Annotated in this window: 112 protein-coding genes, 1 tRNA gene, 2 pseudogenes and 1 riboswitch (1 of these 116 running past the window's edge); of the genes and pseudogenes, 45 read left to right on the top strand and 70 right to left on the bottom strand. The window is 33.2% G+C overall.

The window, feature by feature from the left end:
* The 6 genes from AC5ZCW_RS11415 to AC5ZCW_RS11390 form a co-directional block, all read right to left on the bottom strand.
* Positions 1–398 carry the 5' end (the start) of a multicopper oxidase family protein gene (locus AC5ZCW_RS11415; protein ID WP_496119877.1) on the bottom strand. It extends 1,846 nt beyond the left edge of the window, so 398 of the gene's 2,244 nt are visible here — the first part of the coding sequence; the start codon lies at positions 396–398; its stop codon lies beyond the left edge, outside the window.
* Positions 399–599: 201 nt separating this feature from the next.
* Positions 600–3,134 (bottom strand): heavy metal translocating P-type ATPase, encoded by a 2,535-nt coding sequence (locus AC5ZCW_RS11410; protein WP_496119875.1) that lies wholly within the window; start codon positions 3,132–3,134, stop codon positions 600–602.
* Between the two features lie 326 nt (positions 3,135–3,460).
* The gene (locus AC5ZCW_RS11405; protein WP_496119874.1) at positions 3,461–4,021 is read right to left on the bottom strand and encodes a helix-turn-helix domain-containing protein; all 561 of its coding nucleotides are present in this window, start codon (positions 4,019–4,021) and stop codon (positions 3,461–3,463) included.
* Between the two features lie 2 nt (positions 4,022–4,023).
* Positions 4,024–4,554, bottom strand: coding sequence for a DUF3347 domain-containing protein (locus AC5ZCW_RS11400; protein ID WP_496119872.1), 531 nt, complete (start codon positions 4,552–4,554; stop codon positions 4,024–4,026).
* 98 nt (positions 4,555–4,652) lie between these two features.
* Complete coding sequence (locus AC5ZCW_RS11395) at positions 4,653–4,928, bottom strand: hypothetical protein (protein WP_496119870.1); 276 nt, start codon at positions 4,926–4,928, stop codon at positions 4,653–4,655.
* Positions 4,929–5,078: 150 nt separating this feature from the next.
* Positions 5,079–5,912, bottom strand: coding sequence for an AraC family transcriptional regulator (locus AC5ZCW_RS11390; protein ID WP_177212555.1), 834 nt, complete (start codon positions 5,910–5,912; stop codon positions 5,079–5,081).
* A gap of 103 nt (positions 5,913–6,015) precedes the next feature.
* Between AC5ZCW_RS11390 and AC5ZCW_RS11385 the strand changes: the two genes are divergently transcribed.
* The 4 genes from AC5ZCW_RS11385 (at position 6,016) to AC5ZCW_RS11370 (ending at position 14,487) form a co-directional block, all read left to right on the top strand.
* A complete protein-coding gene (locus tag AC5ZCW_RS11385) occupies positions 6,016–7,182 on the top strand; it encodes an MFS transporter (protein WP_496119868.1) in 1,167 nt (388 codons plus the stop codon).
* Between the two features lie 629 nt (positions 7,183–7,811).
* A complete protein-coding gene (locus AC5ZCW_RS11380; RefSeq protein WP_496119866.1) occupies positions 7,812–11,057 on the top strand; it encodes a SusC/RagA family TonB-linked outer membrane protein in 3,246 nt (1,081 codons plus the stop codon).
* 18 nt (positions 11,058–11,075) lie between these two features.
* The gene (locus tag AC5ZCW_RS11375; protein WP_343544958.1) at positions 11,076–12,878 is read left to right on the top strand and encodes a RagB/SusD family nutrient uptake outer membrane protein; all 1,803 of its coding nucleotides are present in this window, start codon (positions 11,076–11,078) and stop codon (positions 12,876–12,878) included.
* Between the two features lie 37 nt (positions 12,879–12,915).
* Positions 12,916–14,487 (top strand): DUF5123 domain-containing protein, encoded by a 1,572-nt coding sequence (locus AC5ZCW_RS11370; RefSeq protein ID WP_496119863.1) that lies wholly within the window; start codon positions 12,916–12,918, stop codon positions 14,485–14,487.
* A gap of 128 nt (positions 14,488–14,615) precedes the next feature.
* On the opposite strand, the gene AC5ZCW_RS11365 is transcribed toward AC5ZCW_RS11370, so the two are convergent.
* From AC5ZCW_RS11365 to AC5ZCW_RS11350, 4 genes are all read right to left on the bottom strand, one after another.
* A complete protein-coding gene (locus tag AC5ZCW_RS11365; protein ID WP_496119861.1) occupies positions 14,616–15,188 on the bottom strand; it encodes a pentapeptide repeat-containing protein in 573 nt (190 codons plus the stop codon).
* A gap of 25 nt (positions 15,189–15,213) precedes the next feature.
* Complete coding sequence (locus AC5ZCW_RS11360; protein ID WP_496119860.1) at positions 15,214–15,414, bottom strand: hypothetical protein; 201 nt, start codon at positions 15,412–15,414, stop codon at positions 15,214–15,216.
* A gap of 70 nt (positions 15,415–15,484) precedes the next feature.
* Positions 15,485–16,402 (bottom strand): helix-turn-helix domain-containing protein, encoded by a 918-nt coding sequence (locus AC5ZCW_RS11355; protein ID WP_343544961.1) that lies wholly within the window; start codon positions 16,400–16,402, stop codon positions 15,485–15,487.
* A gap of 1 nt (position 16,403) precedes the next feature.
* Entirely contained in the window at positions 16,404–16,967 is a 564-nt protein-coding gene (locus tag AC5ZCW_RS11350) for a DUF6642 family protein (RefSeq protein WP_281633777.1), read from the bottom strand.
* A gap of 170 nt (positions 16,968–17,137) precedes the next feature.
* Here AC5ZCW_RS11350 and AC5ZCW_RS11345 point away from each other — a divergent pair, with 170 nt between their 5' ends.
* From AC5ZCW_RS11345 to AC5ZCW_RS11325, 5 genes and pseudogenes are all read left to right on the top strand, one after another.
* Positions 17,138–17,743: a 5'-methylthioadenosine/S-adenosylhomocysteine nucleosidase family protein gene (locus tag AC5ZCW_RS11345; protein ID WP_496119857.1), complete on the top strand. Its 606-nt coding sequence runs from the start codon at positions 17,138–17,140 to the stop codon at positions 17,741–17,743.
* Positions 17,744–18,006: 263 nt separating this feature from the next.
* On the top strand, positions 18,007–19,809 hold the full coding sequence (locus tag AC5ZCW_RS11340) for a glycoside hydrolase family 2 protein (protein WP_496119855.1): 1,803 nt from the start codon (positions 18,007–18,009) through the stop codon (positions 19,807–19,809).
* A gap of 207 nt (positions 19,810–20,016) precedes the next feature.
* Positions 20,017–20,440: pseudogene (locus AC5ZCW_RS11335) on the top strand (helix-turn-helix domain-containing protein).
* Between the two features lie 106 nt (positions 20,441–20,546).
* Positions 20,547–21,176 carry an MgtC/SapB family protein gene (locus AC5ZCW_RS11330; RefSeq protein WP_496119853.1) on the top strand — a complete coding sequence of 210 codons (630 nt, stop codon included), beginning with the start codon at positions 20,547–20,549 and terminating at the stop codon, positions 21,174–21,176.
* 11 nt (positions 21,177–21,187) lie between these two features.
* Positions 21,188–21,736, top strand: a complete 549-nt coding sequence (locus AC5ZCW_RS11325) for a GNAT family N-acetyltransferase (RefSeq protein WP_496119851.1) — start codon at positions 21,188–21,190, stop codon at positions 21,734–21,736.
* A gap of 101 nt (positions 21,737–21,837) precedes the next feature.
* Here AC5ZCW_RS11325 and AC5ZCW_RS11320 read toward each other — a convergent pair whose 3' ends face one another.
* From AC5ZCW_RS11320 to AC5ZCW_RS11265, 12 genes are all read right to left on the bottom strand, one after another.
* Positions 21,838–22,653 (bottom strand): DUF4249 domain-containing protein, encoded by an 816-nt coding sequence (locus tag AC5ZCW_RS11320; RefSeq protein ID WP_496119849.1) that lies wholly within the window; start codon positions 22,651–22,653, stop codon positions 21,838–21,840.
* A gap of 31 nt (positions 22,654–22,684) precedes the next feature.
* Positions 22,685–25,303 carry a TonB-dependent receptor gene (locus AC5ZCW_RS11315; protein WP_496119847.1) on the bottom strand — a complete coding sequence of 873 codons (2,619 nt, stop codon included), beginning with the start codon at positions 25,301–25,303 and terminating at the stop codon, positions 22,685–22,687.
* A gap of 99 nt (positions 25,304–25,402) precedes the next feature.
* Positions 25,403–26,245 (bottom strand): FecR family protein, encoded by an 843-nt coding sequence (locus AC5ZCW_RS11310; protein ID WP_496119845.1) that lies wholly within the window; start codon positions 26,243–26,245, stop codon positions 25,403–25,405.
* 12 nt (positions 26,246–26,257) lie between these two features.
* Complete coding sequence (locus AC5ZCW_RS11305) at positions 26,258–26,467, bottom strand: hypothetical protein (protein ID WP_496119843.1); 210 nt, start codon at positions 26,465–26,467, stop codon at positions 26,258–26,260.
* A 46-nt stretch (positions 26,468–26,513) separates the two neighbouring features.
* A complete protein-coding gene (locus AC5ZCW_RS11300) occupies positions 26,514–27,035 on the bottom strand; it encodes an RNA polymerase sigma factor (protein ID WP_496119841.1) in 522 nt (173 codons plus the stop codon).
* Positions 27,036–27,256: 221 nt separating this feature from the next.
* Entirely contained in the window at positions 27,257–27,973 is a 717-nt protein-coding gene (locus tag AC5ZCW_RS11295) for a type 1 glutamine amidotransferase (protein ID WP_496119839.1), read from the bottom strand.
* A gap of 69 nt (positions 27,974–28,042) precedes the next feature.
* Positions 28,043–28,537 carry a GNAT family N-acetyltransferase gene (locus tag AC5ZCW_RS11290; protein ID WP_496119837.1) on the bottom strand — a complete coding sequence of 165 codons (495 nt, stop codon included), beginning with the start codon at positions 28,535–28,537 and terminating at the stop codon, positions 28,043–28,045.
* Between the two features lie 7 nt (positions 28,538–28,544).
* Positions 28,545–29,963, bottom strand: coding sequence for an aminotransferase-like domain-containing protein (locus AC5ZCW_RS11285; RefSeq protein WP_496119835.1), 1,419 nt, complete (start codon positions 29,961–29,963; stop codon positions 28,545–28,547).
* A 19-nt stretch (positions 29,964–29,982) separates the two neighbouring features.
* Positions 29,983–30,351, bottom strand: coding sequence for a hypothetical protein (locus tag AC5ZCW_RS11280; RefSeq protein ID WP_496119833.1), 369 nt, complete (start codon positions 30,349–30,351; stop codon positions 29,983–29,985).
* A gap of 195 nt (positions 30,352–30,546) precedes the next feature.
* The gene (locus tag AC5ZCW_RS11275) at positions 30,547–30,804 is read right to left on the bottom strand and encodes a hypothetical protein (RefSeq protein ID WP_281633763.1); all 258 of its coding nucleotides are present in this window, start codon (positions 30,802–30,804) and stop codon (positions 30,547–30,549) included.
* A 71-nt stretch (positions 30,805–30,875) separates the two neighbouring features.
* Complete coding sequence (locus tag AC5ZCW_RS11270; protein WP_343544975.1) at positions 30,876–31,286, bottom strand: ACT domain-containing protein; 411 nt, start codon at positions 31,284–31,286, stop codon at positions 30,876–30,878.
* A 75-nt stretch (positions 31,287–31,361) separates the two neighbouring features.
* A tRNA-Met gene (locus AC5ZCW_RS11265) sits at positions 31,362–31,435 on the bottom strand.
* A gap of 150 nt (positions 31,436–31,585) precedes the next feature.
* Between AC5ZCW_RS11265 and AC5ZCW_RS11260 the strand changes: the two genes are divergently transcribed.
* The gene (locus AC5ZCW_RS11260) at positions 31,586–31,978 is read left to right on the top strand and encodes an START-like domain-containing protein (RefSeq protein WP_095929482.1); all 393 of its coding nucleotides are present in this window, start codon (positions 31,586–31,588) and stop codon (positions 31,976–31,978) included.
* Positions 31,979–32,032: 54 nt separating this feature from the next.
* Positions 32,033–32,869 carry an aminotransferase class IV gene (locus tag AC5ZCW_RS11255; RefSeq protein ID WP_343544976.1) on the top strand — a complete coding sequence of 279 codons (837 nt, stop codon included), beginning with the start codon at positions 32,033–32,035 and terminating at the stop codon, positions 32,867–32,869.
* Here AC5ZCW_RS11255 and AC5ZCW_RS11250 read toward each other — a convergent pair.
* From AC5ZCW_RS11250 to AC5ZCW_RS11220, 7 genes are all read right to left on the bottom strand, one after another.
* A complete protein-coding gene (locus AC5ZCW_RS11250) occupies positions 32,866–33,426 on the bottom strand; it encodes a YqgE/AlgH family protein (protein ID WP_008464759.1) in 561 nt (186 codons plus the stop codon). The two genes, AC5ZCW_RS11255 and AC5ZCW_RS11250, sit on opposite strands and share 4 nt — an antisense overlap.
* 128 nt (positions 33,427–33,554) lie before the next feature.
* The gene (locus tag AC5ZCW_RS11245; protein WP_008464760.1) at positions 33,555–33,827 is read right to left on the bottom strand and encodes an HU family DNA-binding protein; all 273 of its coding nucleotides are present in this window, start codon (positions 33,825–33,827) and stop codon (positions 33,555–33,557) included.
* A 180-nt stretch (positions 33,828–34,007) separates the two neighbouring features.
* Complete coding sequence (gene fmt, locus AC5ZCW_RS11240; RefSeq protein WP_343544977.1) at positions 34,008–34,955, bottom strand: methionyl-tRNA formyltransferase; 948 nt, start codon at positions 34,953–34,955, stop codon at positions 34,008–34,010.
* Entirely contained in the window at positions 34,955–36,850 is a 1,896-nt protein-coding gene (locus AC5ZCW_RS11235) for a RecQ family ATP-dependent DNA helicase (protein WP_343544978.1), read from the bottom strand. Before AC5ZCW_RS11235 ends, fmt begins: the two co-directional genes overlap by 1 nt.
* Positions 36,851–36,915: 65 nt before the next feature.
* Positions 36,916–37,449 carry an AAA family ATPase gene (locus AC5ZCW_RS11230; protein ID WP_177212237.1) on the bottom strand — a complete coding sequence of 178 codons (534 nt, stop codon included), beginning with the start codon at positions 37,447–37,449 and terminating at the stop codon, positions 36,916–36,918.
* A gap of 447 nt (positions 37,450–37,896) precedes the next feature.
* Entirely contained in the window at positions 37,897–38,508 is a 612-nt protein-coding gene (locus AC5ZCW_RS11225) for a hypothetical protein (RefSeq protein WP_496119827.1), read from the bottom strand.
* Between the two features lie 16 nt (positions 38,509–38,524).
* Positions 38,525–39,436 (bottom strand): alpha/beta hydrolase family protein, encoded by a 912-nt coding sequence (locus AC5ZCW_RS11220; protein ID WP_496119825.1) that lies wholly within the window; start codon positions 39,434–39,436, stop codon positions 38,525–38,527.
* Between the two features lie 322 nt (positions 39,437–39,758).
* Here AC5ZCW_RS11220 and AC5ZCW_RS11215 point away from each other — a divergent pair, with 322 nt between their 5' ends.
* The 4 genes from AC5ZCW_RS11215 to AC5ZCW_RS11200 all read left to right on the top strand — a co-directional run bounded on the left by AC5ZCW_RS11215 (position 39,759) and on the right by AC5ZCW_RS11200 (position 43,212).
* Complete coding sequence (locus AC5ZCW_RS11215; protein ID WP_066033683.1) at positions 39,759–40,055, top strand: DUF493 family protein; 297 nt, start codon at positions 39,759–39,761, stop codon at positions 40,053–40,055.
* Between the two features lie 4 nt (positions 40,056–40,059).
* Entirely contained in the window at positions 40,060–40,785 is a 726-nt protein-coding gene (locus tag AC5ZCW_RS11210; RefSeq protein WP_177212240.1) for a DUF4290 domain-containing protein, read from the top strand.
* Positions 40,786–40,874: 89 nt separating this feature from the next.
* On the top strand, positions 40,875–42,188 hold the full coding sequence (murA, locus tag AC5ZCW_RS11205) for a UDP-N-acetylglucosamine 1-carboxyvinyltransferase (protein WP_496119822.1): 1,314 nt from the start codon (positions 40,875–40,877) through the stop codon (positions 42,186–42,188).
* Between the two features lie 148 nt (positions 42,189–42,336).
* Positions 42,337–43,212, top strand: a complete 876-nt coding sequence (locus tag AC5ZCW_RS11200) for a cation diffusion facilitator family transporter (protein WP_281633757.1) — start codon at positions 42,337–42,339, stop codon at positions 43,210–43,212.
* A gap of 179 nt (positions 43,213–43,391) precedes the next feature.
* Here AC5ZCW_RS11200 and AC5ZCW_RS11195 read toward each other — a convergent pair whose 3' ends face one another.
* The 3 genes from AC5ZCW_RS11195 to AC5ZCW_RS11185 all read right to left on the bottom strand — a co-directional run bounded on the left by AC5ZCW_RS11195 (position 43,392) and on the right by AC5ZCW_RS11185 (position 47,142).
* A complete protein-coding gene (locus tag AC5ZCW_RS11195; protein WP_496119820.1) occupies positions 43,392–45,881 on the bottom strand; it encodes a DUF5686 and carboxypeptidase regulatory-like domain-containing protein in 2,490 nt (829 codons plus the stop codon).
* Positions 45,882–46,028: 147 nt separating this feature from the next.
* A complete protein-coding gene (aroQ, locus tag AC5ZCW_RS11190) occupies positions 46,029–46,442 on the bottom strand; it encodes a type II 3-dehydroquinate dehydratase (protein ID WP_111285810.1) in 414 nt (137 codons plus the stop codon).
* Positions 46,443–46,575: 133 nt separating this feature from the next.
* Positions 46,576–47,142, bottom strand: a complete 567-nt coding sequence (locus AC5ZCW_RS11185; protein WP_281633755.1) for a porin family protein — start codon at positions 47,140–47,142, stop codon at positions 46,576–46,578.
* A 291-nt stretch (positions 47,143–47,433) separates the two neighbouring features.
* Here AC5ZCW_RS11185 and AC5ZCW_RS11180 point away from each other — a divergent pair, with 291 nt between their 5' ends.
* The 4 genes from AC5ZCW_RS11180 to AC5ZCW_RS11165 all read left to right on the top strand — a co-directional run bounded on the left by AC5ZCW_RS11180 (position 47,434) and on the right by AC5ZCW_RS11165 (position 51,375).
* Positions 47,434–47,949: a hypothetical protein gene (locus AC5ZCW_RS11180; RefSeq protein ID WP_343544984.1), complete on the top strand. Its 516-nt coding sequence runs from the start codon at positions 47,434–47,436 to the stop codon at positions 47,947–47,949.
* 193 nt (positions 47,950–48,142) lie between these two features.
* The gene (locus AC5ZCW_RS11175; protein ID WP_281633753.1) at positions 48,143–48,724 is read left to right on the top strand and encodes a porin family protein; all 582 of its coding nucleotides are present in this window, start codon (positions 48,143–48,145) and stop codon (positions 48,722–48,724) included.
* Between the two features lie 79 nt (positions 48,725–48,803).
* Positions 48,804–49,700, top strand: coding sequence for a site-specific tyrosine recombinase XerD (gene xerD, locus AC5ZCW_RS11170; protein WP_343544985.1), 897 nt, complete (start codon positions 48,804–48,806; stop codon positions 49,698–49,700).
* A 154-nt stretch (positions 49,701–49,854) separates the two neighbouring features.
* On the top strand, positions 49,855–51,375 hold the full coding sequence (locus AC5ZCW_RS11165; RefSeq protein ID WP_496119816.1) for a sensor histidine kinase: 1,521 nt from the start codon (positions 49,855–49,857) through the stop codon (positions 51,373–51,375).
* A 70-nt stretch (positions 51,376–51,445) separates the two neighbouring features.
* Here the strand turns inward: AC5ZCW_RS11165 and rny are convergent, their stop codons facing one another.
* From rny to AC5ZCW_RS11150, 3 genes are all read right to left on the bottom strand, one after another.
* On the bottom strand, positions 51,446–53,005 hold the full coding sequence (rny, locus tag AC5ZCW_RS11160) for a ribonuclease Y (protein WP_177212248.1): 1,560 nt from the start codon (positions 53,003–53,005) through the stop codon (positions 51,446–51,448).
* Between the two features lie 209 nt (positions 53,006–53,214).
* On the bottom strand, positions 53,215–53,508 hold the full coding sequence (locus AC5ZCW_RS11155) for a cell division protein ZapA (protein WP_008464801.1): 294 nt from the start codon (positions 53,506–53,508) through the stop codon (positions 53,215–53,217).
* A 4-nt stretch (positions 53,509–53,512) separates the two neighbouring features.
* On the bottom strand, positions 53,513–53,803 hold the full coding sequence (locus AC5ZCW_RS11150; protein ID WP_008464802.1) for a hypothetical protein: 291 nt from the start codon (positions 53,801–53,803) through the stop codon (positions 53,513–53,515).
* A gap of 180 nt (positions 53,804–53,983) precedes the next feature.
* Between AC5ZCW_RS11150 and AC5ZCW_RS11145 the strand changes: the two genes are divergently transcribed.
* The 4 genes from AC5ZCW_RS11145 (at position 53,984) to AC5ZCW_RS11130 (ending at position 59,386) form a co-directional block, all read left to right on the top strand.
* Positions 53,984–55,666, top strand: a complete 1,683-nt coding sequence (locus AC5ZCW_RS11145) for a M23 family metallopeptidase (protein ID WP_496119813.1) — start codon at positions 53,984–53,986, stop codon at positions 55,664–55,666.
* Between the two features lie 12 nt (positions 55,667–55,678).
* On the top strand, positions 55,679–58,144 hold the full coding sequence (locus AC5ZCW_RS11140) for a TonB-dependent receptor (RefSeq protein ID WP_496119811.1): 2,466 nt from the start codon (positions 55,679–55,681) through the stop codon (positions 58,142–58,144).
* A gap of 89 nt (positions 58,145–58,233) precedes the next feature.
* Complete coding sequence (locus AC5ZCW_RS11135) at positions 58,234–58,953, top strand: hypothetical protein (RefSeq protein WP_496119810.1); 720 nt, start codon at positions 58,234–58,236, stop codon at positions 58,951–58,953.
* A gap of 19 nt (positions 58,954–58,972) precedes the next feature.
* A complete protein-coding gene (locus tag AC5ZCW_RS11130; protein WP_496119808.1) occupies positions 58,973–59,386 on the top strand; it encodes a hypothetical protein in 414 nt (137 codons plus the stop codon).
* 95 nt (positions 59,387–59,481) lie between these two features.
* Here AC5ZCW_RS11130 and AC5ZCW_RS11125 read toward each other — a convergent pair whose 3' ends face one another.
* From AC5ZCW_RS11125 to AC5ZCW_RS11105, 5 genes are all read right to left on the bottom strand, one after another.
* The gene (locus tag AC5ZCW_RS11125; RefSeq protein ID WP_496119807.1) at positions 59,482–60,183 is read right to left on the bottom strand and encodes a hypothetical protein; all 702 of its coding nucleotides are present in this window, start codon (positions 60,181–60,183) and stop codon (positions 59,482–59,484) included.
* Positions 60,184–60,313: 130 nt separating this feature from the next.
* Positions 60,314–62,143 (bottom strand): ABC transporter ATP-binding protein, encoded by a 1,830-nt coding sequence (locus tag AC5ZCW_RS11120; protein WP_496119805.1) that lies wholly within the window; start codon positions 62,141–62,143, stop codon positions 60,314–60,316.
* Between the two features lie 235 nt (positions 62,144–62,378).
* The gene (locus tag AC5ZCW_RS11115) at positions 62,379–64,106 is read right to left on the bottom strand and encodes a phospho-sugar mutase (RefSeq protein WP_496119803.1); all 1,728 of its coding nucleotides are present in this window, start codon (positions 64,104–64,106) and stop codon (positions 62,379–62,381) included.
* A 120-nt stretch (positions 64,107–64,226) separates the two neighbouring features.
* Positions 64,227–65,183 (bottom strand): glycosyltransferase family 2 protein, encoded by a 957-nt coding sequence (locus tag AC5ZCW_RS11110; protein WP_111424571.1) that lies wholly within the window; start codon positions 65,181–65,183, stop codon positions 64,227–64,229.
* Between the two features lie 8 nt (positions 65,184–65,191).
* On the bottom strand, positions 65,192–65,722 hold the full coding sequence (locus AC5ZCW_RS11105) for a DUF4199 domain-containing protein (protein WP_343544992.1): 531 nt from the start codon (positions 65,720–65,722) through the stop codon (positions 65,192–65,194).
* A 248-nt stretch (positions 65,723–65,970) separates the two neighbouring features.
* Here AC5ZCW_RS11105 and AC5ZCW_RS11100 point away from each other — a divergent pair, with 248 nt between their 5' ends.
* Positions 65,971–66,225, top strand: coding sequence for a type B 50S ribosomal protein L31 (locus AC5ZCW_RS11100; RefSeq protein ID WP_008464817.1), 255 nt, complete (start codon positions 65,971–65,973; stop codon positions 66,223–66,225).
* A gap of 160 nt (positions 66,226–66,385) precedes the next feature.
* Positions 66,386–67,561 carry a GlmU family protein gene (locus AC5ZCW_RS11095; protein ID WP_177212256.1) on the top strand — a complete coding sequence of 392 codons (1,176 nt, stop codon included), beginning with the start codon at positions 66,386–66,388 and terminating at the stop codon, positions 67,559–67,561.
* Between the two features lie 131 nt (positions 67,562–67,692).
* Here the strand turns inward: AC5ZCW_RS11095 and AC5ZCW_RS11090 are convergent, their stop codons facing one another.
* The gene (locus AC5ZCW_RS11090; RefSeq protein ID WP_496119799.1) at positions 67,693–68,136 is read right to left on the bottom strand and encodes a PepSY-like domain-containing protein; all 444 of its coding nucleotides are present in this window, start codon (positions 68,134–68,136) and stop codon (positions 67,693–67,695) included.
* A 245-nt stretch (positions 68,137–68,381) separates the two neighbouring features.
* On the opposite strand from AC5ZCW_RS11090, the gene AC5ZCW_RS11085 reads away from it, so the two are divergent.
* From AC5ZCW_RS11085 to AC5ZCW_RS11075, 3 genes are all read left to right on the top strand, one after another.
* Positions 68,382–70,016, top strand: a complete 1,635-nt coding sequence (locus AC5ZCW_RS11085; RefSeq protein ID WP_177212258.1) for an ABC-F family ATP-binding cassette domain-containing protein — start codon at positions 68,382–68,384, stop codon at positions 70,014–70,016.
* Between the two features lie 238 nt (positions 70,017–70,254).
* The gene (locus tag AC5ZCW_RS11080; RefSeq protein ID WP_496119796.1) at positions 70,255–71,403 is read left to right on the top strand and encodes a porin; all 1,149 of its coding nucleotides are present in this window, start codon (positions 70,255–70,257) and stop codon (positions 71,401–71,403) included.
* A 21-nt stretch (positions 71,404–71,424) separates the two neighbouring features.
* Positions 71,425–72,855, top strand: coding sequence for an anion permease (locus AC5ZCW_RS11075; RefSeq protein WP_496119794.1), 1,431 nt, complete (start codon positions 71,425–71,427; stop codon positions 72,853–72,855).
* On the opposite strand, the gene AC5ZCW_RS11070 is transcribed toward AC5ZCW_RS11075, so the two are convergent.
* A complete protein-coding gene (locus AC5ZCW_RS11070; RefSeq protein ID WP_255462957.1) occupies positions 72,852–73,154 on the bottom strand; it encodes a GNAT family N-acetyltransferase in 303 nt (100 codons plus the stop codon). The genes AC5ZCW_RS11075 and AC5ZCW_RS11070 overlap by 4 nt on opposite strands.
* 291 nt (positions 73,155–73,445) lie before the next feature.
* Between AC5ZCW_RS11070 and AC5ZCW_RS11065 the strand changes: the two genes are divergently transcribed.
* On the top strand, positions 73,446–74,102 hold the full coding sequence (locus AC5ZCW_RS11065) for an alpha/beta hydrolase family protein (RefSeq protein WP_343544996.1): 657 nt from the start codon (positions 73,446–73,448) through the stop codon (positions 74,100–74,102).
* 217 nt (positions 74,103–74,319) lie between these two features.
* Here the strand turns inward: AC5ZCW_RS11065 and AC5ZCW_RS11060 are convergent, their stop codons facing one another.
* Positions 74,320–74,835: a DUF2892 domain-containing protein gene (locus tag AC5ZCW_RS11060; protein WP_248728046.1), complete on the bottom strand. Its 516-nt coding sequence runs from the start codon at positions 74,833–74,835 to the stop codon at positions 74,320–74,322.
* A 168-nt stretch (positions 74,836–75,003) separates the two neighbouring features.
* Here AC5ZCW_RS11060 and rpmH point away from each other — a divergent pair, with 168 nt between their 5' ends.
* Together rpmH and carB are read left to right on the top strand one after the other, a co-directional pair.
* Positions 75,004–75,165, top strand: a complete 162-nt coding sequence (gene rpmH, locus AC5ZCW_RS11055; RefSeq protein WP_008464848.1) for a 50S ribosomal protein L34 — start codon at positions 75,004–75,006, stop codon at positions 75,163–75,165.
* A gap of 144 nt (positions 75,166–75,309) precedes the next feature.
* Positions 75,310–78,165, top strand: coding sequence for a carbamoyl-phosphate synthase large subunit (carB, locus tag AC5ZCW_RS11050; protein WP_343544997.1), 2,856 nt, complete (start codon positions 75,310–75,312; stop codon positions 78,163–78,165).
* 71 nt (positions 78,166–78,236) lie between these two features.
* Here carB and yiaA read toward each other — a convergent pair whose 3' ends face one another.
* The 5 genes from yiaA to AC5ZCW_RS11025 all read right to left on the bottom strand — a co-directional run bounded on the left by yiaA (position 78,237) and on the right by AC5ZCW_RS11025 (position 80,828).
* Positions 78,237–78,635, bottom strand: a complete 399-nt coding sequence (gene yiaA / locus AC5ZCW_RS11045; protein ID WP_281633738.1) for an inner membrane protein YiaA — start codon at positions 78,633–78,635, stop codon at positions 78,237–78,239.
* A gap of 149 nt (positions 78,636–78,784) precedes the next feature.
* Positions 78,785–79,324 carry a GFO_1091 family lipoprotein gene (locus AC5ZCW_RS11040; RefSeq protein ID WP_343544998.1) on the bottom strand — a complete coding sequence of 180 codons (540 nt, stop codon included), beginning with the start codon at positions 79,322–79,324 and terminating at the stop codon, positions 78,785–78,787.
* A gap of 1 nt (position 79,325) precedes the next feature.
* Positions 79,326–79,853, bottom strand: coding sequence for a GFO_1090 family protein (locus tag AC5ZCW_RS11035; protein WP_281633735.1), 528 nt, complete (start codon positions 79,851–79,853; stop codon positions 79,326–79,328).
* Between the two features lie 17 nt (positions 79,854–79,870).
* Positions 79,871–80,332 carry a PG0215 family putative anti-sigma factor gene (locus AC5ZCW_RS11030; RefSeq protein WP_496119787.1) on the bottom strand — a complete coding sequence of 154 codons (462 nt, stop codon included), beginning with the start codon at positions 80,330–80,332 and terminating at the stop codon, positions 79,871–79,873.
* A complete protein-coding gene (locus AC5ZCW_RS11025) occupies positions 80,319–80,828 on the bottom strand; it encodes a GFO_1088 family ECF-type sigma factor (protein WP_496119785.1) in 510 nt (169 codons plus the stop codon). The genes AC5ZCW_RS11030 and AC5ZCW_RS11025 overlap by 14 nt, the downstream gene beginning before the upstream one ends.
* Positions 80,829–80,999: 171 nt before the next feature.
* Here AC5ZCW_RS11025 and AC5ZCW_RS11020 point away from each other — a divergent pair, with 171 nt between their 5' ends.
* Complete coding sequence (locus tag AC5ZCW_RS11020; protein ID WP_496119783.1) at positions 81,000–82,460, top strand: GFO_1087 family putative carboxy terminal peptidase; 1,461 nt, start codon at positions 81,000–81,002, stop codon at positions 82,458–82,460.
* Positions 82,461–82,539: 79 nt separating this feature from the next.
* Here the strand turns inward: AC5ZCW_RS11020 and AC5ZCW_RS11015 are convergent, their stop codons facing one another.
* The 9 genes and pseudogenes from AC5ZCW_RS11015 to AC5ZCW_RS10975 form a co-directional block, all read right to left on the bottom strand.
* A complete protein-coding gene (locus AC5ZCW_RS11015; protein WP_177212270.1) occupies positions 82,540–83,568 on the bottom strand; it encodes a YncE family protein in 1,029 nt (342 codons plus the stop codon).
* A gap of 3 nt (positions 83,569–83,571) precedes the next feature.
* Complete coding sequence (locus AC5ZCW_RS11010; RefSeq protein ID WP_343545001.1) at positions 83,572–85,425, bottom strand: TonB-dependent receptor plug domain-containing protein; 1,854 nt, start codon at positions 85,423–85,425, stop codon at positions 83,572–83,574.
* A 28-nt stretch (positions 85,426–85,453) separates the two neighbouring features.
* A riboswitch (cobalamin riboswitch) is annotated at positions 85,454–85,658 on the bottom strand.
* A 65-nt stretch (positions 85,659–85,723) separates the two neighbouring features.
* Positions 85,724–86,257, bottom strand: a complete 534-nt coding sequence (gene cobC / locus AC5ZCW_RS11005; RefSeq protein WP_343545002.1) for an alpha-ribazole phosphatase — start codon at positions 86,255–86,257, stop codon at positions 85,724–85,726.
* A complete protein-coding gene (locus AC5ZCW_RS11000; protein WP_343545003.1) occupies positions 86,242–87,027 on the bottom strand; it encodes an adenosylcobinamide-GDP ribazoletransferase in 786 nt (261 codons plus the stop codon). The genes cobC and AC5ZCW_RS11000 overlap by 16 nt, the downstream gene beginning before the upstream one ends.
* 393 nt (positions 87,028–87,420) lie before the next feature.
* Positions 87,421–87,851, bottom strand: a pseudogene (gene tnpA, locus AC5ZCW_RS10995) (IS200/IS605 family transposase).
* 58 nt (positions 87,852–87,909) lie between these two features.
* Positions 87,910–89,589 carry a nicotinate-nucleotide--dimethylbenzimidazole phosphoribosyltransferase gene (gene cobT, locus AC5ZCW_RS10990; protein ID WP_496119780.1) on the bottom strand — a complete coding sequence of 560 codons (1,680 nt, stop codon included), beginning with the start codon at positions 89,587–89,589 and terminating at the stop codon, positions 87,910–87,912.
* Positions 89,590–89,731: 142 nt separating this feature from the next.
* Complete coding sequence (gene cobU / locus AC5ZCW_RS10985) at positions 89,732–90,241, bottom strand: bifunctional adenosylcobinamide kinase/adenosylcobinamide-phosphate guanylyltransferase (RefSeq protein WP_343545300.1); 510 nt, start codon at positions 90,239–90,241, stop codon at positions 89,732–89,734.
* A 19-nt stretch (positions 90,242–90,260) separates the two neighbouring features.
* Positions 90,261–90,641 carry a four helix bundle protein gene (locus AC5ZCW_RS10980; RefSeq protein ID WP_177212276.1) on the bottom strand — a complete coding sequence of 127 codons (381 nt, stop codon included), beginning with the start codon at positions 90,639–90,641 and terminating at the stop codon, positions 90,261–90,263.
* Between the two features lie 16 nt (positions 90,642–90,657).
* Positions 90,658–91,020, bottom strand: coding sequence for a C1orf53 family protein (locus AC5ZCW_RS10975; RefSeq protein WP_343545301.1), 363 nt, complete (start codon positions 91,018–91,020; stop codon positions 90,658–90,660).
* 94 nt (positions 91,021–91,114) lie between these two features.
* Here AC5ZCW_RS10975 and AC5ZCW_RS10970 point away from each other — a divergent pair, with 94 nt between their 5' ends.
* The 3 genes from AC5ZCW_RS10970 (at position 91,115) to AC5ZCW_RS10960 (ending at position 94,187) form a co-directional block, all read left to right on the top strand.
* Positions 91,115–92,257, top strand: coding sequence for an ABC transporter substrate-binding protein (locus tag AC5ZCW_RS10970; protein WP_496119776.1), 1,143 nt, complete (start codon positions 91,115–91,117; stop codon positions 92,255–92,257).
* Between the two features lies 1 nt (position 92,258).
* Positions 92,259–93,287, top strand: coding sequence for an iron chelate uptake ABC transporter family permease subunit (locus AC5ZCW_RS10965; RefSeq protein WP_496119774.1), 1,029 nt, complete (start codon positions 92,259–92,261; stop codon positions 93,285–93,287).
* A 123-nt stretch (positions 93,288–93,410) separates the two neighbouring features.
* Positions 93,411–94,187, top strand: coding sequence for an ABC transporter ATP-binding protein (locus AC5ZCW_RS10960; RefSeq protein WP_496119772.1), 777 nt, complete (start codon positions 93,411–93,413; stop codon positions 94,185–94,187).
* On the opposite strand, the gene AC5ZCW_RS10955 is transcribed toward AC5ZCW_RS10960, so the two are convergent.
* Genes AC5ZCW_RS10955 through AC5ZCW_RS10940 form a run of 4 tightly spaced genes read right to left on the bottom strand, consistent with a single transcriptional unit; the run spans position 94,174 to position 96,140 of the window.
* Positions 94,174–94,761, bottom strand: a complete 588-nt coding sequence (locus AC5ZCW_RS10955; protein ID WP_496119770.1) for a hypothetical protein — start codon at positions 94,759–94,761, stop codon at positions 94,174–94,176. The two genes, AC5ZCW_RS10960 and AC5ZCW_RS10955, sit on opposite strands and share 14 nt — an antisense overlap.
* Positions 94,762–94,795: 34 nt before the next feature.
* Positions 94,796–95,254, bottom strand: a complete 459-nt coding sequence (locus AC5ZCW_RS10950) for a tRNA (cytidine(34)-2'-O)-methyltransferase (protein ID WP_496119768.1) — start codon at positions 95,252–95,254, stop codon at positions 94,796–94,798.
* Positions 95,255–95,314: 60 nt separating this feature from the next.
* On the bottom strand, positions 95,315–95,887 hold the full coding sequence (locus AC5ZCW_RS10945) for a pseudouridine synthase (protein ID WP_496119766.1): 573 nt from the start codon (positions 95,885–95,887) through the stop codon (positions 95,315–95,317).
* A 43-nt stretch (positions 95,888–95,930) separates the two neighbouring features.
* Entirely contained in the window at positions 95,931–96,140 is a 210-nt protein-coding gene (locus tag AC5ZCW_RS10940) for a hypothetical protein (RefSeq protein WP_343545306.1), read from the bottom strand.
* Positions 96,141–96,286: 146 nt separating this feature from the next.
* On the opposite strand from AC5ZCW_RS10940, the gene AC5ZCW_RS10935 reads away from it, so the two are divergent.
* The 3 genes from AC5ZCW_RS10935 to AC5ZCW_RS10925 all read left to right on the top strand — a co-directional run bounded on the left by AC5ZCW_RS10935 (position 96,287) and on the right by AC5ZCW_RS10925 (position 101,325).
* On the top strand, positions 96,287–96,661 hold the full coding sequence (locus AC5ZCW_RS10935; RefSeq protein ID WP_496119764.1) for a hypothetical protein: 375 nt from the start codon (positions 96,287–96,289) through the stop codon (positions 96,659–96,661).
* A gap of 154 nt (positions 96,662–96,815) precedes the next feature.
* Positions 96,816–97,568: an SDR family NAD(P)-dependent oxidoreductase gene (locus AC5ZCW_RS10930; protein WP_496119762.1), complete on the top strand. Its 753-nt coding sequence runs from the start codon at positions 96,816–96,818 to the stop codon at positions 97,566–97,568.
* Positions 97,569–97,878: 310 nt separating this feature from the next.
* Positions 97,879–101,325, top strand: coding sequence for a choice-of-anchor J domain-containing protein (locus tag AC5ZCW_RS10925; protein WP_496119760.1), 3,447 nt, complete (start codon positions 97,879–97,881; stop codon positions 101,323–101,325).
* A gap of 46 nt (positions 101,326–101,371) precedes the next feature.
* On the opposite strand, the gene AC5ZCW_RS10920 is transcribed toward AC5ZCW_RS10925, so the two are convergent.
* The 5 genes from AC5ZCW_RS10920 to AC5ZCW_RS10900 form a co-directional block, all read right to left on the bottom strand.
* The gene (locus tag AC5ZCW_RS10920) at positions 101,372–101,881 is read right to left on the bottom strand and encodes a MepB family protein (protein ID WP_343545310.1); all 510 of its coding nucleotides are present in this window, start codon (positions 101,879–101,881) and stop codon (positions 101,372–101,374) included.
* 45 nt (positions 101,882–101,926) lie between these two features.
* Complete coding sequence (locus AC5ZCW_RS10915) at positions 101,927–103,594, bottom strand: hypothetical protein (RefSeq protein WP_496119758.1); 1,668 nt, start codon at positions 103,592–103,594, stop codon at positions 101,927–101,929.
* Positions 103,591–104,106 carry an RNA polymerase sigma factor gene (locus AC5ZCW_RS10910; RefSeq protein ID WP_343545327.1) on the bottom strand — a complete coding sequence of 172 codons (516 nt, stop codon included), beginning with the start codon at positions 104,104–104,106 and terminating at the stop codon, positions 103,591–103,593. The genes AC5ZCW_RS10915 and AC5ZCW_RS10910 overlap by 4 nt, the downstream gene beginning before the upstream one ends.
* Before the next feature lie 87 nt (positions 104,107–104,193).
* Positions 104,194–104,592 carry a hypothetical protein gene (locus tag AC5ZCW_RS10905; protein ID WP_496119757.1) on the bottom strand — a complete coding sequence of 133 codons (399 nt, stop codon included), beginning with the start codon at positions 104,590–104,592 and terminating at the stop codon, positions 104,194–104,196.
* 7 nt (positions 104,593–104,599) lie between these two features.
* Positions 104,600–105,475, bottom strand: a complete 876-nt coding sequence (locus AC5ZCW_RS10900) for a protease complex subunit PrcB family protein (protein WP_343545313.1) — start codon at positions 105,473–105,475, stop codon at positions 104,600–104,602.
* A gap of 187 nt (positions 105,476–105,662) precedes the next feature.
* Here AC5ZCW_RS10900 and AC5ZCW_RS10895 point away from each other — a divergent pair, with 187 nt between their 5' ends.
* The 5 genes from AC5ZCW_RS10895 (at position 105,663) to AC5ZCW_RS10875 (ending at position 109,366) form a co-directional block, all read left to right on the top strand.
* The gene (locus AC5ZCW_RS10895) at positions 105,663–107,036 is read left to right on the top strand and encodes a DNA recombination protein RmuC (protein ID WP_496119755.1); all 1,374 of its coding nucleotides are present in this window, start codon (positions 105,663–105,665) and stop codon (positions 107,034–107,036) included.
* Positions 107,037–107,108: 72 nt separating this feature from the next.
* Positions 107,109–107,657 (top strand): acyl-CoA thioesterase, encoded by a 549-nt coding sequence (locus tag AC5ZCW_RS10890; protein WP_177212290.1) that lies wholly within the window; start codon positions 107,109–107,111, stop codon positions 107,655–107,657.
* 42 nt (positions 107,658–107,699) lie between these two features.
* On the top strand, positions 107,700–108,095 hold the full coding sequence (locus AC5ZCW_RS10885; protein ID WP_496119752.1) for a VOC family protein: 396 nt from the start codon (positions 107,700–107,702) through the stop codon (positions 108,093–108,095).
* A gap of 16 nt (positions 108,096–108,111) precedes the next feature.
* Positions 108,112–108,564 carry a hypothetical protein gene (locus AC5ZCW_RS10880; RefSeq protein WP_343545315.1) on the top strand — a complete coding sequence of 151 codons (453 nt, stop codon included), beginning with the start codon at positions 108,112–108,114 and terminating at the stop codon, positions 108,562–108,564.
* Positions 108,565–108,799: 235 nt separating this feature from the next.
* A complete protein-coding gene (locus AC5ZCW_RS10875; protein WP_177212293.1) occupies positions 108,800–109,366 on the top strand; it encodes a YceI family protein in 567 nt (188 codons plus the stop codon).
* A 2-nt stretch (positions 109,367–109,368) separates the two neighbouring features.
* Here the strand turns inward: AC5ZCW_RS10875 and AC5ZCW_RS10870 are convergent, their stop codons facing one another.
* The gene (locus AC5ZCW_RS10870) at positions 109,369–110,280 is read right to left on the bottom strand and encodes a TIGR01777 family oxidoreductase (RefSeq protein ID WP_496119749.1); all 912 of its coding nucleotides are present in this window, start codon (positions 110,278–110,280) and stop codon (positions 109,369–109,371) included.
* A gap of 98 nt (positions 110,281–110,378) precedes the next feature.
* On the opposite strand from AC5ZCW_RS10870, the gene AC5ZCW_RS10865 reads away from it, so the two are divergent.
* Positions 110,379–111,038 carry a TetR family transcriptional regulator C-terminal domain-containing protein gene (locus tag AC5ZCW_RS10865; protein ID WP_496119747.1) on the top strand — a complete coding sequence of 220 codons (660 nt, stop codon included), beginning with the start codon at positions 110,379–110,381 and terminating at the stop codon, positions 111,036–111,038.
* A complete protein-coding gene (locus tag AC5ZCW_RS10860; protein WP_343545318.1) occupies positions 111,038–112,342 on the top strand; it encodes an ABC1 kinase family protein in 1,305 nt (434 codons plus the stop codon). Before AC5ZCW_RS10865 ends, AC5ZCW_RS10860 begins: the two co-directional genes overlap by 1 nt.
* A gap of 284 nt (positions 112,343–112,626) precedes the next feature.
* Here AC5ZCW_RS10860 and AC5ZCW_RS10855 read toward each other — a convergent pair whose 3' ends face one another.
* The 3 genes from AC5ZCW_RS10855 to AC5ZCW_RS10845 form a co-directional block, all read right to left on the bottom strand.
* Entirely contained in the window at positions 112,627–113,922 is a 1,296-nt protein-coding gene (locus AC5ZCW_RS10855) for a cryptochrome/photolyase family protein (protein WP_496119744.1), read from the bottom strand.
* A 237-nt stretch (positions 113,923–114,159) separates the two neighbouring features.
* On the bottom strand, positions 114,160–114,627 hold the full coding sequence (locus tag AC5ZCW_RS10850) for an SRPBCC family protein (RefSeq protein ID WP_496119742.1): 468 nt from the start codon (positions 114,625–114,627) through the stop codon (positions 114,160–114,162).
* Between the two features lie 34 nt (positions 114,628–114,661).
* Positions 114,662–115,102 (bottom strand): sterol desaturase family protein, encoded by a 441-nt coding sequence (locus AC5ZCW_RS10845; protein ID WP_343545321.1) that lies wholly within the window; start codon positions 115,100–115,102, stop codon positions 114,662–114,664.
* Positions 115,103–115,343 lie beyond the last annotated feature (241 nt).

Below are 115,343 nucleotides of genomic sequence, written 5' to 3'. Positions count from 1 at the left end.
TATAAACCAATTTGTTCTTGCAAACCAGAATGGCTATGATACCAATACGTTCCATTTTGAATAATCGGGAACGTATATTTATGAGTTGTTCCAGGCTCAATTGGCATTTGAGTCAAGTACGGAACACCATCTTCTTTATTTGGTAGAAATAATCCGTGCCAGTGCATCGAAGTCGTTTCTTTTTTGAGTTCGTTATGCACATAAATTTCGGCAATATCGCCTTCAGTAAAAGTTAGAGTCGGCATCGGAATTTGTCCGTTTACCGCAATCGCACGTTTTTCTTTACCCGAAAAATTCACAATCGTATCGCGAACATGCAAATCGTAACGCACCACTTTTTGCGCCTTTAACTGAATAGCGATTAAAAAAAGCACAAGTATATATTTTATTTTTTTCATCGATTATAATTTTAAAGCGTTGGATTAAATTGAACACAGTTTAATTTTAACACATAGAAACATAGATTTTTGTATCTAAAAAAGAGCATAAAAGAAACAAGTTTCCACAGATAGCTAAACTATGTGCATTGAAGCAAGTGAAACGCCTTTAACCGCAAAGCAGAATTACGATTCTATGTGTTAAAATAATTTCGCTCCAACTTACAATTTTAGATTTCGCAATCGCAAAGCATTTACGATTACGGATACAGAACTTAAACTCATAGCAACCGCAGCCAACATTGGAGAAAGCAAGATTCCTAAAAACGGATATAAAATTCCTGCTGCAATTGGTACTCCCAAAGTGTTATAAACGAAGGCAAAGAATAAATTCTGTTTAATATTTGACATTACACCATGGCTGAGGTTTTTAGCTTTTACTATTCCGTTTAAATCGCCTTTAACTAAAGTAATTTTAGCGCTTTCGATTGCAACATCTGTTCCTGTTCCCATTGCAATTCCGATGTTAGATTGCGCTAAAGCCGGAGCATCGTTGATTCCGTCTCCAGCCATGGCAACAATTTTTCCTTGAGCTTGAAGACGTTCAATTTCTTTTAATTTATCGTGTGGAAGACAATCTGCTTTAAACGAACTCAAATGCAAATGTTCGGCAACTGCTTTTGCGGTGTTATGATTATCTCCAGTCATCATGATAACCTCAACACCTTGATCGATTAATTCTTTGATCGCTTTTGCACTGTTTTCTTTAATGGCATCAGTAATGGCAACATAACCTAAAACAACATTTTCAATTGCGATGTATGAAATGGTTTTTCCTAAATTTTGTTCGGCAGTTACTTTTTGTTCTAAATCAGAAGAAACAGAAGCACCGATTTCGGCCATTAATTTTTTATTTCCTAAAGCTATTTTCTTGTTTTCAATTGTTCCTAAAACTCCTTTTCCAGCAATAGTTTCAAAACCTTGAACTTCTTTTAAGGCACTATTTTTTGCTTTCGCGAAATTAACTACAGCCTGTGCCAATGGATGCTCGCTGTGCTGATTTAAAGAAGCAATATTTTGAAGCAGAAAATCTTCCTCATTCGTAACCGAATAGACTTTTTCTACAGACGGTTTTCCTTCTGTAATGGTTCCTGTTTTATCTGTTATCAAAACATCAATTTTATTCATGTTTTCCAAAGCTTCGGCATTTTTAATCAATATTCCGTTTTGAGCTCCTTTTCCAACCCCAACCATAACCGACATTGGAGTTGCTAACCCAAGTGCACAAGGACAGGCAATAATTAAAACAGCAATAGCATTAATTAATCCGTAAACATAAGCAGGTTCAGGACCGAATTTCGCCCAAGCAAAAAAGGTTAAAACCGAAATAATAACAACAGTTGGAACAAAATATTTAGAAACGCGATCGGCTAATTTCTGAATTGGAGCGCGAGATCTGCTAGCGTCATTTACCATTTGAATAATCTGCGAAAGCATGGTTTCTGATCCGACTTTTTCGGCAATCATAACAAATGATTTTGTTCCGTTTATTGTTCCAGAAATTACAGCATCGCCTGTTTTTTTATCAACAGGAATTGGTTCTCCAGTTATCATCGATTCGTCGATACTGCTTTCGCCAGTAGTTATTTTTCCGTCAACCGGAATTTTTTCTCCTGGTTTTACACGAAGTAAATCGCCCTTTTTAATGTTATGAATAGAAATTACTTTGTCAATTCCGTTTTCAACCAAAGTAGCCTCAGTTGGCGCTAATTTTAATAGTTCTTTTATGGCTCCATTAGTTTGTCCGTGGGCTTTGGCTTCCAATAATTGTCCTAATAAAACTAAGGTGATAATTACCGTTGCAGCTTCAAAATACAAATGAATCGTTCCGTGATGCGATTTGAATTCAGATGGAAAAATGCCAGGAAAAAACATTCCGACAATACTGAAAAGGAAAGCGACACTAGTTCCTATTCCTATTAAGGTAAACATATTTAAGTTCCAAGTCACAATAGATTTGTAGGCACGAACAAAAAACATCCATCCTGCATAAAATAAAACGGGAATTGAAAATAAAAGTTGAACCCAATTCCATTTTTCGATAGACATTATATTGTAAAGCGGATTATTTGGAATCATTTCTGACATGGAAATAATGAAAATAGGAAGCGTAAACAAAATCGCAATTTTCATTTTCTTCAATAAATCAGTATAAGTTTTGTTTTCCTCACTTTCAGAAGCTTGCATTGGTACCAGATCCATTCCGCAAATCGGGCAATCACCAGGTTCGTTTGAAACGATTTCTGGATGCATCGGACACGTAAATTGTGTTGCCGTTATGGCAACCTGAGGCACTAAATCCATTCCACACACTGGACAATCTCCAGGTTTGTTGTATGTTTTGTCACCTTCGCAATGCATTGGACAGTAATAAACGCCGTTTGCACTATGCTGATGCACTTTTTTAGTTTCTGTTTTATGATGATTGTGGTTATGATTCTCTTTTTTATGGCCAGAGCAGCAAGATTTAGCTTCGCCGTGATTTTTAGGAGAATCCATTTCAATAGTATAATTTCCTGCGGCAGACAAAACCTCTTGAAATTTTTCTGTTGGTACATGTTTGTCCATTGTTATTGTAGCAGTCGGAGGATTTAGAGTTACTTCTGCCTGAACACCTTCAACTTCATTTAAAGTTTTTTCTACTTTAGTTCGGCATCCGTTGCAAGACATTCCTGAGATTATATATTGATGAGTCATTGTATTGGTTTTTAAGTATTACAATGCAAATTTCCGAAGTAAGTCTGAGTTCGGTTTGTAGAATTTTGGGAATGATTTGTAAGATTTACTAAGTGCTATTTTTTTTAACGCAAAGGACACAAAGAATTTACGCAAAGAGCACTAAGTTTTGTTTGTTTAAAGATTAGAGAGTTCTCAAGCTTTGCGCATAAAAAGTTAGCCACAGATTAAAAAGATTAACACAGATTTTTGAAATCCTTTTAATCCTTTAATCTGTGGCTAAAAATCTTTGCTCCCAATAGCTATCGAGATTGCGTAAACCTTAACATCTTTGCGGTTTAAAAAAACTACAAATTCTCGATCTGAATACGCTTATTATCTTTCAATTGTTTAAATGAAGTAGGAGTGTAGCCCGTAATTTTTTTGAACTGATTACTCAAATGTGCTACGTTGCTGTAATTTAGAATATCGGCAATTTCGCTTAACGAAAGCTCGTTGTAAATCAGTAATTCTTTTACTTTTTCGATTTTTTGGCTAATGAAATACTTTTCGATCGTGGTGTTTTCAATTTCCGAAAATAAATTGCTTAACGAATTATAATCTTGATTGAGGTTTTCTGCGAGATATTCTGATAGGTTGATTTTTAAATCATTGTTTTTATGATGAACCAAATCTACAATCAGGTTTTTTATTCTTTCTACTGTTTTTGTTTTTTTATCATCGAGTAGATCAAAACCCAAAGATTGCAGGTTTTCTAATAAAATTTCTTTTTGCAAATCGTTGATTTCTTCCTGTAGTTCAACTTCTCCTAATTCTACAGAAATAGGTTGAAGTCCGAGTTTTTCGAACTCAGACTTCACTACCATTTTGCATCGGCTGCACACCATATTTTTGATGTAAAGCTTCATATTTATTTGATCGTTTCTACCACATTTCCGCAAGTCAGCATCGAAGAACCGTAATATGGATTCTTAACCGCTTTTTCTTTGCTTAACCAATCTGCGTCTGCCATTGGGCAATATTGTTTGTAGATTGGCTCTTCTGGACTAGAAACTTTTATAAGATCGTAAGTGCTTTTAGATAATGATTTAAAAGTCTCACGCTGTTTTTTAAGATCTGTTGTAGTTGAAATACTTTTGGCATCTGCAGTTAATTTCTTTACCACTTTCATCCAAACGGTATGTTCGTTGCTTTTTAATTTGTCCATTTTTACGGCAGTAATAGCAGTCAATAAAGTTGCAGCTTTTGCCGAAGTTAATTTGCTATCACTTTTAATAAGTGCATCTTTTACCGAAAAATAGGCATCGTAAACAGATTGCAACTGACTTGCATCTGCAATTTCTATTGCTCCTGATTCAGCTCTTAATGTATTTGCCTGAATATTATTTGCACTAAAAAATACTGTTAGTACAGTTGCTAAAGCTATAATTGATTTTTTCATTGTATGTATTATTTGATTAAAGGATTTTAAATTTCCTTTAAAGTTAATTAAAAATTCGTTTCAATAAGACCCAATATGGGCTGTCAACAATTCAATAATTATATTTTAGGCTTAAGCCAGATAGAAGTGAATCCTGAAGAAATATCGGATTTGTTATAAGAGGAAATGGTGTTTTTTAAAGAAAAATTGAATACATCGTTTTGTAGATCAAAATTATTTGAATCTAAAATAACAAATTGTAGCACAGAGGTGTTACAGCTAGAATGACGGCATTTACCATCGCAATCTTGTTTTTCTTTTTTAGAAGTCTTCTTTTCACAGCACTTTTTAGAGCAACTGTCAGTTTCTTTCGAAATTTCTTTATGATGTCCCATATTACATGCGTAATTAACGCTAGGATTCAGAAAGAAACTCAGCGTTAGGAAAAGCATTATTATGTGGACTTTTTTGGTCAAAGAAATTATTTTAGGAATACAAATTTAGTTAAAAATATTCGCAGAAATTATTTTTTAAGATTTCGATAACTAGAGTTTTTTGAAATCGGTTGGTTTCATGTTTCTGCGTTTTTTGAAATAATTGGTCAAATGACTTTCATCTGTAAAACCAAACTCGTAGGCAATTTGCTTAATGGGCAATTGATTATTGTGAAATCTCTTTTCGATTAAAGTCATTCTTAAATTATGAATGTATTCGCGATAACTAATGCTGAAAGTTCTTTTAAAATAAGCACTAAAATAGGTTTGAGCAATATTAAAATGTTCTGCAATTACTTTTATCTGAACCAGTTTTGGCTGATAAATATTCTGATGTATGTAATTTGCAATTTGTTCATTATCCAAATGTTTCGATGTCATCTGCAAATTCATGCATCGTATAGTTTCTTTGATAAGTCCAAAAATGGAAAGAATCTGATAGAATACAATTGGAGAATTAGTAACATCAATATACTCTCCGTATTTTGTAATGTTCTCGACAGTATTTTTTAGGATAGTTTTACAAGGCTCATCAAATTTTAAAACTGTTTCTTTTAAAATTTTATCGCGCATAAAACTTTCAGGTGTATGAATCAAGAATTCGTCACAGGTTAAGTTTTGTTTCGAGTTAAAATAATTATCGGTGAATTTTATAAAAATAAAACGAGTACTTTTTTTAATGTCGAAATAATGTTCGTCATCAGGAGAGATTACAAATAGATCGCCTGCTTTATAATGAAGAAGATTGTTATTTATGTGATGAATTCCACTTCCTTTTTTGATATAGATGATTTCGTAATAGGTATGGGTATGTGGCGGAAGATGGAATTTTTCTTCCTCAAACTCATCCAGAACAAGCGTTTTAAACTGATTTAATTTAGGCATAACTTAATTATACAATTTTATGTCGCAAATATACAATTTCTAATTCGCTTAATGGTCTTAATTTTGCCCCGTAGAAATCTATTCCTTTCTACATTAAATCAAAATGAAAAAAAGTCTTATTGCACTCTCTTTAGGAGGGTTAACTATTGGAATTACAGAATTTGTAATGATGGGATTACTCCCAGATATTGCTTCAGATATGAAAGTTTCAATTCCTGTTGCTGGATATTTAATTTCATCTTATGCACTTGGAGTTGTTATTGGAGCACCTTTATTAGTAATCGCAGGAAGAAATTATGCGCCAAAAAAAATGCTTTTGATTTTAGCTTTAATGTTGGCCGTTTTTAATGCATTATCAATTATCGCACCTAGTTATAATATTTTATTTGCTTCCCGATTTCTTTCTGGTTTACCGCATGGGGCATTCTTTGGAGTGGGAGCGGTAGTCGCAAGTCGTTTGGCAGACAAAGGGAAAGAAGCGCAGGCAATTTCTATAATGTTTGCTGGTTTGACTATTGCTAATTTAATTGGTGTGCCAATTGGGACTTATATCGGGCACCACTTTATTTGGCGTTATACTTTTGTATTAATTGCTATTGTAGGTCTGTTGACATTTTTAGCTATTTATTTATGGATGCCAAATCTAGAGAAAGGAGAAAGCGTGAATATCAAAACGCAACTTCAGTTTTTTAAGAAAACAGAAGCCTGGTTAATCATCGGAATTACAGCAATTGGTTTCGGAGGTTTATTTGCATGGATTAGTTATATCGCACCTCTTTTGATTAATGTTTCTAAATTTTCGCCAGAAGACGTTTCTTCTATCTTGATTCTGGCTGGGTTAGGAATGGTTGTTGGTAATTTCGTGGGAGGTAAATTGGCAGATCGTTTTTCGCCAGCACCAACAACTTTGGCTTTATTGCTTGTTATGTCTACAGATTTGATTTTGGTTTATTTCTTCTCATTCAATCAATATGTTTCTTTATTTCTAACTTTCTTAACTGGTGCCATTTCGTTCTCGGTTATTGCGCCAATTCAAATGTTGATGATTAGAACTGCAAAAGGAGCGGAGATGATCGCTTCGGCATCTCTTCAAGGAAGTTTTAACATTGGTAATGCCTTAGGTGCTTTTCTAGGCGGATTACCTTTAGCAGCGGGATTCAGCTATTCTTCTCCTAATCTTATCGGAGTTGTAATGTCGGTTATCGGAATGATCATTACATTTATATTGATGAGGTTACATCAAAAGCAAGTTCAGGTACAGCCTATATAATTCTAAAAATATTCAATTTTCTAAGCCCTTAACTTTTGTTTAAGGGCTTTTTTTTGTACTTGTAAAGACGTAAACTTATAGTCAAAATTACTTTTTCCCTCATTTTGTCGACTTTATTTATAGGTAAAATCATTGTAAATTTTAAAATATAAATGAAATCAAGATAAATTTTTTAGCATGATTTTAACTTTTTAAGTGTAAAAATAACACCTAATAATTTCGTAATAGTTATTGATGTAATCGATTGTTTTTTTTATAAAAATCGAATCAAATGCACGAATAATAAAAATATATTTAATATTTTATCTTGAGATAAATTAGATATGTCATAGAAAAAGTCGCTATATTTTTTAATATGTAATTTTTTTTATGAAATTTTTATGAAATTTTATTTTTCGTTTTAAAAAAATATCTATGTTTGTGTAATCGATTACAACTTTGTTTTTAATCTTCGAAATCGATTAAGTTATATGATGGAAAACAGAGCAAAAATAAAGCTTTGGGGGAGAAGTAAATAAATTACTGTTAAATAAAAACCACAAATATTAACTATAAAATGAATTGAAAGTAACCACAAAAAACCACTTAATCCAAAAAGAAAAAACTTTTAATAACTTAAACAATCAACCATGAACTTTAAAGAACTATTAAACAAAGGAGCAAATTTTTGCTTTAAACTTGTTTTCTTACTGTGCTTATTGATCGGTAGTCAAGTACACGCTCAGGGCACAACGATAGAGGGAACCGTGAAGGATGCCGCGGGACTTTCTCTTCCTGGGGTAAACGTCTTAGAAAAAGGAACTAAGAACGGAACTTCTACTGATTTTGACGGGCATTACAAAATAAAACTGACTAATCCGAAAGCCGTATTAAGTTTTTCATTTATAGGTTTTCAGAGCATTAATGTTCCAACAGAAGGAAAGACAAAAGTAAATGCAACAATGATTGAAGATTCTAATAACTTGAATGAAGTTGTTGTAATCGGATATGGGACCGCTAAGAAATCTGATTTAACAGGTGCTGTGTCAACTATTTCAGGTGCTGATTTAAAAAAGGTGCCGGTAGCAAATGTTGCTGAAGCTTTAACAGGTCGTATAGCGGGTGTGCAGGTGACTACTGCAGAAGGTTCTCCAGATGCAGATATTAAAATTAGAGTTCGTGGAGGTGGTTCACTTACTCAGGATGCTTCGCCTTTAATTATTGTGGATGGATTTCCAATCAATAATATGAATGACATTTCTTCATCTGATATTGAGACAATGACTGTTTTAAAAGATGCCGCTTCAACTGCAATCTACGGATCACGTGGTGCAAATGGGGTAATTCTTATTACAACAAAAAGCGGAAAAGATGGGAAAATGGCAGTAAACTTCAACATGTTTTACGGTATGAAAACCATGGCGAAGAAAATTGATGTTTTATCACCAGAGGATTATACTAAATGGCAATATGAATATGCCTTATTATCTCAAGGGACTCCAAAAGTAGCTTCTGATCCAGATTCATATACTAAGTATTTTGGAAATTGGCAAGATCATGATATGTACAAAGGTGTGAAAGGGGATGATTGGCAAGAGCAGATTTTTGGACGTACAGGTGAGGTTCAAAGCCGTGATTTAGGAATTAGAGGAGGAACGGATAAGCTTAATTATAATTTTAATTATGCTCATTTTGATGAAAAAGCGATTATGGTAGGTTCAAACTATAAAAGAAACAACTTAGCATTGGCTTTAAAAAGTAAATTAAATGACAAGATTGACGTTGGTTTTACTATACGTTATTCAGATACAGAGATTGATGGTGGAGGTGTAAACGAACAAAATGAGAAATCTTCATCAGATTCACGTATGCGTACTATTGTGGGTTATGCTCCAATTCCAGTTGCAGGTTTAACTACTGAAGATGTTAATGGAGATGGAACAGATATGTTAATTAATCCTTTTACATCTATTTCGGATAACGATCGTCAGCAGTTTCGTAAAAACTTTAATATGTTGGGAAGTTTTGGATGGGAAATTGTTGATAATTTAAAATTGAAAGTAGATTTAGGTCTGGACAATTTCAACAATCAAGACTATCGTTTTTACGGACTAACTACTTATTATGTGGCAAACTCACCACTGGCTACATTACAGAATATGCCAGCAATGATTATGTCAGATGCAAAGGAGAAACGTTTTAGAAATGCTAATACGCTTACTTACGATTTTAAAAAATGGATGGGTGATGATCATCATTTGAATGCTCTTGTTGGGGAAGAAAACATTACATATAGTTCAAATACTGTAACAAGCACTATTCATGGCTATCCAACGTTTTTTAATTTTGATCAAGCCAAAAAATTAACTACGCAAGGAACTCCTCAATCTGTTGATAATTATTACAGCCCAGATGATAAATTATTATCATTTTTTGGACGTGCAAACTATGACTACAAAAATCGTTACTTACTTTCAGCGACATTTCGTGCCGACGGATCTAGTAAATTTTTAGCAGAGAATCGTTGGGGCTATTTCCCAGCTTTTGCAGCAGGATGGAAAATGTCAGAAGAAAATTGGCTAAAAAATAAATCTTGGTTAAGCCTTTTAAAGTTAAGAGCAAGTTATGGTGAAGCGGGAAATAATAATATACCTGTTGGTCAGCAAATTCAAATTTTTCAATCTACAGCAACATCATGGATCAATGGCGTTACTAGTGTTTGGGCACCTTCTAAAACAATGCCTAATCCTGATTTGAAATGGGAAACAACTGTAACTCAGAATTTTGGTTTAGATTTCGCATTTTTCAAAAATCGTCTAAGTGGTAATTTTGATATCTATAAAAATATTACTAGCGACTTATTAATTAATTTCCCAGTTGCAGGATCTGGATATGATTTCCAATATCGTAACATGGGAGAAACTCAAAATAAAGGTTTCGAAGCTACGATAAATGTTGTTGCAATTGAAAAAGCTAAATACGGATTGAATTTTTCATTCAATATGGCAGTAAACAAAAACCGTATCAATTCATTAGGTATGATGAGCGACTTTGGACAAGGTACAGGATGGGCTTCTTCACAAATTGGAGATGATTATCTTATAGCAGTTGGCGGTTCATTAGGTAGTATGTATGGTTATAAAAATGATGGAAGATATGAAGTTTCTGACTTTGATTATGTTGGAGGGAAATATGTTTTAAAAAGCGGAGTAATTAATACTTCAACTTCTTTAGTTGGTGATGGAAATAGTCTTAGACCTGGAGATATGAAATTAAAAGATATCAACGGAGATGGTAAAGTAGATATTAACGATAAGACAGTTATTGGTAATGTTAATCCTAAAAGTTCTGGAGGTTTCGTTATCAACGGTAATGCTTATGGATTTGATTTAATGGCCGCTTTCAATTGGAGTATTGGTAATGATGTTTATAATGCAGATAAAATTGAGTTTTCGACAGCTACTGCATCAGGAGAATATAAAAACTTAAATTCTACAATGGCTGATGGAAAAAGATGGACAAACTTGGATCCTACTACGGGCCAATTAGTAACAGATAATCCGCAAGCTTTAGCAGCACTTAATGCTAATACAACAATGTGGTCTCCATATATGAGATCTGCCATCTTTACTGATTGGGCAGTTGAAGATGCATCCTTCTTAAGATTGAATACCCTAACATTAGGATATACAATGCCTGAGATGTTTACTTCTAAACTTGCAATTTCTAAATTGAGATTTTATTTGACAGCAAGTAATGTTTTTGTTTGGACTAACTATTCTGGTTCTGATCCAGAGGTTTCAACAAAAAGAAAAACTCCACTTACTCCTGGAGTTGATTCGAGTCCATATCCAAGAAGCAGACAAATGATTTTTGGAATGAATCTTAATTTCTAATTTAAAAGACAACACAAAATGAAACATAAAATAATAATAGCGGGATTGATTATTTCGGGTCTATTTAGTTCTTGCCAGCAATTTGAAGATGACTATTTAGAAGCGCCTGCACAATCAACATTAGATGCTTCTATAATTTTCTCTACTGCGGGACTTGCAAAAGGAGCTATTGACGGAATAAAAGTGCCATTTGCTGAAACGAACTCTTATCGAGGAAGATTTTTACCTTATTACGGATTAAATACAGATGTAGAATGGTATAATACTTCGCAAACAGCGGGAGATAAATCAGATTTGTGCGTGTATGATGCGAAGCCAAGTAATACAGAAATGAATACTACCAATAATGCTTATGCTATGATGTATTCAGGAATTGAGCGTGCAAATGTTTGTATTCAGGGATTACGTCAATATGGGAATCCTATGCCAGGAACAGAATTAGGGCAGTTATTAGGAGAAGCTTTAACACTAAGAGCCATTTATTATGCTGATTTGCTTAAGTCTTGGGGTGATGTTCCTGCTCGTTTTGAACCTATTAGTAGTGCTACTTTATATTTGCCTAAATCAAACAGAGATATTATCTACAAACAATTAATTGCAGATTTAGGAGAAGCTTCAACATTAGTTGCTTGGCCTAACGAAACTTCTTACACAAGTACAGTAGAACACGTAAATAAAGCTTTTGTAAAAGCATTTAGAGCACGTTTGGCTTTGGCAGCAAGTGGTTACCAGCAATATCCTGACGGCGTGAGAAGAAGTAATGATCCAGAACTTTCGGTAGCTTCTATGTATGCTTTGGCATTGAGAGAATCTCGTGAAGTAATTCAAAGCGGTTCTGCTCGCTTGGAATCTACTTTTGAGGGATTATGGAGAAAATACAATGAAGAAAATACTGCTGCAGGAGGAGAATCTCTTTGGGAACTTCCTTTTTCTGATGGACGTGGTAGAATGTTATTCACTTTTGCTGTAAAACACACAGCTGCTGCTGATCAATTTCAGGCTAATGGAGCTAACCGTGGAGGTGTAGCAGGACCATTACCATTTGTTTTCTATGACTATGATCAATCTGATGCTCGTAGAAATGTTACTTGTGTGCCTTACAAATATGGTGCAGCAGTTAATGGTATTGCAAAACAAGAGTTAGGTTCTTTAGATACATGGTATTTTGGTAAATACCGTTACGAATGGATGAAACGTTATGTAACTTCTACAAATGATGATGGAGTTAATAAAATGTATATGCGTTATGCCGAGGTGCTTTTAATTGCTGCTGAAACAGCAAACGAATTGGAAGGCCCAAGTGCAGCTATGCCTTATTTGAAAGAAGTTCGAAGAAGATCATTTTCTTCAGCAGATCAAGCGGCTAAAGTTGAAACTTATGTTAATGCTTTAACTAGTAAAGAAGCAATGTTTAATGCTCTTGTTGATGAGAATAAATATGAGTTTACAGGAGAGATGGAACGTAAGCAAGCGCTTATCCGTTGGAATTTGCTAAAAGCAAACTTAGATAAAGCAAAACAAAAAATGGCAGAATTATCTACTCGTACAGGACAATATGCAGATGTGCCAGCTACTTTGTATTATAAATATCAATCGGATAATGTAAGTTTAGATGTATATGGACTTAATCGTGGAGAAACTACAAATCCAGGAATATTGTATTCTTCTACTCCTTGGACATGGACAGGTACAGCTGCTGACACTAAAATAGCCTCTTTGTATAAAGTAGGGGTTAATCCTGATAATAGACAATTCTGGCCAATATGGCAAGTGTTTCTTGATGCAAGTAATGGTCAGTTAAAAAATGATTATGGTTATTAACATTTTTCAAAAAACTAATAATAAATTATAAGTTATTATGATGAAAACAATAAATATATTTAAAGGATTAATAACCGTATTACTTCTTTCAGTGACAGTTTCTAGCTGCGAAAGTTATAATGAAGCGTTATTAGACGATATAGGAAATACAAGAGAATTTTCTCCAATTGGACTTAAAGCTACAATTAGAAATAAAACTGTAGTTGAATTAGATTGGACGGTTAAATCAAATGAAAACACAGATCATTATGTTGTAGAAATTAGTGCCGATGACCCTAGCTTCAGTACAATATATAAAACTATTAATGTAGCACCGGCAGAACTTCCTATACAAGTAGCTCTAGAAGGAGAGACAGTTTATTCTATTAGAGTAAAAGCAGTCACTTCGGGACTAGAAGATTCAAAATGGTCAGTTATAACTGCCACGACATTATCAGAACAAATAATGTTTCCTGTTCAAGATGCAGATATTGAAGCAACTCAAGTTACATTAAGATGGGTTCCAAATAGCGCTGTGACACAAATTACCGCTATGCCTGGAAATATCATGCATACTATTACAGCTGCTGAAAAAACAGCTGGAGTAGCTATTTTAACAGGCTTAACACCTGAAACTGCTTATACAGCAATTTTATACAACGGTACGAAGAAAAGAGGTGATGCAACATTTACGACAGGAATAGATATTGGAACTGGAATATTAGTTAAATTAGGAGATGATGTGCTTCAAAAAATTACTAACGCACCTTCTGGATCTGTTTTAGTTTTCATGCCAGGTGATTATACAGCTCAAACAGGGACAATAGCAGTAAATAAAACATTGACATTAAGAGGTTTGAGACCAGGTGATAAACCAAAACTTAAGTTCAATTTCACTCTAGCTAACAACCCTAATAATGCAAGCGAAGTAGTTAATTTCTCTTTAGTTGATATCGATTTAAGTGGAGCAGGAACGACTGGTGGCGCGATTGCAATTAGTTCGCCAGCTACAACACAATTAGGTGATGTATTAATAAGTGGCAGTTATGTTCATGATTTCCCATCTCAATTAATGTATGGAAATGCATCTGCAAAACTAAAATCGTTCACCGTAGATAATAGTATTATTAAAAATGTAAATACTGCTTCTGGTGCTGATTTTATCGATTTCAGAACTGCTTATGTAGCAAATGTATCTTTAACAAAAAGTACATTTGACAATTGTTCATCTCGTGATTTCATACGTTTAGACGCAGCAGCAGGGCTAACAGGAACAGGATTAACAAGTAATGTGTTAATTGATGGATGTACAATTTATGCTCCGACACTTCCAGCTGCTAGTAGAATCTTGTATGTACGCTTTGTTACAAATGCTTTAATAGTGCGTAATACGATATTAAATGTTGGATCAGCAGTTTATACAAATACTACTGCAACAGCCGTTCCGACGTTCTCAAATAATAATAATTTCAATTCGCCTAATTTACAGTCTACAGCAAGTAACAATAGACCAGATGCTTCTGCAACTGTATTAGATCCTCAATTTACAAGTGCGTCAACGGGTGATTTTACTATTAAGAATCAAACATTAATTGATAGAAAAGTAGGAGATCCACGTTGGATAAAATAAAAAATCGTGGTTGATTAAATAGAGAAAAGCGGGATACAATTTACTTTGTAATCCCGCTTTTTTAGTTTTCAGTCTCAGTCTCACTTTTCAGAAACTGAAAACTTTGACTAAGGTTGAAAACTAAAAAATCATTCAATAGATAAATCAAATTTTTCTAATAAACCTGCAAGCGCTGTGTGCGAAACCTTTGTTCCTTTAATCTTATTTTCTGACGGATCAAAAGCATAGTTTCTAGAACTTCTAAAATCTGTTTTTTCTAAAATGCTTTCCACGAAAGTGGCGCCAGAAAGATCACAGTTTTTAAAAATGGCAAGCGATAAATCAGTATTAGAAAAGTCAGTTTCTTTTAGAGAACAATCGGTAAAGTTGGTTTTCTTTAGCTTCTTGTAAATAAAAGTAGAATAGTCTAGAACGCAATCTTCAAAATTCATTGAAAACAAAAAACTATTGCAGGCACTAAAGTCAAGTCCCATTAATTTACAGCCAATAAATTTGATGTTTTTCAATCCCGTATTTCGCAAAGTTGTCAACGAGAGATTGCAGTTTTTAAATGTGCAATCTAGAAAATCGTTATGGCTCAAATCACTTTTAGAAAAGTTACAGTTATTGAATTCGCAGTTTACAAATTCGGTATTGGCTAAACTTTGATCCGAATAATCAATAGTTTCAAAAGTTCGGTTTTGGTATAATTTTGATTCCATATAAATTTAAAAAGGCATGTAAGGTTTATTCTAATTCGAAACAATCGAATACAGGATTATTTTCAAGTAAGGCTGCAACATTCAATTCGCTGTCAACTCTCAGAATGTTGTCGCAATCTTCTAGATCAAAATTCCACAAAGAATCGGGTAATAATTCATTTAGAAGCGCAGAAGCCGATTCAAATTTGGCCTCGCTATCAACGGAAGTTTTAAAAACATAAATCATAATTTGCATTTTTGAGGTAGCAAATTTCTGAAAAACGTCTACATATTTGTTAGGATTCTCTAATCAATAATTAGGACTTATCAATCATTTTTCGATAACGAATAGGAGAAATTCCTTCTGTTTTTTTAAAGAAACGACTAAAGTAAGATTGATCTTCAAAGCCTACTTGCGTTGCGATTTCACCTACAGAAAGTGTGGTTTGAAACAATAAATATTTAGCTTCAAGCAATATGTTTTCGTCAATCCATTTAACAGCAGATTTTCCTGTTATGGTCTTAACACATTTATTCAGATGGTTTGGAGTAACATTTAGTAGAGATGAATAATAATTAACCTGATGCTGTGTTTTTATATGATCATGAATCAGTTCTTTGAATTTTGCTGTAATAGCTTCCGCAGCCGAAATATTTTTCACAGTTTTTACAGCATTTTTATTCATCTCATAAAACAAAGTAATGAGATAGGATTGTACAATATTCAAATCTGCAATTGTGGTTTCTGAATATTCCTTTTTCAATCGTTCCAGAATATTGGTTATGGCGCCAACATCTTCAGTTGCTAGTTTTATTTTTGGATCTCCTGAAATTTTTAAAAAATCAAAATCGTTAAGAAGTTCGCGACTTCCATATTTCCGAATCAAAATATCAGGATGAAATTGGCAGATAAATCCTTTATGAATATTGTTAACATTATCAAGCGAAAAAATCTGACCAGCCGGAACCATAATAATTTCGTTATCAGTCGTGACATATTCTTGATAGCCCAATTTCATTACATGCTGACCAGAAGAAATAAAAATCAAAGTGTGGCAAGAATGTTTAGAAGGCGGGACAGGATGCTGCATCTGCATCATTTCTTCGATTTCGAGACAGAAAAAATGATCCGAATTCGATTTGAAAAGTAAGTGAATAGGATTGTCTTCTCCCAGAAACTTTTCTCGAAATCCTTTTGGATTATAGGTTTTTATTTTCTCTGCCTGCTTTTTCATTTTAATAATATAATCTAAAATCAAGCAGTTTGCATAGATTGTAATGTTTGGCATAAAGATCTTCAACGACTTCAATTAAATTGTCGTTTTCCTGATACAAACTAAAAAAAGCTTTGTCGATGGTACTGCAACTCGCAATTTTATTATACGTAGAACCATATCCAGAAATAGCTCTTGCTCCAGTAATATCTAAGAAATATTGTGCTTCTTCTTCGTTTAAATCTAAAACTTTCAGATTGGCAAAATGAATGATTTTGCCTTTCATTTTACCTTCAAACAATTCGGCAATTTCTTCGATGCTGTAGTAATAATCGTGAAGACAGATGTTGTTTTCCTGACCTGGCATTGCCAAATAAATAATCTCATAATCTTTGAAATTATGATCTTCGTAAAGTAAAATATTCAAACTCTCTTCTAAACCTTCGATCGTGTCGCAGGTTTTATGGATGCTTGAAATGCCTTGGTCAATAGCCAGCTCTTCCAGACATTTTACCACATTGGTCGGGGTATGATCGTCTATATCTTTAACGCCTTCAAGGCAGAAAATAAATTTTTCATTATCCATGCAGCTATTCTTTCTGGTTTTAAACTTTTTTACTGGTTTTAGCAAATGTATTTTTTAAATCATAAAATCCAATAGAGAAAACAGACTTTAACGTCTTTTTTTGATTTTAAGTTTAGGTTACAGCAACGTAAATTTTTAACGTATTTTTGTAAACCGAAAATAAATTACACATGATACAAATTAACCAAACGGCATCATTTGCTGTTGAAGATATATTATTCTGCTTTGCGCTTGAGTCTGAAGCTGCAGAAGTTTTTAGAGGTCAAAATGTCTTATTTACAGGAATAGGAAAAGTAAATGCTGCTTACGAATTGACAAAAGCGATTCAAAAGAAAAAGCCGTCCGTAATTATTAATTTGGGTTCGGCAGGAAGTAGCTGTTTTCAAAAAGGAGATGTCATCTGCTGTACCAAATTTGTGCAAAGAGATATGGACGTTCGCGGTTTGGGATTTTCTTTATACGAAACGCCGCTTTCTGGTTTGGCGCCACTTTTAGAATATGGTTTATTAATGGACAATCTTCAAGAAGGAATCTGCGGAACTGGAGATAATTTCGAAATGGGACATTGCTCAGATGCATACAATGTTGTTGATATGGAAGCTTACGCTCTAGCGATGATTGCCATGAAGGAAAATATTCCTTTCTTAAGCTTAAAATATATTTCTGACGGAGCCGATGATAATGCCGCCGAAGACTGGACGGTTCAAGTTCATAAAGCCGCAATTGCTTATGGTAAAATTTTAGGTTTGATAAAAGAATCAGAAGCCATTTCTTAATTGCAGTGGCTTTTGTCTTTTTAGGAAGTTGCTCCAGCGGAGCGACACATTAATTTTTATTGAGACATATAGTTTTTATGAAAATACAACCCACAAATAGCAACAATACTCATTCTAACCTAAAACTGATAAGTATTTCATGGGTTATTTTGGTTAATCAAAGGACAGTAGTTTAACTCTGCATTAGAGAAACTTTTTAACTTTATGGTTTTCATTTTTTGATGAAAAACGAATTAACTATTGAAACCAAAATGATTTTTATTATGAAGAAAATTACAATGCTCTGTTGTGCTTTTTTGCTGATGGGAAAAGCTGTGGCGCAGGAAATCCCGTTAGTGTCTAATATTTCAGCTCGAAACAATATTACTTTAAACGGAAAATGGAGATATATTGTAGATCCTCTCGAAAACGGATATTTTAATTACCGTTTAGAGCCTTTTAAGGACAACGGATTTTTCGAAAACAAAAAATGGAACACCACAGAACTTAGCGAATATAATTTTGCAACCTCAGCAGTAATGGATATTCCGTCTGATTGGAATTCGAAAGATGAAAGATTATTTTTTTACGAAGGAACGGTTTGGTTTCAGAAAGATTTTAATTATAAGAAAGATGCAAAATCGAAAGGAATTCTTCATTTCGGGGCAGTCAATTATGATGCGAAAGTTTACGTGAACGGAAAATTGGCAGGAACGCACATTGGCGGTTACACGCCTTTCAATTTTGATGTAACCAATTTATTAGTTGACGGAAATAATTTTGTAGTAGTAAAAGTGGATAACAAACGTCATAAAGACAACGTTCCAACGGTAAACATGGATTGGTGGAATTACGGAGGAATCACAAGGGATGTAACCTTGGCTCAAGTTCCAAATACGTATATTGAGGATTATCTGATTCAATTGGATAAAAAAGAAAAAGGAAAAATTTCGGGCTGGGTAAAACTAAACAGCGAATCGGCAAATCAAACAGTTTCAGTTTCCATTCCGGAATTGAAAATTAAAAAAAGCGTTACGACTGATGCTAAGGGAATTGCCTCTTTTGAGGTCAAAGCCAATCCTGTTTTATGGACACCTGAAAAACCAAAATTGTACGATGTTGCCATTTCTAAAGCAGATGAAAATATCAATGATAAAATTGGTTTTAGAACCGTCGAAACCAAAGGCAAGGAAATTCTCTTAAACGGAAAAAAAGTTTTTTTGAGAGGAATCAGCATTCATGAAGAAGCGCCTTTTAGATCTGGAAGAGCTTGGTCTGAAGAAGATGCAATTACATTACTGACTTGGGCAAAAGAATTGGGCTGTAATTATGTTCGATTGGCGCATTATCCGCACAACGAAAATATGGTTAAAGAAGCCGAAAAAATGGGATTAATGATTTGGTCTGAAGTTCCAGTTTATTGGACCATTTCGTGGACAAATCCAGATACGTATGCCAATGCCGAACATCAGTTGCACGATATGATTTATAGAGATAAAAACCGTTGCGGAATCGTAATTTGGTCTATAGCAAACGAAACTCCTCATGGCGTTGACAGAGATATTTTCTTAAGCAAATTGGCAAAATACGCACGTACACAAGATAATTCTCGTTTGATTAGTATGGCGATGGAAGTTACCTCGAGTTCCAATAATATCAATACGCTTCATGATAATATGAATGAATATGTAGATATCGTAAGTTTCAATCAATACTTAGGTTGGTACAGAGGAACCAACGAATCTTGTAAAGATATGCAATGGGTAATTCCGTACAACAAACCCGTTATTATAAGTGAGTTTGGTGGCGAAGCGTTGCAAGGTTTACATGGCGACAAAAAAGAACGTTGGAACGAAGAATATCAGGAAGAATTGTACATTCAAAATACGCAAATGTTCAATCGTATAGAAGGTTTGGCTGGAGTTTCGCCTTGGATTCTCGTTGACTTTAGATCACCAAGAAGACAGCTGGCAGATATTCAAGACTTCTTTAATCGTAAAGGGTTAATCTCGAACAACGGAATTAAAAAGAAAGCTTTTTATGTAATGAAAGATTGGTACAAGCAGAAAGAAGAAGAATATAAGTAAGTTAGATAAAGTGAAAAAGCCTTCGAAGTCATTTTTGATTTTGGAAGTTTTTAAATTACTTTTTTGTCTGAAAAATTGTATTTTTGATGCGATGAAAAAATAAGATATCTAAGTGGTCTGTAAAAGATTGTTTGGTATGAAACAAGACAAATTATGTAGTTTACATATTTCGTATTTATTTTAAGTCGTAATTATTATCTTTGAATTATGAGCACATTAACCAAACCAAATCACATCGGGAGAAAAATTAGCCGCATTCGTGAGCTAAAAGACATGAAACAAGAAGCATTGGCAATTGCTTTGGGAATAAGCCAGCAAGCAGTTTCAAATATCGAAAATAGTGAAACTGTTGATGAACAAAAATTAATCGAAATTGCAAAAGCTTTAGATGTAAGTGTTGAAGCTATTAAGAATTTTTCTGAGGAAGGAGTAATTAATTATTTTAATACTTTCAAAGAAAATGATTTTCCATAGTCAGGGAACTAATTTTGGAAGTAATAATGTATGTACATTTAATCCATTAGATAAATTAATAGAATCTGTTGAAGAAAATAAAAAGCTTTACGAACGTCTTCTGCAAGCTGAAAAAGATAAAATCGAATATTTAGAAAAACTATTGAAAGGAAAATAGTTTTTATATAAAAACTTAAATAGAGAGAACCTTTAAAGTCATTTTGATTTTGAAGGTTTTTTTTGTGTTTTTTATGTAATTTTATTTGAAAAAATAGAAGACTTTAATGGAACTAGAAATTATCATAAGATTGCTTTTAGCAGCATTTTGGGGAGCATTAATTGGTGCTGAAAGAGAATACAGAGGAAAAGCCGCTGGGCTTCGCACCACAATAATGATTTCTGTTGGAGCTTGTTTCTTTACCTTAATGTCCCAATGGATCGGAGGAGCGGGAAATCCTGACCGTATAGCTTCTAATATTGTTACAGGTTTAGGTTTTCTTTGTGCAGGAGTAATCTTTAGATCAGACAATCATGTTTCGGGCATTACAACGGCAGCAACAATATGGTCAGTTGCGGCGGTTAGTATGGGAGTAGGAGCTGGTTATTACTTTGCTTCGGCTTGTGCGGCACTTATGATTCTTATAATTCTAACGATGCTAACTGTTCTTCAGGATAAAATTGACTTAATTAACGAACATAAAACGCTTCGAATAACCTTTAAGCGCTCAGATGCGGGTCATGCGAGATGTAAAGAGCTTTTTTCGACTTACGGCATAAAAGCTAAACTGTTGGTACAGCATCGTACTGTAGATCATATTATTTTAGAATGGCAGATACATGGTTCTAAACATGCTATAGAATCTTTGTATGGTTCGCTTTTGCAAGACCCAGTTTTTGAAGAATTAGTTTTATAAAAATAAGAATAATGAATTTTAATTTACAACCCGTATTAGAAAATGATCTTTGCATTCTATCTCCTTTAGAAGAAAAAGATTTTGATGTATTATATAAAGCAGCTTCCGATCCTAAAATTTGGGAACAGCATCCAAACAAAGACCGTTGGAAAAAAGAAGTCTTTGAAAACTTTTTTGAAGGAGCCATTAAAAGTAAAGGCGCTTTTAAAATTATAAATAAAGAAAACGGAGAAGTTATAGGAAGTACACGTTTTTACGATTTTAATCAAGAAGACGATAGTATTTTTATTGGCTATACTTTTTATACTGTTTCCTGTTGGGGAAAAGGTGTGAATCAAAGTGTGAAAAAGACCATGCTGGATTATCTTTTTCAATATGTGTCAAAAGTGAAATTTCATATTGGTTCAGAAAATATTCGATCGCAAATTGCAATCTCAAGAGTAGGAGCCAAAAAAGTTGCGGAAGAAGAAGTCGCTTATTTTGGCGAAAAACCAAAATTGAATTTTGTGTATCAAATAGATAAAGAAGACTGGAAAAACAAAAGGGCCGACTTAAAATAGTCGGCCCTTTTGTTTTGTTAAACTGCTCTAGCGGAGCAAAATATTTATAGCAAATTCAGATGCAAGTATCAAAAAGCTCCAGAGGAGCGACATATAAAAAATTATTTCACCAAATAATCAACCTGATCAGCTTCGCAAAGTCTAAAATAGCCAAAGGCGAAATTATTAGCATCAGAAGTATTTACAATATTTCCTCTAATGTTTCCTGGAGGTACAGAAAAAGGATTTGAATTTGAAGCTTCTAAAATTAATTTCCAGTAATTAAAGAAGTTTTTAGAAACGCCTCTGTGTGTAATTTTTACTGTATTTCCAGATTTCATTTTGTCTTCTTTAGAGTATCTCGTGCTAATTTCGTTTCCGTTATAAAACTCATCATTTGTAATTTCATATTCTGGGTAAATCAAGAATGAGCTTTGATAATCTGTTACGTAAAAATTGGTTTGATCTGCTGGGTCGTTGTAATAAAAGGTCAGTTCGATTACATCTTTTCCGCCAAAATCGGGAACAATATTTTGTTCGATTTTAGTGATTGGAGTTGTCGAAGTTAACTTTTCTGTTGCAGTAAAACTTTGTCCTTCAGCAGTAATAAATAATTTGTAATCCATATCAATTACAGGAACAAAATTAGTGCATTTGTAAACTCCCGCTTCGGTTTCGTTAAAGGTAAAAACATCTCCGTTACTGTTTTCTACTCGTACTTGCGCGCCAGAAACTTTTGGCGTAGAATTGTTGTAATAAGGAGCCGTTTTACTAATTTTTATAGTTTGTTCCTTTCCGTCGGTTCCTTTCTTCCAGATAATTTCAGCATCAATAACCAGTTTTGTTTCGCCAGTTTCCAGATCCAGATTCACCACATCTTCGCAAGAAGCAAAAGAGAAAACAAAAAGAAGACTTATTAATGCCAGTGCTCTATTCATTATCGTATATTTTTTCAATTTATTCATAGCATTAAAATTTAAAATTATAAGAAACTCCAGGTACAATTCCGAAAATCGAAAGTCTTCTAGTTTCATTTGCTCCCGTATCTTCATTGGTTGTAAAACTCATAGAAGCAGCATTTTTTCTGTTGTAAATATTGTAAAGGCTAAATACCCAATAGCTTTGCCATCCTTTCTTTTTGTCTGGTTTCGGAGTATAAGTTGCCGCAACATCTAGGTGATGGAAAAGCGGTAATCTGTTTTCATTTCTCAAAGAATAATTTGGAACGTGAATACCTCCCATTTCGTAATATCCATTGGCATACGTTACAGGCTGGCCTGATTGTAAAGTGAAATTTCCATTAAAAGACCATTTCGGATTCAGTTCATAACTTCCTACAATACTTAAATTATGCAGTTTATCATAACCTGACAAATACCAGTCGCCATTTGCAATTCCTGGTTCTTCTGGAGTTCTTCCAGGTGTTTTTTGTTCTGCTCTAGACAAAGTATAAGAAATCCATCCTGTGAAAACGCCAGTGTTTTTTCTAAACAATAATTCCATACCATACGATCTGGCTTTTCCGTTTAGAATAACCTGCTCAATATTGTTGTTAGCCAAGACATCAGCGCCGTCAATATAATCAATACGATTTTGAACATTTTTATAAAATAATTCTGTTTCTAAAGAGTAGTCGCCGTCTCTGAAATTTCTAAAATATCCCATCGCATACTGATCCAAAAGTTGAGGTTTTGTAAAAGGTCCGCTTGGTGTCCAGATGCTCATTGGCAACGGAGACTGTGTGTTTGATAAAATATGAATGTATTGTGCCATTCGGTTGTAGCTTGCTTTAATCGAATTTTCGTCATTAAAAGCATAAGAAAGAGCAGCTCGAGGTTCAAAATTATTAAACTTACTGATGGTTTTTCCTTTTCCGTATGAGATGCTTCCGTTTGGCGTTCCCTCTTCATAGATTTTATATAACGGATTGTATACAACCGCCTGATTATTTTCGTAAGTGCTGATAGTTTCATCTCCTAAACGGTAAAACATGCTGTAACGAAGTCCGTAACGGAAGTTCAGTTTCTCTGTAATCTGATTTTCAAAATCAACAAAAGCAGAAGCTTCTAACGCATATTTTTTATCCAGTTGCATATAATTAAACTGAGAATCTGGCGAAGTCGGTTTTACAACTCCAGGATTGAAATTGTAGTACAAACCATCAATACCATAATTGATTTTAAACTTCTCAGATTGCTGGAAATTCCAATTGTATTTCAATCCGTAACTCGCAATATTGCTGTCCCATTTAAAACTTTCGATCGGAATTTCTAAATTAAATCTATAATCACTGTAGAAAGTAGATAGATTACTGTTCAAACGATCAGAAAACTTATGTTTCCAGCTTAAGATTCCCATTGTGCTTCCGTAAGTGCTTGCGAAACGGTCACTAATATCAAATATATCATTTCCGAAATACCCAGAAAAGGATAGCGTATTCTTAGCATTAAAACGATAATTTAATTTAGCATTCAAATCATAAAACATGGCAGAGTTATTATTGTCTGCTAGTTTCATAAACAAATGCGCATACGAAGCACGTCCAGAAAGAATAAACGAACCTTTTTCTTTTTCTAAAGGACCTTGAACCAATAATCGGCTAGAGATTAAACCAATTCCTCCGTTTACTTTATATTCTTCAAAATCTCCCGTTTGTTGGGTAACATCTAGAACAGAAGAAACACGTCCTCCAAACTTTGACGGAATTCCTCCTTTATATAAATCTAAACCATTAACAATATCGGCATTAAAAATAGAAAAGAAACCAAACATATGTGAGTCTGCATAAACAGGAGCGCCATCTAAAAGAATCAAATTCTGATCTGCAGCACCACCGCGGACATTAAATCCCGAAGAAGCTTCTCCAGCATTGGTAACTCCTGGTAAAGTTAAGATTGATTTTAACGGATCAGGTTCACCCATTGCAACAGGAATTTTTTTGATTTCCTGCATCGAAAGCTTATTAACACTCATTTGAGTATTTTTAATGTCAACCGCCTTATTATTCATGATAATAACTTCTCCCAATTGCTGGCTGTCAGAATCAATATTGAAATTGACTTTGGTATCATCGGAAACAGAAACACGTTTTTCTTCATTTTTAAATCCAACATAACTAACCTGAACAGTATAACTTCCGTTTGGTACATCAATGCTATATTTTCCGTCGGGATCTGTAACAACACCAGTCTCTAATTCTTTTATGTAAATGTTGGCACCAATAACAGGTTGTCTTTCATCGTCATAAACGTGACCGGTTAGCTTACTTTTTTTTTTGGCAGGTTTTTGAACTTGAGATTTCTGCTTTACAAAAATATTGCTGCCAACGATCGTAAATTGTACAGATGAAGTTTGATTTAATTCCGCAATAAGCTTGTTAACTTCGGTATTCTTAAAAGTGCTTTTTTTATTAAAATACTTTTTATTAGTATCAATCTGATCTGTAAAAGCAAATTTAAAGTCGGTTTGACTTTCAATTTGTTTGAAGAATTCTTTTAAAGTTACATTTTGATCTACAGTTACTGTGACGCTCTGAGCAGACATTCCTAAACTGAATAAAAAAAAGCACGCTGAAATTATATGCTTCATGAAATTTTGTATTTTTGAATATTATTAAACGGATTAACCTCGTGTTATCCTGAAAATTAGGAGGATGTGTAGTTTCGCGGCTTACATCCTTTCTTGTTTTTATTGAAAAGTGATCTGTTTTAAATCTTCATTTATTTCAAAGTTTAGGTTATACATTTCTGATAATAATTGTACAATTGTTTTTAAATCTTCTTTTTTATTGATTCGAATCGTGATTTTCTGATTCATATTTTCTTTAGGAAGAATCACCTTGTAACCATAGTTTTCTTCAATATAAAGGCTTACTGCAGAAAGGTTTTCGTTGTCAAAATCTACAAAGTGGCTAAATTCTGTTACTGAAGCAATTTGGTTTCCATAAGTAAATTTTTCACCTGGTTTCAAGATCCATTTTTGATCTTTGCCTTTCACATTCATTTGAACACTTCCTTCAAAAAGTTCAACAGTTACTTCTTTGTTTTCAGATTCTTTAACTGTAAATGAAGTTCCTAAAACAGTAGTTGTTGTTTCGTTGCAGAAAACTTGAAAAGGATGCTGTTTGTCTTTTTTTACCTTAAAATAAGCTTGACCTACAATTTCTATTTTTCTGTTTGAAGCGAAATTTTGCCCGAAAGAAATTTTAGATTTCGGACTTAACTCGACTTTTGAGCTATCTGGTAAAACAATAAACTTTATTGCTGAGGTAGTATTTTCAATTACGTTTTCGGCAAGAACTATGTTTTCGGCAGTAGGTTCTTGGTTAAAGTAAATTCCAGTTCCAATAAGAACAAAAAGCAAAACCGAAGCCGCCGCATAAATACGCCAAGGCTTAAATTTTCTTTTCTTCTCTGAAAATGTTTTAGCATGAAATTGTTCCCACGAAGCTTCTTTTTTATTATCTGAATGTGCTTCAGGTTTTTCATTCCATAACTTTTCAAATTCCTCATCAAATTTTTCTTGATTCATTTTTTTTAGCTATTAAATGATTTGACACTGAAATCCATGTTTATTAAAAACACGGTAAACCATTTCTTTAATGTCGCGGTTGGTTTCGATTTTCAAGATATTTTCCTGTCCTTGATGATCGAAATTTATAATACAGTCAGAAATAACAAACTGCAAAAGAGCTACAAGTAAACTTGCGTCTTTTTTTGTTCTAACATTAGTTTTATACGCTTCAATGTGCATTTTTAGTTCTTGTTTTTAAGTATAACAAACGAGAACTAAAAAGTTCCTAATGGTTTTCTATTTTTTTTCGAATAAATTTACTGGCGAGATAAATATGATTGGCAATGGTCTTCTCAGAAAGATCCGTTATTTCTGCAATCTCCTTATAGCTAAGGTTTTCCAGTTTATGTAAAGTAAATATTTTTTGCTGCTGTTCTGGAAGCTGACTAATGAAATTTTGAAGCTTTTCTTGTCTTTCTTCAAAAATTCCGAAATCTGTTTCTTCCTCAGGCACGTCAACTTGAGCAGGATTAAGCTGTATTATTTTACTTTCTCTGTTAATGTGATTAATAATGATGTTTTTGCAGATAACAAATATCTGTTTGTCGAACAGCACCTCTTCGTTAAGCAGTTCTCTTTTATTATATAATCTTATAAAAGTCTCTTGAACAAAATCTTCGGGAGTAAATACAGAAGAATTAAATCGTTTGGCAATATTTATAAGTTTATCGTAATAGTTGAAGTAGACTTCTTTGAAAGCTGCTTCATTACCTTTTTTTAAACTTAAAATAAATTTCTTATTGTCCATAACGAAAATATCGTGACTAGATTCCTAGTTCTAAACTCATTGGAGTCAATATTATTGTATTCAGAATTTGAGTAAACGCAAGTGAGAATGTAATAAGTTACAAAGAACCGTAATTTAATTTTAGATTTGACGCTTTTGTTTGATAAATGTTACAATTTAATTCAAATAAAAACCCTTAAATGTTTTCATTCAAGGGTTTGTTTTATTGTAAATAAGAAATTCTAGTTTTTATAATCTGCGATAAGTTTATCAAGAAACTGAAATAATTTTTCATTCATTTCGGTATAATCGTAGGAAAGAATTTCTTTTGGATTCTGAACAAATTGATGTTTTTTACTTTTAGCCAACAATTCAGTTTCACTTTCAATTAAAAGAGCAACTACCTCGGTTGTTAATTCCATGTGGCATTGAAATCCGTAAACAAGATTAGAATATGAAACAATTTGAATCGGACAGCCTTCGCTAAAAGCAAGGATTTCGCTTTCTTTTGTTAAGCCAGGCATATCGTTGTGCCAGTGGCCAACGTTAAGACTTTTGCCAAAATGATTTACTTTTTCGTCTTTTAATCCGTTTTCAGTTAAAGTTATTGAGAAAACGCCAATTTCTTTCTCTGGACTATGATCGAATTTTGCTCCTAAAGCTTCACCAATTAATTGGGAACCTAAACAAACGCCAACAACAGTTTTTTCTGCAGAAATACATTTTTGAATCAGAGTAATTTCGGCTTTAGCATTAAAATGCGGACATTCTTCGAGAGTTGTATTTGGGCTTTGAGGTCCGCCCATTACAATAAGCATATCGATAAATTCAACAGAATCGGGGAGTGCTTCATTTTTAAAAACTTTCGAAAAAGATATTTTATAATTTCTATTTTCTGCCCAATTCAGATAAGCTCCCGGAGCCTCATATGTTTCGTGCTGTACTATATGTATATTCATTCTTTTTGAAATTTACCGCAAATTTATTTGAGATCGAAAAAGTTTCAATAGTCCACTTTTTTTATAAAGTTATAGTCCAGTTTCGGAATTAAGTACAAGCATCATTTGAATATCTACTCTATTGTAAGCCGAAGAAAGACCTGTTATTTTTTTAAAACCTAATTTTTCATATAATTTTATAGCAGGTTTCAGTTTGGTGTTGCTTTCCAGATAGATTCTTGAAGCGCCTTTGTCTGTAGCCCATTTCATTGCCGATTCAGCCAGTAATAATCCAACGCCTTTTCCTTGCGCTTTTGGACTTACAGCCATTTTTGCCAATTCGTAATCATAGTTTTTTCCGTCACTTTTGATTAAAGCACAAACGCCTAATACTTCATCGTTTAAAACTGCAGAAAATATTTCACCACCTTTGTCTATAATATATTCTTCAGCATGATCGAGCGCTTTTACATCATTGGGTTCAACCTCAAAATAAGTTGAAATCCATTCTATATTTAAATCCTTAAAGCTTTTTAGATATTTGGGTTTGTAAGTTGTTATTTCTACTTGATCTTTATTCTTCATAATGCTATTAAATACTGTTTTTTATCATTCTGCCCAATTTTTCCAAATCAGAATCTACTCGTTCATTCCATTCTAAGACATAGGTTAATCGCATGCAGTTGTTGTATTGATTGTACTGCGAAAAAATTCTTCCTGGCGCAAAGACGATATTTTGGGCTAGGGCAGTGTTGTATAATTCTGTTGTAGAAATTCTTTCATCTAATTCTAGCCATAACATAAAGCCGCCTTTTGGTTGTGCTATTTTAGTGTTATCCGGAAAATAAGATTCTACTGCACGACTAATCTGAAGATAATTATTGTAAAGCTTATTTCTAAAAGACCTCAGATGATGATCGTAACGTCCGTGTTCTAAGAAATCTGCAATTACATCTGAATATAAAGAAGAATTGCAAACTGTTTGAACTAGCTTTTGACGTATAATTTTATCTTTAAATTTTCCGGGAGCAATCCATCCAACACGATATCCGGGAGCAAGCGTTTTAGAAACAGATCCGATCCATAAAACCAAACCAGCTTCGTCATAAAATTTGCAAGGTTTAGGGCGCTCTGAACCAAAGTAAAGATTGCCGTAAATATCGTCTTCAATTAATGGAATGTTGTACTGAGTAATTAGTCTTACCAATTCCTGTTTGTTTTCATCAGGCATTTGAAACCCCATCGGATTATTAAAATTGGTAACAAAACAACAGGCCTTTATTTCAGGCATTACTTTTTTTAAAGCGTCGAGATCTATTCCATACAAAGGATGGGTCGGAATTTCAACAGCTTTTAAACCTAATGCCTTAATGGCTTGAAGTATTCCAAAATAAGCAGGACTTTCTACAGCAACACTATCTCCTGGAGATGTCACGGCCATAAGTGCATTGTACATGGCATGCATAGCACCAGAAGTAATTACAAGATCATCTTCGGTAATTTTTCCTTCCATAACAAGTGCCCATTTTGCAATGGCACGTCGAAGTTCTTCAGATCCTTGAACGGGTTCGTAGGTTGTGCCGGCGTCACTTCTATTTCGTACAGCATTGATGATTCCTTTGTTAAGTTTTGCAATTGGAAGAAAATTTTTTCCAGGTAACCCAAGTGCAAATTGTGTCACATCGGTTTGATTGATGGTACCGAAAACTTTATCAATAAGTTCTTCGGGTGTATTTTCTGTTTCATGATTGTCTATACTTGCAACCGTTGGAAGCCCCTTTGTGCGCTGTGAACTCTTACTCACATAATATCCTGTTTTTGGACGCGACTCTATGAGCGAACGGCTTTCCAGCTCTAAATATGCCTGTTTAATGGTGTTTAAACTAACATTATACAATTTTTGTGCGCTTCGTACTGAAGGCAATTTATCGCCAAGCACCAGAGTTTCAGTGTGAATCTGGTCTTCAATGATTTTGGCAATTTTTAAATATAATGTTTCTTGATTCTTCATTGTGCTTTTTCTTAAGCGTTTAAAGGTTTAGATAATGAATAAAATGTTCGGTACTTTTTTTTAGTTGTTCCGCATTATTAAAATTGGCACTTCTTTTTTTCGTTAGAAAATTTTTGATGTAGTCATTAAATGCTGCTTTGTCTTCATTTGTCAAACTTCCGTTATCATAAATTTTAAATTCGATTTCATTATTTTCATCCAATACTAAACTGGCAAACGAATTTATTTCATTGTCTTTTTCGCAGAGAAGAAAAGGCATTCCAAAAAGCATTTTATCTTCAGCTTTTTCACGCATGTTCTGAATGAAGATGTTTTGCAAAATCTCCATATCAAATACATAAACTTCTCTAAATGTTGTTTTTTTCTGTGTTACTGCTTTAGGTTCCATATCTTTTTTTAGCAAAATTATTGCTATTAAAAACTTGGGTACAGATACAGAAAATGCTTTTTTTATGGATACAGATAAAATTACTGCTTTTTGACGAGAAGAGAAAATAGCAAAAAAAAGAAAGTCCCTGAATGTTTTATTCAAGGACTTTTGGTATTCTTTTAATAAGTATTAAGGAAAGGACAATAAAAACAATTATTGGTTTTCCTTTTCCAAATCTGCGGCAGAAATCTGGTCTAATATATTAGTCTGATTTGGCGAAATGTAATTTTTGTTTTCGCTAATTTGCTCTTTCTTAAAAAGAAGATCTAATGCGTTGTAAAGTTTTAATAAAACATCTTTATCTTCTTTGGCAATATCCAAAGCAGTATTGAAATTAAAAACATAATTGTTAGAATTACGTACTTCTACTTTGATCGTTTTAGATGTGATCTTAAATTTTACTATGTCCATATGTTATAAAATTGCATCTGCAAAATAACTATTTTAATGGGAGTTATTGCGGTTATTTTTTGATTTTTTAATTACAAAGAATTTTTACTTTCTTGTTTTAATTTCAGGAGTACTTCCATTGCTTTCACAGCATCATTCTCATCAACAAAGATATGGTCGTGTAAATATGCCGCGACAACATTGCAGCTAATATTTGCATTTCCTAATGCTTGAGAAAATGCAGCAGTTAAACCTACAGCGGCCAAAGAAGAATGAACTTCTAAAGTTATCCAAGAAGCAATATAAGAGAAAGTAAGATTTAGCTCTTCTGCAAAGCGTTTTTCTAATACTAAAGTGATTCCTTCTTTTTCTTTAAATAGAAACAAAATCTTTGAAAAAGGAATCTGATCTAGAGCATCAACTTTTGTAAAAACATATTTTCCTTCATTAAGAACAGGATTAAGATTCTTTAAAATAGTACTTAAATTAATTTCTCCTTCCATAAAATTAGGATTGTTTTTTATTTAAAAATAATAAAAAACCCTTAAACATTTCTGTCTAAGGGTTTTACCTTCTAGTAGCGAGGACGGGAGTTGAACCCGTGACCTCAGGGTTATGAATCCTGCGCTCTAACCAACTGAGCTACCTCGCCTGGACTGCTATCATGAATTCCTGATTGCGGGTGCAAAGATATAAATATTATTAAAGCATACAAGCATAAAATGAAGAAAAAAAAATATTTTTAAAAATGCATTGTTTTTGGACATATATTCTTATATTTCGAAAAAATTAAAAGTAGCACATGGATTCAAAAATACGTTACGAAATCGAGTTTCCGATCAATTCTTCGCCGCAATTATTGTATCAATATATATCAACTCCGTCAGGTTTACAAGAATGGTTTGCTGACAATGTTAATTCAAGAGGTGAGTTTTTTACCTTTATGTGGAATGATTCACAAGAAAAAGCGCGTCTGGCTTCAAAAAAATCTGGAGAAAAAGTAAAATTTAAATGGGTTGATGACAGCAGTAAGGATACTGAGTACTTTTTTGAACTTCATATTTTAGTAGATGAATTGACTAAAGATGTATCGTTAATGGTAGTTGATTTTGCCGATAAAGATGAATTGGGAGAAGCTAAACAATTGTGGGAGAATCAAATCTCAGATCTAAAACATCTTATAGGATCTGTTTAGTAAAAGTCTATTTTATACCTTATATTTGCCCTGAACAAAATTCAGGGTTTTTTTATGATTAATTTTAACGGAAATATAGCGAAGGAAGATAATATACTAACTCTAAACCGCGCTTTTTTGTATGGTGACGGAATTTTCGAAACAGTAAAAATTGTCAACGGAAAAATCTTGTTCCTTGAAGATCATTATTTTAGATTAATGGCTTCAATGCGTGTAGTTAGAATGACGATTCCTATGGATTTTACAATGGAATATTTTGAAGAGCAAATTCTTAATTTGGTTAATCAATTAAATATTGCCTCTTCAGCACGCGCAAGAATTACTGTTTTTAGAAATGATGGCGGTTTGTATCTTCCAAAAAGCAATGATATTTCATTCTTAATCAATGCCATTTCTCTTGGAAATAAAGCCTACAGTATAAATGCAAACGAATACGAAGTAGATTTGTATAAAGACTTCTATGTGACAAAACAATTATTATCATCTCTTAAAACAACAAATAAGATGATCAATATTACAGGAAGTATTTATGCGAGTGAAAATGATCTTGCGAATTGTATTTTACTGAATGATAGTAAAAATGTTGTAGAAGCACTTCAGGGGAATGTTTTTATGGTAACAGGTAACAAGCTTATTACACCTCCAGTTTCAGAAGGTGCTTTAAACGGGATTATGCGCAAGCAAATTTTAGCATTGGCTAAAAAAGTTGAAGGCATAGAAGTTGTAGAAGATATAATTTCGCCTTTTGATCTTCAAAAAGCAGACGAATTATTTCTGACTAATGTAATCACGGGAATACAGCCGATAACTAAATATCGAAAAAAGGAGTTTACAACAAATCTGGCTCATTTATTAGTGCAGCGACTAAACGAATCCATTTCTGAAAATTAATTCAGATATGGATTTTCTGGTGCATTAGACCAAATAAGATAATCACCGCCAAGCTCAATAATCTGCTCTTTCCAAAAATGGGTAGTAGATTTTCCGATAATTTTATTTTTGTAATTATTATCAGCAATAATCCAAGAGTTTCCTTGCATCTCATTCTCAAGCTGATTTTCTTCCCAGCCAGTGTAGCCTAAGAAAAAACGAATATTATTTTTACTAATAGATCCGTTGTTTATTAAGTCTTTGGTTGACTCAAAATCGCCACCCCAATAAATCCCGTTTGAAATCTCAACACTATTTGGGATCAACTCAGGAATATTGTGAATAAAATAAAGGTTGTCTTGTTCTACAGGGCCGCCGTTATATATCTTAAAGTTAGCATCAATCTCAGGAATCAAGTCATTAATGGTATATTTTAATGGCTTGTTAATTATAAAACCTATTGATCCTTCTTTGTTATGGTCTGCTAATAAAATTACCGATCTATTAAAAGATAAATCTCCAATTATTGAAGGCTCGGCAATAAGCAGGTGTCCTTTTTTTAATTTTTCTGAAATCATACGGTTACAATTTTTATTAAATTTAATCATAAAAAAATTAAAATCACAAAAAAAATCGTTAAACCGCATAAAAAAACCTTCCAGAAGGAAGGTTTTAATTATATTATAAGTTTAGAGAACTTTCTTACTTAGTTCACTGCACCTTCTAATTCAGCACCAGCTTTAAATTTTACAACGTTTTTAGCTGCGATTTTGATAGTTTTTCCTGTTTGAGGGTTTCTACCGTCTCTAGCAGCTCTTGAAGATACTGACCATGATCCGAAACCTACTAATGAAACTCTTCCACCTTTTTTCAAAGTAGTTCCTACATTACCTAAAAAAGACTCTAAAGCTAATTTCGCCGCAGCTTTTGTAATTCCTGCATCAGCAGCGATAGCATCGATTAATTCTGATTTGTTCATAATAATTAGTTATTAATTGTTGGTTAAAAAAAATTGTTAATACACAAATTTAGTAGGAAATCCGTTGCGTGCAAGTGTTTTCTTTATTTTTAGCAAAAAATGTTAATAACTTGCTTTTTTTGTTCATAAAGAGTGTTGTTTATCGATGAAAAACAGGTACAAACCCCTGTTTTACTGACCTTAATACACTTTTGCAGCATCTGAAAAACTCACTCCATTTAATAATTCTGAAGCAAGCATTCTCTTTTTTCCTGGAAATTGTAGACTTAATAACTGAATAAAGCCCTCTTTTATTGCAATCTTGATTTCTTTTTTACTGCTAATTAACTTTCCGGTCTCATAAGAATGTGATTCTGAGATTAGTTTTGCTTCGTAAATTTTTATGTTAAGTTCTTCATTTTGATCTTTTAAATAACACCAAGAAGCAGGATATGGGCTTAAGCCTCGAATCAAATTATTAATTTCTGCGCCAGATTTCGTCCAGTCAATTTTACAGTTTTCCTTGTTTAACTTATAAGCTGTTTTAATATTGTCGTTATCTTCTTGGATTGTTGTGGTTACATTTCCGCTTTCTATAACTTTTAAAGTATCAATTACAGTCGTGCTTCCTAATTCCATTAAACGATCATGCAGTTGTCCTGCCGTTTCTTCTGGTTCAATATTGATTTCAGAATTTAAAATCATAGCTCCGGTATCAATTTTATCATCAATAAAGAATGTTGTAACACCAGTTTTAGTTTCTCCATTAATAATAGCCCAGTTGATAGGAGCAGCTCCACGGTAATTTGGCAATAACGAAGCATGAAGATTAAAAGTTCCTAAACTTGGCATTTCCCAAACAACTTTTGGCAGCATTCTAAAAGCAACTACGATTTGTAGATTAGCATTTAACGCTTTTAATTCTGCTAAGAAATTTTCGTCTTTTAAATTGGTTGGTTGTAACAGAGTAAGATTGTTGGCAAGTGCATATTCTTTTACAGCCGAATATTTTATTTTTTGTCCGCGTCCCGCCGGTTTGTCTGCAGCAGTAATTACGCCAACAACGTCATAGTTATTTTTAATAATGGTATCCAAAATGCCAACGGCAAATTCTGGTGTTCCCATAAATATAATTCTCAATTTCTCCATTATGATTTTAAAGTGTATTTATTATTCGCTTGTATAATGATATGATTGTTTTCGAGCAATTCTTGAAGAACCATAATAATGTCTTTTGCGTCCATTTTGATTTGATTTTCAATTTCTCTCGAAGTCAACGAAGCTGTTTTGAGCAAAGAAAGGATTTTGTCTGCAATCGAATCAGCTTCAGTGATTTTTCCTTTTTGTGTAATGCAATAAGAACATATGCCACAATTTTCAGTTGTTTCTTCTCCAAAATAATTCAAAACCAATCTGTTTTTACAGGTTTTGTTATCCTTTATATAATGAAGAACCGACAAAAGCTGTTCTTTTTTAACCTCGTTTTGTTTTTCTAAATACTTCGAGACTCTATTTATAGTAAGATCATCCTCGCGGATTTCATTAAATAATATAGTAGCGTCGTTGTTTTTAGACTTGTATTCTATAATTTCTTTTTCTCTTAACTTTTCTAAAAGTGCTGTAACTTGTTCTTCTGAGTGATGAGATTTTTTAGCAATTAAACCAAGATTCAGATTAGATTTAACGTCATAAATTCCAGGATAAGTTCTCAAAATAGCCAGTATAATCTCTTCGTCATTCGGATTCAAACTTATGTATCGAATGACTTCTTTAGATTCTATTAAAAATTGAGCGCTAATTTTTTCTGAGAATTCTTGAGACATTGTAATAATTCCCTGCTGATTTAAAAATTGTAAAGAATTGTAGGTTTTAAGAGTAGGGAAGTCGTATTTATTGCAAAAGTGATTCAGCTTAAATGAAAAAGATTCATCTAGACCTTCGCCATATGCAATCTGAAAATAATTACAGAGTTTGATGTACATTGTTTTTAAAAACTTCTTGTCGGGAAGAATGTTTATAAACTGCTGTTCGGTCTGAATCATGTCTGAATTATTGTAAAGCAAAACCGAAAAAGCTTTTTCGCCATTTCGTCCCGCCCTGCCAGACTCCTGATAATAGTTTTCTATGTTTTCTGGAAGCTGTGTATGAATAACGGTTTTAACATTGTCTTTGTCAATTCCCATTCCAAAAGCATTTGTTGCCACAATAACTTGTGCTTGCTGTGACATCCACAACTGCATGTTTTTGTCTTTTTCTTTAGACGAAAGTCCGCCGTGATAATACGTTGATGTAAAACCTAAAGATTGCAATTGCGAAGACATATTCAAACATGCTTTGCGATTTCGTACATATATAATAGAAGGCTGCGGATTCTTTTTAAGGATCTGTTCAGTACGATATAATTTATCTTCGACTTCAAAAACCATGTAACCGATATTTTTTCGCTCAAATGACTGCTGAAAATGTTTCGGATTTTTTAATTCTAACTGCGTTCTAATATCTTCAATAACTCTCGGAGTTGCTGTAGCAGTCAGAGCTAAAAACGGAATTTTAGGGAAGAACTTTTTCAGATCCGAAATTTTAAGATATGCAGGCCTAAAATCATGACCCCATTGCGAGACACAATGCGCTTCGTCAATAGCAATTAAATTGATAGGAAGGTTTTTAATGCGCTCCAGAATCCAATCTGATTGCAAACGCTCTGGGGATAAGTAGAGAAATTTGTAGTTTCCGTACTGACAATTATCAAGAAGGTCAATCAATTCTTCGGTGTGAATTCCGCCCGTAAGAGCAATTGCTTTAATATCTCTTTTCTGCAGATTGGCAACCTGATCTTTCATTAAAGCAATCAAAGGAGAAATAACAAGACAGATTCCTTCCTGCATCATGGCCGGAACCTGAAAACAAATCGATTTTCCGCCGCCTGTCGGAAGTACCGCAAAAGTATCCTGTCCTTCAAGAACCGAATCGATAATTTCTTTTTGCAACGGTCTAAAACTGTCGTGTTTCCAGTATTTTAGAAGAATATCCTGCGCTCCGAGCATTGCGTAAGTTTTAAAGTTAAAAATTTAGAAAACAGCTTCTAGTTTTGCAACTTTAAAACCTTTTGCTAAATTTTGTCTAAGATATAAAGAATTCTGTTTTCAACCGTATCTTTTGGAACCTCAATTAGTTCGTAACCGTATTTTTTATAGGTCTCAACAAGATGTTCCTGAATTTTAACTGCCTGTTCAAAATTTTCATAACGCTCTGCGTCGCTTTGGTAAATTTCTTCCCATGGCGGCAGAATAAAAGTTTTAGAATATTTATAGTCCTCGCAAGCCTTAACGAAACTTTCCGGATATTCGTCGCCAATATAATCCATATAAGCAACAACATCTGGAATTCCTCGGTCAATAAAAACCACATTGTCAGGTTCTTCAAGAGCGTTTTTGTATTGTTCTATACGACCTTCAAGCAACATTTGGCTAAATAAAAGAGGCTGTTCTAGAAACAGCTGCTCAATGCCTTCCTGCTGTGCTTTCATGGTAACCTGTCTAGAGATTTCTGGATAGCAGCAAAAGCCACGAGCTACCAATTCGTTAATAAGTGTTGATTTTCCAGTACCAGGTCCGCCAAGCAAGACTATAATTTCTTTTTGCACTATTCTAAAAATAAAGCGCAAATTTACCTAAACTTATTTATAATTAAAAAGAATATTTACTTGAAGCGAAAGATTTGGCATTTTTTGCAGTCATGGGTTCCTGCTGTCCGCTCCAATCTTTTGCTTTTTAAAGAAAAAAGCAAAAGGATTTCCGCTTCCATCAGGGGTAAAAAGGAGAGATGGTTTTGTTTTTGGAATTATTAAAAAGATAACTTTTGAAAAGAAGAAAGTCCCAGAGGGATGACATATTTATAGAAAAATTATGCGTTATTAATATAAAGCTCCAGCGGAGCGACATATTTAGAGTGATTTATATGTCGCTCCGCTGGAGCTTTTTGATGCTGTATGATGTATTTGCTATAAATATTTTGCTCCGCTGGAGCAGTTTTTATTTAAATTGCCGTTGGTTTTAACCAACGGAATTTTTGAAGATGTAGAATTTTGGCTTTAGCCAAATATTTGCCACCATTTTCTTTTGGCTTTTGGAATAATTACTCTAGGATTATCTTCTATTACGTTTCCATCAAAATCAAGAACGTATTCATTAGATTCAAAATCAAATAATCGTATTTTATCACTTTCGATATTGAAAGGCTTTTTATTTCCAATATTTACCCAAATATCTCTTCCTCCAAAACGCCAGATAATCTCTCCATTTTTTGTTATTCTGAAAATTTCTAATTCTCCATGAATAAGGAAATCTTCTTCAAGTTTGTAAAAACAAAAGTTGGTGAATTGATCAAACTCTTTTTGCCATATAATTTCTAATGAAGGAATTTTTAAACAGTAAATTTTATTGGAAACACGAATCCATATTTTATCATTTTCAATGATGTATGAGTTTTCATATATTCCTGTTGCTCCCTCAGTTTCACAAATTATTGCATTTGAAACCTCGATTCCATGTTCTTTAATAATGATAGCGTGCTTACTACTATAGTGAAATTCACTTTCTTCATAATAAACTTTTTGATATTGACGTAAATTATTGCTTGAATTTAAAATGTAATTTTTATTGTCAATAACTTCAATTTCAAAATTTTTATAATCAACTTTCATTGTTTTGCTTTAAGAATTATTCACAAAACGAATATTTTCCAGAACTTTTCCCATTTTTAGAAGGTACAATCACATGCGATTCAAATTTTTTTCCATTCAAAACATCATTCACAAAATCGAGAATATATTGCTGTCCTTGGTGGAAAAGATAACCAGAGAATTCATGCCCGCCGCCGCAGAAAGTGATGAGTTCAATATCTTTATGCAAGTCATTCATTTGATTGTAAACTGCATAAGAGCCAAAAAGAATCAGCCAGCCCGAAGCATTTGTCGGGCAAGAACGATGTGAACCTGCGGCGTATGGAACTGTATCGTCGTTGCTTCCGTGAGCCAATAACATCGGAATTGCTTTTTCTTTCGTAATCAAGTTAATATCCTGAATCGCTCCTGAACCTCCGATGAAGCCTTTGTATTTAAAGCTTTCAGGCAGATTGCTTTTATATAAATTCATTAGTTTGTAATCCCAAAAGGAAGCGTGGAAACCAATTTCGGCACCAGCGCTAATTCCAGAAATAAAGATTTTTGAAGTGTCAAGATTATATTTATCGGCATTCTCAACCAAGAAAGCTGTCGCTTGCCACATATCGCTGACACCAATTTGGATTGCTTTTATTTTTTCGGTTAAAGTTCCTTTGCATCCAAAATCTTTTCCTTTCATATATAAACTATATGAAATACTTGCAACAGCATAACCATTTTTTGCCATGAATAAACCAAAATCTTTTTCGCTTGTACGCTCTCCGCCAGAAAATCCGCCGCCGAAAGCAAACATAATAAGCGGAATTTTCTCGCCTGCTTTTTTCTTTGGCAGATACAAATCTAAATCTAGTTTTAAAGTGTCGTTTTGGAAATAAGTCAGTGTTTTGACTTCTTGTGCTTGAACTGAATTTAAGGTAAGAGCGATAAAAAGTAAAAGGAGTTTTTTCATTATAAATGTTTTTAATCTCGCAAAGTCGCTAAGACGCAAAGTTTTTTCGCAATATTGTCATTTCTCCTCTGTCGAAATGACAAACAGTACGATACATGTTTCCTTCTGGGGAACTTTTTGAGAAATATTGCAGGTATTGTTTTTCCCAAATATAAGCGTAAAATTTACAAAGAAATAATCTTTGATTGCTTTTTTCTCTGCACCTTTGTGCCTTTGTAACTTTGTCCCTTTAAAACAAAGTTTTAAGCCCCAAAAAAATCTAAAATCTAAACTCAAAAGTCTAAAATCAAAACCGTATATTTGCGTTTATTTTTAATTACGAATGGAGAACGATAAAGAAAAAAATACCGCCGAATTTTACGAAAGATTAAAAGTAGAGTTAGATAACGCAAATACTTGGCCAGCAGAATATTTATACAAATTTATTGTGCCTTCTGTAGCAGACAATGTAGAGCGTGTCGAAAAAGCTTTTGATCGAATGGGCGCGGTAATTAAAACAACAAAATCTAAAACAGGTAAATTTACCAGTGTTTCTGTAGACGTTACGATGCACAGCTCAGACGATGTGATTAGTAAATACAAAGAAGTTTCTACAATTGAAGGTATAGTTTCATTATAAACTTATGATCGAAAAATATAAAAGAGAAGCAGCAAGCGACGTTGTGTATAATTTAGAATATAATTCTGAAAGACAACGTTTGATTATCCCAGAATATGGTCGTCATTTACAAAAACTGATTGATCAGGCAACTGCAATCGAAGATGATGAAACGCGCAATAAAGCCGCAAAATATATCATTCAGGTTATGGGAAGTCTGAATCCGCATTTGCGTGACGTACCAGATTTTCAGCATAAACTTTGGGATCAGCTTTTTATTATGTCTGATTTTAAACTGAATGTAGAATCTCCGTATCCAATTCCGTCAAGAGAAGTTTTGGAGCTAAAACCGGATGCTTTGCAGTATCCGCAGAACTTTCCAAAGTATAGATTTTATGGTAACAATATCAAGTATATGATTGATGTTGCTAATAAATGGGAAGAAGGCGAAATGAAAAATGCATTGGTAATGGTAATTGCCAATCACATGAAAAAATCTTTCTTAAGCTGGAACAAAGACACCGTAAAAGACGATGTTATTTTTGAACATTTATATGAATTATCTGGAGGTAAAATCAATTTATTGCACAGTACAGAAGAGCTTTTAAATACGACAGACTTAATGCGTACAAACAAACGTATGTCTAATAAAACAGCTTCTGGTGCTCAGCCAAAAATTCAGAACAACAAAAATAACAACAACAAAGGCGGTCAAAAAAAGACATTTCAAAAAAACAATAATCAGAAATAAAAAAGGGTCTAAGATGCTAAGTTACTAAGACGCTAAGATTTTAGCTCAGAACCTTAGAATCTCAGAACCTTAGAACCTAAACAAAATCTATGGGAATTTTTAAAATCGAAGGAGGAACTCCTTTAAAAGGAGAAATCACTCCACAAGGAGCAAAGAATGAGGCACTACAAATTTTATGTGCTGTGCTTCTAACAGGAGAGAAAGTAAAAATTAATAACATTCCTGATATTATAGACATCAATAAATTAATCACTTTGCTTGGTAATTTAGGGGTGAAAATTCAACGTAACGAGCCGGGTTCAATTACTTTTCAAGCTGATGAAGTTAATGTTGGATATTTAGAAACTGAAGCTTTCAAAAAAGAAGGTGGAGCGCTTCGCGGTTCGATTATGATTGTTGGTCCGCTTTTGGCTCGTTTTGGAAAAGGTTATATTCCAAAACCTGGAGGAGATAAAATTGGACGTCGTAGATTAGATACTCACTTTGAAGGTTTTATTAACCTTGGAGCAAAATTTAGATACAACAGAGAAGATCACTTTTATGGAGTAGAAACTCCTAAGGAAGGTCTTAAAGGAACAGATATGCTTTTGGATGAAGCGTCTGTAACTGGAACAGCAAACATTGTAATGGCTGCAGTTCTAGCAAAAGGAACAACTACAGTTTACAATGCTGCTTGCGAACCATACTTACAGCAGTTGTGTAAAATGTTGAACTCTATGGGAGCTAAAATCACAGGAGTTGGGTCTAACTTATTGACTATCGAAGGTGTTGAAAGCCTAGGAGGATGTGAGCACAGAATTCTTCCAGATATGATCGAAATTGGTTCTTGGATCGGTCTTGCGGCTATGACAAAAAGCGAAATTACAATCAAAAATGTTAGCTGGGAAAACTTAGGTTTGATTCCGAATACGTTTAGAAAACTTGGAATTACGGTTGAAAAACGTAATGATGATATTTATATTCCTGCTCACAAAGATGGGTACGAAGTAAAAACAGATATCGACGGTTCTATTTTGACAATTGCTGATGCTCCATGGCCAGGATTTACGCCTGATTTATTAAGCATCGTTTTGGTTGTAGCAACTCAAGCTAAAGGAGATGTTTTAATTCACCAAAAAATGTTCGAAAGCCGTTTATTCTTCGTGGATAAATTGATTGATATGGGAGCAAAAATCATGTTGTGTGATCCGCACAGAGCTGTGGTTATGGGACATAATTTCGAATCTCAATTGAAAGCAACAACAATGTCTTCTCCTGATATTCGTGCGGGAATCTCATTATTAATTGCTGCGCTTTCTGCAAAAGGAATAAGTACAATCCAAAATATCGAGCAAATCGATCGTGGATACGAGCGTATAGATGAGCGTTTAAGAGCAATCGGCGCAAAAATCGTGAGAGCTTAAAAAAATATTTGCCACGAATTCACGAATTAAACTAATTCAAAATTTTTAAAGTCAAATTAAACGAATTTCATTTTAAAAATTAGAGAAATAAGATAAATTCTAAATTTCGTTTAATTCGTGAATTCGTGGCTAAAAAAAATGTCTTTAAATGACAAACGAACAAAAAGCTGTAAAAGCTACTATTTTTAGTATAATAGGAAATACCTGCCTGGCCCTTATAAAAGGTCTCGCAGGTTTTTTTGGCAATTCTTATGCCTTAATTGCTGACGCAATTGAATCAACGACTGATATATTTGCGTCATTTTTGGTGCTGTTTGGAATTAAATATTCGAATAAACCAGCAGACGAAAATCATCCTTACGGTCATGGCCGTGCAGAACCTCTAATTACCTTTTTGGTTGTTGGGTTTTTAATTACTTCGGCAACAATTATTGGTTATGAAAGTATCGCCAATATTGGAACTTCACACGATTTGCCTAAATCTTGGACTTTATATGTTTTAGGTGCAATTATTATCTGGAAAGAATATTCTTTTCGCTTGGTAATGAAACGTAGCCGACAAACCAATAGTTCTTCTTTGGCAGCAGATGCATGGCACCATAGAAGCGATGCTATAACTTCTGTGGCAGCTTTTATCGGAATTTCAATTGCTTTGGTCATGGGGAAAGGCTACGAATCTGCTGATGACTGGGCAGCACTTTTTGCGGCTTTTTTCATTTTATATAACAGCTACAAAATTTTCAGACCGGCACTTGGCGAAATCATGGATGAAAACCTAAACGATGATTTAGTAGAAGAAATCCGAATCGTTGCTTTGACAGTTCCAGGGATTCTTGGAACAGAAAAATGCTATATCCGAAAAGCAGGAATGCGTTATCATGTTGATCTTCACGCTATAGTTTCGGCTAAAATTTCTGTCAAAGAAGGTCATGATTTATCTCATAAACTACAAGATAAATTGAAAGAACAAATTCCGCAATTAGGAAATGTTTTGATTCATATAGAGCCAGATGATTATCATTGAAAGAGGTTCTAAGGTTCTGAGATACTGAGGTACTAAGTTTTTTTCTTTGTCAAAGTTTTAAACTTTGACAAAGATTAATTTTAAAACATTTGCGAGGGCTTCGACTTCGCTCAGTCTGACAAAACATAGTATTCGTTGCTAAAAGAAAAACTTAGCATCTCAGAACCTTAGAACCTTTTTTAATCTAACGCATTCAAAATCTTCAATCCAAACACAACGCCGTTTTGCTGCACGCCGCCTTGGTAAGAATGCACATAATCCACTCGGAATAATTTGAATTTACCAAAACCTAAGTTGTCTAAACCGACTGTGAATTCGGAATATGGTTTTCGATCTGGAATTGCAAGGGAATGAAAGCCAATATTCATAGTTGACTTTAAAAGATTTAGTAACGGAATTTTATTCATGATAAAACCTGTGTCATTATATTCGGTATGCATTTCGAAATAACTATCGTTTGTGCTGTTTGAATAATACGGCATCATATTAAAAACATTCAAATAACGTTCACTTGTTCCAATATGAGTTTGGTTTCCGTTAAAATGCCTGTAATCTATAAAGGAAATGTTTTCGGCGTTAAAGAATTTTCCACCTCTAAAATTGGTTCCTAAAAGACCTTTGTTTCCAAGTGATAAATCATATTGGACAGAAGCTCCAATTCTTTCATACTCATACTTTTTTTCGCTCGCCGCGAATGTTTTTTCAAAAGCTAGGTAAACCGTCGGATATTTATCGTTTTTGAAATTAAATCTTCCGTCAGGTCTAGAAATGTATTTGTTGCCAAAATTGATTCTAGTTGTTATAAGAGCTTTAAATAAATGATGCTGATTAAAAGCGGGTGTTGTAAAATCCTCTGGAGCCAAAGGATTATTAGAAGAATAAACATCATCTTTTTTAAAGAAAGAATAATCAGTTGTGTTGAAAAGTGGTTTTCGTTGTTCGTAGCCAACTTTTCCCGTAAGATTCATTCCGTTTGCAATATCTTGCCCATAATTAATTTCAACATATTCTAAATTATACAACTTCATATAATTGTCTTTGAAAAATAAGGAACTTACAGAATTGATAAGTTTAGAAATAGGTTCGGCACTATTAAACTGAGCCGTTTTTGTTCCTCCCGAACCCCAAATTGTGGCATAATTTATAGTATTGAATCTATGGCTGAATTCGCCAATTACGCGAAAGCGTTCGTCTGAAAAACCATAATTAAAAGTTGTACTTATAGAAGTGTTTGTTCCTTTTTCTTCATCCCATTTTCTAAAAGAGAAACCCGAATCCAGATTAAAACCTTGTACAGTATTAAAGCTTAAAGAAGCAACATTCAATAAACCTTTATAATCAAAAGAATATTTTTCAAAAGTATTTTTATAATCGTAGCCCATTAAAATATCCCAAACCTTAAACCTATTGTTTTTGGCATCTATAGAATCGGTATATTTTTTTGATTTTCTAATGGTTTGCAAGCTGTCTTTTTTAGCATAATCATTACTTTCTTCAATTGTTAACGGAATTGGACGAATTTCATTCCAAAAAGCATCATCTTTTTTGTTGGCATTAAGCTCAAAAGCTACAAGTTCATTCCCGAAAGTTTTCTTGTCGAAAGAATCAGGAAATTCATAATTCGAATAAACATAATTGAAATTTCCAGAAAACTTTATTCCAAAAATACCGGCATTAAAAGATAGAGTCTGTGCATTTTTAGACCAGATTTTATTTTTAGTATTGTAGCTAAAACTCTGTTTTAAATTCATTACCTCTGTAAATTCATTTTTCATTCGATACCCTTTGATGTTTAGATCAACGGCATAGATAGCAAAACTGTCGTCTACAATATAAATATAGCCTTCAAAAACAGGTTCTTTATCTCGTCTCGGAATAACTTTGATTTTATTAATCTGTTGATTATTGTCATCATAAAAAGTGCTTTCCAATTTGTATTTGTAATAATTGAAAGCATTATCGGCAATAGGAGAGATGAGTTTTACATCAAAATCTAAAGTGTTGTCGTAGAAGTCATAATTAGATAAGGCAGCCGTGTTATAGCTGTAGCCTCGATTGTTGCCCGAAATTTTTGAAGCAATAATTTTTTCTTTTAGTTTGTCTGGTTTTTCAAGAGCAACTTTTGAAACCGTTTCAGACAAATATAAAATACCTGTTCCTGTAGAATCTAAATTTGCGCCCATATCATTACCAAGTTCTACTTTTTTACCGAGGATTTTTTTTGGAAGATCTTTGACTTTAAACATTCCTTTCGAATAAAAATCGGCTGTATAATGTCCAGTTTTACCTAGATTTTCTTTCTTATGCGCAATAGCACTTTTTATGATAGCGTTTGCAGGATTGTTTTTAGGATCAATGATAACTTCATTTAATGCGAAACTTTCTTCCTGAAGTTTAACATCTAAATTGACAATTTTCGTTGCTGCTAAAACGGTTATTTTTTGAGTTTTATAGCCTAAATATTGAAAAGTGATTTTGTTTCCTCCAACTTCTTTTACATTCAGCTGATATTTTCCCTGTTCGTTTGTAGTAGTTCCAGAATAAGTATTTTCTTCAAAAACGGATACAAAAGGAAGCGGATTTCCCTTGTCATCTGTTACAGTTCCTCTTATTTGAGCAAAATTGGAAAGATAAAAAAAAAGAAAGGCAAATAAAGTATAGTTTCTCATATAGGTGTGGTTATCTTACAAAAATATAATAAGTTAAATCTGAGCTTATTAATAATTTGTTAAATTGAATGAGAGAGTTTGTCTGATTGAGCAAAGTCGAAGTCAGTAGTCTTAAAGGCCTTCGGCTTTGCTCAAAATGACATTATACTATAAAAAGGATTGTATAGCCAATTCGTAACTTTTTAGACCGAAACCTAAAATAACACCTTTAGCATTTCCAGATAAATAGGATTGATGTCTAAAACTTTCGCGCGCGTAAGTATTTGAAATGTGCACTTCAATTATAGGAGTTGTAACGGCTTTCATAGCATCGCCCAAACCTATAGAAGTATGTGTATAAGCACCAGCATTCAGAATAATTCCGTCAAAAGTAAAACCGCATTCTTGAATTTTACCAATCAGTTCGCCTTCAATATTGCTTTGGTAATAAGAAAGTTCGATGTTTGGGAATTTTTGTTTCAACGTTTCAAAATAATCTTCAAAAGTCTGACTACCGTAAACTTCTGGTTCGCGTTTTCCTAAAAGATTCAAGTTCGGTCCGTTGATAATGCAGATTTTCATAAAGTAATTTCGTTTTTAATTAAGTAATGTGATGCATTTTACATTTCATAAATGACATTTGACACATAAGTGTAAAAATAAAAAAACCGCACTAATAATTAGAGCGGTTTTTATAAAAGTATGTGATATTCTTTTAGAACATGAATCCAGCTGAAAGCTGAACTACTGAGTTTCTAATGTCTGCATTTGAAGAAGCGTCTGTTAATCCTAGACTATAACGTCCTTGAACAAAAATGCTTTCTGTAATTTTTAAACCTAAACCAGCATTAAGAGCAAAATCAAATGTGTTCGCATCGTCAAATCTTACATCATTTTTTTGACTTAATAAAAATGAAGCTTGTGGACCAACCTCTAAGCTTAATGATTTAGTCATGTAAATTTTTGCCATTACAGGAATCGATAAATAAGCTAATTTATTTTCGAAATCTTTTTGAGCATCAGAAAATTTATAAGTTGCTCCTTGAGTAGAATACAAAAGCTCTGGCTGAATTGCGAATTTTTCTAATAATTTTACTTCAGCTACTACACCGGCATGAAAGCTTGTGATTCCATCTTTATCAAACGCTACACCATTTAATGTTGCATCACCAGGCTGGCTTGCAAAGTTAACTCCGGCTTTTACCCCTAATTTCAATAATTGTGCTTGTACTGCCGCCGATGTTGCAATAAACAAAACAGCTGCTAAAAGTATTTTCTTCATAAAAAGGTTTTTAAAAATTGGTATTTTAAAATGTTATTCAAAGGTCAAAACTACATATTTAGCATTTTATTGCATTATAATTTGGATTAAATAATTAATAAAATTCCCACTCAAATTGATTTTTAATCTATAAAATCCTTCTTTTTCTCATCTAAAGTTTTGATTTTGAGCAAGTCTAAGTCAGTTTTATTTTTGTCCTATTTTAATACTTTTTAGGCTTTTTGTGGAGTTTATTTTGTAGGTCTAATCTTAGTTTTGTCCAATATTTAATCAAATAATATTTTAAAAATTATGAAAAAAATTGTTTTAGCTGCTATTGCAGTATTTGGTTTTACATTTGCTAACGCACAAGAACAAACAGCAAAAGGAAAATGGTTAATTGAGGCTAATACTGCTTTTGGTGGAGCTGATGCAAATGTTGGCAATACTAGTTTTAATTTGTCATCTAGAGATGGAGAGACTGAATGGGGGTTAGGAGTTGAAGGTGGTTACTTTGTTGCCAATAATTTAGCTGTTAAGGCTGGTTTAGGTTATAATGACTTTGGTCATAGCTCAAATGCTTTTTCTTATAAAGTTGGAGCGAAATATTATTTATTAAACAAGTTTCCTTTAGAGGCTTCTTACACAGGAGCAAGTATTAAAGATGCAGATGAAAACCCTTCTTATGTAGGATTACAAGGAGGATATGCTTGGTTTGTTGGAAAAAACATATCTATTGAGCCAGGACTTCGTTACAATATTTCTATGAACGAAGATTATGGAAAAGATGTTTTCCAATTAAACATTGGTTTTGCATTACACTTCTAATATTTAGTTAATAGTGTTTTTTGAGAGCCTTTCCAGAAATGGAAAGGCTTTCTTTTATTCTGATCTTTTGATAAATTCATGATCTCTTAACAATTAGTACATTAGTTACTATTTTATTTGTTAAATTCCTAATATAGATTTATGAAGAATATTTTTATATTTGACGCATTAATTTAACCCAAAACAAATTAGAATGAAAAAAATTATTTTATCTGCCATTGCAATTATGGCTTTTGCATTCTCAAATGCTCAGGAAACAAGATTTGGAATAAAAGGAGGTCTTAATATTTCAAGTATTGTTGGTGGTGATGTGAGAGATGCTAATTCATTAGTAGGATTTCATATTGGTGGTTTAGCTGAAATCCACGTCGTAGAAAAGTTTTATATTCAACCAGAGCTTTTATTCTCTACTCAAGGAGCTAAATTTGATGGACCTTTTGGAACTAATGAAGATGTAAAATTAAACTATTTAAATGTTCCAGTTTTGGCGAAGTATTATATTGTTGACAAAAAATTTAGTGTAGAAGCGGGGCCACAACTTGGTTTTTTACTATCAGCTAAATCTGATAGTTTTGATATTAAAGACGATACAAAATCGGTGGATTTTGGATTTAATTTCGGAGCAGGTTATAGTTTTACTGATAATTTTTCAGTTGGTCTTCGTTATACTGTGGGCTTATCTCCTATTTGGGATGACAATATTGATGATTCAGAAGATTTGTATGATAGTGCGAAAAATGGTAATTTCCAGATTTCTTTGGCTTACAAATTCTAATCTGAATTTTTAAATATTTAAAGAACCTTCCCGATAACGGAAGGTTTTTTTATGCCAAAAAATCACTTACTTTGTAAATATGAATTGGAGTAGATATATAAAAGATTATCAGTCGTATTTGAGGATAGAGAGAGGTTTGTCTAAAAATACGATCGAAAATTACGGCTTTGATATTGAACGTTTATGTCTGTTCTTGGAAACCAATCAGATTGATGTTTCTCCGATAAAAATTTCCGACGAAACTTTACAGCAATTTATTTATACGGTAGCCAAAGAAGTTAATCCAAGATCGCAGGCAAGGATTATTTCTGGACTCAAAAGTTTCTTTAATTATTTGGTTTTTGAAGATTATAGAAATGATAATCCTTTAGAATTAATTGAAGCTCCAAAAACAGGTCGCAAATTACCCGATACTTTATCGCTTCCGGAAATCGATACTTTAATTGAAACAATTGATTTAAGTACTAATGAAGGAGAGCGTAACCGTGCAATGCTCGAAACGCTTTATGGTTGCGGACTTCGTGTTTCTGAACTGATCTCACTTAAAATTTCGGATCTTTACTTTGATGAAGGTTTTATTAAAATTACCGGTAAAGGAAACAAGGAAAGATTTGTTCCGATCGGACCGCTAACTCAAAAATACATTGATATTTATAGAAATGCGATTCGCTGCAACCTCAATATTAAAAAAGGAGCAGAAGATACTTTGTTTTTAAACAGAAGAGGGAGTCAATTAACACGTGCGATGGTGTTTACAATCATTAAAGATCTCGCGCAAAAAATGGGGCTTAAAAAGAGTATCAGCCCCCATACACTGCGACATTCTTTTGCAACTCATCTGCTTGAAAATGGTGCTGATTTAAGGTCAATTCAGTTGATGCTTGGGCACGAATCAATTACAACAACTGAAATTTATGTGCATCTGGATCGCAGTTTTTTGAAAGAAGTAATGTATAGTTTTCATCCAAGAAAATAATTTTTTTGCAGTATGATATGTTTTTGATTTGAAAATTTATATATTGTGTTAAAATTTTGTTTTAATTTGAATAAAAAGCACTAAAACGTTGTAGTTTGTCTTTGCTTTTTCTGAATAAGTTCTGAATATCTTATTTACATAAAAGAAGTAGTATATGGTTTTTGATTTATATGGAAATGACGATTGCTTGGAGGTAAATAATTTTTATAAAAAATTGTTGGCCGAAATGCCCGACCTGCTTTTTCAGTTTGTTATTGATGCGGATAATAATTACACATTTCCTCTTGTAAGTAAATCGGCAGATGAAATATTTGAACTTTCTGCAGCAGATTTTAATAACGATATGAAGTTTATAGTTTACGATCGAATTTTACCTCAGGATCGTGAACCTTTTTTTCAATCTTTGGTCAAAGCTAGAAAAGAAATAAAACCTTGGGAAATTGAGTTTAGAGCGACTCTTCCTAAAAAAGGAATTCGCTGGTTCAGGGTATCCTCAAAAACAGAATCTTCCACAAACGGGAGTGTGATTTTTTACGGACATGTTTCGGATATTACCGAATTGAAAGATAAGGAAGAAAAGCTTAGAATTTCTGAAGAGCGTTTTCAATTTGCTCTCGATGCCTCTACCGCTGGAATCTGGGATTGGGATATGGTCACAAATAGTGTTTTTTATTCTTCTTTGTCTCTTAAAATCTTGGAGCTGGAATCTACTGATATTTTTGACGATCCTGAGCGATGGGATAAAATTGTGCATCCAGATGATCTTCCAAAATATTATTCAGATATTCATGATCATTTTGATAATAAGATTCCGTTTTACGAAAATTATCATCGTGTAATGACTTCTAGTGGTAATTATAAATGGATTTTGGACCGTGGAAAAGTGATTAAACGCGACGAAAATGGAAAACCTCTGCGTGTAATTGGAACACATACCGATGTTTCGGCTCAGAAAGAAAAAGAACTTGAGCTTATGAAAACCATGAAGCTGTATAGTGATCAGAATAGCCGTTTGTTGAATTTCTCACATATTGTTTCGCACAATTTAAATACACAGGCAGGAAATATAAAATCGATTTTAGACCTTATTGATGCCGATGTCAGCAAGCAGACTGTGGCAGAAATGCTGGAATATTTGCGTGCCGTTTCTAACGATCTGAATGAAACCATTTCAAATCTGACTCAAATCGTTAAAACGCAGAGCAATATTAATATCGCTGTGGTTCCGTTAAAACTATGTGAGTATATCGAAAAAACTATTTCGATGATCAAAGGCTACGATAAACAGCGTAAAGTGACAATTATAAATAATGTTCCGAAGTATTTAACGATTAATTTTAATCCGGCTTATATGGAGAGCGTTTTGTTGAATTTTACCACAAATGCAATCAAATATGCGCATCCAGATCGTGATCCCGAAATTACTTTTGATTTTGCAATCGAACCAGAAGGCTTTAAGTCACTTAAGATTACAGATAATGGACTTGGAATCGATTTGAAAGTCTATGGCGATTTGTTGTTTGGTATGTATAAAACTTTTCATAAACATGAAGAAGCGCGAGGTATAGGATTGTATATTACCAGAAATCAAATTGAAGCAATGAAAGGAACTGTTGAAGTAGAAAGTGAAGTAGGAGTAGGAACAAGCTTTAAAATCATTTTTAATGATATGTAGAGCTTTAGATCGTAGATAAAAATAAAGGCTGTCAATTGACAGCCTTTATTTTTATTTATTGTTTCTTGGATTATTTAGCAATATTTACAGCTCTTGTTTCTCTAATAACTGTAACTTTTACCTGTCCAGGATAAGTCATTTCTGTTTGGATTTTTTGTGAAATCTCGAAAGATAGGTTTGCAGCATTATCATCAGAAACTTTTTCACTTTCTACAATTACACGAAGCTCTCTACCAGCTTGGATTGCGTAAGCGTTTTTAACACCGCTGAATCCGTAAGCTACATCTTCAAGATCTTTTAGACGCTGGATGTAAGAATCAAGAACCTGACGTCTTGCCCCTGGTCTTGCTCCAGAAATAGCATCACAAACCTGAATAATTGGAGATAATAAAGATTTCATTTCAATCTCGTCATGGTGCGCTCCAATAGCGTTGCATACTTCTTCTTTCTCGCCATATTTCTCAGCCCACTGCATACCTAAAAGTGCGTGTGGTAAATCACTTTCTGTATCTGGCACTTTTCCGATATCGTGTAATAAACCAGCTCTTTTTGCCAACTTCACATTAAGTCCTAATTCTGCAGCCATAATACCGCAAAGCTTAGAAACTTCTCTTGAGTGCTGTAATAAGTTTTGTCCGTAAGAAGAACGGTATTTCATTCTACCTACAACTTTAATTAATTCAGGATGTAAACCGTGAATTCCTAAGTCAATAACGGTACGTTTACCAACTTCGATAATTTCATCATCGATTTGTTTAGCCGTTTTAGCAACAACTTCTTCGATACGTGCCGGGTGAATACGTCCGTCAGTTACAAGTTTGTGTAGAGACAAACGAGCAATTTCTCTGCGAACAGGATCGAAACAAGAAAGAATAATTGCTTCTGGTGTATCGTCAACAATAATTTCAACTCCAGTTGCAGCTTCCAGCGCTCTAATATTACGTCCTTCACGTCCGATAATTCTACCTTTTACATCGTCAGATTCTATGTTGAAAACAGATACACAGTTTTCTACTGCTTCTTCTGTTCCAACTCTTTGGATAGTGTTGATGATGATTTTTTTAGCTTCTTGCTGCGCAGTAAGCTTTGCCTCTTCAATAGTCTCTTGAATATGAGACATTGCTTTTGTTTTAGCTTCAGCTTTTAAGCCTTCTACTAATTGTTCTTTTGCTTCTTCTGCAGAAAGACCAGAGATTACTTCTAATTGCTGTAATTGGCTTTTGTGAAGCTTTTCAACTTCAGCTTGTTTTTTGTCTAAAACTTCAATTTTGTTTTCGTATTCAGCTGTTCTTGCTTCAAAATCGTCGTTTACTTTTTTAGCTTTAGAAAGTTCGTTAGAAACTTGAGATTCTTTATCGCGAACACGTTTTTCTACTTCAGCCACTTTTTTGTCACGTGCTAAAATAACTTGTTCGTGTTCTGATTTTAGTTCGATAAAACGCTCTTTTGCTTGAAGAATTTTATCTTTTTTGATGTTTTCTGCTTCTAAATTAGCGTCTTTTAAAATAGAAGCTGCTTCTTTTTTAGCGTTTTTAATTAGGTTTGAAATATTACTTTTCTCGATAATTTTAGCTATTGCAAATCCTGCCGCAATACCTACAATACCAATAATGATCGTTATGATGTCCATGTTTGTTAGGGTTTATATATAAAAAAAGCCTACATTAATTGCTTGTATAAACTCGTAAAGACAAGTTTTGAGCTAACTCACTGTTCAAGTTTCCCAGCCAAAAGGAGGGCATACTATAGTAGCGACGATTTGCTCATTCTAAATTGTTAGTGTTGAGTTTACCAATTGTGAACTAATGTAGGCAGTATCTTAGTTTCTGTAAAGAACGTTTAATTTTCGAGATATTGATCTAAAAGCGTGTTTAATCTTTTAATTCTTTCGATAGTTTCCTCTCCATCGATTGCATTATCAATTTGTTTTTGTTCTACTTGCGATGCAAATTGCAATGCACACATGGCTAGAACATCTTGTTTGTCACGAACCGCGTAATTTTCTTCGAACTGCTTGATCATGGCATCAATTTTTTTAGAAGCACTTCTAAGTCCTTCTTCCTGAGCGGGTTCAACCGTAAGTGGGTAAACGCGGTCGGCAATTGATATTTTAATTCTAAGCTTTCCGTCCATATTATTAATCTGATAGTTGCGCTATACAGTAATCAATTTCGCGAATTAATGAATTTATTTTAAGCTTTGTCTCTCTCTTGTTATTGTCGCTGCCAAGCAACGAATTGGCTATCTTAAGTGTTTCATTTTGCTTCTTCAAAGCTTCCATTTCCTCAGATTGTTTCTGGATAATTTGCGCAGCTTTGGCTAGTTCTAATCGTAATACTTGATTGTTTTGCTCAAAAGCCTTTGATTTTTCAAATAGCTTTTCAACTTTATATTCAAGAGTATCAATTATTTCTGCAATTACACTCATTATACATCCTATTCATTACTTAATCATACAAAGTTAGTATTCCTTTTTATTAATGCAATTTTTTATCGATTTTTTTACATTAAAAATAGGCAAATAAATGAAATTCAAGTTATTGTGTTTTTATGGGGGTTTTGCTCGGTTTTACCCTCTTAATTTTTTATCTTAGCAAAAATGTTGTTTATGAGATTTTCTGTACTTACCCTTCTGTTTTGTAATTTTATATTTGCTCAAGCACAATATCCAAAAGACTATTTCCGACCTCCATTAGATATTCCAATGCAGCTTTCGGGCAATTTTGGAGAACTAAGGCCGAATCATTTTCATGCTGGTTTTGATTTAAAAACGAATCAAAGAGAGGGGCTAAGTGTACACGCAATAGCTGATGGATATGTTTCTAGGATTAAAATTTCTACTTTCGGGAACGGAAAATGTATTTACATAACCCATGCAAACGGTTATACATCTGTTTACGGACATTTGCAGACGCCAGTTGGACCAATTTTGGATTATGTGAAAAAAACACACTACAAGGAAAAAGCGTATGAAATAGAAATGTTTCCAAAACCAGATGAACTTCCTGTTAAAAAAGGTGATATAATTGGACTTTCTGGAAATACAGGTTCGTCAGAAGGACCGCATCTTCATTTTGAAATTCGAGATACTAAGACAGAATTTGTGATCAATCCGATTTTCTTTGGCTTTGACCAAAATTTAAAAGACACCAAAAAGCCAACTTTGTCTAGTTTGTATGTTTATCCATTAGATAATGCTACAGTAAATCAGTCAAAACAGCCTTTGCTGGTAAATATGGCGCTTCAAAAAGACGGAACTTATCTAGCTTCAAAAGTGAAAGCAAACGGAAAAATTGGTTTCGGAATTAATGCAGTAGACACAGATGATGTATCGCATAATAAAAATGGGGTTTTTAATGTGTCAACTTTTTTAAACGGAAATCAGAATTATAACTATCAATTTAATACCTATTCTTTTGATGAAATGCGTTATGTAAATGCATTGATAGATTATTCTCGTTATAAAAAATCGGGACAGCGCGTGCAGAAACTTTTTATGAAAACGCCTTTTGCATTAAGCATTATCAAAACAGATTCTCTTCGCGGTATTGTAAAAGCAGAGCCTAATTTAACTTCAAATTATAAAATAGAAGTTTCGGATTATTTTGGGAATATGAATTCGATTACGGTTCCAATTGAATATGACGCTGCGATACCTCTTGTGGAGTCAGAGTCGGTTAATGGGAAATATTTCATCAAGTATAATAGAGATGCTAATTTTGAGAAAGATAATATGTCAGTTTTCTTTCCAGCTGGAACTTTTTACGATGATTTTAATATGAATTTTGATGTGAAAAATAACAAAGTTTATATTCATGATGATACGGTTCCTGTGCATTCTAATTTTACTATTACCATAAAAGATGACACTTATCCAGAGTCTTTAAGAGATAAATTTTATATTGCTAAAGGAACAAGTTTTAATGGAACCATTAGAAAAGGTGATGTTTTTACGGCGAAAGCAAAAATATTGGGAACATACGGTTTAGTTCTTGATACGATTCCGCCAGTTGTTAAAATTGCAAAACCAATTGAAGGAAAATGGATTAGTGATCAAAAGAAAATTGATTTTACAATAAGCGATTCTCTGTCTGGAATAAAATCGTATAACGGTTATCTAAACGGAAGCTGGGTTTTGTTTGAATACGAAAATAAAGCCAGAAGAATCACTCATACTTTTGAGGATCAATATTTAGCAGAAGGTGAAAATGTATTAAAAGTTGAAGTTGTTGATAATGTAGGAAATACTACTATCTTTGAAACTCGTTTTTTTAGAAGTCAACAAAAATAAAACCCAAAATCTTTGAGTTACAATAGGTTTACATTCGCTTTTCTTTTTTTATTTTTCAGCTGTATTGCTTTGGCTCAAAATGCTCGCGTGAAAGGGCTGATTTTAGATGCAGAAAAACATCCTGTTGCAAGCGTAAATGTCTCTTCGCAGGAAACTTCTGTGCAGTCTGATGCAAATGGATTTTATGAAATTGCAATTCCATCAAACAAAAAAGTTTCTCTGATTTTTACTCACCTTTCTTTAAAAATGATGAGTTTGACTGTCAGTTTAAAAACAAATGAAGTTTTTGTTTTTAATCCGATCATGAGCAATTCTGAAGAACAAATGGGAGAAGTTTTTGTTTCTTCTGGAAATAGAAAACGAGTTCAGGGAATAACATCAATTGATACCGAAACTATAAAGAAAATTCCAGGTGCCAATGCTGGAATCGAAAATATTCTAAAAACACTTCCGGGCGTTAATTCAAATAATGAATTGAGTACACAATACATGGTGCGTGGTGGAAATTATGACGAAAACCTAGTTTATGTAAATGAGGTAGAAGTATATCGCCCGTTTTTAATTCGTTCAGGACAACAGGAAGGATTAAGTTTTACCAATACCGATTTGGTTCAAAATGTTGAATTTTCCGCTGGCGGATTTCAGGCAAAGTTCGGAGATAAATTGTCTTCGGTTTTAGATATTACCTATCGAAAGCCAACTCGGTTTGGTGCTGCCTTTGAGGCAAGTTTTTTAGGAGGAAGTGCAGCTGTTGATGTGGTTTCGAAAAATAAAAAATGGTCAGCTGTAACAGGAGTCCGCTACCGAAACAATAGTCTTTTGGTAAATAGTCAAGATACAGAAACGAACTATAAGCCAACTTTTGCAGATATTCATACCAATATAAATTATGATATTTCTGAGAAATGGCAAATGAGCTTTTTAGGAAATATTTCTCAGAATAAATATTCGTATCAACCGTTAGTCCGCCAGACAAATTTTGGAACAGCAGATCAGCCTATGGCTCTTGCTGTTTATTATGATGGGCAAGAAAAAGATCAATACGATACTTATTTTGGTGCTTTAAAAACTACTTATAAAGCATCGCCTTCACTGACTCTTAAATTGATTGGTTCTTTGTTTCATACTACAGAACAAGAGCATTTTGATATTTTGGCACAATATCGTTTAGGAAATGTAAATGCAGAAGATTCAGAAAATGCATCTGCAGTTGATTTTACGCGGGGAATTGGTTCTCAGCTGAATCATGCTCGAAATGATCTCGACGCTTTAATTGCAAATATCGAATTGAAAGGAATTAAAGATTGGAAAGAAAGCCAATTGGAATTTGGTTTAAAATATACCAGAGAATCTATTCGAGATCGAGTAGTGGAGTGGGAAGTTATTGATTCGGCAGGTTTTTCTATTAATCCGCCGTTGGTTATTCTTCCAAAAAATAATCAGCCTTATGCACCTTATACGGGACCGCTTTTGCCATATCAGAATATTCGAGCGACCAATTTTAATACCATAAATCGATTCTCGGGTTACGCGCAATGGAACAAACAATCAGAAATTGGTTCGAGTCAGATCTGGTATCATTTGGGAGCGCGTTTTCAGGGTTGGAATGTTGCAGGAGCTCTAGAAGAAGGAAAAACACAATTTGTAGTAAGTCCGCGTGCGCAATTTGCGATAAAACCAGATTGGGATAGCGATATGGTTTTTAGAATTTCGGGAGGGTTATATCATCAACCGCCATTTTATAGAGAATTGCGTGATCTGGATGGAGTTGTAAATCCAAATGTAAAAGCTCAGGAAGCAGTTCATGTGGTTTTGAGTAACGATTATAACTTTAAAATGTGGAACCGCCCTTTTAAATGGGTGACGGAACTGTATTATAAATCGCTTTCAGATGTTAACGTTTATTCAATAGATAACGTTCGAATTCGTTACGTTGCTAACAATAATGCGAAAGCCTATGCACAAGGGCTTGATTTTAGATTAAATGGCGAATTTGTGCCAGGAACAGAATCTTGGATAAGTTTTGGATATTTGAAAACGGAAGAAAATTATGAAAACAAAGGTTATATAGCCCGCCCGACAGATCAGCGTTTGAAATTTGCGATGCTGTTTCAGGATTATATGCCAAATATTCCAAGTGTGAAAGTATATTTGAATTTGGTTTATAATACCGGTTTGCCTGGCGGTGCGCCAGCATATTCAGATCCGTATTTATATCAAAACCGATTGAATGATTATAGAAGAGCTGATATTGGTTTTGCAAAAGTTTTTGTAGATGCTAGTACGCAAAATACAAAAAAAGGCTGGCTGAAAAACTTTAAAGAATTAGCTGTTGGATTGGAAATTTTCAATCTTTTCAATAATCAAAACGCTATTACGAATACTTGGGTTCGTGATGTGTATTCAAAAAATCAATATGCGATTCCAAATTATATGACTTCGAGGGTTTTTAACGTTAAGATAAATGCGAGGTTGTAATCTGCTTCGCAATTGTTCAGTAAAATTCAATAAAACTCAAAAATACAATCAAAAATAGTATATTTGATAATTGTATATAATCATTGTAGATGAAAAAGTATTTTAAATATATCGCCTTAATACTTGTCGGAACAGTAATCAGCTGTCGAGAAGAAGTTCAAAAACCAAAAGTAAGTTATGGCGTTTCAAATAAAGTAAGTGTTACAAAAGCCGATACAACTCAAATTGAAATTGCAGATCTTCCTATTCAGTTGGAAGGGACTAATTATTTAATTCATCCAGTTGGAGATTTGAGAGTTTATGAAAGAGGCTCAAAAGCTCGTTATGGTTCTTCGAGTGTTAATGATGTGAGTTTTACAATTTCTAATTTAGGCGAGTATGAAATTACAGGATATCTTCAGAATTTAAAATTTCAAAAAGTAGATTCAGATTCTATCCGACCATTATCTGATAAACCAGTTCTGATTTTAACAGCAACGTATTTAAAAACGGTTGCAGATCGAACGCATAATAATGTGATGGTTTATACACTGACAGATTCTGATACCAATAAAGATGGTAAAATAGACACTAGCGATATTAAAACTTTATATTTAAGTGACATCAGCGGAGAAAATTTCACGAAAGTTTCAGCAGATCTTCAGGAGTTGGTAGATTGGAGTTTGATCGAATCTAAAAACCGTTTGTATTTTAGAACTATTGAAGATACAAATCAAAACGGACAGTTTGATAAAAATGATGTTCTTCATTACAATTATATAGATTTAGCTTCTAAGAAATGGGAGGTTAAGTCCTATAAGCCGATATAGTTTTTAATAATTTTTTTGAATGCATTCTGAGGAAGAAGTTGAAGGCTATGAAAAAGGAATTAAAATAGTGAAACGAATTTTTATGCCTATTTTTCTCCTTACTATTATTGGGGCATATTTCGTTGGAAATTCAATAGGATATATAGAAAGGGAATATAAAGAAGCTAATGAATATAGTTTTTCTGGAGTAGTTTATGAAAAGAAAATAGAAGGAGGAGATGGATATCGTTTTCCTCATTATTTATTTTTGAATTCAGGAATTAGATGGCAAGTGAGTAGTGAACTATATCATAAAATGGAGATTGGTGATTCTGTGATGAAAAAATCTAAATCTGATTCTGTTTATTATTATAAAAAGGATGGCCAAATAATCATTGAAGATCAAAATTTGGATTTTAGAAATAGGTATTTAGAAAAACTCAAAGAGAAATAATTATCTTAAGATTTTTTTCTGCACTTTTATTGATGCTTTTTAATCAGCATAAGAAAAAAAACTTAGCATCTTAGCCTCTCAGAACCTTAGCAATTTCAAATCAATATATCACTTTCTAGATCCGATTTTTCGATTTCAAAACCAAAACCTAAACGTTCAACTAATTCAATTACCAGTTTTTTGTACCAGTTTTCAGATTTTGGGTGAATGTATATTTTTTCGATCAATTGATTGATGTCGACGTTGATTTTTAATCCGTCGTTTAATTTGATGTCGCTTTTTGAAGTGTCACTCAGAATTCTAACTTCTCTTTCGTATTGAAAACTTTTTCTTTTAAATAAAAACGGAAAGAATAAATCATCAAACGGAATATATTCTTTTTTGTAGTCAATGTAATTTACTTCGCCAATATACTGATCAAAATTGTTTTCAGGTCTCACTGCTTTCTGTAGTCTTTTAATAGTAGATTGAATAGCTAAACCTTCATTGTTTTTGGTAAAAATTTGCCACATGGCAAAGGATTCATATTCGTTAATATGCCAACTGCTAATCGCTACTTTTTCGCGATGCGTTTTGTAGTAGTTCAAAAACTCTGGATTATCTGCAGCAAGTTTTTTAATCTCTTCGTAAGTCGGTTCGCTAAAAGTGCCTTCGTATTGGTCTTCAAACTTGTCCGAACGCGACATAAAAAGTTTCTTAGAAAGCAATAAATCAAGAAATTTAGATAAGTCTAGATATTTCCAAACAATAGTATCGGGATCGTCGGGAAGTTTTATGTTGGGGTTGTTAAGATACATTTTCTTTAGATTAAATGATTTCAATCTTTAACTAATCTAAAGTTATAAAAATAAACACAGATTAAAGAAATTAAACTGAGTTTTAATATTTCCTTAATCTGTGCATTATTAATTTAGCATTAATGATTTCTTACGATTCGAAAGACTGCATTGTTACCAGTTTATTGTAAGTTCCGTTTTTAGCAATTAATTCATCGTGGGTTCCTTGCTCAACGATTTTTCCTTTCTGCATTACTACAATCATATCTGCTTTTTGAATTGTAGAAAGACGGTGCGCAATTACGATTGATGTTCTATTCTGCATCATGTTTTCTAGCGCTATCTGAACAAATTTTTCACTTTCTGTATCCAATGCCGATGTTGCTTCGTCTAGAATCATAATCGGCGGGTTTTTTAATACTGCGCGAGCGATCGATAAACGCTGTTTTTGACCTCCTGAAAGTTTGTTTCCGCTGTCTCCAATATTGGTGTAAATACCTTTTGGAAGATCTTTAACGAACTCATAGGCATTGGCGATTTTTAAAGCTTCGATAATTTCATCATCAGTAGCGTCTAATTTTCCTAAAGAAATATTGGCTTTTATGGTGTCATTAAATAAGATACTGTCTTGCGTTACCAATCCCATCAAACTTCTCAGTGAGTGAAGATTCATGTCTTTAATGTTGATTCCGTCTATAGAAATTGAACCTTCGTTTACATCATAAAAACGAGTAAGCAGGTTTGCAATTGTACTTTTCCCGCTTCCAGATTGTCCTACAAGTGCAACAGTTTGTCCTTTTTTAATTTCAAGAGAAAAATCTTTTAGTACATTTTCGTCTTCATATTTGAAATTGATATTTTGAACCGTAATATTATTATCAAACGTTGTTTTCTCGATTGCGTTCTCTTTAGAAACAATTGTGTTTTCTTGATCTAAAACTTCAAGAACACGCTCTGCGGCAGCGTTTCCTCTCTTTACTCCATATGAAGCTTTAGAAATTGCTTTTGCTGGTGTAAGAATGTTGTAAGCCAATCCCATGTAAGCAATAAATGAAGGGCCGCTTAGGGTTTTATCAATCAAAACCATTTGACCTCCATACCATAATAAAATGGCAATAACGGTAATTCCCATAAATTCACTTGCTGGCGAAGCTAAGTTCTGACGGTTTCCTATTTTATTTGATAAATTGAAAAAACGCTGAGTTGAATTTTGAAAAACGGCATTGAAATAATTTTCAGAATTATAACCTTTTACGACTTTTAATCCGCCAATAGTTTCTTCAATCGTAGATAAGAAAGTACCTTGTTCTTCTTGTGCTTTTGTAGATTGTTTTTTCAATTGTTTTCCAATTAAAGAAATAATATAGCCTGAAATCGGAATGAAAATAAAGACGAACAATGTTAGTTTAGTGCTAATAATTAACATTGTTGTAATAGTGAAAATAATCGTTAAAGGTTCTTTTACGATAAGCTCTAATATGGCCAAAAATGAGTTTTGAACCTCATTTACGTCAGCTGAAATTCTTGAGATAACATCCCCTTTTCTTTTCTCAGAATAAAATGCCAAAGGAAGTTCCAATGTTTTTTTATACATCGCATTTCGCATGTCTTTTAAAACGCCATTTCGTAAAAAAGTAATAAAAAACATTGCTAAATAATCGGCTAAGTTTTTTAGTAAGAAAATCGAAATTATGATCGTCACCATTATGGCTAAAATATAGCCAGGATCGTGATTGCCTTTTGTAGTGGTTATGTAGTAGCTTAAATAGTCTTCACCATATTGCTGCAATTTTAAAATTCCTTCATAAACCGGTTTTTCATGTCTGGCTTTTGTCTGATCAAATAAAACTTGAAGCATTGGGATTAAAGCAACAAACGAAAGTGTGCTGAAAAGTGCATACAAAATATTGAAAAAGATATTTAAGAACGCATACTTCTTATATGGGTATATAAAAGGAACTATTTTTTTGAAATTACTCATTTATTTTTGGATATTATTTTTTCTGCTTGGTTATGCTTGTTTGAGTTTTAGCTAGTGAATTTGTACTGCACAAAATTAATCCAATTGGATTGTTTTCAATTTCTTTTTGGTTTTTTTTATAAAAAAAACTCTGATTTTGCATCTTTAAGAAATGCAAATCAGAGTCTTAATTGTTTGGAACTCCTTGCTTTTTAAAGGCTATTTGTAAATGGTGATACTTTTAAAAAGAGCTTACTTAATTCAATTTCATATCTGCGATAATGTTCTGAATTTTTCCGTCTAAGAATTTTTCTGCTTCATCAAAATCTGCAACCGATTCGATTTCGGCATTTACACTGATATAGAATTTGATTTTTGGTTCAGTTCCGCTTGGTCTCGCGCAAATTTTAGAACCATCTTCTGTATAATAAATCAGCACATTCGATTTTGGAATATCCATTGTTGATTCTGAACCGTCCAATAAATTTAAAGCAATAGAAGATTGATAATCTTCAACCATAATTACACGCTGGCCATTGATTTCTTTCAAAGGATTTTCGCGTAAATCGATCATCATCTGATTGATTTCCTGTAAGCCTTCCATTCCTTTTTTAGTTAAAGAAACTAAGAATTCTTTATAGAAACCATTTTCAACATAAAGCTGTAAAAGTTCTTTGTAAACTGAGCTTCCTGCTGCTTTAGCTTGAGCTGCAACTTCGCAGATTAATAAGGTTGCCGCAACAGCATCTTTGTCTCTAACGGCGTCACCAACCATAAATCCGAAACTTTCTTCACCACCTCCGATAAATTCAAGTTCAGGAAAATCTTTAATCATTTTTGCAATCCATTTAAAGCCAGTTAATCCAACTTTACACTCTACGCCATAGCTTGTAGCCAATTCCATCATCATTGGAGTTGAAACAATTGTAGAGCCAACGAATTGTTTTCCGTTAAGTTTACCTGCTTTTTTCCATTGTTTCAATAAGAAAGAAGTCATTAAAACCATGGTTTGGTTTCCGTTTAATAAAATCATTTTGCCATCATTGTTGCGAACAGCAACTCCTAAACGATCGCAATCAGGATCTGTTCCTACTACAATGTCAGAATTTGTTTTATCTGCTAAAGCCAAAGCCATAGTTAAAGCTTCTGGTTCTTCTGGGTTTGGCGATTTTACTGTTGGGAAATCTCCGTCTGGTACAGCTTGTTCTGGAACAATATGAACATTTTTGTATCCAGCTTGCGATAAAACATCTGGAATTGATTTTATAGAAGTTCCGTGCAATGAAGTAAACACAATATGAAGATTGTCTTTGGCTTCAGCTGGAGTATTAAAACTTGCGTTTTCGATAGATGATTTTATAAATGCTTTGTCAAGTTCTGTATCAATGTATTCAATTAAACTCTCATTTGCATTGAATTTGATTTTATCATAACCTAAGCTTTCAATCACATTGACAATTTCTTTGTCTTGTGGAGGAACAATTTGTCCTCCGTCTTGCCAATAAACTTTGTATCCGTTGTATTCTGGCGGATTATGAGAAGCTGTTAAAACAATTCCGCATTGGCATTTTAAATATTTAAGTGCAAAAGATAATTCTGGTGTTGGCCTTAAGTCAGAGAATAGGTAAACCTGAATTCCGTTTGCTGAGAAAACATCGGCAACAACTTTTGCTAAAGTATTGCTGTTATGACGACAATCATAAGCAATAACCACTTTTAAAGGCTCGTTTGGGAAAACTTTATGCAGGTAATCAGATAATCCCTGAGTGTTTTTTCCAAGCGTATATTTGTTGATTCTATTGTCACCAACACCCATAACACCACGCATTCCTCCAGTTCCGAATTCTAAGTTTTTGTAAAAACTCTCTTCCAGTTCTTTTGGAGAAGTGGTCATTAATTCTTTAACTGCAGCTTGCGTTTCTTGGTCAAATGTTGGTGTTAACCATTCATTGACTGCGTTTAGTATGTTTGGTGCTATATTCATTTTGATTTCGTTTTTATTTATCTAAAAATAGATTTTTATAGAGGGTTAACGGTGCTATATACAATATTTTTGTGCCTTAATTAAAAACGGATTATAAAATCCTGCGTAAAGACAAAAAAATTAAAAATTAACCTCTCTTGCTACTTTATATCTTGCTTCATTATTTTTTGTTCTTAAAATAATTTCACCCAAGAATCCTGCTAGAAATAACTGAGTTCCAAGAACCATGGTAGTTAAAGCAATATAAAACCATGGATTATTGGTGACTAAACTGTATTTCATTCCAGTATACATATGGTATAGTTTGGAAACTCCAATATATCCGGCAGCTAAAAATCCTATAATAAACATTAAGGAGCCCATAGCGCCAAATAAGTGCATTGGTCTTTTTCCGAATCTTGATAAAAACCAGATAGTAATTAAATCTAGAAAGCCGTTTATAAAACGCTCCATTCCAAATTTAGTCTCACCATATTTTCTAGCCTGATGAATGACTACTTTTTCTCCAATTTTTCCGAATCCGGCATTTTTAGCCAAAACAGGAATGTATCGGTGCATTTCGCCAGAAACTTCAATATTTTTTACTACGACATTTTTGTAAGCTTTCAATCCGCAGTTAAAATCATTTAGCTCAACACCAGAAGTTTTTCGGGCTGCCCAGTTAAATAATTTTGAAGGAAGATTTTTAGCTACAACAGAATCATAACGTTTCTTTTTCCAACCAGAAACCAAATCATATTTCTGAGCTGTAATCATTTCGTACAATTCAGGAATTTCGTCTGGACTGTCTTGCAAGTCGGCATCCATTGTAATGATAACATCGCCTTTTGCTTTTGCAAAACCAGCATGTAAAGCTTGAGATTTTCCGAAATTTTTCATGAAACGAATTCCTTTTACATTTGGATTTTCGTTAGAGAAACCTTCAATAATCTGCCAAGAATTATCTGTACTACCATCATCTACAAAAATGATTTCATAAGAGTAATTGTTAGACTGCATCACTTTAATGATCCATGTGTAGAGTTCTTTAAGTGATTCCTCCTCGTTTAGAAGCGGTATAAGTATAGATAAATTCATTTATATTTTTATTCTTGTGTAGATTTGCTTTTAAAAAATGCTGCGAAAATTAATCCGAAAATTGCGCTTACAACCATAGCAAAAACTGATCCTTTTAATAATTCAAATGTAGAATACGGATTGCTTTCTTTCATTTTGGCAACAGCTTCATTAATAGAAGCGGCTGGTGCGCCAAATTTCTGCATCATACCAATAGTATATTTGATCATAATTTCGCTCAAAGTATCTTTTGCGCCTGGATCAATTACATTAAACAATACAATGTTAAAAGTTGTAGATATTAAAATACCAATTACTGCCGCTATAAAATAAGTAGTAAAAGCGTCTTTAAAAGGGAAAACACCGTTTAAATCTCTTTTGGTTTTAGAAAGTAAAATAATACTAATTGTAAGACTTATTACGATTCCTATTATTCCCATCCACCAAGCTGTAAATAAATTTAAATCAACAGCATAGATAGTGGCAGTAACCAAAGCCGACGCAATTCCGATCATTACACCATACGTAATACCGTTCTTTTTTATAACTTCATTAATCATATTTCGATATGTTTAAAATTAATCCACAAATATAGTAATTCCCACTATAATCGGATATAAAAAAAGCTTTTCGAAATAAACTAAAAAAAAGTAGGCTAACTGTTTGTTTATTAAAAAAGAATTGTAAATTTGCACACTCAAAAATAATTAAATTTTTAAACAAAAAAGAGTATTATTTGTTTACACCTTTTTCTAACCATGAAAAAGCTTCAAAATAAAAGTGCTCCAAACAATAAATAAAAGAAAAGATGAAAAAAGGAATTCACCCAGAAAATTACAGATTAGTTGCATTTAAAGACATGTCGAATGATGAGGTTTTTATCACTAAATCTACTGCAGATACAAAAGAAACAATTGAAGTTGACGGAGTTGAGTATCCAGTTGTAAAAATGGAGATTTCTAGAACATCTCACCCTTTTTATACTGGTAAATCTAAACTTATCGATACTGCAGGACGTATTGATAAATTCAAAACTAAATATGCTAAACACGCTAAAAAATAATAGCTGTTTTAAATTATACAAAAGCCTTCCAATTCTGGAAGGCTTTTTTTATGCGTTAAATATTACTTTTCGTTAAAGTGGTTTTTTACTAAACCGGTAAAATATTTGTAACTTTGAAGCCAGGTAACCAAATCAAATTTTAACAAACACTCAATTATTTATGAACTACATTCTTTTCGACGGCCCCGTTCGGAATGCTTTATTACCCTTTACTTTTACAAGACCAGTGGCGGATATTTTGGTTGGAATTATGACAATTCGCCAGAAATGGGAAAAATATTTAGGTTCTACAATCACTACTATAACCGAAGAATATTTGTCTGAAAAATTTCCAATGGTTGAAATGGAAGAAAACGTTATGATCAACGCAGCGTATTTACCAAATGATACTCTTGCTGAGATGGTTTCTAATTTAACTGAAAACCAAGCGATTTTTAAAGGAGAAGATGTAATAGCATTTTTTACGAACGAGAATCAGGAAGAAGTCGATTTTGATTCTTACGAAATTATTCAGTACAACGAAGATTGTATCACGATTGAGCATACATGGGATATTTTTTCTAAAAATGATGCAGCGATTCGTCAGGATTTTAAATATCTAACTGAAGATCGTACGTCGCAGCCTATTCCAAAAAGCGTAAATGTAATTTCGCCAGAAAATATTTTTATTGAAGAAGGAGCAAAACTAGAGTTTGTAACTTTAAATGCATCAACTGGTCCTATATATATAGGTAAAAATGCCGAAATTATGGAAGGAACTGTAATTCGCGGACCATTTGCTTTGTGCGAAAATGCAATGGTAAAAATGTCAGCCAAAGTATATGGAGCAACAACTGTTGGGCCTGGATCTAGAATAGGAGGCGAGGTTAAAAATTCAGTTCTTTTTGCAAATTCAAATAAAGGACATGAAGGATTCTTAGGGGATTCTGTTTTAGGTGAATGGTGTAATATTGGAGCAGATTCTAATAACTCAAACCTAAAAAACAATTACGAAGAAGTCAAATTATGGAGCTACGAAACAGAAGGTTTTGCTAAAACGGGACTTCAGTTTTGCGGTTTAATGATGGGAGATCACAGTAAATGCGGAATCAATACCATGTTTAATACGGGAACAGTGGTTGGTGTAAGCGCTAATATTTTCGGAAGCGGATTTCCTCGCAATTTTGTTCCAAGTTTTTCTTGGGGAGGCGCTGCAGGATTTACGACTTATGTAACTAAGAAAGCTTTTGAAACAGCAAGGTTAGTGATGAGCCGAAGAAATATAGAGTTCGATGCAACGGAAGCTGCAATTATGGAGCATATTTTCGAAGAAACTAAAAAATGGAGAAAAGATTAATGAGGTAATTAGTCAATTTGAAAATTAGATAATTTTTACAACCCGACAGGTTTCAAAAACCTGTCGGGTTTTGTTATTTTATGGTTTTGAGAATTTTCTAATTTCCTAATTGACACATTCTCTAATTTTACTTATTTGTCAATCTTAATAAAATCTCCTTTTAAATTGAATTTTAATTCTAAACCATTGGTTAGTTTTGTTTCGTAGCCAGAACTTCCAAGTTCGATTTTGGTTACGTCTTCTTTAGGGAAGTTTGATTTTATATAAGAAGCAATTTTTTTGGGAATAATAGATTTTGGAATTTTATCATTTTTAGCATCCACTTCTTTCCAATTTCCTTTTTTATCAAATTCAATCTCAATTTTGTTGTCATATTGTACTTTGTACTCTGTAGAAAGAATTTCTTTGTCTTCTAATATGTAACTTGGCTTTTTCGATCCGAAATGTGTTTTTAGAAAGGTTTGTGCGTTTCCTGGTAAAGCTTCCTTCTTAATTACGGTTTTTTGAGCATTTGCAGTAAGTCCAAATAGTAATCCTGCAATTAAGTAGACGGTCAGTTTTAATTTCGTTCTCATATTTTGCTGATTTTTAAATTATTATACAAGGTAAGATTAAAATTTTAAAATGTGGTAAAACCAAGTAATGTTTCGTTCATTGCGATTTAGGTGTTATTTAATTGGTATATTATCTAATTGGCACATTTTCAAAATTATCTAATTATCAAATTGGGACATTATCTAATTAAATCTATCTTTGCAGCACGAAAAAAATGGGTAGTCAGTCAAACGATTAACCGATTAAACAAAATTCACAAACACAAATGATTACAGTTAATGATATTTCGGTTCAATTTGGTGGAACTACACTTTTTAGCGATGTTTCTTTTGCTATTAATGAAAATGATAAAATTGCCCTTATGGGTAAAAATGGTGCAGGAAAATCTACACTTTTAAAGATAATTGCAGGAGCAAACAAACCTTCAACCGGAAGTATTTCTGCTCCGAAAGAAGCTGTAATCGCTTATCTGCCTCAGCATTTGCTTACCGAAGATGGTGCTACTGTTATGGAAGAAGCATCAAAAGCTTTCAGTGAGATTTTTAAAATGAAATCTGAAATCGATGAGATCAATGAGCAACTGACAGTTCGTACTGATTATGAAAGTGACGAATACATGAAATTGATCGAAAGAGTTTCTGATTTAAGCGAGAAATTTTATGCTATCGAAGAAGTGAACTACGAAGCAGAAGTTGAAAAAATATTAGTTGGTTTAGGTTTTGAAAGAGAAGATTTCGCACGTCAAACTTCAGAATTTTCAGGAGGATGGAGAATGCGTATCGAGTTGGCGAAGATTTTATTGAGAAAACCAGATTTGATATTGTTGGATGAGCCAACAAACCACATGGATATTGAAAGTATTCAATGGTTAGAAGATTTCTTATTGACTCAAGCAAAAGCAGTTGTGGTAATTTCGCACGATAGGGCGTTTGTAGATAATATTACAAATCGTACGATCGAGGTGACAATGGGAAGAATTTACGATTACAAAGCAAAATATTCTCATTACTTAGAATTAAGAAAAGATCGTAGAATTCACCAACAAAAAGCGTATGATGAACAACAGAAAATGATTGCTGAAAATCGTGCTTTTATTGAGCGTTTCAGAGGAACATTTTCTAAAACAGATGCTGTTCAGTCTCGTGTCAAAATGCTTGAGAAACTAGAAATAGTGGAGGTTGATGAAGTTGATACATCTGCATTGCGTTTAAAGTTCCCGCCAGCGGCACGTTCTGGTCAATATCCAGTTATTGTGAAAGAAATGTCTAAAGCATACGGAGATCATGTTGTTTTTAAAGATGCAAATATTGTAATCGAACGCGGTCAGAAAGTAGCTTTTGTTGGAAAGAATGGTGAAGGAAAATCAACAATGATTAAAGCCATTATGAAAGAAATTGGTGTTGATTCTGGAAGTGTTGAAATCGGACATAATGCTCAAATTGGGTATTTTGCTCAAAATCAAGCGGCACTATTAGATGAAAATGCTACCATTTTTGAAACTATTGATAGTATTGCTGTTGGAGATATCAGAACGCAGATTAAAAATATTTTAGGAGCTTTCATGTTTCAAGGAGATGATATTACTAAAAAAGTAAAAGTGCTTTCGGGAGGTGAAAAAACGCGTTTGGCAATGATTAAATTATTGTTGGAGCCAGTTAACTTGTTGATTCTGGATGAGCCTTCGAATCACTTGGATATGAAAACTAAAGATATTATTAAAGATGCTCTACGTGATTTTGACGGAACTTTAATCTTGGTTTCGCACGATCGTGATTTTTTAGACGGTTTGGCTACTAAAGTTTTTGAATTTGGAAATAAAAGAGTAAAAGAACATTTTGAAGATGTAGCTGGTTTCTTGGCTCATAAGAAAATGGATTCTATGAGAGAAATTGAAAAATAAGTATTTTAAATATAAAATTCTAAAGGGCATAAGTTTAATTCTTATGCCCTTTTTTTATTGCTGTTTATTTTGATAACAGTATTTTAATGCAATTTTATTTACATAACGAATCTTTTTTTGTTATTTTAGTATTCTCATTTCGTGTTGACTAATAAAGAGTTAATTTTTTTTTGCCTAAAGACTATAAGTCGATTTTTAAAATCGCTATAGAGATTAACATTTCATTTATTTTAAGCCTATGAATAAAAGTCTACTCCTACGAATTCTTTTTATTATAACCCCATTTTTTTTACATGCCCAAGATAATGTCAGTCAAGGAACTGATAAAAAAGAAAATGAAGAAGTAAAATATCCACAGTTTCAATTAAAAGGACTTCTCCAAGCCAGATATTTGGAAAGTTTTGGCGATAATGTAGATGTTTTAGGAAATCAGCACTCAACTGGAGATGTAACCCAAAGTTCTTTTGATATAAAAAGAATGCGTGTTGGGCTAAATACCAAATTAAGCGAAACAACAGAAATTGTAATTCTGGTCAATCTAGCAGATTTTAAATCGGATACAAAAGGCAAAGTTCTTGAGAATGCCTACGGGAAATATACTTTTAATAAATATATTGCTTTAACAGGAGGGCAATTTCGTCCTGCTTTTGGTATTGAGGAGCTTGTTCCTGTAGATATTATTAAATCTTTCGATTTTTCGAATCAGTATTATGAATTCGGAAAAAATGGATGGACAAGTTTCCAAATTGGTGCATCGGCAACAGGAGCTTTTGATATTGGAAAAATTCCTGTGAATTATGCTGTTTCAGTTTTAAACGGAAACGGAAAAAATCAGGAAATGGACAAAGACAACGGAAAACAATTTTCTTCTAGATGGGTTTTTGGTTTGTCAAAAGAACATAAAATAAATCTTGGTTTAAACGGCGGTTTCGGAAAAGTTTTTAAAGAAGATGTTTTTGCAATCGGCGCAGATATTACAAGCGATTTTAAGCTGACGGATAAATTTAGTTTTGATTTGCAGATAGAATACAAGCAGGGAACAAACCATAATTTGTACTATTCGCTTCCAGTTACTGGCAGAACAGATAATGTTGCCGATTATCAGATGAGAGGAATTTATTTTCTTCCGAATTTGAGATATGTAGTAGATTATAAAAAGCTTACAGCACTTGAATTGTCTTGTCGTTACGAAACTTTCGATCCAAGTTATAAAATCAATTCAAATGTACGCACCACTTATACGCCAATGGTTAGTTTAGAATTCGGAAAATCGTATACAGGCCGTATTGAAATGGGATTTGAAATTGATAGATTCGATAAAAGTATTCCAGATACATTAAACTATAATAATGATTTGTTTTTAATTCAGTTGCAGCTCAGAATTTAATTCACCTTAATTTTTGTTTTTATGAAAGAAGTAAAAATTCCTCAGACTTTAATTACGCTGGCAGTTTTAGTTGCCATTTGGTTTATTCCGGCTCCAGAAGGTGTTGTGATAGAGGCGTGGCATTTATTTGCCATTTTCGTAGCTACGATTTTAGGAATCATCTTAAAAGCGGCTCCAATGGGAACAATGTGTATGATTGCAATTGCTTTAACGGCAATGTCTCAGGTTTTGGCTCCTGGAGATCCTGGAAAGTCGATTACATTAGCATTAAAAGGATTTGGCGATAAAGTAATTTGGCTGATTGGAATTTCGTTTTTTATAGCAAGAGGATTTATTAAAACAGGTCTCGGGAATAGAATTGCTTTTTTATTCATAAAAATATTCGGAAAAAGTTCTTTGGGATTGGCTTATGGTTTAGGATTGGCAGATTTGGTTCTAGCACCAGCTGTTCCGAGTAATACTGCGAGAGGAGGAGGAATTGTTTATCCGATTATGAAATCAATGTCGATGAGTTTTGGTTCCATGCCAGACAAGCGGGAGACACATAGAAAATTAGGGGCTTATTTAACTTTGAATAGTTATAATATGAATTTGATTGCTTCTTCTATGTTTTTAACAGGAACAGCAAGTAATCCGATGTGTCAGAAGTTTGCGCTTAATTTAGGAATAAAAATCAGCTGGATGTCTTGGGCGGCAGCAGCGATTGTTCCGGGTTTGTGTGCTTTTATTGTAATTCCGTTTGTTCTTTATAAAATTTATCCACCAGAATTAAAAAAGACTGGAGATGCTCCGCAGATTGCAACACAGAAATTGAAAGAAATGGGAGCGATCACTAGAGACGAATGGATGATGTTGCTTACATTTTTTATTCTGCTTTTCCTTTGGATGACGGGAGATTTATTTTCTATTGATGCAACAACAACGGCTTTTATCGGATTGGTAATTTTGCTTTTAACTTCAGTTTTGACTTGGGAAGATGTTAAATCAGAAAAAGGGGCTTGGGATACAATTGTCTGGTTTTCTGTTCTAGTAATGATGGCCAGTTCGCTTAACGAATTGGGTTTTATTGCTTGGTTTAGCGACTTAGTAAAAGCTCAAATTGGCGGATTAAGCTGGCAGATGGCTTTTCCGATCATTATATTGGTATACTTTTTTAGCCATTATCTTTTTGCAAGTGCAACTGCGCACGTTGCAGCAATGTACGCAGCCTTACTTGGTGTTGGAGTTTCGCTTGGAATTCCGGGATTATTATTAGCGTTTATGCTTGGTTTTGTCGGATCTCTTTACGGAACGTTAACTCATTATGGTCACGGTCCGGCACCTGTATTTTTTGGGAGCGGTTACGTTGACCTAAAGAGCTGGTGGGTCAAAGGGCTTATAACCGGTTTGGTTATGCTTTTAATCTATATGGTAATTGGAGGATTATGGCTCCGAATTATTGGATATTTTTAGATTCTAATTCCTGGAGGAAGCAATTCTTTATATCGAGGGTTTTTTTTGAAAAATGAAACAATCTTTGGGTGGATAGGAACTACTCTATAATTTTTTTCAGAGCTTAAATCTAATATGTTTTTAAGTAGCGTATTAATTGTTTCTTCGTCTTCGTATGAATCTGGTTTGTTGATCTTGGTTAAAAAGATTTTTTTTTCTTGAAATGAATACTCAACTGCTAACATTCCTTCAGGGATGACAGTTTCAAATTGGCGTGCAAAAGTGTTGTCTTTGATTTCCATAGTTACAGAAGATTCCATAGTAATTTCTTGTTAGGTTATTGGTAAATAGTGAATTTGGGACTCGAAATTTTATTGAAAGAAAATTCTTTATAAGTTTTAAATTCAAGAAATATTTCGAATTGCAAAGGTAATCATTTGATTTTCAATATTAAATTATTTTTTACAGCTATAAACTTTAAGTTTTTGTTTTGAACATGGATTTTTTTTGAATTGCTATAAAATAGGTCTGAAATTTGATTATCATGACATTAAAAAAAGTAACTTTATTTTTTACAATAAAGGTCTTATTGGTAATTTCATTTTAATGTTATGAGTAAAATTCCCGTATATTTTATGCCAGGTCTGGCGGCAAGTTCATCTATTTTTGAAAGAATAAAATTGGATGAAGATACTTTTGAAATGCATCTTTTGGAATGGGAAATTCCAAACCAAAAAGAATCTTTGTCAGATTATGCACTTCGAATTAGTAAAAACATAAAACACGAAAATCCTGTTTTAATTGGGGTTTCTTTTGGAGGAATTCTAGTACAGGAAATTTCAAAGCATATAAAAACACGAAAAGTCATTATTATATCGAGTGTAAGAAGTAATCATGAATTCCCGAAAAGAATGAAAATAGGGAAGAAGACAAAAGCTTACAAGCTAATTCCGATGCAGTTAATTCTTAATATTGAGAAACTTGCCAAGTTCTCTTTTGGTGAAAAAGTAAATAAACGTATTAAATTGTATGAGAAATTTTTATCTGTACGTGATTTAGGATATCTACAATGGGCCGTAGAAAGTGTAATTTTATGGGATCGAGATAAAATTGATGAAAATGTCGTTCATATACACGGAGATCAAGACGAAGTTTTTCCGATTAAGTATATCGACAAATGCATTTTAGTCAAAGGAGGAACCCATATTATGATTCTCAATAAGTATAAATGGTTGAATGAGAATTTACCTTCGATAATTTTGGAATAAAATTCCAATTCTTTCTAGATTTTAGCGCAATCTTGTCATTTCGACGAAGGAGAAATCTTCACGAGTAACTCTATAATCAAAATCGACAATCTTTGTCGAGCCACTTGTGGAAATGACAAACTAAGTCTTGGTCTTGTGTTATAAAGAAAATCTACAATAAAAAAATCCCAAACTCCTTTTGGAATTTGGGATTTTAAATATTAAAAATTAAAGAAAATTAGATTTTCTTCATTTGTTCTTTCATCATAGAGATTTGCTCTTTCAGCATACCTTGTTTGTCTAATTTTTTAGCTTCGTTAAGTAAATTAGTCGCTTCCAATTTTCTTCTGCGAGACATTGCAACTCCTGCAAGGTTTAATTTAGCTACAGCTAAATCCATATCCATTGATAATCCAAGTTCGATTGCTTTTTTGAAATGTTTCTCAGCTTGGTTAATATTGGTTTGAGATAACATGATACCTTGTAAGTAATTTAAGTATCCTTGTTGTTTTCTTACTAATGCACCTTCTGGATTTTTGATATATGATAACCATTTATTAGCACCTTCAAAGTCTTGTTTTCTTAATTTAAGGAAGGCTAAAAGGATGAATTCGTTTTTAAAATAAAGAAAAATTGGAATTGCAGTCAATAAGATAAGGAATATACCATTCCCAATATTACTTTCTGTAAATTGCCAAACGCCCGCCACTACAAGAAGTCCGGCCAAAATAAGTTTAATATTCTTGTGAAACATAATTATTGTAAATTTGTGATTGCAAAGATAGTAAAAGGAATTAAAAATATTTTTATAAAAGTGCTTGCCAGAAAAAAAAGTCTTTGTATATTTGCACTCGGTTTTTGAACAACGATATCCAAAACCAAATAACGAGTTAATAGATACCATTTTTAAAGATACAAAGCAATGAGCAAAAGAACGTTTCAACCATCGAAAAGAAAAAGAAGAAATAAGCACGGATTTATGGACAGAATGGCTTCTGCGAATGGAAGAAAAGTTCTAGCGCGTAGAAGAGCAAAAGGAAGACATAAATTAACTGTTTCTAGCGAGCCTAGACACAAAAAATAATGTTTGTATAAACATACATAAGGCGATTACTTTTTTAGTATCGCCTTTTTTTATACCTTGTCGGTAATAAATTTGTAACATTCTAGTTTCTAAAGCACTGTGAATGTTTTTTGAATACAATAATAACTACACAATACATACAAAATGCCTAAAGACACATCAATAAAATCAGTTTTAATAATAGGTTCAGGACCTATTGTTATTGGTCAAGCTTGCGAATTCGATTATGCGGGATCTCAATCTGCGCGTTCGATTCGTGAAGAAGGAATTGAGGTTATCTTGATTAACTCGAATCCAGCGACGATTATGACCGACCCATCTATGGCCGATCATATTTATTTGAAACCTTTAACGACAAAATCGATTATTGAAATTCTTAAGGAACATCCGCAGATTGATGCAGTTTTACCAACAATGGGAGGACAAACTGCTTTGAACTTGTGTTTGGAAGCTGAGGAAAAAGGAATCTGGCAGGATTTCGGAGTAAAATTAATCGGTGTTGATGTAAACGCGATCAATATTACAGAAGACAGAGAGCAGTTTAAGCAGCTTTTAGAAAGAATTAATGTACCAACTGCACCTGCAAAAACAGCTACATCTTACCTTGAAGGAAAAGAAATTGCTCAGGAATTTGGTTTTCCACTTGTAATTCGTCCTTCGTTTACACTTGGAGGAACTGGAGCAGCGGTAGTTTACAAAAAAGAAGATTTTGATGAGCTTTTAACTCGCGGACTTGAAGCTTCTCCAATTCACGAAGTTTTAATTGATAAAGCTTTGATGGGATGGAAAGAATACGAATTAGAGCTTTTGAGAGATAAAAACGACAATGTCGTAATTATCTGTTCTATCGAAAATATGGACCCAATGGGAATCCATACTGGAGATTCTATCACAGTTGCGCCTGCAATGACATTGTCTGACACGACTTTCCAAAAATTACGTGACTACGCTATCTTAATGATGAGAAGTATCGGAAATTTTGCGGGAGGATGTAACGTACAATTTGCAGTTTCGCCAGACGAAAAAGAAGATATCGTAGCAATCGAGATCAATCCTCGTGTATCTCGTTCTTCTGCTTTAGCATCAAAAGCAACTGGATATCCAATTGCAAAAATTGCTTCTAAACTAGCTTTAGGATACAACTTAGATGAATTGCAAAATCAAATTACAAAATCTACTTCGGCTCTTTTCGAACCAACTTTAGATTATGTAATCGTAAAAATACCACGTTGGAACTTCGATAAATTTGAAGGTTCAGACAGAACTTTAGGTCTTCAGATGAAATCTGTAGGTGAGGTTATGGGAATCGGACGTTCTTTCCAAGAAGCACTTCACAAAGCAACTCAATCTTTAGAGATTAAGAGAAATGGTTTAGGAGCTGACGGAAAAGGATATAAAAATTACGAACAAATTATCGAAAAACTAACTTATGCAAGTTGGGATCGTGTATTCGTAATCTACGATGCAATTGCAATGGGAATTCCATTAAGCACAATTCACGAAATTACAAGAATCGACATGTGGTTCTTAAAGCAATACGAAGAGCTTTATACTTTAGAAAAAGAAATTTCAAACTACAAAGTTTCTAATCTTCCAAAAGAATTATTGCTTGAGGCAAAACAAAAAGGTTTTGCAGACAGACAAATCGCTCACATGATGAGCTGTCTGGAAAGTGAAGTGCACACTTTACGTATGAACATGAACATCAACCGTGTATTCAAATTGGTTGATACGTGTGCGGCTGAGTTTAAAGCTAAAACACCTTATTACTACTCAACTTTTGAGGCAGAAATCGAAAAAGCAAATGGAGAGCGTTATGTAGATAACGAAAGTATCCTGACAGATAAAAAGAAAGTAATCGTTCTAGGTTCTGGACCAAACAGAATTGGTCAAGGAATCGAATTTGATTATTCTTGTGTACACGGAGTTTTGGCAGCTAAAGAATGTGGTTACGAAACGATCATGATTAACTGTAATCCTGAAACGGTTTCTACAGATTTCGATACAGCTGATAAATTATACTTCGAGCCAGTTTTCTGGGAGCATATTTATGACATTATCCAGCACGAAAAACCAGAAGGTGTAATCGTACAGCTTGGAGGTCAGACAGCTCTTAAATTAGCAGATAAATTATCTAAGTACGGAGTGAAAATCATCGGAACTAGTTTTGACGCACTTGACTTAGCAGAAGACAGAGGAAGATTCTCAGATTTATTGACTGAATTAAACATTCCTTTCCCAAGATTCGGAATCGCTGAAACGGCTGATGAAGCTTCAAAGTTGGCTGATACTTTAGATTTCCCACTTTTAATTCGTCCTTCTTATGTATTAGGAGGTCAGGGAATGAAAATTGTAATCAACAAAAAAGAGCTTGAAGAGCACGTTATCGATTTGTTGAAAGCAATTCCAGGAAACAAATTATTACTAGATCACTACTTAGCTGGGGCAATCGAAGCTGAAGCTGATGCAATCTGTGATGCTGATGGAAATGTTTACATCATCGGAATTATGGAGCACATCGAGCCTTGTGGAGTTCACTCTGGAGATAGTAACGCAACATTGCCTCCTTTTAACTTAGGAGAATTTGTAATGCAGCAAATTAAAGATCATACGCATAAAATTGCAAGAGCTTTAAAAACTGTAGGTTTAATCAATATTCAGTTTGCGATTAAAGACGATACAGTTTACATCATCGAGGCAAACCCAAGAGCTTCAAGAACGGTTCCGTTTATTGCGAAAGCTTACGGAGAGCCTTATGTAAACTACGCTACAAAAGTAATGTTAGGCCATAATAAAGTAACTGACTTTGATTTCAATCCACAATTAAAAGGATACGCAATCAAACAACCAGTTTTCTCTTTCAGCAAATTCCCGAACGTAAACAAAGCGTTAGGACCAGAAATGAAATCGACAGGAGAAAGCATCTTGTTTATTGATGACTTGAAAGATGATCAATTCTACGAATTGTACTCTAGAAGAAAAATGTATTTGAGTAAATAATCTCAAATTCTAGTATAAAAAAAGCTCCAATGAAAATTGGAGCTTTTTTTATTTTAATTGGTTTTAAACTTTTATTCGCTTTGACTAAAAGTCATATTGTCTCTAGTATTTTTCTGAACTGAAATTGCACCGAACAAAGCTAATAGAAAAGCAAAAGCATAAAACCCTTTTTCGCTTGGCAGAATTGTTGCATTCCAAAGTCCAACAACTAAAAGAACGATTGAAAGTAAAGTTCCAAACCAGCAGATTCCGTAATATATATCAGTTACAGGAAGTTTTTCAAGACGGTCTCTTACACTTTTTTGCAATGAAACAACAGCAAAAAGTCCGAACATTAAAACAGTGAAATAATATCCTTTTTCGTTTAATAGCATTTCAGCTCTGGCAAGTCCAACAATAAAGCCAACTGTTCCTGCTCCAAGAGCAACCCAAGATGCCGCGATAAAGGCATTTGATGTTTTTTGTATCATAATTTATTATTTTGGTAAGAAGCAAATATAATTAAATTAGATTCAGAATAAAATAATTAGCAGTTATTTTGTTCAGTAAAATCTCTCAAATAAGTAAAAAGAAAGAGCTCCGTAGTTGGAGCTTTTCTTATTTAAAAAGTAAGAAGTTTTTATTTTTTCAGCAATTGTTCTAAAGGTTTTAACTGTTCCATGTCTATTTTAGATTTCTGTAAAACAGACATTAAAGTCATAATATTATTTGGGTTCATATCTTTGCCTAACACACGAACTACTGCAAAACCATTTTCTTTTCTGTTGGCAAAAATGACAAACTCTTTTATATCGTCATCACTTCCAACATAGCTTACAGAGGCACCGTCTTTTCCAGAACCAATCTTCATCAATTCTTGATATTTCGGATCTTTTAAAATGGCTTTTACTTTGTTTCTTTCTGTTTCAAATTCTGCTTGATTATTTTGATCCGCTTTGAAAGCTAGAATGTTCATTTTGTCAAACGAATTTAAAGCTTCACTTTGTTCTGCTGATAATTTTGTTTTATCAACATTTAGAATAGTTGGTGAAACATCTAATGAAATAAAATCTTTTTTCTCTGAATTTTCGACAAAATATTTTTGAAGTGAAGGTTCGGAATTACAGCTTCCTAAAGTTAGTAGAGCTGTAAGTGCTATGATGAAGATATTTGTTCTCATTTTATTTTTTGCCTTTTGAAGCTTTTTTTAAGTCTGTTCCTCCAGGAAGCTGCATCTTATCTGTTAATACTGAGATTTCGTTTAGATCAAAATTACCCGTTAAAGATAATAAAACAGTTTCGTCGTTTTTGGCACCATCAACATACATTAAAAGTTCTTTTATCTGTGTATCAGTAGCACCAGATTTTACCATAATTCGAACGTTTTTTCCGCTGTCATTTACTCGCATTAATTCTTCTAGACCGGCTGTTTTTACATATTTGTCGGCAGTAGCTTTCATATCGGCTTCGATTTTTGGATTTTTAGTGGTAAACACTTTTAAATAATCCAGTTTTTTAATTAAAGCAATATATTGCTGTGTCTCTTTATCAGACGGGTCAGATTTTACTTTGCTCATTAAATCGAACATTTTTTTGTTTACAATTACAGAAGTTACATCGTCCTGACCATCAAATTTGTCAAAAGCACCTTGTGCATAAAAAGTGGTAGAAACGAATGCGAAGACTAAAGTTATAATGAAATTTCTCATGATTATTTTTTGTTTAATTACTGTTTAAAGATTTTGTTTTTTGATTGTTCGTATTCTTTAATGTACTGTACACTTTCAATACCTACATTAACATTGTTTGATAATAAAGCCAAAGCCTTTTGAGTTGCTTTTAAGGCTTCTTCGGGATCATCGTAAGTTCCTAATTCTGTTTGCGAAGCTACTGCAGCAGTGTCATTTTTTTCGCTAACAAAAAAGTAGGTTCCGATGCCCAACAAAACAACAGCAGAAGCCGCAATCGATAACCACGCTACGTTGCGTTTTTTAGATTGTAGTGGAATCTCATACGTCGATTTCTGTTCTTTTGCTTGAGAGAAATAGCCAAACATAGGTTTGTACTGCTCCAAATGCTGCGCAACATTTGGCGAAGAAAAATATTCTTTTAATTGATTTTCTTCGGCAATAGAAGTTTCTCCCTGAAAGTATTTTTCTAATATATCTTCTATTTTATTTAGTTCCATAAAGGTGTGTATTTGTCATTGATTCTCTAATTTTTTTTCTCGCTCTCGAAAGTGCCACGCGTATTGCGGTTTCGTTCATATTTACGATTTTGGCTATTTCTTCAAATTCATATTGTTCAACATCCCGAAGCTGAATTAATAGCTGCATTTGTTCGGGCATCTCGTTTATAATTTTTTCAACCCATTCTAAACTATCTTGATCCTCTATTTTTTTGTCCAATTGCGGCTGCCGATCGGTAAAATTATTATGAACAATCTGCAGATTGCTAGCTCTTTTAGATTTTAACTGATCGAGACAGTAGTTTTTAGTCATAGTCATTGCCAATGCTTCAACACTATTGTAACTTTCGAGATTGTCTTTTTTGTTCCATAATTTTACCATTACTTCCTGGGTTGCATCCTCTGCTTCTTCAGTACTTGTAAGCAATCTTTTTGCCAGACGAAAAACTTTGTCTTTAAAAGGATTTATTAATTCTATAAATACAACTTGGTTCATTAATCTGATGGTTAATCGTTAGCTTATATATTCAAGACGAGGCACAATTATGTTTGTTACAGCAAAAAAAGAAAATATTTTTTTATGTAAAAAAAATACTGCTTTAACGATAAAGCTTAAACTAAAGATACTACTTTTACGTTTATTCAGAATATAGATAACCTACACGATATGAAAACAACTTTAAAGAGCATTCTTTTTCTCTTTTTATTCTCTTTTTCTTTACAGTCTTGTGAAGATCAGGATGATGTAGCTGCTCCAGCTGACCTGCAGATTAATAATTTTATATGGAGAGGATTAAATGAAGTTTACTTATGGCAACAAGATGTTCCAAATCTAGCTGATGGCCGTAATTTACAACCAGATTTTAATCAGTTTTTAAGAGGATATTCTCATCCCGAAGATTTATTTGAAGATTTATTAAACAGACCAGTTAGTAAATATCCTAACGGAGATGCTATTGATCGTTTTAGCTGGATTGTTGAAGATTATACTGTTCTAGAACAGGAATTAGGCGGTGTAACTAAAAATAATGGTGTCGATTTTAGGTTGAGTCGAGTATCTTCGACATCAAATGATGTGGTGGGGTTTGTGCGATACATTATTCCAAATTCTGATGCCGCTACTAAAGCAATTAAACGTGGAGATTTGTTTACTAGTGTAAACGGGACAAAACTTACTGTTTCTAATTATCAGCAGCTATTATTAAATCAAGATAGTTATACTTTAGGTTTGGCAGATTATAATGGAACGAGTTATGTTCTAAACGGGAAATCAGTTGCCTTAACTAAAACTGTTTTAGAAGAAAATCCTATTTTTATTAATAAAGTGATTACTTCTGGAAGCCATAAAATTGGTTATTTGATGTATAATGGTTTTTATTCAAGTTATGATGATAGATTAAATCAGGCCTTTGGAGAATTAAAATCGCAAGGAGTTACAGATTTGATTTTAGATCTTCGATATAATGGAGGAGGAGCAGTGCCTTCTGCTATAAGGCTTTCTAGTATGATCACAGGACAATTTGACACTCAGGTTTTTGCAAAAACACAATTTAATACTAAGTGGATGAAAGATATGACTGCTGAGGATTTGGAAAGTTTGAATTACAGATTTGTGAATAATATTGAAGGTAAACCATTAAACAGTTTAAATTTAACTACAGTTTATATTATTACTACAGCAAGCACAGCCTCTGCAAGTGAATTGGTTATTAACGGCTTAAAACCATATATCAATGTAGTTCAGGTTGGAGAAACTACAATAGGTAAAAACGTTGGCTCTTATACCATTTACGATTCAGAAACTTTGTTTTCTAAAAAAGGAATCAATCCAAATCATAAATATGCGATGCAGCCTCTAGTTTTTAAAATCTCAAATTCTGCAGGTTTTGGTGATTACCAGCAAGGTTTGCAACCTACTTATCCGCAGCTTGAACATGTGAGTACTTATGGTGTTTTAGGAGATACCTCTGAGCCTTTGCTTAATCTGGCTATTTCTAAAATTACAGGATCTACAGCCAAAAGAACTCTTAATGATAATTCTGAGCCGGATACTCCTTATTTGACAGATTCAAAAATCATTAACGGATTAAGACACGGAATGTACATTCAAAATCCATTAAAAAACTAAAATACAATAAATAGAAAAGGCTTTCAGAAATGAAAGCCTTTTCCATAAAAAAAACAAAAACTAATTCTAAAGGTTAAAATTAATCGTTAAAGTAGAATCCGTTTGGACCAACACCAACAGTTAATTCTTTTAATAAACTTCCGCTGAAGTTATAAATATAGGCTTTGCTGTCTGTTTTAAAATTTCCTCCATCTGAAAGGAAAACGCGGTTGCCTTTTACTGCAAATCCGTAAAGGTATCCAATATCTGAAGTAGCCGTGAAAAGTGGGCTAGCAGAAGCTGTTGTTGCAGCCGTGTTAATTGAGTATACTGAGTTTCCTACTGTATAATAAACTTGGTTGTTTTCGATGTCTAAATATCCAGCAACTCCTTGAGATTCTGGAATTTCAATTTTAGAAACTGATTTGTCAGAGATTTTAACTTTTATAATTTCGCTGCTTTGTGTAAAAGAAGGACGTAAGATAAAAAGCGTTCCATTTTCTTCCTCAATAGAATCTGAACCAGAACCAATTGTTATTGGAGCTTCTAAAGCTTTTGTGTTGATATTGTAAATTGAAAGCTTGTCACTACCGATAGGATCTGTAATGTATAATTTTCCGCTTTCTTCAACAATTCTATTTCCAGTTGTATTTAGGTTAATTTTAGATTCAACAAGATTTGTTGCTAAATTAATAATAGCAATATAATCATCTGTAACAGAATCATATGAGTTTGCATTGGTTACATAAGCTTTGCCATCTTTTACAACACCATATCTTGGATTAGCCAATCCGCTGTCAACTTTAGCGATTAGCTTAAAAGTATAACGGTTTACGATGTTTATTACGTTAGATCCGCCAGCAATTATATACGCTCTGTCTCCGCTGAAAAAGATGTTTTGAGCAAATTTTCCAAGTACATCAGATCCATTTTCTGCTTTATAAGCGTCTTTAGTAAAAATGCTGAAATCATCGCTAGAAAATGACACCGTTCCAGCATCTGTGCTGCCTTCATTTAAAATAAAAAAACCATTGTCGTAAGCACCTTTTGGACCATCGTTGTCATCGCTTGAACAAGAAGCAAATAACGAGATGCTTAACGCTATTAAAAGTAATTTACTAAACTTCATATATTAAAATTTTAAGGTTAAATACATATTGAAATTGCGACCAGGCATTGGTCTGTTTTCTAGACTTTCGTAGTCTTTATTAAAAAGATTTAAGACCTGAAAACCTACTTTGAAAGAATCTAAAAATTTAAGATCATAATCGATTCCGATATTTGAAATCGTATAATCATTAATAATTTCATCTGGATTATTATCGGCTCTTGTGTAAACAAAACCGTTATAAAGAATTTGATAATAAGCGCTTATTTTATTTCGAGAATACGAAAATGCTCCTGTTGCTTTATTAAATGGAACGAAAAAGATCTGATTTTTCGTTTTTTCGTCTTGTGAGATTGTATAGGCATAAGTGGCATTTAAAGCAAAATTGTTTTTACAATAACTTTTTTTCCAACCTAAAATAGTTTCAGTTCCATAACTATTTACTTTGTCTTGATTTTGTGGAGTCCAAATGCCATTTGCACCTGGAACCCATTGCAGCATATCGGTAATTTTCATGTAATAAAAATTCTGCGTCCAAGTCAGATTTTTGAATGTAAAGACATTGCCAATTTCTCCTTGATAAGAGCTTTCAGGTTTTAAGTTCGGATTTCCTCCTTCGTCCCAATACAAATCGTTGTAAGTTGGAATTCTAAAGTTTCTAGAGACATTCAGTTTTAGATTGTACCAATCGTTGAATTTGTAAGAAGATCCTAAATTGAATAAAACGGGCGATTTGTAATTATTGGTAAATTCTTTTCTAACGCCTAATTCGTTTTTCCAATTAGTGCCAAAATCTTGTCTAATCAACAAAGCAGCAGAACTTATTTCGCGAATATGGCTTCCAAAACTGGTTCCGTAACCATTTGTTCTACTGTAATCTACAATTCCGTTTACATGAGTTGCTTTAAATAAATGATAATCGACATCTAACTTCGTAATTAAATTTTCAGTTTTTCCGTAACTATAATTTTTTAAAGAGTTATCAGCAAAATATTGATAGTTTTCAAAAATGTAAGCGGTTTTGAAATTGGTTTTAAGTTTTCCGAAACTTCCATCGTATTCCAATAAGTTTCGGTTAAATCCATTTATGTATTTGCTTTTGGTTTCAGATTCTACTACTAACGAAGTATTACGGTCGGTGTTTGAACTTTGGCTGTAAAGCTTTAAAATATGATTTTGGTTGAATTTATATCCAGCATTAGCACTCAGGGTAATGATGTCATATTGTCCATTCTGATTCCATCTTTGTTCGCCTCTCCAAGTATATCGATTTAAATATTTATAATCGTTTGTCGAGCTATTTTTTGAAAGTCCAATTTGGGCGCTCCATTTTTTGTTAGAAATAGAAGTTTTATAATTAATCCCAATCGTATTAAAACTGCCGTAATCTAGTCTTAAGTTATTCTCAAATCGATTAAAAAATAACAAATCGTTATTTAAATGTACAGTACCTCCAACAGCCCCGCTTCCGTAAATAACGCTTCCACCACCTGCTTTAACGCTTATTGAATTATAATCGGAACCAGAAATTGTATTAAAATCGGTGCTTCCATTCATTTGAGAATTGATGTTTATTCCGTTCCAAATTACTGCTGTCTGTGAAGAAGTTGTTCCTCTGAAAGAAACAGTAGAAAGCATTCCGCGTCCATATTCTTTAAAATATAAAGTCGAATTAAAATTTAATAAATCGGTTAGAAGAGCCTCGTTTTTATTGATTACAGAATCGTTGAGTTTTAAAACAGACTGAGAAACTGAATAGGTTTTTAAATTTTTGTCTGAAACCAAGACTTCTTTAAGACTGGTAATAGAATCGTTTTGCGCCGAAATAATCTGGCACATTATAAAAGAGCAAAAAGCAAAAAGTTGTTTTAAAGTCATAATTCCGTCACTCTTTTTCCCGAGAGTTCTATAAATTGTTACAAAGGCAGGTCTCCTGGCTTGCGTCTTGCTGTTTACCTTCCCATCACGCCGGGCGTGACAGTGGTTTGTAGTTAACAGCAAGCATTCGTTTTGAACTTAGCTTACAGTTGCGGGTACAGCTCAAGAATTTACTTGATTCCCTTTTAATGTGTTTTTAAATCAAAAACACAACCTTAATTTGCTGCAAAGATAAAGTTAAAAATATTGATTATTCAAATTTGTTTTACGTTTCATGAAAAATTATAAATAATTTGCATTAAAAATCGATTTTTATAACTTCTCCGAAATCAACTTTATTATTGAAAGCATCTTTCAATGGCAGTGAACTCTGATGGCACAAAATGCTTCTGATGATTCCGGCATGAGCAACAATTACAATTGGCTGGTTAATTTTTGAAATTTTATCGGATAAAAAATTACCAACTCTTTCGTGTAATTCAACAAAGGATTCTCCATTTGTAACTTTAATGTTTACAAAATCTTCCATCCACGGATTAAGTTCTTCAGACGGAATTTCGTTCCAGTTTTTCAATTCCCAATCACCAAAATTCATTTCCTTTAAGCGTTCGTCTTCCTGATAAGAAATGGTTTTAATATTTTCTTGAATATGCTTTGCTAATGTAACGCAACGCTTCAAGGGACTCGAGAAAATAATTGCCTCAGAAGGAAGTTCAGAAATAATTTTGTCAAAGATTTCATTAAAAGGAACAGCAATATCAACGTCTGATTGTCCATAGCAGATTCCTTTTTCGCAGACGGTTTCGGTATGACGAACTAGATAAATTTCCATAAAAATAAAATGCTTAAGTAAAATACCACTTCGCAAACCTGTTGTGTAGCTCCAAGACAATCTCCAGTATAACCGTCAATCCATTTTTGAAAATATCGCGCTAAAAAATATCGAGTTATAAAAACAGGAATTACCGCCAAAAGAAGTTTCACATCAAAAAAAGAAAATACAAGTAACGGAATTAATCCAAAAAAGAAAGAGCCAAAAACTTCTTTCCAAGTATATTGTTTCGCAATTGGTTTGCTTTTGCTTGAAGCATCATCACGAGAATATTCGTGTGTGAAAATAATGCTTATTGCTGCGAGACGACTTAGTGAATGAGCGGAAATGAATAAGAGGTAAATTAGTAAAATGTTATTGGTGAAAAGTAAAATGGATTCTGAAAGCAGTTTGAATTTTAATAGAAAAAGTAAAACCAATCCAATTGCTCCGTAAGCACCAATGGCGCTATCTTTCATAATCATTAAGATTTTTTCTTTGGTCCAGCCTCCGCCAAAACCATCACAGACATCGGCAAATCCGTCTTCATGAAATGCGCCGGTAGTTAAAATAGAAGCAATAATCGCTAGTATAACAGCAATTTCTGATGAAAGAAAAAATGAAAAAAGATAAAAAGCCAGAAAGGAAATACTTCCGACAATCCAACCAATAAAAGGGAAATATCTTGTGGCTTTATTTAAATAATCTGGATGATGTGTAATGTTTTTTGGGCACGGAATTCTGGTATAAAACATTAGACAGGTGAAGAATATGTGTAGTTCTTTTTTCATTAGATTATGATTATTTGGCTAAAGCCTCTATAGTAGCAAATTTATAACCTCCAGATAAATCTGGAGGCAATTCAGGAATAAAATTTAAAAAAATGATTTTTATGGATTGCCAATAAATTTAGATATTGGTTTGTTTATAAGTAATAAGAAAGATTTTAGCCGTTTTTTTTTTGAGATTAGTTACATTCAAAAAATGGCTATTAATTCTTCACATTTCATTAGATTATGATTATTTGACTAAAGCTTCTATAAGTAGCAAATTTATGATCTCCAGATAAGTCTGGAGGCAATTCAAAAAAAAAATTTTTATAAAAATTTGGTTTTTGATGAATTGCCAACATCTTTAGATGTTGGTTTGTTTATAGGTACTTGTAAAGGCTTTAGCCAAATTTTTCATAAATGCTTAAAACCAAATTTGATTATAAATTCATCATATTCTTCTTGAAATGTTTTCTTTTTATGATGCTCTTCTTGGTTCTTAATATAATCTCGAACTTTATCTACAATAGATTCTGAAACTGAAACTGCAAAATATTCATCCTGCCATTCAAATCTATCTCTTGTTAATTGATTTTTATTAATCCAATATGAAGATTCACCTTTTAAAAGTTGTATTGTTTTCTGAATTGTTTGATTATTTCCTAATGAAATTAAGCAGTGACAATGATCAGAATGCCCGCTAATAAAATCAAGATAAATTTCTTTCTTTAATGCATTTTCTTTTATGTGATTCCAGACTTTTTGGCGAAGATCAATTGTATTTAAAAAGGGAATCTATTTTTGGTACTCCAAACACAATGAATATAAATTTTTGTAAAAGGCATGTAATAAATAATTTCAATTAGAAATTCAAAGCTATGAACTTTAAAACTTAAAAGAAAGTTATTTCTTACTTATGCCAGCGCTTTCAAAACTGGCCATTTCATTTAAAAAAGTCTCAGCCGATTTTAAAATTGGAAATGCTACAGCGCAGCCGGTTCCTTCTCCCAAACGTAAATCAAGATTTAGAATAGGTTTTGCTTCTAAATAATTTAGCAATTCTGAATGCGCTTTTTCGGCAGAACAATGGCAAAAAATAGCATTTTGATTGATGTTCGGATTTATTTTGGAAGCAATTAAATAGGCCACAGTACAAATGAAGCCATCAACTAAGATTAGCATTTTATTTTCAAAAGCTGCTAGCATTCCGCCCGCCATTTGAAGAATTTCAAAACCTCCAAAATAGGAGAGTTGTGTCATTAATTCGGTTTGACCAGAATAATTATCTAATGCTTTTTTAAGTACATTTTGTTTTAAAAGCAGTTTTTCGTTTTCAACTCCAGTTCCTTTTCCGATACATTCTTCAATTGGAAAACCTGTTAAAAGACTCATTAAAACAGAAGCTGTCGAGGTGTTTCCAATTCCCATTTCGCCAAAACCGATACAATTTGAACCAGATTCTGCAATGTTTTCGACAATCGATTTTCCTTTCTCAAAACACAATTGCACTTCAGATTCGCTCATTGCAGGAACGTGCAGAAAAGACTGCGTTCCTTTGGCAATTTTTGCATCGATTAATTTTGCATTAGTTGGGAAATCATAATTTACGCCTGAATCTACAATTGATAATTCGATATTATTCTGATTGCAGAAAACGTTTATAGCAGCACCGCCGTCTAGAAAATTATTGACCATTTGTCGTGTAACATCTTGCGGATAATCACTTACGCCATGATTTGCAATTCCGTGATCGGCTGCAAAAACTACGATATTAGGTTTTACGATTTTCGGATTTAAAGTTGCAAAAACCGTTGCCATTTGAAAAGCTAATGCTTCTAAAGTTCCCAAAGAACCAACAGGTTTTGTTTTCGAATCTATTTTGTCTTGCAAAAGAGTATAGAAATCGGCTTTATTTTGGATTTTGTTTTCTGATTTTAAATCAAATCCAGGAACATTTATTGACTTAATTTCTGTGATTTCAGTACAGATCGGAGCTTCCGATTTCTGTTTCCAATGCAATTGCTGCAGCATTGGCTGATTGTTGTAATTGGTTGCTGGTTTCCCAATGCAGAAATAGCCAAGCGGTTCTATATTTTCGGATAAATCGAGAATTTTTTTAAACTGATAATAATTTAGAATCGAAACCCAACCCATTCCATAGCCTTGTTCTGTTAGCGAAAGCCAGATATTCTGTGCCGCACAAACCGAACTGAATTTTACGGCTTCGTTACTGCCAATTGTCCCAATAGTAAACTGATTTAGAACCGAACGATCGTAAGCAATAACAAGTCCGATTGGAGCTTCTTCAATTGCCTCTAATTTTAGGGATTTATATAATTCTTTCTGCTCAGGATTATCTGTAAGTTCTTCGGCTTTTTTGTTGTAATCTAAAAAGAGGTTTTTAATAGAGCTTTTAACTTCATGCGATTTAATGAGATAATATCTTGTTGCATCGGTTAGTCCTACAGAAGGTGCCCAATGTCCAGCCTGTAAAGCTTTCTGGATTACTTCATCCGGAACTTCATCTGCTGTAAAATGTCTTGTGTCGCGGCGTGATTTTAATATATCGTCTAAATTGCTCATTTCTTTAAATTCCAATTTTTTAAATTCCAAATCTGAAAATGGAAAGATTCTAGTAAAGGTAAAGCATAGCTTTGAAATTTGGAGTTTAAAACTTGGAATTTCGTTTTAATTTATTGGAATTTGGAAATTTTTGTATTGGAATTTATCCTTTTATTTTAACCGGAATTCCAGAAACCATCAGCACAACTTCGTTGGCATTTGCAGCAAGAAATTGATTCATCCAGCCTTGAAGTTCAACAAATTTTCTTCCGATATGCGTTTCTGCATGAACGCCCATGCCGATTTCATTTGTTACAATAATGATATTAGCATTTTCGTCTTTTGCAATAGCAAGAAATTCTCTTTTAGCTTCTTCCAAGCTCAAAGCCACATCATTTTTATTATCTATAAAAAAATTAGTTAGCCAGAGCGTTACACAATCAATTAGAGCAGTTTTTTCAGAAAAGTCAATTTCACTTAAATATTTCTCTTTTTCAATATTTGTCCAATGTTCGTCTCTTTCCTGCTGATGGCGATCAATTCGATTTTGAAAATCAGCATCCCATTTTCGAGCCGTTGCTACATATATAGGAGAGTTGGAAAGTTCTAAAGCAAGTTTCTGCGCATAACCGCTTTTTCCTGAACGTTCACCGCCAGTTACCAAGTAAATCATTATGTATAATGGTTAATTATTAATTGTTAGTTGTTAATTTTTTTACTTCTGATTGCTTTTTGGAAGTTTTAAGGATGCTAGTTATTAATTTTAGTATTGTAATAGCATCATTATAAATGTTTTTAAATTCTTTTTCGTTGAGATAATCAGTGGCTTTTAATAATTCTAGCCAATAGACAGTTTCATTAGCTTCTTTTTGAGCAATTGCAAACTTATGAATAAAATCGCTTTTACTCTCAGCATGTTCAGCTTCTCGAATCATTGCGCCAACACTAGTGCCAGATCTTAAAAGTTGCTTCGCAAGAATAAATTCTTTTTTATCATTATTTAAATACTGATATAGTTTGACAATTCTTATAGCGAAATCAAAACTTTTATCTCGAACAATATTATTTTTCATAATTTACAATTAATAATTAATACGGGCAATGTCGGCAGTTATTCCCGCAGCAGGTTCCTCTTTTTAGATGAAACCAGGTTTTAAAAACGTAATTGCCATTTTCGATATAATAGTCAATTCCCTCAATTAAATTATCTGTTTTGGGTAAAAGCATAGCTTTATTATTAAGCGCTTTTTTTGGAGTTAAGGTTTCGATATAAGCATCAATTTTATCTTCGCATGCTTCTTTAAAGCATACAGGGCAAAGGCAGTCGCCTCCTTCTGAAAGATTGAAAATAGGTGGGTAATCATTACACCAGCACTTATTTTCAGGTGAAGTGTCACCGCACGAAAAAGCGGTCTCACAACTGGAGCAGATTTTTGTTTTTGGTACACTCATCAAATAAAAGGCTATTTGTTTAAATTTGTACGAATAAAGGTAAACAAAAAAAATAGAAATTGATTTACCTTTGTTGCCATACAAAACATAAAATATGAAATATTTTTTCCATAAATTACCAGTCGTTTTTTTACTTCTTTTAGTAATTAGCTGTAAAAAAAATGAAACGCAAACTATTGTAAAATCTGATGTTTCGACAGAAAGTATTGAATATGCTTCTGGTCTTTCGATTGTAAAAAAAGATGGCTATTCGATTGTAAATGTGATTAATCCGTGGCCAAATGCTAAGGAGAAATTTACTTACATTTTAGAGGAAAAAGACTCACAAATTCCAGACAGTTTAAAAAAATATCCTGCTATAAAAGTTCCGTTAGAAAGTGTTGTGGTAACTTCAACAACAAATATTCCTTTTTTAGAAATGCTGGAAGTTGAGAATAAATTGGTCGGATTTCCACACACAGATTACATTTCTTCAGAAAAAACACGAGCATTAATTGATAAAGGTTCTGTGAAAAACGTTGGACAAAATGAAAAATTGAACATCGAACAATTAATAGAATTGTCGCCAGATTTGATTGTTACTTTTGGTGTCGATAATAATAATCCGATGTTGGATAATTTGAAAAAAAGCGGCCTTAAAGTGCTTATTCAAGGTGATTGGATGGAACAGTCTCCGCTAGGAAAAGCAGAATGGATTAAGCTTTACGGCGCTTTGTTTGGAAAAGAAGACAAAGCAAAAGAACTTTTTGATAAAATCGTAGAAAGCTATAATCAGGCAAAAAAACTGGTTGAAGAGAAACCTGCAACATCAAAGGTGCTGTATGGTTCTATGTACGAAGATGTCTGGTACGTTGCCAAAGGAAACAGCTGGGTGGCGCAGTTTATGAAAGATGCAAAAGCTAATTATTTATGGGCCGATTTGAAAGGAACTGGAAGTGAAGGCTTGTCGTTTGAGAAAGTTTTAGATAAAGCGAAAACGGCTAATGTCTGGATTGCATCAGGATCTTTTAAAAGTTTAGAAGAATTACAAAAAGCAAATCCGCATTACTCAGAATTTGATGCTTTCAAAAATAAAAGTGTATACAATTTTGAAGGAAAGATGGGAGCAACAGGAGGAACAGTTTATTATGAATTGGCACCAAGCCGTCCCGATTTAGTTTTAAAAGATTATATCAAAATTTTTCACCCGGATTTGTTGGCGAGCTACGAATTTACCTTTGCATCAAAACTGAATTAAATTGGCGAATAAAAAAAGAAATACCATTTTATTTGTCGTATTGACTTTTGGACTTTTTCTAATGTTTTTTGCAAGCATTAGTTTAGGGTCGGTTACTATTCCTCTAAAAGATGTTATAGCAAGTTTAACTGGAGGTCAAGCCACAAAATCAACTTGGGAATATATTATCATTAATTATCGTTTGCCAAAAGCCATTACGGCAGTTTTGGTCGGAACAGGACTTTCAATAAGCGGACTTTTAATGCAGACTTTGTTCAGAAATCCGCTTGCTGGACCTTATGTTTTAGGGTTAAGTTCTGGAGCAAGTCTTGGAGTTGCTTTTGTGATTTTAGGAGCAGGATTTCTGCCTTCTTTTTTAAGTGTAATTGCATTGTCTTCTTACGGAATTGTTTTGGCATCTACTTTAGGAAGTACATTGGTTTTATTTCTGGTTTTAGTCGTTTCACAGCGATTGCGAGATACAATGGCAATTTTGATTGTGGGATTAATGTTTGGAAGTTTTACCACAGCAATCGTTAGTGTTCTGACTTATTTTAGTACGGCAGAACAGCTTCAGAAATTTACTTTTTGGTCTATGGGAAATCTCGGAAATCTTTCTTGGACAACTATTGTAATTTTAACTTTCTGTGTTGGAATCGGATTGCTTTTAAGCGCCAAAAGTATTAAACCATTAAACGCCTTGCTTCTTGGAGAAAATTATGCCAAAAGCATGGGATTGAATTTTAAACAGGCTCGATTAATAATCATATTTGCAACGAGTATATTATCAGGAGCGATTACAGCATTCGCGGGACCAATTGCTTTTGTCGGTTTAGCAGTGCCTCATATTGCAAAGCTGACTTTTCAAACAAGCAATCATACTATTTTGTTTTGGAGTACTTTATTTTTTGGTTCCATAATAATGCTGTTTTGTGATATTGTTTCGCAAATGCCAGGTTTTGATGTCACGCTTCCAATAAATGCTGTTACGTCTATAATTGGTGCGCCAGTTGTTATTTGGCTTTTGGTTAGAAAAAGAAATTTTCAATAATTTTTTGCCACAGATTAAAAAGATTTGCACAGATTTTTTTTATCATTTTAATCCTTTAATCTGTGGCTTAAAAGAAAAAAAACTTAGAATCTCAGCATCTTAGTAACTTAGAATCTCAAAAAAATGAAAAACATCTTAACAGCTTCGAATCTAAATATTGGATACAAATCCAAAAAAGGTGTTACGACTATTGCTGAAAACCTTAATCTTAGTCTGCAAGCAGGTAAATTAATTACTTTAATCGGAGCAAACGGAATTGGAAAGTCAACTTTATTACGAACGATTACAGGAATTCAGAAACCTTTATCCGGGAAAGTATATTTGAATGAAAGAAATATTTCAGACTATCAGCCTTTAGAACTGGCACAAAATCTAAGTTTGGTTTTGACCGAAAAATTGCCGCCAAGTAATCTTTCCGTTTTTGAATTGGTTGCTTTAGGTCGCCAACCTTATACCAATTGGGTCGATAAATTGTCTGACGAAGATGTTCTAAAAGTTCAGGAAGCAATGAGTTTGACACAAATCGAACATTTGGCTGCAAAAAAACATTTTCAGATTAGTGATGGACAATTGCAGAAAGTATTAATTGCAAGGGCTTTGGCGCAAGATACACCATTAATTATTCTAGACGAACCTACAACACACCTTGATTTACTGCATAAAGTTTCATTATTCAAATTATTGAAAAAACTGACTAAGGAAACTCAAAAATGCATTTTATTCTCGACACACGACATTGATCTGGCCATTCAATTAAGTGATGAAATGATTATAATGACATCAGAAAATATAGTGCAAGACCAGCCATGTAATTTAATCTCAAACGGAAGTTTCAGCAATTTGTTCAAAGACGAACATATTATTTTTGATGCTGAAAAAGGGAAGTTTATTGTGAGTTAGTTTTTATTGTTTTCCAATCATCTATTTTTTGAGTAATCATCATGAAAATTCTAACAGAAATCAGAAAGATTGAAAGTTTGATTAATAGCTCAAGAAACAAATTTGAAGAATAATAATATGCAGACATAGTCCAGGAACTTGGCAAGTAGTCTCTATGGAAAGAGGTAATAATGATTACTATTTTTTCAATTGATATAATAAAGAAAAAGCTGAAAATTAGCTTTAAAAGAGTTCTTTTTTGGATTGATTTAATTCTAAGAAGTTGGCTCATAGAAAACCAAAGTAACGGTTGAAGCCAAAATCCAAACCAATATTTACCAAACATTCTGTTAAACAAATAATTTTTACTTTCTTGATCTGAAATGTTTAATTCAATAATTGTTGCTAGGAGAAAGACAATTAAATAAACAATTCCAGTAAATGAAATGAAACGATTTGACTGATTATTAATTTTTTGGAGAATTGGATTTTTAATAAATGTTGAAAGAAGTAAGCAAATGATAGTAATTATTCCATAAGTAGAAAAAAAGTCTACTAATATAAATTCCAAGCTAAACAATAATCTTTCAGTCATATACTTTATTATTCTCGGTTAAACAGTTACACAATTAATCCTTTTTTAACCCAATCTGTCTTTTCGCTTCGCCAACCACAAAAGCAACAGAATTAGCAATATTAAAACTGCGAATAAGCGGTGACATCGGAATCGTTAAATGATTTTCGAATCTTGCCATAAATGCTGCACTCAAACCAACGCTTTCTTTTCCGAAAACCAACCAGTCACCATCTTGAAATTCATTTTCTAAATAGGATTTATCAGAATGCGAACTCATTAAAAATACACGTGATTGATCTGGAATCTGTGCAATCCATTCGTCCACATTTTGATATTCTGTTACATCAAGATGAACCCAATAATCCAATCCAGAACGTTTTAGGTTCTTGTCATTAATTACAAATCCGAAAGGATGAATTAAATGAAGTCGGCTTTCTGTGCCTACACACAATCTGCCGATATTTCCGGTATTATTTGGTATTTCAGGTTCTACAAGAACAACGTTTAACATCTTTTTTTAGTTATGAATTATGAGTTATGAGTTTTTGAAATTATCTAATTGGCACATTTTCTAATTATCTAATTGAAAATCGGAAACTTCCAAAACTTCACCTGCTTTTAGGTTTTGCAAATATACATTTCCTATTCGAACGCGAACAAGACGCAAGGTTGGAAAACCAACTGCAGCAGTCATTTTTCTGACTTGACGAAATTTTCCCTCTCTTAATGTGATGGATGCCCAAGAAGTAGGGCCATGACGTTCGTCCCTAATTTTTTTGGCTCTCGCACCAAAATCAGGAATTTCAGTTACAATGAAAGCTTTGCAGGGTTTTGTTTTGTATTTTCCGCCGTCAAGTCCGATTTCTACACCTTTTTGCAATTGTTCTATCGCTTCGGGAGTAATTAATCCGTCAACCTGAACGTAATATTCTTTGTCGACTTTTTTGCTTCGTACAAGTTCACTCATATTTCCATCCGTTGTCAAGAGGAGCAAACCTTCAGAATCTTCGTCCAATCTTCCAATTGCCATTGTTCCTTCTGGAAAATTGTACAATTCGCCCAAAAGCTTTTTCTTTCTTTTTAATTCATAAATAAATTGGCTTAAATAGCCGTAAGGTTTAAAAAGAATGAAGTGTTGGTGCATTTTTAATTTTTTGCAAAGATAGTCTCTTTCTTAGAACTAAATCTTATAACTGTTTTTCAGATTTCATTTTTTTCAGCCATTGGTACACAAACCAAATTACGGTTATAGCAAAAATGACAATTAAAACAGAATAATAGTTTTGGAAAAATTCATGAAAATAACTTCCGATTAAAATATAAATAGAAGCCATACATAATTTGATTGGGATAAATTCGGCATTAGACCAGCTAGTTTTGATTTTGAAGAAGTTCATAATAATTAAGGTTGTTAAGTTGCTTTGAATAAAGGTAATAAATAAAAAAACAGATGGCAATTATAAAAGAAAAGCAATGTCAAGTCATAATTTTTTCGCAGTTAGAATTCGTAATATTATAAATTCAATGTAAAAAGAATAATGTCATGGAAACAAATAATTTAGAAACAAAAAAGATAAACGGGACGCAGAAAAATATTGATGAATCTAAAGGTAAAAACGTCTCGCATGATGAAGAATTAAAAGATGCCAAACTGAATAAAGAATTGGTAACCGATGCAGACGGCGATAAAAAGATTGTAGAACGCGCTCGAAATGAAAATGAGGATATTAATAAATCCCTTCATCAAGTAAATCCAAATAACCCAAATGCAAATCGCGGAGTAGAAACAGAGGAGGAGGTAAAGAAAACAATTGAAAATAAAGATCGTAATTCTGATATAACGCCAAATCGATATCCAAACTCACATCCTGATAATCATAAAGATCGTGGGAATATGAAACTAGATGAAGGCGAGTAGGACAATACAAAATTTTAAGTAAAATAGAGTCAATTTAATGTCAAATAACATAAGATTAGCGGTTCGCGTTAATGTTATTGTAAACTCCTTTTAAAGCTTCTGTATCGGTTGATATCTTCGTAAATTAGAGGAATCAATTTAAAACATATACAAAATGGCACTTTTAGAAAATAAAGTAGCTTTTGTATCTGGCGGAGGATCAGGAATCGGACGCGCAGTTGCAAAAGCATACGCTCGAGAAGGAGCAAAAGTAGTAGTAGCTGATATAAATGTAGAACACGGTGAAGAAACCGTAAAAATGATAAAGGAAAAAGGTGGAGAAGCTTTTTTTATAAAAGGAGATTCATCTAGCGCAACCGACAATAAACACATGGTTGAGGTGACAGTTTCAAAATACGGTCGATTAGACATTGCTTGTAATAATGCAGGAATGGGTGGACCGGCAAAACCAACTGGTGAATATGAGCCAGAAGCTTGGGATAAAGTTATTGCCTTAAACTTAAGTGGCGTTTTTTATGCCTGCCGTTACCAATTGGAGCAAATGGAGAAAAATGGTGGTGGAAGCATCGTAAATATTGCTTCAATCCACGGACAAGTTGCCGCGCCAAATAGTGTTGCGTATACAGCAAGTAAACATGGTGTTGTTGGTTTGACAAAAAATATTGCAGTAGAATATGCGCAGAAAAATATTCGCTGTAATGCTGTCGGACCAGGTTATATTGAAACAGCACTTTTAAAAGATAATTTAAATAAGGAAATGATGCAGGCCGTTGCAGCAAAATCTGCGATGAATCGTTTAGGAACAGCAGAAGAAGTTGCCGAGCTGGTAGTTTTTCTAAATTCTGATAAATCATCATTTACTACAGGAAGTTATATTATTGCCGATGGTGGTTATACCGCGGTTTAATATTTGTTAGAGAATACTATTTTGAATTAGTGAAAAGCAGTAAGCGAAAGTTTACTGCTTTTTTTTATATAAAAACCCTAGTATTTGTAGGAAATACGGAGTTTTTTTAATGCTGTTTGGATAGGTGTCTGTTTAAATTATGTGTAAAATAATGTTCTTTTTATTGGTTTTATTTTATTATATTTAATGTAATGTTAAGTTTTGGTGAATAATATTTATAAAATTTCAAACATTAAGTTTATGGTTTTATAATATTGGCTTAACTTTAAAGAAGATAAATTTGAACTCTAAAAACTCTATTCTTTAACATATGAAAAAACTCTACTTTTCGCGCCATCTTTTGGCTCTTTTATGTTTTTTTTGCCTTTTTTCTGGTAATCTTTTTGCTCAGATTACAATAAGAACTTCACTTCCTATAAGAGAAGAATTTAATGATTTAAATGGTGGTACTTCTGTAACATATCCACTTGGATTTCAAGGATGGACCGCAGGAAATACAAATGGTTCTGGTACTACAAATTATGTTACATCTGGTGTAATTATAGCAGATAAGGCTTTAACGGCTGGAGGGAAAGCGAATTCTGGTACAGGAAATGTTTATAATTATGATGGAAAAATTGGTTTTCTAAATTCTGGAACTAATGATTATGCAATTGGTCTTGCTTTTTCAACAGAACAAAAAGCAAGTATTGAAATTCAATATGATGCTTTAGTAATTCGTAATCCGTACGGTACAGTAAGTGGTTCAACTACAAGTTCTCGTATCAATGAATTTGCTTTACAATACCGAGTTGGTACTACGGCAGATTTTGTAACGTTGTCTGATACTTATTTTCGCAATAATACCACCCCACGCATGGATGAAACTACGTTACCACAAAGTAGTCATATAACAGTAATGTTACCTGCGGAATGTAATAATCAACCTGTAGTTCAAGTGCGATGGATTTCTAGACAAATTTCTGGAGGAGGTTCTCGTCCAGCTTTTGCCATTGATAATGTTGATGTAAAAGTTTTTAGCGATCAAGATGCGCCAATTAATGTTACCGGCTATCCAAAGGTTACTAATATCTTAGCTGATAGTTTTGACTTTATCAGTAAAATAAATGAGAAAGGAAAAACATATTATGTGTTATTGCCTAATGGTAGTGCAACGCCAACAATTGCACAGATAAAGGCAGGACAGAATGCGGAAGGAGCTTCAGCCTTACAATTTGGTTTTTTAGATATTACAGATCCTACTCAAGAATATGTAAAGAGTTTTGCTGGATTGAATTTAAATACCACTTACTCTGTTTTTTCTATTTCAGAAGATTCTTATAATAATGCACAAATTGCAGTAAGTAAATTAGATGCTACTACTGCTATTGCGCCAGTTTTATCGACCACAATAGCGTCTTTAGATTTAGGAGCCTCAGAAGCAAATTATGATTCAAAAGTTTTAAGTTATCAAGTTGGAGCAACAGATTTAACACAAGATGTTGTCTTAACAGCATCAGCAAACTTTGTAATATCTAAAGATAATGCCACGTTTGGATCTTCTATTACTTTTGCATTAGCCGATTTTGCATCAAATGCAACACCAACAGTTTATGTAAAATTCACTCCAACTTCAGTTGGAAGTTTCACAGGTTCAATAACTCATGAAACAGCAGGAGGCACAACAAAAATAGTTAGTCTGTCTGGAAGCGGAACAAACCCATATATACAAGGTTTTAATGATCCAAATGTTTTAGCAAATAGCGGATGGTCACAATACAATGAGGCGGGACCTTTGAATAAATGGTCACACACTATTCTGTCACGTAATGTTAATTCAGGAACTGGTGCGGTTTTAATAAACGGATTTTCAGAAAATGGAGCAAGCAAAGATTGGCTGATTTCTCCGAGATTACGTTTAGATAATTTTAGTCAAATTCCATTATTGTCTTTTTACTCTCGTCAATTTTATAATGGGCCATCTTTAAAATTAATGGTTTCTACAGATTATGATGGAGTAAGCGCGCCAAATACAGCAACATGGATAGAATTAGATGGTAAATTCCCTGGAAATACAGGAACTTATACAAAATCGCAGTATATAAACTTAACGGCTTATAAAACAGATCACACTTATTTGGCTTGGGTTTACGAAACAGCTTCGGGAGGAAGTGGTAATGCAGCAGAATTCTCTTTTGATGACTTTGCTATTACAAATGAATCGCAATACGTAGATTCAAATCCGATTTTAGATTTCGCAGATGTAAGTCCAAATTCAATTACTGCCAGTCAGTCCTTTATTTTCAGAGCTGCAGGTTATGGCGATATTGCTATTGAGGCTCCAGCTTCGTACCAATTGTCATTTGATAATACTTCATATACGTCAAGTATTGTTGTTTCTTCAGCCGATGCTTTAGCAGGAAAAACAGTTTACGCAAGATTTGCGCCAACCACAAAAGAACCAACAATTTCTGGAGCATTAACAGTAACAGGAACGTCTCTGAATAAACAAATTGGTTCATTTACAGGATCTTCTATATTAAAATCAGAAACTTTTGATGTGGTTACTTATAATCTAGACTTTTTTGGTTCAGATAATCCTAGTAACGGACCCACAGACAATGTCTTGCAAATTGCAAATGTGGCAAAAGTGATGAATAAATTAAATGCCGATGTATATGTAGTTCAGGAAGTTTCTAGTGATACAGCCATAGACGATTTAATTCAAAAATTAAATATCAACGGTAAAACATTTGAGAAAACTACCTCGCCAATTTGGTCGTATTCTTGGGATCCAACTTCAGATCCAACTTTTCCGCCTCAAAAATTAGTAGTCATTTATAATACTCAAACGGCTACATTGAAAAAAACTCGAGTAATGTTTAAAGAGTTTTACGATGAATTGGTTGCAGGAACTAAAACTCTAGCCAATTATCCTTTGCCTGCAAGTAATCCGCCAGTGCACCCAAGTTCAGGATTTTTCTCTTCAGGTCGTTTGCCTTATATCGTAACTTTAGAAACTAATCTTAATGGAGTTAAAAATGAAATCAAACTGATAGATGTTCATGCTCGAGCAAACAGCGGATCTGATATGACAACTTACACAAGACGTAAGTATGATACGCAAGTTTTTAAAGACAGTTTAGATGCTCATTATCCAAATGATAATTTAATTATTTTGGGAGATTATAACGATGATGTGAAAAAATCAGTTTTTGGTACAAACAATCCTTCGACTTACGAAAACTTTGTAACAGATACAAGCAATTATAAAGCACTAACTTTAGAAATAAGTCAGGCCGGTGCTTTTAGTTTTTTAAGCTCAGGCGGGTTTTTAGACCATATTATGATTTCTAATGAATTATTTGATCAATATATAGATCAGTCAACTGCAGTTTACGATCCAAGGAATGATATTCTAAATTATACCACAACAACTTCAGATCACGGACCAGTAATTGCTCGTTTCCAATTAAAACAAGACGTGCTTTCTACGCCAGATTTTGGAGTGAAAAATAAATATTTCGTAAAAGCTTATCCAAATCCTGCGACAGATGTTTTGAGCTTTGATATCAAAACAGCAACGCAAGGAAGAGATCTAAAAATTAGATTATATGATTTTAATGGTCGTGCGATTGGAAATTCGATCAATGTTAAAAATGAATCTGAAGTTAGTACAGCAGTTGTTGCTGTTGGGAATCTAGTTTCTGGAGTTTATTTCTACACAGTTACAGAAAATAATAAAGTGATTTTTAAAGATAAAATCATCAAGAAGTAAAATAGATTATAAAACAGAAAAGGCAGTCATTTTAAGACTGCCTTTTTTATATAAATACTTTCTTCAATTCCTCTAACTCAATATTACTTTGATCTGAAAAGCTGAAAAAATAATCCAATTGCCATTTTTGTGTTTTCTGAGCCTGTTTACTTGTAGTTGCATCCCAAGGCGGATAAACTCTTGTGGCTCTAATTCCTTCTTTGCTTTGAGTAGAAAAAATACCTTTTTCTAATAATGTTTTTTTAGGAAAAATAAACTGTCCCCAATTTTGGTCTTTTCGAACAGTCACAATTACAAAATCGATAGTATCTGTATAATCAAAAGGTTCAATCGTTCCCGTTTGATTTCGTTTCCATAAAGTAACAAATTGCCCCGTTTTGGTTGGGGTAATTTTGGCTTCTCTATAACAAATATTTTTACTGTTTATCTGAAATCGAAAGGCACTATATTCCTCACTTTCGCTTTCCTTTTGTAAAGAAGTCATCTGCAAATCTGCTTTATCAAAAACACTTTCTTTGCTCAATACTAAATCAGCTGAGCCAATGGTAAAATTCATAAAAAACTATTTTAAAAATAGTTTGAAAATTACTACAAATTTACTTTAGAAATTAACATTCAGACCAAAATTTAATCCCCATTGGAACTGGTTGAAAGACTGACTATTTAGCGGATTGATATAATAATTTACCGCAGGTTCAACAAAAACATTTGTCTTTTTATACACACGATATTGAACCGTACTGCTCAAAGTAGAACCATACACATAATCATTGGCATTCATATTCTCTCCAATCGAATGTCCGTCTAGAGCTACGTTGTTAGAAATTAATTTACCTACAAAACCTCCTGTATTTAAGTTAATGCTGGCTTTGTTTTTATTAAAAACAGAATAAGAAACCTCAAGAGGCATTTCTACATATCTTAAATTCTGATCCAATTTACCAGTTTGCACATTTTCATTTTTCAAAGCTTCTTTTGTGCTATTTGAAATAAAAAGATAACCTTGGCTTGACGGGTCTGCTGAAACAACTGGACTGTTATTACTATCAGCATTTAGAGTTCCAGGATTGAAAAAGGCATTGCTTTTGGCGCTTAAATACGATACATTGGCAACACTCTGCCCTAATTCACTAATTTTTAATCCAGAACCCACGGCCCATTTTTTATTAATGCTATATTTAGTTTTTACTCCGTAAGAATTAGATTGTTTCGAATCGTTTACGTTGCCTAAGGTCTTTTCGTTTTTAGTATTTTCAGAACTTGCCACACCTGCAAAAACAGCAACGGCCCATCTTTCATTTTTGTTGATTAGATTGTCTTTTTTCTCTTTTTCTTCTTTTTTCTTTTCCGGGGCTAAAATTCCTTTTTCTAAATTCTGAAGTTCAGCAAGTTGCATAGAGTCTGTTTTGCTCAAACCGTTAGTGATTTTCAGATCGTCTTTTATGATAACGGCTTTATCAGTTCGCTTATTCTCAGTTTTACCTAAAACGGCGTTGTTTGAGTTAGATGCGGTACTTTGTGTAAAAGGGTTATTATTTGCAGCATATCCCCCCTGATTGGTAAAAGCTATATTTTTACTGTTTTTCGGAGTAAGCTGTTCTTCAAAAATAGAATTTGAAAGCTGTTTTTTTGCTGTCGAATTAAATTTACTTTGTTTTCCAAAAGCAATTCTTTCTTCGGAAATACCTTTATTTGAAGATCTTGTATTATTTCCTAAAATAGATTTTTTAGAAGATTTTACAATTGATTTTTCTTCTGATGAACCAGAGTTTTGATAAGCAACAGATTGGTTCACCGTATTTGCTGGAACCACAATATTAGATTTAGAATCTCTTTTACTGGTTTTGTTCTCAGAATTTGTTTCCGCTACAGTAGTTTCTTGAACTTGAATTTGAGACTCACTATTGAACTGATTCTTTGGAGAATTTTCGTTTAACGAATCTATTGCTTTTCCAGTATTTTTATTTCGATTTGAATCTTTTCCAGTATGAACGTTATTTGTTTTTTTGTCAATAACAACGCTGTTTGTATTGTTTTCTAAATTGCCGTTGTTGAGGTTTGTATTTTCAGAAGAAGCAGTAAAATGTAAAATTGAAGGCAGAAGCAACCCTAATAATAAGCATGCAGCAGCCGACCACCAAAGAACAACTCTCTTCTTCTTTTTAGGTTTGTCTAATTTTTCTTCAATCTGACTCCACAATTCTGGAGGCGGAACACTCGAAAAGTCTTCCATTGATGAAAAAATATCTTCTATTTTTTGCTTCTTCATGCTATCTTAAAATTTTTTATGCTCAAAATTCGCTTTTGTAATATGTGTTTGGCGCGATTTAAATTTGATTTTGATGTTCCTTCGGAGATTTTTAATAGTTCGGCGATTTCTCGGTGTTTCATTTTCTCAAATACATACAAGTTAAAAACCGTTCGATATTGATCTGGTAAATCCCTAATATACTCCAGAAGTTTTTCCTGTTCGATCGGAATAGCTTCCAGTTCCTCTTCTTCCACAAAATCCGTATCGGGATCAAAAACATCTAAAAAGAAACTCTCTTTTTTCTTTTTGTTTAAAGTCTCAATGAGTTTGTTTATAAAGATTCGTTTTAGCCATCCCTCAAAGCTTCCTTCAAATTTATATTGGCTTATTTTCTGAAAGGCAATTACAAATGCTTCCTGAAAAACGTCTTTCGCATCATCCTCGTTCTTCATATATTTCAAACAAATACCATATAAAACAGGAGAGAACAACTGATAGATTTTCAGTTGTCCCTCCCTGTCATTTTTCATGCACAGTTTGATATATTTTTCTAACTCGTCTTTCAAGAAATGGTTCAAATTTGATTTTGCAAAAATAGTTTTAAATAGCTTACAAAACTATCTTTTAAAAATAGTTCGAGTACCGTCTTGACTGTTGCTTACAATTGTTAGATTTTGATTGTCAAGGTTTTCTATTACGTAGGTTTTGCCTTCAAACGTAATTAAATCATGTTCCGACTGATCAAAATATCCTTTTCCCTTTTCTATCTGATACGCACTATTTCTAATCTCTACATTGTTTTTATAAGTAATAACCCTTTCGTCTTGGGTGAAAATAATTTTCTTAGTAAATCCGATTGTTTTGGGTGTAGCTACATAAGGATTATTAGAACCCCCAATAGATTTTTCCCAAGTCCACGTATTTATAATTGATCCTGCAGCTTCTGTAGAAGTATTAACAGAAATCATTGATGTAAAAAGAAAGCAAATAATAAAAGATAAAAAGAGTTTCTTCATGATAGAATTATTTTAAACTTGTAATTTTTTCTTGAATTGTTTTTTTGAAAAGTTTTATTTCTGAACTTTGATCTTCAGTGTCATTATTGTCGATATAAACTTTAGTGGTACTTGCGCCTTGACGAAGTTCAAAATAAATTCCGCCTTGATCTGTTGCATCTGGAGTACCATACGTTTTTGTTTGTCCTTTTAAAGCTAAAATTTCAGCAGGAACACTTTTTAATAATAAAGTATATTCGCCTCTCTTAATTGTTGGAGTATATCTATATTGTCCAAAATCATATTGATTAGCACCAACGTTTAAGAATTTTAAAGTATTAAAATCGTTAATCTGATAGAATTTCTGGCAGTCAGAACTTAAACATTGGTTATTGAAACTTCCAATAATCATCGCGTCTGCAATTTCTACTGTTTTGTTAAAAATCATTCCTTTTGATGTTTTCGGAATCAAAACAAAATCATAAGGATAAGTAGGAGCTTGGGTTACGTTTTCACCTTCAGCAGGAGTTTTTTCGTAGTAATTAACAACGATCTCGCAATTGTTTTCTACAATCGAAGTAATTTTGATGGCATATCCGCTTGTAGGTTTAGCGCCTGCAAAAATTCCAACTAGATATTCTTTTGTAAAATCAATATTAGGGTCACTTGCAACTGGACAGTTGTTCTCATGTTTTGTAAAAAACTCTTCCATTTTTTCTTGAGATACAATAACAACAGCAGCAGGATTATTAGGCATTGATTTTACATTATAATTACATGCGAACGGAAAGCCAGTAAAATTTACAACTGTATTAGCTCCACAATCTACATATTTATTTCCGTCATTGAGAGAACAAGCACTGAATCCAAAGGCTACAAACAAGCCAAGCATTAATTTTTTCATAATTATTTTAATAGGTTTATATCTTAGTAGATAGTGCTTTTAAAAAAAGGTTGCGTTGAGGTTAAAATTTTTTCAAAAAAAATAAAATGTTGGTTTAGTTGGATTTGAAAATGAATTAGTGAAATTTCCATTTTAAAAACTAAGCACTACGTATTATTGCGTACTTTTACGTAAAATTAACTTAGTTATGTCTGATTATTTACCGTTTTTACTAGGCTTTGTTGTTGCACTTTTTATTGGAATCTACGTAGGGAGAACGCTTTCTGCGTCAAAATTTAATTCTGAAAAGGCCATTTCTGAGGAAAGAGTGAATGCTTTAAATGGGCAATTGCAAATGTTGAAAGAGCAATTTGAAAACGAAAAAAATAATTTTCAGAAACAATTACAGTTGAGTATTTCCGAGAAAGAAAATATTAGGACAGAGAAAGACAGTCTTGCAATTCAGCTTTCTAAAAAAGAAGTGGATTTTGAAAATTTATGGGAACGCCATAAAGAGCAAAAAAGCGAAATCAACGAACTTCAAGAAAAATTCACCAAAGAATTTGAAAACCTTGCCAACAAAATATTAGAAGAAAAATCGGCTAAGTTTACCGAACAAAACACAGTGAACATGAAAAATATCCTGACGCCTTTGCAGGATAAAATTCTTGTTTTTGAACAAAAGGTTGAGCAAACTCATAAGGAAAGTATCGATTATCATGCAGCGCTTCGCCAGCAGATTATTGGTTTGAGCGAAATGAATGCACAAATGAGCAAAGAAACCTTAAATCTAACCAAAGCATTAAAAGGCGATAGTAAAATGCAGGGAAATTGGGGCGAATTGGTTTTGGAGCGTGTTCTAGAAAAATCAGGACTAGAAAAAGGAAGAGAATATGAAGTACAGCAGAGTTTTACAAATAGTGAAGGAAACCGCGTTTTGCCAGATGTGGTCATTAATCTTCCCGACGGTAAAAAAATGATTGTCGATTCTAAAGTTTCACTTTCGGCTTACGAAAAATGGGTAAACGAAGAATCGGAACTTTTAAAAATAGAATTTCTTAAAGAGCATGTTCTTTCTATAAAAAGGCATGTGGAGCAGTTAGGAAGTAAAAATTACCATGATTTATACCAAATGGAAAGCCCAGACTTTGTGTTGCTTTTCATTCCTATGGAACCTGCTTTTGCCATTGCTTTAAACGAAGATCCATCTTTATACACCAAAGCTTTTGACCGAAATATTGTTATTGTAACACCAAGCACACTTTTGGCTACATTGCGAACTATTGACAGTATGTGGACCAATCAGAAACAGCAGGAAAATGCTTTTGAGATTGCAAGACAGGCAGGGGCTTTATATGATAAATTTGAAGGTTTTGTGTCCGATTTAGTCCGAATTGGAAATAAAATAAAAGATACTAAAACCGAATACGAAAGCGCCATGAATAAATTGGTTGATGGAAAAGGAAATCTGATTTCGAGCGTAGAAAGATTGAAAAAAATGGGAGCAAAAGCAAAGAAATCGCTTCCAGATAATATTATTGCAAGAGCGATTAATTCAGATGAAAATGAATTATTGAATTAGAAGAGGAAAGAAGTAAGAGGCAAGAGAAAAAATATAGAATACAACTAATCAAAAAATACCAAAAACAAAAACATGAGTACAGATTTTAAACCCGTTTCATCATCAAAAGTTAGTATATCAGAATTAATGCTTCCTTCGCATACCAATTTTAGCGGAAAAATTCACGGAGGATATATTTTGTTATTATTAGATCAGATTGCGTTTGCATCGGCATCAAAATTTAGCGGAAATTATTGCGTAACGGCTTCTGTAGATACGGTAAACTTTCTAAAACCAATTGAAGTAGGAGAGTTAGTGACGATGAAAGCTTCTGTAAATTATGTTGGAAGAAGTTCGATGATCGTAGGCATTCGCGTAGAAGCCGAAAATATTCAGACTGGCGTAATCAAACATTGTAATTCGTCTTACTTTACAATGGTTGCCAAAGATAAAGACGGAAAAAGCGTTCCAGTTCCAGGATTGATTTTATCCAATTTAGAAGAAGTGCGACGTTTTAGAAAAGCAATAAAACATATTGAGGTTAGAAAAGAAGTAGAAGAACACGAAAAATTGACCAATATAAATTCGATTGAAGATCTAGCGAGTTTAGAAAAATATAATGTCCTTCTAGAAATCAGCTAAATTTTCTTATATTTATTTGATACACATTAAATAGTAGAAATTATGGTCAAGTTTGGATATACAATTTTATATGTTGAAAATGTCGAAGAATCTATTGCGTTTTATGAAAATGCTTTTGGGTTCTCGAGAAAATTTATCACGCCAGATGGTGATTATGGCGAATTAAGCACAGGAGAAACGACACTTTCATTTGCATCAAAAAAGCTGGCTTCTCAAAGTTTGAAAGACGGTTTTATTGAAAGCAGTTTAGAAAATAAGCCTTTTGCAATAGAAATTGGTTTCATTACAGATAATGTTCCGGAAGTTTTACAGAAAGCAACTTCTTTTGGTGCGGTTATAGTTTTAGAACCTGTAGAAAAACCTTGGAGACAAATTGTAGCTTATGCAAGAGACTTAAACGGATTTTTAATTGAAATTTGCACAGAAGTAAAAGGTTAACGACTAATTTTTTTAAATGAATTACATACAAAGCAAACCTTATTTTGTGTTTTTAGGATTAATAGTAGTTCTTCTACTATATGGGTTTTATAAAGGAAATCAAACAGTTTCAATCAATATTCATGATACGTATTTTGTTATTTCTTGGAAACATTTAATGATTCTTATTTCTTTTATTTATGGAATATTGGCTTTAATTTATTTTGGTCTTTTGAAACTAAATTTTGGTTTAATAAATTGGATGACTGTTTCTCATATTTTAATAAGCGTAATAGGTTTGTTTGCGGTTTTGGTTTTGCCTAAATTTATAAGAGAAAGTATTCCTGGCGATATGGTTGGACTTTTAGAAGACATGAGTTTTAACCAAAGAATAGAAATAGGAATAGTGATTTTCATTTTTGCATTATTTGGTGCACAGCTTTTATTTTTTATCAATGTAATTTATGCATTAGTAAAAAGAGTATTTTAGTCTTTTTTACCTCTCACGATTCCCTTTTCAGAAGAAAAAAAAATTCACAAATATTTAGCATTAATCTCAGAACTCGGCGTTGAGAAATTTCGTAACTTTAAGTGTAATTATTGGGTTACGGAATTTTTTCACTGAGTATTGCCGTTCTATTTTTCAGATTAATTAAAAGCTGAATTTTTTATTTTCTTTTGGTCAGAATAAATGGAATGACATAATTGTTTAAATGTAGACGATTATGAAAACAACTACCTTACTTTTTTTACTTTTTACTGCTTTTTCTGTTATTGCCCAAGACAAATTTTTCACTAATACAGGGACAATTAATTTTGAAGCCTCAGTTCCTATGTTTGAGGAGATTAGAGCAGTAAATAGACAAGTAGCTATACTTTTAGAACCTAAAACAAGTACTTTTATCTGTACTGTTGTCATCAAAAATTTTCGTTTTAAATTGGATCTCATGCAAGAGCATTTCAATGAAAATTATATGCAAAGCGATCGTTATCCTAAAGCAGTATTTAAAGGGAAGATTGAAAAGTTTGATTTGAAAGATATTAATGAGGTTGAAAAGCAATATCAGATAAAGGGGAAATTGAATTTACGAGGCAAATCAAAAGAAATTATTGTGAATGCTTTGATTAAAAGAGTGCCGGAAGGAATTCAGGTTATTTCAGATTTCCCAATTGAAGTCTCCGATTTTAATATTCAGATTCCAACTCCTATAGCGGCCAAAATTTCAAAAACAGCTAATACAGAACTGACGGGCATTGTTCGAAGTGAAGATACTATGCTTACTTTAAAATAAAATTATTTGATACAGCTGATAAGTGTTTTTTCTAAATCAGTAAACTGAAATTCGAAACCTGCTTTCTGAATTTTTTCCGAAGAAACACGTTGTCCAGTTAAAACTGCTATGCTCATTTCGCCCAATAAAATCTTTAGTACAAAAGGTGGAACATTAGGAAGCCAAATAGCATAATCAAACAATTTAGCGAATGTTTTAGAAAATCGGGCATTAGTTGTGTTGTCTGTTACACAAGCGTTGTAGGCGCCTTCTAGTTTTGTGTCTTCAATACTTTTTAAGTAAATCTGGCATAAATCTTCAACATGAACCCAAGGAAGATATTGTTTACCAGAACCTAATACAGCGCCAAAACCCGATTTAAAGGTCGGAATCATCTTTTTTATAAAACCTTCTTCTTTTCCAAAAACGATACCGGTTCTAATTTTGACCGTTCGAATGTTTAAAGAATTCATTTTATCAGCAGCATTTTCCCATTTTTGACAAGTAATGCCTAAAAAGTCATTTGCTGGAGGTGTGTCTTCAGTACAGATTTTATGACTGGTTACAGCACCATAAATACCAACCGCCGATGCAGAAACAAATGCGTCTAGTTTTTTATTGTTGTTTTCCAAAACTGAAAAAATCATTTCTATAGGTCTAATTCGGCTTTCAAGAATAGCTCTTTTTCGTCTTTTAGTCCATCTTTTTTCGACGATTCCTTCTCCTGCAAGATGAATAATGTAGTCGGCATTTAGGACAGCATTTTTATCAATGTAATTTTTTTTGATATCCCATTTGTAGTAAGTGACTCTCGGAGTATTTTCTCTGTCTGAACGGCTCAAAACAGACACAGAAAATCCGGCTTCGATGAGAACATCTGTTAAATGTTTTCCAATGAAACCGCTTCCGCCTGTTAATAGAACATTTTGAGCCATAATAGTTTATAATATATTTAACAGTATATAGTGTTTAAGGATTAGTAAAGGTACTTAAACAATGTTTACCTTTATGGCAAATTCTAAATTTTAATAAAATGGCGACTAAAAAAAAGGTAATTACCAAAGATGATATCGTTTCAAAATATATGGAAGAGGTTCTGGAAAAAGGTCAAAAACCAAAATCGGTTTATCATTTTGCCAAAGAAAATGATTTAACAGAAGCCGAATTTTATGCTTTTTTTGGAACATTAGAAGGTTTAGAAAAAGAAATATTCCGACTGTTTTTTGAAAACACAGTTAATCTTCTTTATAAGAATGAGGAATATCAGGGATATGACATGAAGAATAAAATGTTGAGTTTTTATTTTACTTTTTTTGAAATCCTGACTGCCAATAGAAGCTATGTTTTACAATCGCTTAAAATGGATAAAAATCCGATTAAAAATTTAGTTCAGTTAACTACGCTTCGAAATAGTTTTAAAGAATATGTTGCTGAAATCCTGACAGACGATTACAGATTGGAACAGGAAAGATTTCAAAAATTTCAAGAAAAAGCCATTCAGGAATCTTCTTGGGTGCAATTAATGATAACAATCAAATTTTGGATGGAAGACGAATCTCCGGCTTTCGAAAAGACAGATATTTTTATTGAAAAATCTGTTAATGCTTCGTTCGAATTAATGAATGTTGCGCCAATGAATCATTTGATTGATTTCGGGAAATTTTTGTTTAAAGAAAAAGTATACAGCAGATAATGAAAACAATCGATTATATTCCAACCTCAAAAATAGAACGAGCAGGAAAATTGGTTCAAACAGGTGCTAAAATCGGTGTAAACTATGTAAAACATTATGCCGAAAAAATGGTTAATCCAGATTTGAGCCGTGACAAACTAAACGAGAACAACGCCGAAGATATTTATGATGGACTAAAAAGCTTAAAAGGAAGTGCGCTTAAAGTGGCTCAAATGCTAAGCATGGATAAAAACTTTCTTCCGCAGGCTTATGTAGAAAAGTTTTCGTTATCGCAATTTTCTGTTCCGCCACTTTCTGCACCTTTGGTTTTAAAAACATTCAAAAGCAATTTTGGAAAAACACCTTATGAAATTTTTGACGAATTCAATCCAAATTCAGTAAACGCGGCAAGTATTGGCCAAGTGCATTTGGCAAAAAAAGGCGATAAAAAACTGGCGGTTAAAATTCAATATCCAGGTGTTGCCAATAGCATTTCTTCTGATTTGGCTTTGGTGAAACCAATTGCAATTAGAATGTTTAATCTGCAGGGAAAAGATTCTGATAAATATTTCAAAGAAGTCGAAGACAAACTAATTGAAGAAACTAACTATTTGTTGGAATTGAAACAAAGCCAAGAAGTTGTTGAGGCTTGCAGTAAGATTGAAAACATCACTTTTCCGAATTACTATCCAGAGTTTTCATCAGAGAAAATCATTACGATGGATTGGATGACTGGAATTCATCTTTCGGAGTTCACAGCAAAAAACACCGACCAAGAAGCAGGCGATAAATTGGGTCAGGCGCTTTGGGATTTTTATATGTATCAAATTCATGTTTTAAGAAAAGTGCATGCAGATCCGCATCCAGGAAATTTTTTGGTTGATGATCAAAATCAGTTAATCGCTTTAGATTTTGGCTGTATGAAACAAATTCCAGATGATTTCTACACTCCGTATTTTGAGTTGATTAATAAAAATGTCATTACAGACGAGAAGCTTTTCAATCAGAAATTATTTGAATTGGAGATTCTTCGTCCAGATGATACACCAGCAGAAATAGAATATTTCACCGAAATGTTTCATGATTTATTGTCTCTTTTTACAAAACCTTTTCAAAATGAAACTTTCGATTTTGCCGATGAAGAATTCTTCAACGCAATTGCCCAATTAGGAAAACGTTTTTCAGAAGATACAAATCTCAAAAAAATGAACGGAAATCGTGGTTCTAAGCACTTTATTTACATGAATCGCACTTTCTTCGGTTTATATAATTTAATGTTTGATTTGAAAGCGAAAATCGTTGTGGAGAATTATATAAAATATTAGGGTTTTTGTTTCAAGTTTCAGGTTTCAAGTTGGCTGAACTTTAGATATAGAACTTTGTCAAAGTTTAAAACTTTGACAAAGTTTTTTTGTTTAGTTTGTGATCCTGAGGAACGAAGGATCACAAACGTAGCTCAACAAAGATTATCGATTCTGATTGTGGAGTTTCTAGTGTGTGATCCTTCGTTCCTCGGGATGACAAAAATGAGTATAAATCTGCTTAATCTGCGTGAAACAAAATTAAGCATCCAGTGTAAACCTGAAACTTGAAACCTGAAATAAAAACTTTATTTTAAAATCCCAGCCTTGTAAGTAGAAATCGCACGATCTCTAGCAAAAGCATGATCAACCATAGGTTCATTATAACCAAAATCAAATTCAGGTATCCATTTGCGGATGTATTCTCCTTTTGGGTCAAATTTTTGCTGCTGAATTTCGGGATTAAAAACTCTGAAATAAGGCGCAGCATCGCATCCTGTTCCTGCCGCCCATTGCCAGTTTCCTACATTTGAAGCTAATTCGAAATCTAGAAGTTTTTCTGCGAAATAAGCTTCGCCCCATTGCCAGTTAATGAGTAAATGTTTGCATAAAAAACTCGCCACAACCATGCGAACGCGATTGTGCATGTATCCAGTTTCATTCAGCTGACGCATTCCAGCATCAACCATTGGATATCCAGTTGTCCCAGAACACCAGCGTTTGAAATCTTCTTCATTATTTCGCCATTGAATTCCGTCATAATTGGATTTGAAGTTATGATTGACACAATTCGGGAAGCTAAAAAGAATCTGAATAAAGAATTCTCGCCAGATTAATTCGCTTAAGAATGTCTGATTTTTTCGGTTTGCCCAGTTTACTAATTTTCTAATACTAACAGTACCAAAACGTAAATGTGGTGAAAGATAAGAAGTGCTGTCCAAAGCTGGAAAATCTCTTGTTTCTTTGTAATTTGCGATTTGTGTTAAGTTATGTGGTTTTACTTTTATGGAACTTCTGCCAAAACCAATTTCTTTTAAATCTGGAAAGTTAAATTGATTTCTTGCAAAATTAGATTGAAAAGGCTTGATGTCATATTGAGGAGCAGACCCCGAAAAATGGTATTTCTCTAGCCATTTGTTTTTGTAAGGCGTGTAAACGGTATATGGAAGTCCGTCTGCTTTTGTAATTTCTTTTTCTTCGAAAATTACATGATCTTTAAAAGAAAAAGATTCAATGTTGTTTTCTTTTAATAACGCAGTTATGGCTGTATCTCGCTTTATGGCAAAAGGTTCATAATCTTTATTAAAGAAAACGCTTTGAATGTCAAATTCTTCAATTAGGGATTTCCAAACGTCTGTAGTTTTTCCTTTTTTGATTAAAATCGAAGAATCAAGTTTATTTAATTCTGAATTTATTTTTTCGAGAGAATCATAAATGAAAGTTACTCTGGCGTCATTTTTTGGAAGATGTTCTAGAATATCATCGTCAAAAATGAATAATGGAACAACAGGAAAATCTGATTGCAAGACATGAAATAATCCTGTGTTGTCTTCTAAACGCAAATCACGTCTAAACCAAAATAAAGCAACTTTTTGTTTTGTCATTGTTTTTGTTTTTTTGCCACAGATTAATGGGATTTAAATGATTTTTTATTTTCTGGACTGTTTTTCTCAACACATAGAAACATAGATTTGTTTTTCTTTTAAAAAGAGTTTAGAAAGAAACTAGTTTCTAACACATAGCTATATGTATTTATGCAAGTGAACCGTCTTTTTTTTTCCAATCTAAATCTATGTTTCTATGTGTTTAAATTTTTATTTTAATCTGTGTTAACCTGTGGCTTACTTTTTAGAATTAAATAATTCTTCAATTTTATTATATCGGTAGTCGAAAATGCTTTTCAATTTGTTTTTCACAACCAAGCGGTTCATGATTCTGCCTAGAATTCCAAATGGGAGAGCGTAATGAACAACGTCTGTCATTTTGGTTCCTCCATCTGGTGTTGGTTCAAAAAAGTGTTTGTGATGCCAAAGTTTATAAGGCCCAAATTGCTGAATGTCTACAAAATACTCATTTTCTTGACAAGCAGTAATTTCGGTAACCCAAGACATTTTGATTCCGAAAAGCGGTTTTAAAGTATAGGTAATAATTTGTCCATGATACATACGTTTTCCGTCGTAATCCTGAATTTGGAAATTCATATTATCGAGTGTAATAGTTTGAAGGTTTTTTGGACTTGAGAAAAAATCCCAGCAATCTTCAACACTTGCATTTATATGCTGTACGGTTACTATTTTGTATAATTTCATAATCAAATTGTTCTTGAAAAATGCTCAAATGATGCTACATTTTATAATATTTAAATGGCACGAACAACATTCCGAAACATTCTCCTTTTTCTTTTTGTAAATGTTTGTGGTGTATTTTATGAGCTTTTCTAAGTCCGATGAGGTATTTGTTTTTGGTGTTTTTAAACCATTTAAACCGCTGATGAATTAAAACATCGTGAATTAAAAAATAACAAGCGCCATAAAGTGTAATGCCGCATGCAATAAAAAACAGATAATTAAATCCGCCTTCGACACCAAAATAAAACAAGATTATACTCGGAATGGCAAAAATGACGAAGAAAATATCGTTGCGCTCAAAAGTGTTTTCGTATTTCGGCTGATGATGATCGGCATGAAAATACCACATAAAACCATGCATAACATATTTATGTGTTAGCCAGGTCACACATTCCATAAATAGAAAAACGCCTAAAAAGATTAAAAAAGAAATCATTTTGTAATGTTGATGTTTTAAAATTATCGTTTTATTGTTTTTGAGTTTAGCTTTAGATTATAAAAGATTGACTCAAAAAGATTCACTATTTGGTTTTAAGTCTGCAATTCTCTCAATCTTGTCATTTCTGTAAAAGTCACTTATTTCGGTAACGGATTTATCATTTCAATTGGCTTTTTTCCATCAATTCCCTGATGTGGTCTTTCGTGATTATAGTAATATAAATATTGTAATAATTCTT

This window comes from Flavobacterium sp. PLA-DH12, from assembly GCF_059511845.1.
Note: the sequence above shows the minus strand (reverse complement) of the source record. Positions and strands in the feature narration are given on the sequence as shown.

What these genes read in the sequence shown, in the direction of transcription:
- AC5ZCW_RS10865 (WP_496119747.1), top strand. Translation starts at nt 110,379, where the DNA reads ATGGCGACTAAAAAAAAGGTAATTACCAAAGATGATATCGTTTCAAAA.
- AC5ZCW_RS11405 (WP_496119874.1), bottom strand. Translation starts at nt 4,021, where the DNA reads ATGAAGCTTTACATCAAAAATATGGTGTGCAGCCGATGCAAAATGGTA.
- AC5ZCW_RS10885 (WP_496119752.1), top strand. Translation starts at nt 107,700, where the DNA reads ATGGTCAAGTTTGGATATACAATTTTATATGTTGAAAATGTCGAAGAA.
- AC5ZCW_RS10845 (WP_343545321.1), bottom strand. Translation starts at nt 115,102, where the DNA reads ATGATTTCTTTTTTAATCTTTTTAGGCGTTTTTCTATTTATGGAATGT.
- AC5ZCW_RS11200 (WP_281633757.1), top strand. Translation starts at nt 42,337, where the DNA reads ATGACAAACGAACAAAAAGCTGTAAAAGCTACTATTTTTAGTATAATA.
- AC5ZCW_RS10910 (WP_343545327.1), bottom strand. Translation starts at nt 104,106, where the DNA reads ATGAAAAATGACAGGGAGGGACAACTGAAAATCTATCAGTTGTTCTCT.
- AC5ZCW_RS10850 (WP_496119742.1), bottom strand. Translation starts at nt 114,627, where the DNA reads ATGAAATTATACAAAATAGTAACCGTACAGCATATAAATGCAAGTGTT.
- AC5ZCW_RS11015 (WP_177212270.1), bottom strand. Translation starts at nt 83,568, where the DNA reads ATGAAGTTTAGTAAATTACTTTTAATAGCGTTAAGCATCTCGTTATTT.
- AC5ZCW_RS11090 (WP_496119799.1), bottom strand. Translation starts at nt 68,136, where the DNA reads ATGAGAACGAAATTAAAACTGACCGTCTACTTAATTGCAGGATTACTA.
- AC5ZCW_RS11040 (WP_343544998.1), bottom strand. Translation starts at nt 79,324, where the DNA reads ATGAGAACAAATATCTTCATCATAGCACTTACAGCTCTACTAACTTTA.
- AC5ZCW_RS11025 (WP_496119785.1), bottom strand. Translation starts at nt 80,828, where the DNA reads ATGAACCAAGTTGTATTTATAGAATTAATAAATCCTTTTAAAGACAAA.
- AC5ZCW_RS11360 (WP_496119860.1), bottom strand. Translation starts at nt 15,414, where the DNA reads ATGATTTATGTTTTTAAAACTTCCGTTGATAGCGAGGCCAAATTTGAA.
- AC5ZCW_RS10860 (WP_343545318.1), top strand. Translation starts at nt 111,038, where the DNA reads ATGAAAACAATCGATTATATTCCAACCTCAAAAATAGAACGAGCAGGA.
- AC5ZCW_RS11345 (WP_496119857.1), top strand. Translation starts at nt 17,138, where the DNA reads ATGATACAAATTAACCAAACGGCATCATTTGCTGTTGAAGATATATTA.
- AC5ZCW_RS10980 (WP_177212276.1), bottom strand. Translation starts at nt 90,641, where the DNA reads ATGAAAAATAATATTGTTCGAGATAAAAGTTTTGATTTCGCTATAAGA.
- AC5ZCW_RS11070 (WP_255462957.1), bottom strand. Translation starts at nt 73,154, where the DNA reads ATGGAATCTTCTGTAACTATGGAAATCAAAGACAACACTTTTGCACGC.
- AC5ZCW_RS11365 (WP_496119861.1), bottom strand. Translation starts at nt 15,188, where the DNA reads ATGGAATCAAAATTATACCAAAACCGAACTTTTGAAACTATTGATTAT.
- AC5ZCW_RS11370 (WP_496119863.1), top strand. Translation starts at nt 12,916, where the DNA reads ATGATGAAAACAATAAATATATTTAAAGGATTAATAACCGTATTACTT.
- AC5ZCW_RS11235 (WP_343544978.1), bottom strand. Translation starts at nt 36,850, where the DNA reads ATGCTCGGAGCGCAGGATATTCTTCTAAAATACTGGAAACACGACAGT.
- AC5ZCW_RS11085 (WP_177212258.1), top strand. Translation starts at nt 68,382, where the DNA reads ATGATTACAGTTAATGATATTTCGGTTCAATTTGGTGGAACTACACTT.
- AC5ZCW_RS11290 (WP_496119837.1), bottom strand. Translation starts at nt 28,537, where the DNA reads ATGAAGAATAAAGATCAAGTAGAAATAACAACTTACAAACCCAAATAT.
- AC5ZCW_RS11390 (WP_177212555.1), bottom strand. Translation starts at nt 5,912, where the DNA reads ATGCCTAAATTAAATCAGTTTAAAACGCTTGTTCTGGATGAGTTTGAG.
- AC5ZCW_RS11245 (WP_008464760.1), bottom strand. Translation starts at nt 33,827, where the DNA reads ATGAACAAATCAGAATTAATCGATGCTATCGCTGCTGATGCAGGAATT.
- AC5ZCW_RS10895 (WP_496119755.1), top strand. Translation starts at nt 105,663, where the DNA reads ATGTCTGATTATTTACCGTTTTTACTAGGCTTTGTTGTTGCACTTTTT.
- AC5ZCW_RS11310 (WP_496119845.1), bottom strand. Translation starts at nt 26,245, where the DNA reads ATGAATCAAGAAAAATTTGATGAGGAATTTGAAAAGTTATGGAATGAA.
- AC5ZCW_RS11115 (WP_496119803.1), bottom strand. Translation starts at nt 64,106, where the DNA reads ATGAATATAGCACCAAACATACTAAACGCAGTCAATGAATGGTTAACA.
- AC5ZCW_RS11280 (WP_496119833.1), bottom strand. Translation starts at nt 30,351, where the DNA reads ATGGAACCTAAAGCAGTAACACAGAAAAAAACAACATTTAGAGAAGTT.
- AC5ZCW_RS11325 (WP_496119851.1), top strand. Translation starts at nt 21,188, where the DNA reads ATGAATTTTAATTTACAACCCGTATTAGAAAATGATCTTTGCATTCTA.
- AC5ZCW_RS10925 (WP_496119760.1), top strand. Translation starts at nt 97,879, where the DNA reads ATGAAAAAACTCTACTTTTCGCGCCATCTTTTGGCTCTTTTATGTTTT.
- AC5ZCW_RS11000 (WP_343545003.1), bottom strand. Translation starts at nt 87,027, where the DNA reads ATGAAAAAAGAACTACACATATTCTTCACCTGTCTAATGTTTTATACC.
- AC5ZCW_RS11215 (WP_066033683.1), top strand. Translation starts at nt 39,759, where the DNA reads ATGGAGAACGATAAAGAAAAAAATACCGCCGAATTTTACGAAAGATTA.
- AC5ZCW_RS11225 (WP_496119827.1), bottom strand. Translation starts at nt 38,508, where the DNA reads ATGAAAGTTGATTATAAAAATTTTGAAATTGAAGTTATTGACAATAAA.
- AC5ZCW_RS11340 (WP_496119855.1), top strand. Translation starts at nt 18,007, where the DNA reads ATGAAGAAAATTACAATGCTCTGTTGTGCTTTTTTGCTGATGGGAAAA.
- AC5ZCW_RS11195 (WP_496119820.1), bottom strand. Translation starts at nt 45,881, where the DNA reads ATGAGAAACTATACTTTATTTGCCTTTCTTTTTTTTTATCTTTCCAAT.
- AC5ZCW_RS10900 (WP_343545313.1), bottom strand. Translation starts at nt 105,475, where the DNA reads ATGAAAAAATTAATGCTTGGCTTGTTTGTAGCCTTTGGATTCAGTGCT.
- AC5ZCW_RS11305 (WP_496119843.1), bottom strand. Translation starts at nt 26,467, where the DNA reads ATGCACATTGAAGCGTATAAAACTAATGTTAGAACAAAAAAAGACGCA.
- AC5ZCW_RS11150 (WP_008464802.1), bottom strand. Translation starts at nt 53,803, where the DNA reads ATGAGTGTAATTGCAGAAATAATTGATACTCTTGAATATAAAGTTGAA.
- AC5ZCW_RS11355 (WP_343544961.1), bottom strand. Translation starts at nt 16,402, where the DNA reads ATGAAAAAGCAGGCAGAGAAAATAAAAACCTATAATCCAAAAGGATTT.
- AC5ZCW_RS10915 (WP_496119758.1), bottom strand. Translation starts at nt 103,594, where the DNA reads ATGAAGAAGCAAAAAATAGAAGATATTTTTTCATCAATGGAAGACTTT.
- AC5ZCW_RS10960 (WP_496119772.1), top strand. Translation starts at nt 93,411, where the DNA reads ATGAAAAACATCTTAACAGCTTCGAATCTAAATATTGGATACAAATCC.
- AC5ZCW_RS11295 (WP_496119839.1), bottom strand. Translation starts at nt 27,973, where the DNA reads ATGAATATACATATAGTACAGCACGAAACATATGAGGCTCCGGGAGCT.
- AC5ZCW_RS11255 (WP_343544976.1), top strand. Translation starts at nt 32,033, where the DNA reads ATGATTAATTTTAACGGAAATATAGCGAAGGAAGATAATATACTAACT.
- AC5ZCW_RS10870 (WP_496119749.1), bottom strand. Translation starts at nt 110,280, where the DNA reads ATGGCTCAAAATGTTCTATTAACAGGCGGAAGCGGTTTCATTGGAAAA.
- AC5ZCW_RS11385 (WP_496119868.1), top strand. Translation starts at nt 6,016, where the DNA reads ATGAAAAAAAGTCTTATTGCACTCTCTTTAGGAGGGTTAACTATTGGA.
- AC5ZCW_RS11400 (WP_496119872.1), bottom strand. Translation starts at nt 4,554, where the DNA reads ATGAAAAAATCAATTATAGCTTTAGCAACTGTACTAACAGTATTTTTT.
- AC5ZCW_RS11145 (WP_496119813.1), top strand. Translation starts at nt 53,984, where the DNA reads ATGAGATTTTCTGTACTTACCCTTCTGTTTTGTAATTTTATATTTGCT.
- AC5ZCW_RS11130 (WP_496119808.1), top strand. Translation starts at nt 58,973, where the DNA reads ATGCATTCTGAGGAAGAAGTTGAAGGCTATGAAAAAGGAATTAAAATA.
- cobT (WP_496119780.1), bottom strand. Translation starts at nt 89,589, where the DNA reads ATGAGCAATTTAGACGATATATTAAAATCACGCCGCGACACAAGACAT.
- AC5ZCW_RS11120 (WP_496119805.1), bottom strand. Translation starts at nt 62,143, where the DNA reads ATGAGTAATTTCAAAAAAATAGTTCCTTTTATATACCCATATAAGAAG.
- murA (WP_496119822.1), top strand. Translation starts at nt 40,875, where the DNA reads ATGGGAATTTTTAAAATCGAAGGAGGAACTCCTTTAAAAGGAGAAATC.
- AC5ZCW_RS11320 (WP_496119849.1), bottom strand. Translation starts at nt 22,653, where the DNA reads ATGAATAGAGCACTGGCATTAATAAGTCTTCTTTTTGTTTTCTCTTTT.
- AC5ZCW_RS11020 (WP_496119783.1), top strand. Translation starts at nt 81,000, where the DNA reads ATGAAAACAACTTTAAAGAGCATTCTTTTTCTCTTTTTATTCTCTTTT.
- AC5ZCW_RS10855 (WP_496119744.1), bottom strand. Translation starts at nt 113,922, where the DNA reads ATGACAAAACAAAAAGTTGCTTTATTTTGGTTTAGACGTGATTTGCGT.
- AC5ZCW_RS11375 (WP_343544958.1), top strand. Translation starts at nt 11,076, where the DNA reads ATGAAACATAAAATAATAATAGCGGGATTGATTATTTCGGGTCTATTT.
- AC5ZCW_RS11135 (WP_496119810.1), top strand. Translation starts at nt 58,234, where the DNA reads ATGAAAAAGTATTTTAAATATATCGCCTTAATACTTGTCGGAACAGTA.
- AC5ZCW_RS11350 (WP_281633777.1), bottom strand. Translation starts at nt 16,967, where the DNA reads ATGGATAATGAAAAATTTATTTTCTGCCTTGAAGGCGTTAAAGATATA.
- AC5ZCW_RS11095 (WP_177212256.1), top strand. Translation starts at nt 66,386, where the DNA reads ATGAACTACATTCTTTTCGACGGCCCCGTTCGGAATGCTTTATTACCC.
- AC5ZCW_RS11010 (WP_343545001.1), bottom strand. Translation starts at nt 85,425, where the DNA reads ATGACTTTAAAACAACTTTTTGCTTTTTGCTCTTTTATAATGTGCCAG.
- AC5ZCW_RS10890 (WP_177212290.1), top strand. Translation starts at nt 107,109, where the DNA reads ATGAGTACAGATTTTAAACCCGTTTCATCATCAAAAGTTAGTATATCA.
- carB (WP_343544997.1), top strand. Translation starts at nt 75,310, where the DNA reads ATGCCTAAAGACACATCAATAAAATCAGTTTTAATAATAGGTTCAGGA.
- AC5ZCW_RS11260 (WP_095929482.1), top strand. Translation starts at nt 31,586, where the DNA reads ATGGATTCAAAAATACGTTACGAAATCGAGTTTCCGATCAATTCTTCG.
- AC5ZCW_RS10970 (WP_496119776.1), top strand. Translation starts at nt 91,115, where the DNA reads ATGAAATATTTTTTCCATAAATTACCAGTCGTTTTTTTACTTCTTTTA.
- AC5ZCW_RS11080 (WP_496119796.1), top strand. Translation starts at nt 70,255, where the DNA reads ATGAATAAAAGTCTACTCCTACGAATTCTTTTTATTATAACCCCATTT.
- AC5ZCW_RS10935 (WP_496119764.1), top strand. Translation starts at nt 96,287, where the DNA reads ATGGAAACAAATAATTTAGAAACAAAAAAGATAAACGGGACGCAGAAA.
- AC5ZCW_RS10940 (WP_343545306.1), bottom strand. Translation starts at nt 96,140, where the DNA reads ATGAACTTCTTCAAAATCAAAACTAGCTGGTCTAATGCCGAATTTATC.
- AC5ZCW_RS11175 (WP_281633753.1), top strand. Translation starts at nt 48,143, where the DNA reads ATGAAAAAAATTATTTTATCTGCCATTGCAATTATGGCTTTTGCATTC.
- fmt (WP_343544977.1), bottom strand. Translation starts at nt 34,955, where the DNA reads ATGGAGAAATTGAGAATTATATTTATGGGAACACCAGAATTTGCCGTT.
- AC5ZCW_RS11210 (WP_177212240.1), top strand. Translation starts at nt 40,060, where the DNA reads ATGATCGAAAAATATAAAAGAGAAGCAGCAAGCGACGTTGTGTATAAT.
- AC5ZCW_RS11030 (WP_496119787.1), bottom strand. Translation starts at nt 80,332, where the DNA reads ATGGAACTAAATAAAATAGAAGATATATTAGAAAAATACTTTCAGGGA.
- AC5ZCW_RS11250 (WP_008464759.1), bottom strand. Translation starts at nt 33,426, where the DNA reads ATGATTTCAGAAAAATTAAAAAAAGGACACCTGCTTATTGCCGAGCCT.
- cobC (WP_343545002.1), bottom strand. Translation starts at nt 86,257, where the DNA reads ATGGAAATTTATCTAGTTCGTCATACCGAAACCGTCTGCGAAAAAGGA.
- AC5ZCW_RS11180 (WP_343544984.1), top strand. Translation starts at nt 47,434, where the DNA reads ATGAAAAAAATTGTTTTAGCTGCTATTGCAGTATTTGGTTTTACATTT.
- AC5ZCW_RS10930 (WP_496119762.1), top strand. Translation starts at nt 96,816, where the DNA reads ATGGCACTTTTAGAAAATAAAGTAGCTTTTGTATCTGGCGGAGGATCA.
- AC5ZCW_RS11105 (WP_343544992.1), bottom strand. Translation starts at nt 65,722, where the DNA reads ATGATTAATGAAGTTATAAAAAAGAACGGTATTACGTATGGTGTAATG.
- AC5ZCW_RS11185 (WP_281633755.1), bottom strand. Translation starts at nt 47,142, where the DNA reads ATGAAGAAAATACTTTTAGCAGCTGTTTTGTTTATTGCAACATCGGCG.
- AC5ZCW_RS11110 (WP_111424571.1), bottom strand. Translation starts at nt 65,183, where the DNA reads ATGAATTTATCTATACTTATACCGCTTCTAAACGAGGAGGAATCACTT.
- AC5ZCW_RS11285 (WP_496119835.1), bottom strand. Translation starts at nt 29,963, where the DNA reads ATGAAGAATCAAGAAACATTATATTTAAAAATTGCCAAAATCATTGAA.
- rpmH (WP_008464848.1), top strand. Translation starts at nt 75,004, where the DNA reads ATGAGCAAAAGAACGTTTCAACCATCGAAAAGAAAAAGAAGAAATAAG.
- AC5ZCW_RS11300 (WP_496119841.1), bottom strand. Translation starts at nt 27,035, where the DNA reads ATGGACAATAAGAAATTTATTTTAAGTTTAAAAAAAGGTAATGAAGCA.
- AC5ZCW_RS11395 (WP_496119870.1), bottom strand. Translation starts at nt 4,928, where the DNA reads ATGGGACATCATAAAGAAATTTCGAAAGAAACTGACAGTTGCTCTAAA.
- AC5ZCW_RS11275 (WP_281633763.1), bottom strand. Translation starts at nt 30,804, where the DNA reads ATGGACATAGTAAAATTTAAGATCACATCTAAAACGATCAAAGTAGAA.
- AC5ZCW_RS11165 (WP_496119816.1), top strand. Translation starts at nt 49,855, where the DNA reads ATGGTTTTTGATTTATATGGAAATGACGATTGCTTGGAGGTAAATAAT.
- AC5ZCW_RS11410 (WP_496119875.1), bottom strand. Translation starts at nt 3,134, where the DNA reads ATGACTCATCAATATATAATCTCAGGAATGTCTTGCAACGGATGCCGA.
- rny (WP_177212248.1), bottom strand. Translation starts at nt 53,005, where the DNA reads ATGGACATCATAACGATCATTATTGGTATTGTAGGTATTGCGGCAGGA.
- AC5ZCW_RS10950 (WP_496119768.1), bottom strand. Translation starts at nt 95,254, where the DNA reads ATGTTAAACGTTGTTCTTGTAGAACCTGAAATACCAAATAATACCGGA.
- AC5ZCW_RS10880 (WP_343545315.1), top strand. Translation starts at nt 108,112, where the DNA reads ATGAATTACATACAAAGCAAACCTTATTTTGTGTTTTTAGGATTAATA.
- AC5ZCW_RS11035 (WP_281633735.1), bottom strand. Translation starts at nt 79,853, where the DNA reads ATGAGAAATTTCATTATAACTTTAGTCTTCGCATTCGTTTCTACCACT.
- yiaA (WP_281633738.1), bottom strand. Translation starts at nt 78,635, where the DNA reads ATGATACAAAAAACATCAAATGCCTTTATCGCGGCATCTTGGGTTGCT.
- AC5ZCW_RS10875 (WP_177212293.1), top strand. Translation starts at nt 108,800, where the DNA reads ATGAAAACAACTACCTTACTTTTTTTACTTTTTACTGCTTTTTCTGTT.
- AC5ZCW_RS11125 (WP_496119807.1), bottom strand. Translation starts at nt 60,183, where the DNA reads ATGTATCTTAACAACCCCAACATAAAACTTCCCGACGATCCCGATACT.
- AC5ZCW_RS10905 (WP_496119757.1), bottom strand. Translation starts at nt 104,592, where the DNA reads ATGAAGAAACTCTTTTTATCTTTTATTATTTGCTTTCTTTTTACATCA.
- xerD (WP_343544985.1), top strand. Translation starts at nt 48,804, where the DNA reads ATGAATTGGAGTAGATATATAAAAGATTATCAGTCGTATTTGAGGATA.
- AC5ZCW_RS10920 (WP_343545310.1), bottom strand. Translation starts at nt 101,881, where the DNA reads ATGAATTTTACCATTGGCTCAGCTGATTTAGTATTGAGCAAAGAAAGT.
- AC5ZCW_RS11060 (WP_248728046.1), bottom strand. Translation starts at nt 74,835, where the DNA reads ATGTTTCACAAGAATATTAAACTTATTTTGGCCGGACTTCTTGTAGTG.
- AC5ZCW_RS11315 (WP_496119847.1), bottom strand. Translation starts at nt 25,303, where the DNA reads ATGAAGCATATAATTTCAGCGTGCTTTTTTTTATTCAGTTTAGGAATG.
- AC5ZCW_RS11380 (WP_496119866.1), top strand. Translation starts at nt 7,812, where the DNA reads ATGAACTTTAAAGAACTATTAAACAAAGGAGCAAATTTTTGCTTTAAA.
- AC5ZCW_RS11100 (WP_008464817.1), top strand. Translation starts at nt 65,971, where the DNA reads ATGAAAAAAGGAATTCACCCAGAAAATTACAGATTAGTTGCATTTAAA.
- AC5ZCW_RS11220 (WP_496119825.1), bottom strand. Translation starts at nt 39,436, where the DNA reads ATGAAAAAACTCCTTTTACTTTTTATCGCTCTTACCTTAAATTCAGTT.
- AC5ZCW_RS11270 (WP_343544975.1), bottom strand. Translation starts at nt 31,286, where the DNA reads ATGGAAGGAGAAATTAATTTAAGTACTATTTTAAAGAATCTTAATCCT.
- aroQ (WP_111285810.1), bottom strand. Translation starts at nt 46,442, where the DNA reads ATGAAAATCTGCATTATCAACGGACCGAACTTGAATCTTTTAGGAAAA.
- AC5ZCW_RS11075 (WP_496119794.1), top strand. Translation starts at nt 71,425, where the DNA reads ATGAAAGAAGTAAAAATTCCTCAGACTTTAATTACGCTGGCAGTTTTA.
- AC5ZCW_RS10945 (WP_496119766.1), bottom strand. Translation starts at nt 95,887, where the DNA reads ATGCACCAACACTTCATTCTTTTTAAACCTTACGGCTATTTAAGCCAA.
- AC5ZCW_RS11155 (WP_008464801.1), bottom strand. Translation starts at nt 53,508, where the DNA reads ATGGACGGAAAGCTTAGAATTAAAATATCAATTGCCGACCGCGTTTAC.
- AC5ZCW_RS11065 (WP_343544996.1), top strand. Translation starts at nt 73,446, where the DNA reads ATGAGTAAAATTCCCGTATATTTTATGCCAGGTCTGGCGGCAAGTTCA.
- cobU (WP_343545300.1), bottom strand. Translation starts at nt 90,241, where the DNA reads ATGATTTACTTGGTAACTGGCGGTGAACGTTCAGGAAAAAGCGGTTAT.
- AC5ZCW_RS11330 (WP_496119853.1), top strand. Translation starts at nt 20,547, where the DNA reads ATGGAACTAGAAATTATCATAAGATTGCTTTTAGCAGCATTTTGGGGA.
- AC5ZCW_RS10975 (WP_343545301.1), bottom strand. Translation starts at nt 91,020, where the DNA reads ATGAGTGTACCAAAAACAAAAATCTGCTCCAGTTGTGAGACCGCTTTT.
- AC5ZCW_RS10955 (WP_496119770.1), bottom strand. Translation starts at nt 94,761, where the DNA reads ATGACTGAAAGATTATTGTTTAGCTTGGAATTTATATTAGTAGACTTT.